The organism is Nocardioides aromaticivorans (genome assembly GCF_013408525.1).
Taxonomy (GTDB): Bacteria; Actinomycetota; Actinomycetes; order Propionibacteriales; family Nocardioidaceae; genus Nocardioides; species Nocardioides aromaticivorans.
Genome location: NZ_JACBZM010000001.1, coordinates 2,207,417 through 2,320,953 on the forward strand (window position 1 = coordinate 2,207,417; position 113,537 = coordinate 2,320,953).

A 113,537-nucleotide genomic window follows, 5' to 3' on the forward strand; every position below is an offset into this window, starting at 1 on the left:
ACGGCCGCGAGCATCGGTGCCGCGGCCCCCATCCTGCTCATCACCTGCCGGATCCTGCAGGGCCTCGCCGTGGGCGGCGAGTGGGCGGGGGCTGTGCTGCTGACGGGAGAGCACGCGCCCCCCAAGCAGCGTGGCTTCTACGCGCTGTTCCCGCAGCTCGGCCCGGCCCTGGGACTCGCGCTCGCGATGGGCACCTTCCTTGCTGCCCACCTGATGATGAGCCCGGAGGCGTTCCTCGACTGGGGATGGCGTCTGCCGTTCCTCGCGAGCCTGGTGCTCGTCGTGATCGGTCTCGTCGTGCGTCTGCAGATCGAGGAGACGCCGAGCTTCAAGGCCATGACGCAGACCAAGACGGTCGCGAAGAACCCGCTGTTCGACGTCGTCAAGATGCAGCCCCTCCAGCTCATCCTCGGCGCTGGTTCGCTGTCCATGGTCTTCGCGCTGTTCCACACCGGCGCCACCTTCCTGACCAGCTACGGCGGCGCCACCCTGCTGCTGTCGCGGACGACGGTGCTGACGGGCGGCATCATCGGCGCCATCGTCTTCGCCGTGTTCATCGCCGGCTCTGCCGTGTACTCGGACCGGCTGGGACGTCGTCGGGTGACGATCAGCGCCTGCGTCATCGCCATTCCCTGGTCCCTCGTGCTGTTCACGGTCCTGGGTAGCGGTGGTGCCTTCGCCTACATCGTCGGCGTCTCGGTCACCCTCGCCATCGCCGGGATCGGCTACGGCCCGGTGGGAGCCCAGCTGCCGGAGCTCTTCAAGACCCGCTACCGGTACACGGGCGCCGGCATCGCCTACAGCCTGGCCGGTGTGCTCGGCGGTGCCATCCCGCCCGTGGTGGCCGAGGCCGCTATCCCGCACTGGGGCACGGGCTTCGTCGGCTACTACCTGGCCGGCTACGCCGTCCTCAGCCTCCTGTGCCTCCTGGCGATGAAGGAGACCCGCGAGGTGGCGATGGACGACTCGACAGAAGCGGCGGGCGACGCCGTCACGGTCGGGATCTGAACGGTCGCATCGGGCGACCGCACAACAACCAGAGAGAGGCAATGCTCCCAATGAAACTCACCTTCAACGTGCGTCGGCGAGTCGGGGTGGTCGCCACCGCCCTGCTGGTCCCGCTGGTCGGGGTGCCCGTGGCTTCGGTGCCGGGCGCTTCGGCGGACGAGGCCGCTCCCCTCACCGTCGAACAAGCGAGGACCAAGATCCTCGGACCGGGCTGGAACGACCCCAACACGGTTCGTGTCCGCTCCATCGGCAACACGACCCAGCTGTTCTCCTTCGGCGGCACCGTCCTGCTGTCGGACTCGACGATCGAGGATCAGCTGACCGACACCGGTGCCAACCGAAACACCAACGGCTACGTGAGCCTGGAGGACGTGATCGCAGCAAAGCCTGTTGCGATCCTTCAGAACCACATCCACTTCGACCAGAACCACAACGCGGTTGCGCTGGCCGTCGACGGTGGCATCCCGCTGGTCACGGATCTGGGTGGCTGCCTCTTCACCAAGGTCACGGCGATCAAGCTCGGCAAGAACCCGGCCAAGCTGAAGTGCAACCTGCTGCGTGACGCCAAGGGCAAGCCGTTCTTCACCGGCGACTCCTGGGCCGGTGGCCTTCCCTACCTCGGGCAGGGCCTCGACCTCGGGCTCGAGGACCTGCTGGGCCCGGTTCTGGGCAGCCTGCCGCTGAACCTGCTGGGCCAGGACATCGACCTCACGGCGTTCCTGCGCTTCAACGACTTCGGCGACAACGCCTGGCCGGAGACCCCGATCCCCGGCCTCAAGGAGATCCGCGCAGTCCAGGTCAAGCACACGCCGTCCTTCATCGGCCGACCGCTGTATCCCGAGAGCCTGTCGGGTGCGCAGCTGAGCATCGACCAGAACATCAAGGACATCCTCGAGGACTACGCGGGCAACCCGACCGCGATCGCGCAGAGCATCTACGAGCAGTACGCGCCGTTCGACCTCGAGGGCTCGAACGTCGCCTGGGTCCTGCGCTACAAGGACTTCAGCATCGTCCAGCACGGCTCGACCGGCGCCACCAACAACCTCGAGCCCGGTGCGAAGGAGATTCGCGAGGCACTGGAGAAGATCGGTGACACGGACCGCGTGGACCTCGAGATCGGCGGTGTCGCGGAGATGACGTTTTTCACGGACGCCAACTACTTCGCCGACAACAAGGGCTACTCCAAGGCGATCGGCGCCAAGCGGTTCATGCCGACGCACCACTACAACTGGTACCCGCTGTGGCTCACCAACCCCGCGTCGAAGTACTGGCCGGGACTCTCGAAGACCTTCGCCGACGGAAAGGCCGAGGCCGGCGAGGCGTTCCCTGACCTGTGCTTCCTGACCGAGGACAACTACGCCACGCTGTGGGACGTCAAGGTCAACACGTGGGCCGGCAACGCCAAGGGCGTCATGCAGCCGATGACCGGACCGGGCTGCTACACCGGGGGCCCCGTCGAGTTCTACGAGAACAAGTCAAGCTGACGGTCTCATGTCCGAGGGGTCATTGGTGATGAATTCCATGTCGACGAGTTCTGTTCGACCGTGGCATGTGGTCCGCCGTCTGGGGGGATCGGTGGCGGTGCTCGTCGTGGCACTCGCTCCGTTGCTGGTCCTCCCGGCAGCGCATGCCCACCGTGACCCCACCCTCGTCGTCCGGCTGACCGGGATCTCCCCGGCTCAGCCGGACGGCGTGGCCATCGAAGTCATCGACGACGAACTGACGTACTTCGTCCTCGGCAACGATTCGGTCGAGCCCGTCTATGCGCTGGATCCTGACGGCAAGCCGTACCTGGAGGTCTCGGCCGCCGGCGCGTTCGGCGACGTCGACTCACGCTACTTGCGGGCCTCTCCCAAGAACCGTGCCGGTGCGAAGGTCGTCGAGCGGCCGTGCTGCAAGGGTGACGGGACCTGGGTACGCCTCACTTCGAAGGCGTCGTGGATTTGGCCCGACCCTCGGCTCGATCCCGTCCTCCGCGACGACTCCAGGGACCAGGCGCGAGGTCTGGGTGCTCTTTCGTCCGAACCGCTTGCCAACTGGTCCGTCACCTTCCGCGGCGTGGACGGGGAGTTCGAGGTCAACGGCGTCGTCGAGCGGAAGCGGGTCGGGAAGGTCGTCACCTCGGTGACGGCCGCTCCCGCGGAACTCGATGTCGACATCATCGAGGCGCGGCCGCCGCAGATCCGGATCGGATCGGGAAAGCATGAGGTCGTGGTCCTCGATCGCGCCGGCCGACCGTACCTCCGTGTCTCTCCCAAGGGCGCCTTCGGTAGCCGGAGCAGCGAGGACTATCAAACGAACCTGAAGGCCCTCCTGTTGCCGGAGGACCGGGGAACGGGATGGGCTCGGGTGGCGGGAAGCGCACCCGGCTGGCTCACCTGGGGTGAGCCGCGACTCGACTACAGCGCCAAGCTTCCCACTGCTTCGTCCGACGAACAGCAGTTGGTGATCAACCGGTGGCGGATTCCGATCGAGATCGACGGGCGACAGGCCGAGATCGCCGGCCAGTCCGAGTGGTCTGCCGTCGATCCCCCGGTCCTCGATCCTCCCGTTGAGGGACCGGGCTTCTGGGCCGGCGACGCGCGAACGTACGCCGTGGCGGCCGGCCTGACCGTCGCTGTCGCGGCGGCCTACCGGGCAGCACGAATGAGGAGAAGGCGAAATGATGCAGAAGGCTAGGCGCACGGTTCGCTCGGCGACCGGACTCGTCGCAGTGGCGATCCTCGTCGGAGCCGGGTTGTCCGGTTGCGGCGGGGAGTCGAAGCAGGAGGCGAAACCGACGATCACCGACCCCACCGAGCTGGTGGATGGCGCTGCCATCGAGTACAAGGCGAAGGAGTCGTTCGAGCCTCAGCGCCTGAAGGCGATCCAGGGACAGTTCCTCTTCGTCGCCGTCGTGAGCGACACGACCGGTCAGCTCGACTTGGAGGGCGATGAGTCCGTCAAGCAAGCGGTCAAGCCGGGCAAGCTCGCGACGGTTGTGGTCAACGCCGTCGAGACCGGTGAGTTCGACCTCACCCTTCGTCACGACGGTGAGAAGACGGTGCTGGCGACGGTCGAGGTCGCCGAATGAACGTCCCGGCCGTCCGGGCGCTCGGCGGATCGGTCTGGGCCGCGCTGTTGCTCGTCCTGACAGCGTGGGCGTGCTCGGTGGAAGACCCCGAGCCGGGGGCGGCAGCCACCGAGAACCACGCGGAGTCCGGCCACGGGACCGAGGCCGAGGGTCCCCAACGTTCGATCGAGGTGCGGAACGGCGAGGTGGTGGGGGGAGTGCAGCAACTCGAGGTCAGCCTGGGCGAGTCGGTGACGATCGAGGTCCTGTCGGACGAGGCGGACGAGATGCACGTCCACGGCTACGATCTCGCCGAGGACCTCGAGGCCGGAGAGCCCGGAGCTGTCACCTTCGACGCCGACATCCCCGGGGAGTTCGACGTCGAGCTGGAGGATCACCACCTCTCCCTGATCGTGCTTCGTGTGCGATGAGAGCGCTGACCGAGGCCGTCAGCCGCGGCGAGATCCTCGCTCATGGAATCGGTGGGCGGTCGGACCTCCCGGTCGCGCCATGGCTTGCCACCTACGCAGGTGTCGCGGTCGTCGCGGTGTCCTTCTTTGTCGCTACGGCGCTCTGGGCCAAACCGCGGTGGGAAGGCAGGCCGGGTGAGGCCCGCCTCGACGTGCTCGGACGAATCGTGGACTCAGCGCTCGCCCGAGCCTCGGCACGGACGCTGGGAGTCCTTCTTCTGGTTGGTTTCCTGGTCGTGGGGTGGATGGGGCCCGACGACCTCGGCCGGGCGAACCCCGCGCCGACGTGGTTCTACGCCTGGTTCTGGGTCGGACTCGTCCCGCTCTCTTTGTTGTTCGGCCCGGTCTGGAAGCGACTCAACCCGCTGCGCACCATCGCGTCCGCGGCCTCGATCCTGAACCCGGCACAGGTTCGTCTGCCTCAGGCCGTCGGGATGTGGCCCGCAGTGGTCGGCCTCGTCGCCTTTCTCTGGCTTGAGCTCGTGTACGACGGCGCCGCATCGCCGCGGACGGTTGCCTGGTTCGTGTTCTGGTACGCCGTGGTGCAGGTCGTTGCCGGCGTCGTGTTCGGACCGCGGTGGTTCGAGCGCGGTGACGGCTTCGAGGTCTACTCGACCATGGTGTCGCGAGCGTCGCCGTGGGGTCGCGACGCCCACGGTCGCCTGGTACTGCGGAATCCGATGCGCGGTATTGCGGAGACGCCGGCCAGTCCGGCCCTGACGCCGGTCGTCGTGACGGTCCTCGGATCAACCGTCTTCGACGGGATCAGCCGGTCCAGTTGGTGGGCTGGCCGAATTGCCGACACCACTCGCGCCGAGTACCTGCTCGTCGGCACCGTCGGGCTGGCCGGTGCGATCGCCGCGGTCGGCGCCACCTTCGGACTTGCCGTGGCGCTGACGCGTGGGTTCGTCGCTGCCGACCGTGCGAACGGGCGCGGAGTGGCGGCCCTCTTCGCGCCGTCGCTCATCCCGATTGCGATCGGCTACACGTTCGCCCACTACCTGTCCTTCGCCATCTTCCAGGGCCAGCAGGGCTACCTGCTGGCCAACGACCCGTTGGGTCGGGGATGGGACCTTCTCGGCCTCACCGGCAGGACGGTGGACTACACGATCGTGACGACCTCCCAGATCGCGTTCCTGCAGATCGCCGCGATCGTCGTCGGACACGTGGTCGCGGTCCTGTCGGCACACGACCGCTCGCTGGCTGTACTTCGGCGCGGTGACGGTATGCGGGGTCAGTACCCGCTGGTGCTGGTGATGATCGCCTACACCGGCGGCGGGATCGTCCTCCTGGCCGGAGGCTGATCCCGCCCGCGGGGCTCAGCCGAGCACGGCGACCAGGTCCTGCCCCTCGACGGCCCGGGTGCCGGTGATGACCGTACGGACGACGGTTCCGGCGTGGGGCGCGGTGATGGCCGCCTCCATCTTCATCGCCTCGATGGTCGCCAGACGGTCGCCGGACTCGACCTGGTCACCCTCGGTGACCACGACGGTGACCACACCCTGGAACGGCGCCGCAATCTGGCGTGGATCGCTCAGGTCGGCCTTCTCTGCGGCGCCCAGGTCCACCGCGATACTGCGGTCGCGTGCACTCACTGGCCGCAGCTGGCCGTTCAGCCGGCACATGACGGTGCGGTAGCCGCGTTCGTCGGGGGCCCCGATGGCTTCCAGCTCGACCAAGAGGCGCCGTCCGTCACCCAGGTCGACGGCGTGCTCGGCTCCCGGTTGAAGGCCGTAGAGGTACTCGAGGGTGGGCACGACCGACACGTCCCCGTGGGCGGCGCGGGTTGCCAGGAAGTCGGCCGTCGGCCCCGGGAACAGCAGTGTGTTGAGCGTCGCGCGGCGGTCGCTGGCCAGTCCCTTGACCTGGGCGTCGGTCAGGTCTGCCGCAAGCGGCGCGCAACTCTTACCGGCCAGCGCCTTCGAGCGGAACGGCTCGGGCCAGCCGCCGGGCGGGTCGCCGAGCTCGCCGTTGAGGAAGCCGATGACGGAGTCGGGGATGTCGAAGCGGCCGGGCTCGGCCTCGAACGCGGCCGGGTCGGCGCCGGCGGCGACGAGCGAGAGGGCGAGGTCGCCGATCACCTTGGACGACGGGGTCACCTTCGGGACGTTGCCGAGGATCCGGTTGGCGGCGGCGTACATGTCCTCGACCTGCTCGAACTTCTCGCCGAGGCCGAGCGCGATCGCCTGCTGGCGCAGGTTGGAGAGCTGGCCGCCGGGGATCTCGTGGGTGTAGACGCGCCCGGTGGGCGCGGGCAGGCCGGACTCGAACGGCGCGTAGAGCCGGCGGGTCGCCTCCCAGTAGGGCTCGAGCGCGTTGACGCCGTCCAGCGACAGGCCGGTCTCGCGCGCGGAGTGGTCGGTGGTCGCGACGAGCGCGGACAGGGCCGGCTGCGACGTCGTGCCGGACATCGAGGCGCAGGCCGCGTCCACGGCGTCCACGCCCGCGTCGATCGCGGCGAGGAGGGTGGCGAGCTGTCCGCCGGGGGTGTCGTGGGTGTGCAGGTGCACCGGCAGGTCGAAGCGCTCGCGCAGCGCCGTGACCAGCGTGCGCGCGGCGGGGGCGCGGAGCAGGCCGGCCATGTCCTTGATCGCCAGCACGTGGGCGCCGGCGTCGACGATCTGCTCGGCCAGGCGCAGGTAGTAGTCGAGCGTGTAGAGCTTCTCTCCGGGTGAGGACAGGTCGCCGGTGTAGCAGAGCGCGACCTCGGCGACGGTCGTGCCGGTCTCGCGGACGGCGTCGATCGCGGGCCGCATCTGGTCGACGTCGTTGAGGGCGTCGAAGATCCGGAAGACGTCGATGCCGGTGGCGGCGGCCTCCTCGACGAAGGCCTGCGTCACCGCCGTCGGGTACGGCGTGTAGCCGACCGTGTTGCGCCCGCGGAGCAGCATCTGCAGGCAGATGTTGGGCACGGCCTCGCGCAGCGCGGCGAGCCGCTCCCACGGGTCCTCGGCGAGGAAGCGGAGCGCGACGTCGTACGTCGCTCCGCCCCAGGCCTCCAGCGACCACAGCTGCGGGGTGAGCCGGGCGACGTGGCCGGCGACGCCGAGCAGGTCGATGGTGCGCACCCGGGTCGCGAGCAGGGACTGGTGGGCGTCGCGGAAGGTGGTGTCGGTGACCGCGACGCCGGTGCGGGCGCGCAGCTCGGCCGCGAAGGCGTCCGGGCCCACGGCGAGCAGCTGCTGGCGGGAGCCGTCCGGCACGGGGAGCGACCGGTCGAGCACCGGGAGCTTCTGCCCGGGACGCAGGGCGACGGGGGCTTCGCCATACGGCTTGTTGACGGTCACATCGGCCAGGAAGTCCAACAGCCGAGCGCCGCGATCGCCGGCAGCGCGCGTCGCGAGCAGCTCGGGCCGGCGTTCGATGAAGGACGTCGTGATTGACCCGTCCAGGAACGGCTGGTCGCCCAGAAGTGCCGTCACGAAGGGAATGTTGGTCTCCACTCCACGGATCTTGAACTCGCCGAGCGCCCGACGTGCTCGGCGGACGGCGTCCGGGAAGGACCCTCCGCGGCACGTGAGCTTGGCGAGCATCGAGTCGAAGTGGGGAGACACGTCTGCACCGGCGTGCACCGTGCCCGCGTCGACCCGGACGCCCGGGCCGCCGGGCGCGCGGAATCCGGTGATCTTGCCGATGTCGGGGCGGAAGCCGTTGGCGGGGTCCTCGGTGGTGATCCGGCACTGCAGCGCAGCTCCACGCAGACGGATGGCCTTCTGGTTCAGCCCCAGGTCGGCGAGGGTCTCGCCGGCGGCGATCCGCATCTGCGACTGCACGAGGTCGACGTCGGTGACCTCCTCGGTGACCGTGTGCTCGACCTGGATGCGGGGGTTCATCTCGATGAAGACGTAGTTGCCGGCCGGGTCGAGCAGGAACTCCACCGTGCCGGCGTTCTTGTAGCCGATCTCGCGCGCGAAGCGCACCGCGTCGGCGCACATCCGGTCCCGGATCTCCGGGTCCAGGTTGGGCGCGGGGGCGATCTCCACGACCTTCTGGTGGCGCCGCTGGACGGAGCAGTCGCGCTCGTAGAGGTGGATCGTGCCCTCGTCCGTGCCGGTGCCGTCGGCGAGGACCTGCACCTCGATGTGGCGCGGGTCGACGACGGCCTGCTCGATGAACACGGTCGGGTCGCCGAAGGCGGCCTCCGCCTCGCGCATGCAGGTCTCGATCGCCTCGCGCAGCTGCTCACGGTCGTCGACGCGACGCATGCCGCGGCCGCCGCCACCGGCGACGGCCTTGACGAAGAGCGGAGCCGGGATCGCCTCGGCGTCCGCCACGAGGGCGTCGACGTCGGTCGACGGGTCGACGCTCTGCAGGGTCGGTACGCCGGCCGCCTTGGCCGCCGCGATCGCGCGCGCCTTGTTGCCGGTCAGTTCCAGCACGGTCGAGTCGGGCCCGATGAAGGTGATGCCGGCCTCGGCGCAGGCCTCGGCGAGCGCGGGGTTCTCCGACAGGAAGCCGTAGCCCGGGTAGATCGCGTCCGCCCCGCAGGCCACCGCCGTCGCGACGATGGCCTCCGGGTCGAGGTAGGCCCGCACCGGGTGCCCCCGCTCACCGATCTCGTAGGCCTCGTCGGCCTTGAACCGGTGCTCGGACCACCGGTCCTCGTAGGGAAAGACGGCGACCGTCTTGGCGCCGACCTCCCATGCGGCACGGAAGGCACGGATGGCGATCTCGCCACGGTTGGCGACAAGGATCTTGTTGAACATGACACTCCTGAGCTGTGCGGCGGGCATGCAGAAGCGGCGCCGACGCGGCCCGTGACTGGAAGGGTGGCCGCGCCGGCGCCGCGAAGGCGTCGGCTGGGAGCTGACGCCGGCGACTCAGGCCAGAACCGAGTCGAGCTCAGTCGCCTCGATGCCGACGGCCTCGGCGACCGGCTTGTTGGTCAGCTGCGCCGCGTGGGTGTTGAGGCCGAGTGCGAGGCTGCGGTCGTCGCGGCACGCCTGCGCCCAACCCTTGTCTGCGAGAGCGACCGTGTAGGGGAGGGTGGCGTTCGTGAGCGCGTAGGTCGACGTGTTCGGCACCGCTCCGGGCATGTTCGCCACGCAGTAGAACGTCGAGTTGTGCACCTGGTACGTCGGATCGGCGTGCGTGGTCGCGTGGCTGTCCTCGAAGCAACCACCCTGGTCGATCGCGATGTCGACGAGCACGGAGCCGGGCTTCATCTGCGCGACGAGGTCGTTCGAGATGAGCTTGGGCGCGGCGGCGCCGGGGATGAGCACGGCGCCGATCACGAGGTCGGCCTGCTTGACCTGCTGCTCGAGGGTCAGCCTCGACGACGCGAGGCCGTGGACGCGGTTGTTGTAGCGCCAGAACGACATCCGCAGCTTGTCGAGGTCGGTGTCGAGGAGGGTGACGTCGGCACCCATGCCGAGCGCGATGTTCGCGGCGTTCTGGCCCGAGACACCGGCGCCGATGATGACGACCTTGGCGTTCGCGACACCGCCGACGCCGCCCATCAGGACGCCCCGGCCGCCCTGGGCCTTCATCAGCGCGTGCGCGCCGACCTGGGGCGCGAGGCAGCCGGCGACCTCGGACATCGGGTAGAGCAGCGGCAGGGCACCCGAGGGCAGCTGCACGGTCTCGTAGGCGATGCCGGTGACCTTGCGGGCGAGCAGCTCCTCGGTGAGCGGCTTGTCGGCGGCGAGGTGGAGGTAGGTGAAGAGGGTCTGACCCTCCTGCATCCGCGCGTACTCCTCCGCGATGGGCTCCTTCACCTTCAGGACCATCTCCGCCGACCCCCATACGTCGTCGGCATTGTCGAGGATCTTGGCGCCGGCTCCGACGTACTCGGCGTCAGTGATCGAGGAGCCGACACCGGCTCCCGCCTCGATCACGACGTCGTGCCCCCGCGAGACCAGCTCGTGCACGCCGACCGGCGTGATGGCCACCCGGTACTCGTGGTTCTTGACTTCCTTGGGTACGCCGATCCGCATGATTCCTCCATCTAGGGCGTGAGTTTGCGCGGTTCAGTGTGGGTCGCACCCACCCGCACCCGGACAGTCCAGCGACGCACACACATGCGCCTCGATGTGTTCCGTGCGGCTATACGTGGCGTGGCTCACGCGGCCTAGTTTCAGCGAGTCCGAACACCGGCTCGTCCCATCGGGGTGACGCGCCCGACCATCCGAGGAGGATGTCCAGATGGGCCAGATCTCCGCATCCCAGTCCGGGGCTGGGAGCGTCTCCACGCAGCTTCTCCGCAGCTCGATCAACTTCCTACACATCGTGCTGATGGTGACCGCTGCGGCGGCGCCCCTGGTCGTCGCGTCGACCTACATCCCGATCTCGATGGCAGCGGGCGCCGGAATGGCGACCGCGTTGACCTATGCCGCGACCACGGCCATCCTGCTGATCTTCTCGGTTGGCTTCGCCCAGATGGCCAAGCGGATCACGTCCGCCGGCGCCTTCTACACGTTCTCAGCGCAGGGCCTCGGGCGTCCGATGGGCCTCAGCGTCGGGTTCGTCGTCCTCGCCGCCTACAGCATGATCTCTGCAGCGATCGTGGGCGGCTTCGGCTTCTACGGATCTGCGCTTCTCGACGAGCACTTCGGCCTGTCGGTCCCCTGGTACTGGGTGTCCATCACCGGTCTCGTGCTGATGTTCGTGATCTCCTACTTCAGGGTCACCTTCACGGCCCGCATCCTCGGGGTGCTGCTCGCACTCGAGGTGCTGGTCGTGCTCGTGGTCGCTCTGGCGACGGTCTTCTCCGGCGGCACCCAGGGCCAGCAGCCCGAGGCGTTCAATCCCGGCGAGTGGGGAGCCGCTCCTGCGGTCGGCATCGGCTTCTTCCTCGCGTTCTGGTCGTGGATCGGCTTCGAGACGACGGCGATCTACGGGGAGGAGACCCGCGACCCGAAGGAGAGCGTCCCGCGCGCGACCTACATCGCTGTCCTGACTCTCGGCATCTTCTACACGTTCGTCGCGTACGCCGGCACGGTCGGCTTCGGCGACGACTCTCCCGCCCAGGCGGGCACGCTGATCGACCAGTACTTCTTCGTTCTGGCCGACTCGCACACGTTCGGATTCATGCGGACCTTGATGGACTTCCTTGTGGTCTCCGGCTTCTTCGCCTGCGCGTTCGCGTTCCACAACAACGCCTCGCGGTACTTCTACTCGCTGGGTCGCGACGGCATCCTGCCGCGTGCGCTGGGCCGGACCCACGAGCAGCACAAGTCGCCGCACGTCGCGGCCGGCGTGCAGGCCACGATCGCGATCACCGCCGTTGCCATCTTTGCGATCGGTGGAGCCGACCCGCTGGTCCACCTCGCAACCTGGCTGCCCATCTTCTGCACGCTTGCCGTGCTGCTGGTGCAGTTCCTCGTCTGCCTGGCGGTGATCGGCTACTTCAACCGAGTCGGACGGGTCACCGGCGCTGACTGGGCGAAGACGCTCGCTGCTCCCGTCGTGGGTGCCGTCGCGCAGGGCGCGGTCATGTACCTGCTGGTCAACAACCTCAGCTTCCTCGCGGGAGGTGACGTCATGGTCGTCAAGCTGATCCCGCTCTACGTTGCGGTCATCGCGGTCGCCGGCTTCCTCTACGCCCTGTGGCTCCGCTCGAGCGACCCCGACCGCTACGCGACCATCGGCGACCTGCACGACGACGAGCTCGAGGAGCTCTTCATCGACGAGCAGTACGTCGAGTCCGGCCTGGAGCACGACCGCAGGGTCGACTGACCTCCAGGCAAACCGGATCCGGGCAGCGGTGGCGGGGGTCGCCGCTGCCCGGAGCCCTTCCTTCCACGAGGAGATCTGAACGTGACGAGTTCGTTGCCTGCCGATCGCGAGAAGCAGCACCGGGTGGTGGTCATCGGTTCCGGGTTCGGTGGCCTGTTCGGCGCTCGGGCGCTGCGCCATTCCCACGTCGACGTGACGATGATCGCGAAGACGACGCACCACCTCTTCCAGCCGCTGCTCTACCAAGTGGCGACCGGCATCCTCTCCGAGGGCGAGATCGCGCCCCCGACCCGCGAGGTGCTCGCCAACCAGAAGAACGCCCAGGTCCTGCTGGGCGAGGTCACCGAGATCGACCTCGCTGCACGCGAAGTGAGGTCGACTGCCCGAGGCGAGGAGTTGGTGACGCCGTACGACTCGCTCATCGTCGCCGCCGGCGCCGGCCAGTCCTACTTCGGCAACGACCACTTCGCCGAGTTCGCCCCCGGCATGAAGAGCATCGACGACGCCCTCGAGCTGCGCGGCCGTATCTTCGGCGCCTTCGAGATGGCCGAGCTCGGCGCGGCCCGTGGCGAGAACGTCGACCACCTGCTGACCTTCGTGGTCGTCGGCGCCGGCCCGACCGGTGTGGAGATGGCCGGCCAGATCGCTGAGCTCGCGCACCGCACGCTGACCCGCGACTTCCGCGCCATCTCGACCCGCCAGGCGCGGGTCATCCTCGTCGACGCGGCGCCGCAGGTGCTGCCGCCGTTCGGCGCCAAGCTCGGCAAGTGGACCCAGGAGAAGCTGGAGAAGCTCGGTGTCGAGGTCATGCTCGGCGCCTTGGTCTCCGAGGTCGACGAGCGCGGCCTGACCGTGAAGTACAAGGACGGCAGCTCCGCGCGGATCGAGGCCGTCGCCAAGGTGTGGGCCGCCGGTGTCCAGGCCAACCCGCTGGGCCAGCAGCTCTCCGCCCAGACCGGTGCCCCGCTCGACCGGGCGGGCCGAATCTCGGTCAACCCCGACCTCACCCTGCCGGGCTACCCCGAGGTCTTCGTGGTCGGCGACATGATCTCGCTCAACAACCTCCCGGGTGTCGCGCAGGTCGCGATCCAGGGCGCCAATCACGCAGCGAAGCTCATCAACCGACGCGTGAACGGATTCCCCCGCGACGACGCGTTCCGCTATCGCGACAAGGGCTCGATGGCCATCGTCGGACGTTTCCGCGCGGTCGCGATGGTCGGCCGGCTGCGGCTGACCGGTCTCCTGGCCTGGTTGATGTGGCTCGTCGTCCACCTCTTCTACATCGTGGGGTTCAAGAACCGCATCACATCGGTGATGGACTGGGCCGTCTCCTTCCTCGGCAAGGGCCGCTCGGAGCGCACCTTCACCGAGCAGCAGATCTTCGGCCGGCTCGCCTTGGCACAAGTGGCCGATGAACGACCTACGGCGGTTGGCACGCCGGCCGTCCCCGGACGTTTGCCCAGCGGCGATGCAGCCCCGGTTGACGACGGCCGCCTGGTCGGTGTCGCAGTAGTGGCAGCAGTGCACAGCCGTGCGTTCTGACCGGTGCACGGCAGACGTTGTCGCCGCGTATCGGCGCCGCGACGATCGGAGAGCGTCCCGCCAGCGGTCTTGCCCCGACACCTTGGGACATCGACAGGAGAGCTACGTTGCCCACCACCATCACCGCCGCCGTCCTTCGTGAGGTCGGAGCGCCGCTCAGCCTCGAGTCCGTGCTGATCGATGACCCGCTCGACAATGAGGTGCTGGTCAGGGTCGAACGCGTGGGCCTCTGCCACAGCGACCTCCACTACGTGCACGGCTCCTTGTCGATCGACCTGCCGACAGTCCTGGGGCACGAGGTCGCGGGTGTCGTCGATCGTGTCGGCGCCGCAGTGACACGCTTCGCGCCCGGAGACCGGGTGGTCGCCACGGTGACGCCGGCGTGCGGCATGTGCGACCAGTGTCTCCGCGGTCGGCCCACCCAGTGCCAGCGTGTCGACATCGTTCGCGCGCGGCCGCGTCCGAAGCACTGGTTGCCGAACAGCGATGCCCTCGGCGCCCTCGGAGGGGTCGGGGCATTCGCCGAGGCCATCCTCGTGGGCGAGGGCTCGCTGGCGACGGTCGACGATGCGCTCCCGTTCGAGGTGGCCTGTCTCCTCGGCTGCTGCATCACCACGGGTGTCGGCGCCGTCGTGCACGGTGCCGGCATCGGTCCCAACGACACGGTTGCCGTGATCGGCTGTGGCGGCGTCGGCGTCTCCGCGATCCAGGGCGCCCGCATCGCGGGTGCTCGCCGAGTCGTCGCGATCGACGCCGTTCCGGCCAAGCTCGAGGCAGCCAAGCGCCTGGGAGCAACCGACGTCTTGGTGGCATCGGCAGACGCCGACGAGACCGTTGCGGCCCTGCATGCCCTCGTCCCGGGCGGGGTGGACCATGCGATCGAGGCGGTCGGACGAACGGCGACGGCCGAGCTGGCGTTCGCGTGCCTGGCGCCCACGGGAGCTGCCACCATCCTCGGGTTGATGCCCGAGGGCTCCCGCCTGTCGCTGCCGGCCGACGCGCTCGTCTACGGCGACCGCACTGTTCGTGGTGCCTACATGGGAGCGAACCGCTTCCTGAGTGATGTCGCCATGTTCACCGACCACTACCGGGCTGGCCGGCTCGACCTCGACGCCATGGTCACCCGAGTCGTCGACTTCGGCGACATCAACGACGGGCTCGCGGCGATGAGCGATCCCGACACCGTCCGGATCGTCGTCGACATGACATCCGCCCGCGCCTGACGCCGGCGCCACGCATCCCTCCCCATCACTGCGACAGGAAGCCGAGCCATGGCCGCGACTCACGAACCCAAGCAACAGATCGACTACATCGACGGCGCGTGGTCCGTCCCGGCGCACCAGCTCCCGGGAACGCTGGACGACCCCAACACTGGTGAGGTCCGCCAGCACCAGGTCGCGACCGACGCGGCCGAGGTCGAGCGCGCGCTTGCCGCTGCGCACACGCTCCACGCCGACGGATCGTGGGAGGCGGCGGGGACGGAGGCACGGATCGCACTCCTCGACCGGCTCGCCGACGGGCTGGATGCCCGCTCGGCCGAGATCGGCTTCGAGGATGCGATGGGCAACGGCAACCCGTTGCGGATCGCGACCCAGATGGCGAGATATCTCGGACCGCGGGTCCGCTCGGCACGCGACCAGCTCCTCGAAGTCGGCACCGGAACGGACCTCGACGGCAGCGGTCGCCCGGTTCGCCTCCTGCGCCGTCCGCTCGGCCCGGCGGCAGTGCTGGCTCCCTGGAACGCCCCCACCTTCGTGGGTGTGGCGAAGCTGGCGAGCGCCCTCGCTGCCGGCTGCCCGGTGATCCTCAAGCCGTCCGAATGGGCGCCCGCGGGCTGCCAGATCGTCGCTGAGGTGCTGGCCCAAGCCGTCGACGACCTTGACCTCCCGCCCGCGGTCTTCCAGCTCGTGCACGGTGCAGCGGCGGTCGGAGCGCAGGTCGTCGGCGACCCCCGGATCCGCGCCGTCTCCTTCACCGGTGGCGGCGCTGGCGGCCGTGCGGTCGCAGCAGCGGCAGCGCCCCACTTCGCCGCACTGCAACTCGAGCTCGGCGGGCACAACCCGGCGGTCGTCCTGCAGGACGCCGACATCTCGGTCACAGCCGCTGCGCTCGTCGACGGCATGACCAAGCTCAACGGCCAGTGGTGCGAGGCTCCCGGCAAGGTGATCGTCCACGAGTCCCGTCACGACGAGCTGGTGGACGCGCTCCTCGACGAGCTGCGCTCTCGCACCGTCGGGCACTGCATGGACGACGCGACGGACGTCGGGCCGATCGCACACTCCTCCCACCGCGACCACCTGACGGGCCGGATCAACGACCTGGTCGCTCGCGGAGGCAAGGCACTCACGGTCAACGAGCTCCCCGACCTGTCCGGTTGGTTCCTCGCGCCGACACTCGTCGTCGGTACGGCCGCGGAGGACTCGACGGCAGAGCTGTTCGGCCCGGTGATGTCGGTGCACGCGTCCAGCAGCGACGACTCCTCCATCGCTGCGGCGACCGGCCCCGAGACGGGCCTCGCCGGCTTCGTCTTCGGAGCGGACGTCGACCGGGCACTGGGAGCTGCTGCCCGGATCCCGGCCGGCGAGGTCCGGGTCAACGGGTGCAAGCTCGCGGACCTCGCCGACGGCTCCGAGCAGACCTTCTGGAACTCGGCAGGCATGGGTGGTCACGGACCGACGGACATGGTGCGCTTCTTCCAGGGCAGCCAGGTCGTGGGTCTCGACGACCCCGCTCTCCCGATCTGACCAGTGCCCCACGGAATCGTTCCTGAGAGGTTGGCCCGCATGACTGCCGAGCGTCCCCCGGCCCCGACGCGTGAGGTGCTGGTCGTCCAGCCCGACCCGCTCGACCCGATGTACGAGCTGGAGGGCTGGTTCACCGAGGCCGGTGTCAGCTGGACCTGCGTCCGGCCCTACGCAGGTGAGCCCGTTCCAGAGCGACTCGAAGCCGATGGCCTGGTCGTGCTGGGCGGGGACATGAGCTCGCTGGACGACGCGGGCTATCCCTGGCTCGAGGACATCCGGGCTCTGCAACGCGATGCCAGCGACCGAGAGGCTCCGAGCCTCGGCATCTGCCTCGGCGCTCAGTTGATGGCACAGGCGTTCGGCGGCCGCACCGCAGTCGGCGACCGGGGGTTGGAGACCGGAGTTGCCCGTGTCGAGTGGCTTCCTGCTGCAGCGGTCGACCCGGTGCATGCGGGACTCCCGCACCCCTTCCTGGCAGGCACCATGCACGGTGACATGGTCGCGGAGCTCCCGAAGGATGCGACGTGGCTGGGCACGGGGCCGGAGTACCCCCACCAGGCCTTCCGCGTGGGAAGGACCTCGTGGGGGGTCCAGTTCCACCCGGAGATCAACCATGCGGCGTACCTGACGTGGGTCCACGACCACCGCAATCCGAGCGAGCAGGACCGGGAGCGCCTGGCCAGCGGAGATGAGGACCTGTTGGCCCACGAGGACGTGGTCCTGCGCGGCAACCGCCGCCTGATCAGCAACTTCACCGGCGTGCTGCGTGCTGCGGCCGACCTCGGAGCTGCGAGCCGGTGAGCGCACTCCTGAAGCAGCACGTCGACCGCGCCTATCCGACCATCAGTCACGGCCAGGGTGTCTTCCTCTACGACACCGAGGGACGTCGGTACCTTGACGGAGCCGGCGGCGCGATGACCGCCAGCATCGGCCACGGCGTCCTGGAGATCGCCGACGCCCTCAATCGTCAGCTCTCGCGTGTCGCCTTCACCTATCGGACGCAGTTCACCAATGAGCCCGCTGAGGAGCTCGCCCGCCGGCTGGCCGCATTGGCTCCCGGCGACCTGAACCATGCGTTCTTCGTGAGCAGCGGCTCCGAGGCGACCGAGTTCGCCATTCGGGCGGCTGTCGGGCACTGGCGGGAGCGCGGCAAGCCGGAGAAGGTCAAGATCCTCAGTCGCGACATCAGCTATCACGGCATGACGATGGGTGCGCTCTCGATGTCCGGCCATGCCGCGCGGCGTCCCGACTACGGGACGCTGCTGCATCCCTTCCCCGTGGTGCCCGCGGTCCATGCCTTCCGCCACGCCCGTCCGGGCGAGAGCGACGAGCAGTATGCCGAGCGAGCGGCAGCGGAGTTCGAGGCCGCCGTGATCACGGCTGGTCCGGAGACCGTTGCCGGCATCATCGTCGAGCCGATCGTCGGCGCGGCGGGCGGCGTACTGGTGCCGCCGACCGGCTACCTGCAGCGACTCCGTCAGTTCTGCGACCGACTCGGCGTCCTCCTCATCCTCGACGAGGTCATCACCGGCATGGGTCGTACGGGCGACTGGTTCGCCAGCATCACCGAGGGTGTCGTGCCCGACCTGCTGGCCACGGGCAAGGGACTGAGCGCTGGCTACTCGCCCATGGGTGCCGTGCTGATGCGGGATCACATGGTCGAGGTCATCCGGGCAGGCAGTGGTGTGGCGCCGTTCGGGCACACCTTCTCCGGCAACCCGCTGGGTGCCGCGGCGTGCCTCGCCGTGCTGGACCACCTCGAGCAGAACGAGGTCCTGGCCAATGTCAGACAGCGCGGCAAGCAGCTGGCGGCCGGCCTGCTGCAGCTTGCCGTGCGCTTTCCCTTCGTGGCCGACGTCCGGGGCCGCGGTCTCCTGTGGGGCTTCGAGTTCCTCGCCGATCCCCTGGCCAAGGCTGCTCCTGACCCGGTCCATCAGGTGTCCGGGTTGTTCGTCGATGCCTGCTTCGAGCGGGGTCTCATCGTCTACCCCGCGGGCATCGCTCCCTTGAACAACGCGGTGATCCTCTCGCCACCGCTGACGATCAGCGAGGACGAGGTCGATCTGATGCTCGAGATCCTCGAGGGTGCCCTCGAGGAGATCTCCGGACAGGACTTCCTGAAGCCTGCCGTCGCTGGCGGCCAGGACAACCCGACAAGACAGGATGTGATCGCATGACCGACTCGAAGGGCGCACCCACCGGCGCCGTCGACCAGTTCGAGGTTCTCTTCGCTGGCTACGTGCCGCCGGCCGTGCCGTGGGAGGTGGGCACTGCCGGTTCTGTCGCGTCGACCGTGGCCTTCCTGCGCGACGGCGACCAGCTGATCGTCGTGGACCCCGGGTTCGTGCCCAGTCGGGGATCGATCCTCGATCCTCTGCGGGAGTTGGGCATCGAGGCGGGTGACATCACCGATGTGGTGTTCAGCCACCACCATCCGGACCACACCTTCAACGTGGCGCTCTTCCCGAACGCGCAGGCGCATGACGTGTGGGGCATCTACCGCAACGACCAGTGGGTGATGCGGCCCGCCGAGGGCTTCCAGGTGTCCGAGAACGTCAGCCTGATCCAGACCCCGGGGCACACCGACCAGGACATCACGACGCTCGCACGCACCGCGGACGGCCTGGTGGCGTTCACCCACCTCTGGTGGACCGAGTCGCGGCCTCCCGGCGACGACACCGTGGGCACAGACCAGGACGCCTTCCACACCAGTCGTGCACGTGTGCTCGACATGAAGCCTGCACTGATCGTGCCGGGCCACGGAGCGGCGTTCGCGCCGTCGGAGACCACGCCTCGCTGACTCGGTGGTGCCGGCGGCCGTGAGGGCGGGACCACTCACGACCGCCGGTGCTCAGGAGGGCTCAGGCCGTGACGACCGGGCGCCCGAGCGGCAGTGGCTGCCCGCCGGTCGCCTGCCGCACGGTGCCCAGGAAGAGGTAGGCGCCGATGGCGGCGAAGCTCAGAGCCGTGAAGCCGGAGGCCTTTGCGGCACCGGTGTTGTTGCCGAGGACGCCGACGATCTGCAGGACGAGGGTCAGGTCCACCAGGGCGAGGACCGCGGTGAAGCTCAACGGAAGGCGGAGCGAGCCGAGGGTGAGGACTCCGACGACCACCAGCCAGCTGATCAGGAACAGTGCCTGCGTGTGCTGGATGTCCTCGAGCGGCACCGGCAGCCATCCGTGCGTGAGGCCGAGCACGAGGCCGGCGTAGCTCGCCCAGAAGCCCGCGAAGACGCCGAAGACCGCCGCGACCGCGTTCTGGCCGAGTCGAGCTGCCCAGACAGTGGCGATCAGGGTGCACACGGCGCTGGCCGCGAGGATGATCGCGAGCGGCGCCGCCGCGGCGGCGGCCGAGACGAATCCGGTCAGTTGCAGACCGAGGGCGACCGATCCGACGACGAAGCCTGGCAGGCCGACAGACAAGGGATCGCCCGTCGGGGCCATGGCCGTCGATCCGGCCTCGGTGGTGGCGGGGGCGGTGTCTGCACTCATTTGGAGCTCCTCTCAGTGCCACGGCGTGGTGCCGTGACGAACTGGTCGGCGAACCTATGGAGCGCTCCCAGCATATGTCAATGATTTCTGACAAATTGACATGTTGCCGTGGGTTCGAAGGCGCGGTAATCTGTTGTTGTGTCATCACCCATTGACACGTTGAGGAGGTCTGGATGATGGGCGCACCCGCCCAGGACGCGTTCGACGCACTGTCCGATCCGACGCGGCGCGAGATCCTGCGCCTGCTCGCGGAGAACGGCGAGATGACCGCGGGCGAGGTCGCCGACAGCGTCTCTGCTGTCGGCCGTACGGCTGTGTCGAGCCACCTTCGGATCCTGCGTCAGGCGGGGCTGGTGGTCGAGCGCCGCGAGGGGCGCTTCCGTCATCTTTCGCTGGACCCCGAGGGTCCGGTGCGCGATGCCATGTCCTTCCTGTCGGTGTTGCTCGGTTCAGGTGTTCCGACCGACTCGGCAACAGTCGAGTCGAAGGCGATGAAGGGGTCCCGGGCGCGTTCTGCGTAGCGATCCGGGCTTGGGGGTGACGGTCCTTGGGCGAGGTGCTCATCACGGCGACGCGCGAGCTGCGCCATTCGCCGTTCGAGGTCTTCAACCTCTTCGGCTCGGGCTGCGGGGGTAGCTGGCTCTTCGACGCCCGGTGTGACGTCGTGCGGACGGGTGTCCCTGTGGGCATCCGGTTGCCGTCGGACGGTCTCTCCACCGGTTCAGTCGACATCCTGGGCCGGTTCGGCCGAGTGGTCCCGGGGCGGCTCGTCGAGATCGTCCACGACCAGCCCTGGTCAGGTCGCCTCAAGATCTTGATCCGTCCCGGTCCCGACGGAGGTTCACTGGTGTCCGTCACCGGCGACGTGGACCAGAAGGGCATGGACTGGTTGCTGCGCCGGCGGGGCTGGCCGATGCCGTCGCATGTGGATGCCGGCGTCCATCGCATCGGTCTGCTCACCAGCAAGTCGGGACCGGGCGCTGTGTTCAGCGTGGCTTCCGAGTACATGGCGGAGCTGGCCGTCGAGGAGATCAACGCTGATGGAGGTCTCGACGGACGTCCGGTGGAGCTGGTCGTCGGCGATGACGAGACGAATGCCGATCAGGCTGCGCGGGAGGCTCGACGGCTGATCGCCGCTGGATGTCGATCGATCGTTGCGAGCGTCACGAGCGCCAGCTTCGGCTCGGCGGTCGATGCGCTCAGCGGAACCGGTCGTCCCGTGATCCACTCCTTGCTGAACGAGGGCGGCGCGGGTGCGGGTGATGTGCTGCGCTGGGGAGAGCGTCCCTTCGACCAGGTTCGTGCGGCGGCCTCGACGGTCATGAACAGCGCTGCCGGCAAGCGGTGGTACATGATCGGCAACGACTACCGCTGGGCGCACGGTGCCCATCTCGCTGGCGAGCGGGCACTGGCGGAGGTGGGTGCCACGATCGTGGGGAACCAGTTCGTGCCGCTCGGTACCGAGGACTTCGAGTCCACCTTGGCGGGCATCGAGCGGAGCGGTGCGGACTGTGTGCTCTCGACTCTGGTGGGAGCGGACGAGGTCGCCTTCGAGCGGCAGACGTGGGACCAGGGCTTCCGGTCCCGTTGGCAGACGCTGTCGTTGGTGATGGAGGAGTCCGCGCGGGAGAGGATCGGCGATCAGGCATCACAGGGGATCTGGACGGCCCTGGGCTACTTCGAAGCACTCGACACCCCCGAGAACATCGAGCTCGTGGGCCGCTACCGCAGTCGGTACGGCGAGCTGGCCCCGCCGCTGTCCTCGCTCTCCGAGTCGGTCTACGAGGCGATCGTGCTCTATGCGTCGGCGGTTCGTCAGAGCCGTGGGGACGAGAGCACGGTGACCAACATGTTGCGCCGCAGCCGTGGACGCATGCCTCGGGGTGCGGTCCGGTCCGAGGGCCCTCACCGCATGCGGCAGGACCTCTACGTTGCCAGGGCCGAGTCCGGCGGGTTCCGCATCCAGAACGGTTGAGCTTGCAGTGCCCGATGAAACCTCCTGGAACACTGGGGTCTGGGATTCCGCGGTCCGGCGTCTTCGCTCCGAGGCAGGCGCCTCGGTGGCCTTCGGCGGTGCGGTCGAGGGCGAGCGGCTGAGGCTCGCCTGGATCGACGGGGCCAACGCCGGATCCCTCAGAGGCCTCGAGCTCCAACGCGGACGGGGGCTCGGAGGGCGGGTGTGGGCGGAGCAGCGAGCGATGGCCGTCGACGACTACTACGGCACCCAGCGCATCTCCCACGACTACGACCGACAGGTTCGCGCGGAGGGCCTGACAACGATCGCCGCAGCGCCGGTGCGCGTCGGGCGGTCTGCCCGAGGTGTCCTCTACGTAGGCTTCCGCGCCGCGATCGTGGGCGATCGGACGCTGGACGTCGTCATCAGGGCATCGCGTGCTCTCGCCCACGAGATCAGTGTCGAGGAGGAGATCCACCGGCAGGTGGAACTGCGGACCGCGGAGCTCAGGCGACGCCACGAGGAGATGGCCGCGCGGGCGCGCCGGCTCCATGCCGGTCTGGTGGCGATCCGCAGCTCCACCACCGACGACTGCGCGCGCGATGCCGCAACCTTGTTGCTGGAACAGATGGCTGTCGCCGGCGGTGGGACTGCGCCACTGTTGACGGCCCGCGAAAGGGATGTCCTCGCGCTGGTTGCCACGGGGCTGACCTACGCCGCCGTGGCCGAGCATCTCGGACTGACGGCCCTCACGGTCAAGTCGTACATGCGCGACGTTCTGTCACGGCTCGGCGTGGGGTCGCGGCACCTGGCGGTGATCGAGGCCAGGCGGTTGGGGCTCGTGCTGTGACGGTCGTCGCGCTCGCCCCCCATGGGGGGGTGTTCGGAGCGGGCTCGGTGGTTGAACCATCTGCCGCATGGAAGCCACTCACGCTCTGCGCTCTGCGCGCGACCTCCTGATTCGTCACCGTTACGACCGCGCTGCCGCCCTGGAGGACTTTCGCTGGCCCGATGTGGGGTCGTCGTTCAACTTCGTGCACGACTGGTTCGACACCTATGCGCGTGGCAACGAGCAGCCCGGGCTCGTGATCGTCGAGGAGGACGGCGCGCGGGCGTCGTACACGTTCGGTGAGCTGGTCATGCGTTCGGAGCAGGTCGCGAACCATCTGTCCGCGCTGGGGGTGCGGGCAGGTGACAGCGTCGTGGTGATGCTCGGCAACCAGGTCGAGCTGTGGGAGTCGATGCTCGCGCTGATTCGGCTCGGCGCGGTCATCATGCCGACCACGACGGCGGTCGGCCCGGCCGAGCTGGTCGACCGCCTCGCCCGCGGCAACGTCCACGCGGTGGTCTGCAACGCCGCGGACGCCCCGAAGTTCGACGAGGTCCCCGGCGACTACCTCCGGGTCGCCGTCGGCGAGGCGCCCGAGGGCTGGAGCCCGTACGCCGCTGCCTTCGCGACCCCGGCCGCCCCCGTCCCGCACCCGGGCAACGCCAGCGACGACCGCCTGCTGCTCTACTTCACCTCCGGTACGACGAGCCGGCCCAAGCTGGTGGAGCACACCCACACGTCCTACCCGGTCGGGCACCTGTCGACGATGTACTGGCTGGGCCTGCAGCCCGGCGACGTGCACCTCAACATCTCGAGCCCCGGCTGGGCGAAGCACGCGTGGTCGAACTTCTTCGCCCCGTGGCTGGCCGAGGCGACCGTGTTCGTCTACAACTACGCCCGCTTCGACGCGGCCGCGCTGCTCGAGCGGATCCGGAGCGAGGGCGTGACGACCTTCTGCGCCCCGCCGACGGTCTGGCGGATGCTCATCAACGCCGACCTCTCCGGCGGCAAGGGCGCGCTGCGCGAGGCGATCGCCGCCGGCGAGCCGCTCAACCCCGAGGTGATCAGCCAGGTCGAGAAGCACTGGGGCCTGACCATCCGCGACGGGTTCGGCCAGACCGAGATGACCGCCGCGATCGCGAACCCGCCGGGCCAGCCGGTGAAGTCGGGCTCGATGGGCCGCCCGCTGCCGGGCGTCCCGGTCGTGCTGGTCGACCCGCTGGAGGGCACGGTCGTCGACGGCGTCGGGGAGGGCGAGATCTGCCTCGACCTGGCGGTGCGCGACGGCGCCGGGCCGCTCACGCTGATGACCGGGTACCAGGGCGACGCTGCGAAGAACGCCGAGGCGATGGCCGGCGGTTTCTACCACACCGGCGACGTCGCGGCCCGTGACGAGGACGGCTACGTCACCTACATCGGGCGCACCGACGACGTGTTCAAGGCGTCGGACTACAAGGTGAGCCCGTTCGAGCTCGAGTCGGTGCTGATCGAGCACCCCGCCGTCGCCGAGGCGGCCGTGGTCCCCGCGCCCGACCCGGTGCGGCTCGCGGTCCCGAAGGCGTACGTCGCCCTCGTCGCCGGCCACGAGCCGACGGCGGAGACGGCGGAGTCGATCCTGCGCTACGCGCGCGAGCACCTGGCGCCGTACCTGCGGGTGCGACGGCTGGAGTTCCACGACCTGCCGAAGACGATCTCGGGCAAGATCCGCCGGGTCGAGCTGCGCCAGCGCGAGAACGAGGTCGAGGGCAACCGGCCGGCGGGCGAGTTCCGCGACGAGGACTTCCCTGCACTGAAGGGCTGATGGCGAGCGATGTTTCCGGTAACAGCGAGTTCCCGTTTCAATATGTCGCGATCTGTTGACATATGGACGGATTGACACTTCACTTGGCGTGACGCGGACCACAACCCGCGCATCCGAGAGAGGAAGGTCGCATGCCGATCGAGAAGCCGACCGTGGCCGCGATGGCCGAGCTCGCCGCTGCCGCAGGCCTGGGGATCGACGACGCCGACATCGTCACCTACCAGGCGGTCGCCGACGGACTGCTCGAGTCGTGGAACCGGGTGGAGGAGCTGTACGCCGACCTCGCCCCCAGCGTGCCGGAGCGCACCTGGGTCCGACCGGCTGAGGGCCACAACGAGCTCGGTGCCTGGTACGTGCAGACCGACCTCGCCGAGGCGGCCGAGGGGCCGCTCGCGGGTAGGACGGTCGTTATCAAGGACAATGTCAGCGTCGCCGGCGTTCCGATGATGAACGGTTCGTTGACCGTCGACGGCTACATCCCGGCCGAGGATGCGACGGTGGTCCGACGCCTCCTCGCCGCCGGGGCGACGATCGCGGGCAAGTCGACGTGTGAGGACCTCTGCTTCTCCGGGGGGTCCCACACGAGCAAGCCCGGTCCCGTGCGCAATCCCTGGGACCGGGAGCGGTCGGCCGGCGGCTCATCGAGCGGCAGCGCCGCACTCGTCGCCGGCCGTGAGGTGGACCTGGCGCTCGGTGGCGACCAGGGCGGATCAGTACGAATTCCTGCCGCCTTCTGCGGCATCGTGGGCCACAAGCCGACCTTCGGTCTCGTTCCCTACACGGGCGCCTTCCCGATCGAGCAGTCCATCGACCACCTGGGCCCGATGGCCCGCACCGTCGAGGACGTCGCGACGATGCTCGACGTCATCGTCGGCGTCGACGGTCTCGACCCGCGGCAGCCTGACGCGACGGCGCCGGCCGACTACGTGCAGGCACTCACCGAGTCGGCCTCAGGTCTGCGCCTCGGCGTCGTCACCGAGGGCTTCCAGCTGGCCAACGCTGATCCCGCAGTCAACGAGGCCGTGCGCGCAGCCATTGCGCAGCTGGTGTCCGCAGGGCTCGAGGCCGAGGAGGTCTCGATCCCGTGGCACGCCTACGGACCGGCGATCTGGGATGTGATCTCGGTCGAGGGAGCGACCTGGCAGATGGTCGACGGCAACGCCTACGGCATGAACTGGAAAGGCTACTACGACCCCGACCTGATCGCACACTACGGGCGCCGCTGGCGCGAGGACCCCAGCCGGTTTTCGGAGACCGTCAAGCTCGTGATGATGGCCGGTCGGCATGCACTCGACAACGAGTTCGGGCGCCACTACGCGATGGCGCGTGGCCTCGAGTCACGCCTCGCGGCGGCGTACGACACAGCCCTCGAGAACTACGACGTGCTGGTGATGCCGACGCTGCCGATTACTGCGAGCAAGCTCCCGGCCGCTGACGCCGAGCTCGCCGACACCCTCGGCAGGGCCCTCGAGATGCTCGCCAACACCGCGCCGTTCGACGTGACGGGCCACCCGGCCTGCTCCGTTCCGGCCGGTCTCGCAGATGGACTTCCGGTCGGCCTCATGGTCATCGGCAGGAAGTACGACGACGCCACGGTTCTACGCGTGGCGCACGCACTGGAGAACGCGGTCGGTGGGTTCCCGCTGCCGGCCGCCGAGAGGAGAAACGCATGAACGGGGTGTTCGACCTGGGAGGCACCGACGGACTCGGTCCGATCGATCCTCCTGCCGAGGAGCCGATCTTCCGCGCGGAGTGGGAGAAGCCGGCGTTCACGATGTTCGCCGCCTGCTTCCGTGCCGGCTGGTTCGGCGTGGACCAGTTCCGCTACGGCATCGAGGTGATGGACCCGGCCGTCTATCTCAAGGCGCCGTATTACGAGCACTGGCTCCACACCTTCGAGTACTACGGGATCGGCGGGGGGCACATCGACGAGGCCGAACTCGACCGGCGTACCCAGTTCTACCTCGACAACCCGGATGCACCGCTGCCCGAGCACGAGCAGAGCCAGGAGCTGATCGACTTCGTGAACGCGGTCGTTCCGGCTGGTGCACCTGCTGGCCGTCCGACGGACAAGGAGCCGCGGTTCAAGGTCGGGGATGTCGTGCGCATGGGCATCGACGTGCCCTTCGGCCACAGCCGTCGTGCCGGCTACGTCCGCGGCAAGACAGGGGTGATCATCAGCCACCACGGCTCGTTCATCTACCCCGACTCCGCGGGCAACGGACACGGCGACGCTCCCGAGCACCTCTACACCGTGCAGTTCTCGGCCGAGGAGCTGTGGGGTGCGCAATACGCCGACCCCAACGGAAGCACGTGCTTCGACGTCTGGGATCCCTACATCGAGCTGGTCGAGAAGGAAGGAGCGGTCGCATGAGTGGCCTCGTGAAGTCGCAGGAAGAAATCGCCGCGCGCGTCAAGGCGCTGGAGTCGATGCTCATCGAGCAGGGCGTGATGACGACGTCGATGGTCGACCGGATGGTCGAGATCTACGAGAACGAGGTCGGACCGCACCTCGGCGCCCAGCTGATCGCCAAGGCGTGGAGTGACCCCGAGTTCAAGGCTCGCCTGCTCGAGGACGCCACCGAGGCCGCGAAGGAGCTCGGCATCAGCGGTCTCCAGGGCGAGGACCTCGTCGCACTGGAGAACACCGACGACGTCCACAACGCCATCGTGTGCACTCTCTGCTCCTGCTACCCCTGGCCGGTGATGGGGCTGCCCCCGAACTGGTACAAGGAGCCCCAGTACCGGTCCCGCATTGTCCGCGAGCCCCGCAAGGTGCTCGCCGAGGAGTTCGGGTTCGACGTACCGGTGGACAAGGAGATCCGGGTCTGGGACTCGAGCTCGGAGATGCGGTACTTCGTGATGCCCCAGCGTCCCGCCGGCACCGACGGTTGGTCCGAGGAGCAGCTCGCTGCCCTGGTCACCCGCGACTCGATGATCGGTGTCGCCCCGGCGAAGGCCGCATCATGAGCGTGGGTACCCGTGATCGGCCCTCGGCAGAGGAACGCCGGGCTGTCGAGGACCTCGTCTGCGACATGCCCGGCGTCCGGGCCGGCGATCTCGCGTTCGACGAGCCGTGGGAGATCCGTGCCTTCGCGCTCGCGGTCAGCGCCCACAAAACCGGACAGTTCGACTGGTCGCAGTTCCAAGGTGCGCTGATCGCATCGATCTCGGCCTGGGAGAAGGAGAACCCGGGCCTCGACGACCCGTCGTGGTCGTACTACGAGCACTGGGTCGCCGCCCTGGAGCAAGTCCTGGGGAACCAGGGGGTCCTCCTGCTCGACGAGCTCGACGGACGAACCCTGGACGTGCTCGCCGTACCGGCCAACCGCAACCACCACGAGGCTCACACCGAGCCCATTGCCGTCGACCCGGCCAACCGGGCCTGACGGGAAAGGAGACCACCATGTCCAACGCATCCGTCGCCGCCACCAAGGCGGCCATCGCAGTCCCCGCCTGGGTCTGGGCCGTCGCGGCCTTCGCCCTCTTCGGTGCCTACTTCCTCGTGCAGGAGAACGGCGCTCTGCTCTCGGCGAATGCTGCGCAGTTCCTGCACGAGTTCACCCACGACGGCCGCCACGCCCTCGGCGTGCCCTGCCACTGATCCTGATGCGGACCACGTGGACGCAGCGCCTCGTTCGGGGCGGTGCGAGCGGAATCGCAGGGGGCACGGCTGCGGCTGTGGTCCTGTGGATGGCAGTCGAGCCGGTCCTGTCCCGCGCGATCGCGTTGGAGGGCGCAGGCGCCGACGCGCACGATCACGCGGGATCGGAGGGCGCCCACAGCCACTCCCACGAAGCCGGCGAGGTCGTGACCCGGCTGCAGCAGCAGATCGGCGGCACCCTGACCGTGATCATCGTTGCGGCTCTGATGGGCCTGGCCTTCTCGGTCGTCTATGCGCGGTCGCGGCATCGCCTTCCCGGGCGCACGGACCTCGGCAAGTCGACTGCGCTCGGTATGCTCGCCTTCGTCGTCATGGCCTTGCTGCCCGCTCTCGTCATCCCGGCCAATCCCCCCGGCGTCGGTGATCCGGACACCGTGAACTACCGCACGCTGTGCTACTTCGTGGTCATCGGGCTGGGAGTTCTCGTCGTCGGCGCAGCCTTCGGGACTCAGCGCTTCCTGGAGCGGCGGGGGACTTCGTTGGGACTGACGTGGCTCGCTGTGGCTGCGGTGGCGACGCTGGGTGCGGGCGCCGTCCTGCTGTTCGCGCCGGGCCCGGCTGACGTCGTACCCGGCTCCGTGCCGGCGGCGCTGCTCTGGGACTTCCGGGTCGGGTCGCTCGCCCAGCTCGGGGCAATGTGGGGCGTGATCGGCCTGGTGCACGGGGCGGTCACTCACCGAGCTGAGGTGGCTCGCCCAGGGGCCGGGCGACCGATGGCCGTCCGGGCGTGACCCTCTTCGGAGGCGTCGTGGCAGACCGTGACCAGTGCCTGGTCACGGTCTGCCGTGGCTGTTGTTGCGGCGACGTCGGCCGCCATCCTGACGTCGACCACGCCGCACAGGTCAATGCGCTCATCCATGGTCTGCGTGGCCGTGCCGAGGTGCGGGTGAGTACCTGTCTGCTGGTCTGCGGGGAGTCGAACGTCGTCGTCGTCTCGCCAGCGCCCTCCGCGCGTGTCGAACGGAGAGCTCGACCAGTGTGGCTCGGCGGGGTTCTCCAGCCCTCGGTGATCGACGCGATCGTCGAGTGGGTACGCCGAGGAGGACCGGGACGGGCCGAGATGCCGTCAGTCCTCACGGCGAGGGTGACCGAACCGTTTCGCGCCCTTATACCCTAGGGGGGTATTCCGGACGTATGGACACCGCTACGCGGAGATCAGCCTCCATCGCACTGCTGGTGATCACCACGGCGCAGCTGATGCTGGTGCTGGACGACTCGATCGTGAACATCGCGCTGCCGAGCATCAAGCGGTCGCTCGACGTGGAGCCGGTCGACCTGCCGTGGGTCGTGAACGCCTACATCGTGGTGTTCGGATCCCTGATCCTCGTCGGCGGACGCATCGGGGACGTGTGGGGGGCGTCGCCGCACCTTCTCGACGGGGGTCGCGGTCTTCGTGGCAGGGTCGCTCGCCGGGGGCATGGGGCACAACCTCGAGACATTGGTCGCCGCTCGCGCCCTGCAAGGCCTCGGTGCCGCGTTGGCGGCCCCGAACGCGCTGGCGCTCATCGCGACGTCGTTCCAGGACAAGAAGATGCGCGACACCGCGCTGTCGCTTTATGGCGCCATGTCCGGGCTCGGCATCATCGCCGGGCTCTTCCTCGGGGGAGTGCTGACTGAGGTCGGGGGCTGGCGCTGGGTGTTCTTCATCAACGTGCCGATCGGCCTTCTCGTGCTGTGGGGGAGTCGGTCGCTCACTGCTGCCGTCCCGTGCCGGGGCCACTTGGCGGCATCGGTGCGGCGTTCGTGAACGGGGGCATGCTGACGATGACCTACGGGATCACGCGCATTGGCGAGGACGGTCTCTCCGACGTGCTCGGTCCGCTCCTGATCGTGGGCGCAGCGATCCTGTTGGCTCTCTTCGTGCTGTCGCAGGCGAAAGTCCGTCGCCCACTCCTCCCGCTCGGAATCCTGGCAGACAGGTCCCGATCCGGCGCCTACCTCGGCATGCTCCTCCTGGCCATCGGTCCGATGGGCACGTTCTACGTCATCACGCTCTACCTCCAGGACGCGCGGCACTTCACCCCCGTCGAGGCCGGAACCGCGTGGCTGCCATTCGCGTCGGGATCGTGGTGGGTGCGGCACTGGCTCCTGTGATGATCGGCCGGACCTCCGTCCGTGCGGTCGCTCCCTCGGGCGCGCTGCTCAGCGCGATCGCCATCCTTTGGTTCTCCAGGGTCGGCGAGGAGACGTCGTACGGGACCCACCTCGCGCCCGCGATGTTCCTGCTCGCGGTGGGGTTCGGATTCGGCGTGATGGCCCTGACCCAGGCGGCGGTGTACGACGTTCCCGAGGACCGCGCAGGTGTCGCTGCCGCCGTGCTCAACGCGGCACAGCAGGTCGGGGTGGGGCTCGGGCTGGCACTGCTGGCCGGTGTCGCCGCGGCCGCCACGGGCGGGAGCGGTCAAGGTGCAGCGGCCTTGGTCGACGGCTATCAGCGGGCGTTGGAGGTGGCGACCGTGATCCTTCTGCTGGCCGGAGTCGTCACCGCGCTGCTCCTCAGGGGCAGGGCGCAGCCCGCCCGATGATGCTGACGGCGGGTGGTGGAGGGCGACACCGCCTTCGTCACCTGGCTGCCGTGCGTCAGCTGGGTGGTCGTGACCGCAGGTTCTGAGTGATCGCCCGTGATGCTGACATCAGCAACTGACCGATCGAGTCGCATCGGGTATCGACGGTCTCGCGGCCGGGAAGTTCTCCGACGAGACAGCGCGGACGACCTGGGCAGGGGCGACCATCTGAGGACCACCGACAAGCGCAGACGTCGCCGGGTGCATCCTCTCCAATGCCGGCTCGATGTAGCGGTTCCGACCCCTTCAGTCACGAAGGCGCTTAGGCGGGTGTCGTCTTGGTACGACTCTTGGCGGCTGAGAGCACGGAAGCGCTTACCCCCGGCGTAACCCCACGGTGCAATCACTACGGTTTCATGCGTTGTTTTGCCCGCACTGCAGGCGTGAATCCGACGAGCGAGGGCCCGGGAAGCCATTCGGAGTGAGACGCCCAGGCAGAGGTGCTGCCTATCGCCGCCTTAGACCGCACCGCCTCCGAGCGATCCGTCATGAGGAGAGGGCGCGGATCACCATCTCGGACACCTGTTCGATGCGATCTTCGGAGATCTTCGTCGGTTGCGCGAGCAGCCACTCGGCGACCCGGTCGCCGTGCACAAAGGTGCACCGATCTTTGGCCACACCTTGAGGGAAGTTCGCCCACAACACCATGACGGGCACGATCCACACGTTCAGCCGCGACGCAGCGAGTACTCGATCATGCGTTTCCTTCGCCAGAGCGATCACGTGGCCCGCGCCGGGATGGGCGTAACCCAGCGTCGGATTGTCGAGTCGCTGAACGGCCACTCGCCCCTCGCTGACGGTGACGGTGCCGTTGATCCGCTTCGAGTCCAGGAGGAACACTCCACCTGGTCCGACGACCAGGTGGTCGATGTTGCCGTGGTGAGCAGGCAGGTCGTGAGTCACTACCCACCCTTCGGCCTTCAGCGGTGCGACAGCAGCCGCGGTCGCCTCTTCGCCCCACGCGCCCGCCTGCCAGTTCTCGATCCATCCGGGTGGGCTCATGCGTGCGAAGAGGTAGAAGCAAAGGGCGGCTCCCGCAAACACGCCGGCGATCCAGGCGAGGGCCGGCCAGGTGGCGGCGATTGCGAAGGAACCGACGATCACCGAGCCGCAGATCGCCCCGACCGCAAGGAAGAGCTTGCGGTTGCGGCGCCGCCACGATCGGGTCAGGGCGTCGTACTGTGCCTGGCTGGAGCGTCCAGGTTTGCCCACGGGCGAGGACATGTCATGAGCATGGCGAATCGCTGCGGCGCGCGAGGTGGAATCAGGAAGGCTCGCGAGCTGCGATGTCCGCGGCCGAGGACAGAGCCCCGTGGGGTGGTGGGCTTTGAGGTGATCCTCGGTGCCTACGCGTCGCCGTTGTCGATGGCGGCGACGGGTTCAGTATCGCTGGTGTCGTAGAGCTTGGCCATGGAGCCTTCTGAGAGGTAGCGCCGTTCGCCGGCGATCCACTCGTCGTGCATGTCGATAAGCACGGCTCCGACGAGCCTGATCACGGCCGCGGCGTTGGGGAAGATCCCGACGACGCGGGCGCGGCGTTTGATCTCCTTGTTGACTCGCTCGAGCGGGTTGGTCGACCAGATCTTGCGCCAGTGCTCGCGCGGGAAGCCGGTGAAGGCGAGGACCTCGGCCTTCGCGTCGTCCATGTACGGGCCGAGCTTGGGGAACCGGGCGGCGAGTTCGTCGCGGGTCTTGTCCCACGCTGCGTCGACGTCAGCGGGCGTGGGTTGGGCGAAGATCATCCGGAACGCGGTGGCCACGAGCTCGGCTTGGCCCTTGGGGACGTGGGCGAGGAGGTTGCGGGCGAAGTGGACCCGGCACCGCTGGTGTGCGACGCCCTGGAATGCCCGAGAGAGGGCCTTCACAAGGCCTGAGTGCTGGTCTGAGATCACCAGCTTCACACCGGACAGGCCGCGCTGTTTGAGGCTGAGCAGGAAGCTGCGCCAGAACACCTCGTCTTCGCTGTCGCCGACGTCCAGGCCGAGGATCTCCCGCTCACCGCGGGCGGTGACGCCGGTGGCGACGACTACGGCCATCGACACGACCTGCCCGCCCTTGCCGGGCTGATTGCGGACGTGGAGGTAGGTCGCATCGAGGTAGATGTAGGGGAACTCGACGTGGTCCAGGGCCCGGGTCCGGAACGCGCCGACGGTCTCGTCCAGGCCGGCACAGATCCGGGACACCTCGGACTTGGAGATCCCGGCGCCGCCCATCGCTTCGACCAGGTCGTCGACCGCTCTGGTTGAGATGCCGTGGACGTAGGCCTCCATCACGACCGCGTACAGGGCCTGGTCGATGCGGCGGCGGGGCTCGAGGATGATCGGGAAGAACGAGCCCTTCCTGAGTTTGGGGATCCGCAGCTCGACGTCGCCGGTCTTGGTGGTCAGCATCCGCGGGCGATGGCCGTTGCGTTCGGTCGTACGGTCCTCGGCGCGCTCGTAGGGGGCAGCGCCGATGCGTTCGGTCGCCTCGAGCTCGATCAGTTCCTGCAACGCGACACGGACCGATTCACGAACCAGATCCACGCCGTCACCGGCACGGAACGCATCGAGGAGCTCAGACAGGGCAGACTGGGGCAAGGCCATCGGTGGACCTCTTTCTTCAGTGAGTGCTTGGCCGTACACACCGAAGATCCCGCCGATGGCCGTCTACGTGCTGACGCCCCGCCGCTGCTCCCTCAAACCCCACCACTCCCAGGGACTCTTACCATCCCAAGCGACCGGTGGCGGGGGAGCGATTCGCGAACGCATGCAGGCTGGCGGCCATTCGGTGCGAAGCAAAGCAGGGGCGTAACGCTGTGATTCGTTGGCCAAGCGCCGTTCTAGCATGCGTGCCGCGCATTTGGCAGGGCTGTGAGGACGGACGGGGCGAACCGGAATCGGACTCGTCAACGGTCGTCACAGGCAACAGGTGAAGATCGGCAGCGTCCAGGATCGAGACGGAGACAGTCAAAGCAGGCGACAGGCCAGCCGGTCCAAGTCAACGCGGCGAACGTAGCCATGGTCCCGGCGAGGAGGTATGCCCAAGCAAGCCCGCGGAAGAATGCCGCCCGGTTTCCTCGATGGAATCCGGGGTCCAACTGAGCCGGAGTTCCGGTTTGACCTGCCTGCGCTCGCGATGGGGCAGCGCTCCGACGAGGTCGTCCTCGTCTGCCGCTTCTACAAGAAGTCCCTTCTGCGAGGCTGCGAGATGGGGCGCAGCAAGGAACATCTGCATTCCAGTTCCGACGGTCAGGAGAATGGACGGATCGATGTCGGCCAGAGTGTTGGCCACGACGCCTACTTCCGCACCTGCGGTGTGCGCGAGGAGATAGCGCGGTCACAACGATCTCCGGGTTAACCGCGTGGCGTTCGCGCCGCTGCTCCCATTCCGCGGAGCTGCGCCCTGAGGTTCTTGGTGACGGCGGTGCCGCTCCGAGCGGGGGCCGAGTGGTGGGGCAACTGGGCGGGCCACAAGGGGGCGGACAGGTCAGCGCTCGTGTGTCGCGCGACGCTCAACCCAGGTCTGTAGGGCGCGACGCAAGGGTCCTGGTCGTCGAGCCCATGCTTCGATCTCGACGAGCGCACCGAACGGCAGCCGAACGCCCGCGGTCGTCCGGGCTGGCAGGCGATCCTGATCGAAGAACTCCAGGTAGACCCGATTCATCCTGTCGAAGTCATCGATGTCAGCAAGGTAGATCGTCGTCTTGATGACATCGCTCATTCGCAGCCGGTGCTCGCCCACGACGGAAGCCACGTTGCGAAGCGCCTGGCGTACTTGGGCCTCGAGCCCGCCGCCGACCAGCCGGAAGTCGACCTGGCCGAACTGGCCGGAGACAGCGAGGAGTCGTCCACTTGCCACGCCCCTGCGTAGTGGGAACGGGTAGCCCACCGGCGCGAAGATGGCACTCGGGCGCAGCTGGACCTCCTCGATTGACGGGGTCGGGTCGGTCACTGCGCCGAATCGATGGGAAGGTACGCCCACGCCTCGACCTCGACGAGGGCCCCGAACGGCAGACCGCTGACGGCGCAGGCCGTGCGCGCCGGCAGGCGGTCCAGGTCGAAGAACTCCAGGTACACGTGATTCATGGCGGCGAAGTCCGCGATGTCGGAGAGCAGGATGTTGGTCTTCACCACGTCGCCCATAGAGCCCCCGTGCGGTTCCAAGGCGTCGCGTAGGTTGCTGAGTGCCTGACGGAGCTCGTCCTCCATCCCGCCGGTGACCAGGCGGAACTCCCGATGGCCGACCTGCCCGCTGACGACCACCCAGTCGCCCGCCCGGACCGCGCCTCGCAGGGGCATGGGATGCCCCGTCGGAGCGAAGGACCCCGCGGTGCGCTCCGGAGGCCGGCTCACGCCACGCCTGACTGGAGCTGCTCGATGTGGTCGTAGCGGTCGTAGTGGGCGCGCTTCTCGCTGATCAGGCCGTCCTCGATTGTGAAGAGATTCAGCATCGACATGCGCAGATGAGCCCCTCGAGGTTCGACGCCGTAGAACTCCTTGCACTGATCCCCCTCGAAGATCACGTAGGCGGCCACCTTGTCGCCCTCGCCGATGGTCTCCACCCCCATGCTGAATCCTTTGAAGGCGTCCAAGTGCTTCTTCTCGGCCGCAACGAAACCGGCCGCCCCTGGCCGGGGAGTGTCGATCTGGTTGTAGAAGACGAACTTCTCGTGGCACATCGCTGCTGCGGCGTCGTAGTCCTCGCGCACCAGCGCGGCGTAGAAGTCGTGCACCAGCTGCTTGTTGTCCTGAACGGTCACGGGATCACCTCGTAAGAAGAGCTCGACGAGGGAGCTGACGGTGGGCGGTCAGATCACGTCGAGGGGGACGGTACGACGACGGCAGGCTGCCGCGGCCGCGCAGGCCCTGGAGCCTTCCCCAGCGCCTGGGGCGCGCCCCGGATGTGGGCGGCCAGGTCCCGATGCAAGACCCGGCCGGTCGTCCGGGGCAACCTTCGGGTTCCGCGGAATGGAACGTCGCGGGGCAGAAGAAAAAGGCCGCCGGAACCTGTTGACGGCGCCGATAAATGGCACTTAGGTTCACGCCAAGAACCATTTAACTGCTGGCTTCTCATCCCCGCAAACTCCGGCGGCTGTGATGACGCTCTCATGCCGGCCCCGTCCGTACGACGACTTCTGACGCCCTTCCCCTTCAAGGAGATGCACGTGCTCTACCTCGCCCGCCTCGAGACCTTCTTTCCCGCTGACATCGATCCGACGCTCCGTGACGACATCGTCAGCCGGGAGAAGGCATACGGTCAGCAGCTCCAGGCCGCCGGCAAGATCGCCCACCTGTGGCGCGTCGTCGGGCCGAAACTGGCAAATCTCACGATGTTCGACGTCGAGTCGAACGAGGAGCTGCAGGAGATTCTCGCCGCCCTCCCGATGCGGTCCTACATGGACATCGAGGTCACGCCGATCGCCCGGCACCCGTCCGTGATCCACCAGGCGAGCTGAACTCGTCGGCACCAAGTCCCACGAGGCGGAACCGCGCGTTGGCCAGATCCTGCCTCGCTGGTCGCACCATCACCGGGTGCCCTCGAAGAGGGACACCGCATCCACTACGACCTCCAGCGGTACGGCTCGGGTCGCCGCCCACTTGAAAGGAACAACCACTTCCATGCGATCATCCATCAAGGGGATGGCGCTCCTCGCCGTCTCGGCGGTGTCCGCGTTCTGCCTGGCTGCCTGCGGCGGTTCCTCGGACGAGCCCGTCACCGTCGCCTCCAGCTATGACTGCGCGAAGCCGGACTCCTCGAACCCCGCGGACATCACCATCGTCGGAATGCCCATCCTCAGCAACGGCGCCCTCTACCTCGGCGAGGACAAGGGCTTCTTCGCCAAGCACGGTCTCAACGCCAAGATCTCCATGGTCCCGTCCCCGCCCGCCGCGGCTTCCGCCGTCGTCGGCGGCAGCGCCGACTTCGCGTTCGGTACCACGATGGGGCTGTTGCAGGCCGTGGAGCAAGGGCAGGACCTTCGCGGCGTCGCGCCCTTCGCCGGCATCGAGCCGGGGTTCTTCGACAAGATGCAGGCGGGAGAGGCCGGCTACGAGACGGGGGTCAATGCCCTTCTGGTCCAGGAGGACAGCGGCATCACCCGGCCCAAGCAGCTCGAGGGCAAGACGGTGGCGGTCGCTGACCCCGCGCTGTCGTCGTTGCTCACGAGGGCCCGCATCAAGATGGACGGAGGCGACCCCGACAAGGTCAAGTTCGTCGTCATGACCGGTCCGGATGCCTACAACGCCGTCATCGCCGGCAAGGTGGATGCGGCCCAGAGTTTCCAGCCCATCATCCAGGGCTTCGAGGGCAAGGGCCTCAGGAACCTGTCGTGGCTCGAGGTCGACGTCCTGCACGACGGGCCGACCTCGATCATCATCTCGACGTCGGAGTTCGTCCGGAAGCACCAGGACGTCGTCGCTCGCTTCAACTGCGCCATCAAGGAAGCGGCCGCGTACAGCAACGAGCACCCGGAGGACATCCGCGCCGTCACTGCCCGGGAGCAGAAGGTCGATCCTGCCACGCTCAAGAGCGCACTGGTGCCGTACTTCTACACCGAGATCGACGTCGAGGGCGTGCAGCGGATCGAGGACCTGATGGTGGACCTCGGCTTCCTGCGCAAGCGGCTCGCCGACGACGACGTCCTGGTTTCGGTCGAGAGCGACGCTGAGGTTTCGTGAGGTCATGAAGGGCAAGCTCGCCTCGAGACTGGGCCTGGCGGCCTCGGGATTCGTGCTGTGGTTCGCGATCTGGGAGTGGGCGACAGTGGCCGGTCCATTGCGGGACGTCTACGGGATCCCGACCGCTCGCGAGACCATCGGCGAGGTCGTGACGCTGGCATCGGACGGCACGTTCTGGGAGGCCGTCGCGCAGACACTCGGGACCACGGTGGTTGCGCTCGGCATCGCCACGGTCCTGGGTGTGGCACTGGGAGTGGCCATGGGCATGTCCCCGTGGGTCAGTGCTGCTCTCGGGCCCCTCACCCAGTTCCTGCGGCCGGTCCCGGCGGTCGTGGTCCTTCCACTGGTGCTGTTGATCGTGGGGCCGACGACGGAGCTGGCCATCGTCCTGGCCGTGATGGGTGCCATCTGGCCGATCCTGATCCAGTCCCAGGTGGGAGTTCGCGACGTCGACCCCGTCGCCCTCGACACGGCACGCGCCATGGCCCTCTCGAAGGGCCTCACACAGACCTCGGTCGTCCTCCCCAGCGCCTTGCCCTACGTCGCCACCGGGGTCCGGATCGCAACGGGGGTGGCGCTGATGATGTGCATCGGTGCCGGCATCCTCGGAGGGTCGCCGGGACTCGGGCGCTCGATCGCGGTCGCCCAGCAGTCCGGCGACCCGGCCAGGGTCTTCGGGATGTTGCTCTGGGCCGGCGTGATCGGGCTGCTGCTCAACGCCGTACTCGCGTCTGGGGAGCACCGACTGTCAAGGGGCCGCCGAGAGGAGGTCGTGACATGAAGACGGTGATCCGTTGTGCGGTGGGATGCGCGATCCCTGCCCTGCTCGTCGCCGTCTACGCGCTCGTCACGACCTCGGCGCCGAGTCCCTTCTACCCGCCAATCGGCGACATCGGCCAGCGATTCCGCGAGCTGTGGGTGTTCGAGTACGTCGGAAGCGATGTCGTGCCGAGTCTCCGCAACATGGCGGTCGGCTTCGCGCTGGCGGTGGCGGTCGGACTTGGATCGGGGGTGGTGATGGGGCGCGTCAGGGTCGTGGGTGATCTCCTGCTTCCCCTCGTCACGTTCGGACGGTCGATCCCGCCGATCACCCTGATCCCGCCGCTCGTGCTCGTGCTGGGCATCGGCGATGCGTCCAAGATCGCCATCGTCGCCTTCGGATGCGTCTTCCCTGTGTGCCTCGCGACCATCGACGGCATGCGACAGACGGATGACGGCCTCCTGGACGCCAGCCGCTCGATGGGCCTCAGCCGCGCGATGACCTTGCGCAAGGTCTACCTACCGTCGGCCATGCCGTCGATCTTCGGGGGTGTCCAGGTCGCCGTGCAGCTGGCGCTCGTCCTGATGATCGCCAGCGAGATGGTCGCTGCCTACCGAGGGCTCGGCTTCATCACGATGCAGGCTCAGCTCTCGTTCGACGCTCGCACCGTCTGGGCCGGGATCGTTCTGCTCGCCCTCATCGGATTTGCCCTTCATCTGCTCTTCTTGTTGGTCCAGCGCCATGTTCTTGCCTGGCACATCGGCCTCCGAGCGCAGAGCTCGTCGAAGTAGAGGAAGAACCAGTGACCATCATGAATGCCGTGACCACCCGGTTGTGCGTCGAGAGCCTCGACAAGCAGTACCAGCAGGGAGTCCCCGTCCTCGTCGACATCACCTTCGACGTCCGCGCCGGCGAATTCGTCTCGATCGTCGGGCCGTCCGGTGCCGGCAAGTCGACACTGTTGCGGTGCCTGACAGGACTCATGCCTCCGTCAGGAGGTCGGGTGGTCCTCGACGGCGAGGTCCTCCGGGGGCCGAGCCAGAACATTTCGATCGTGTTCCAGGAGTACACCCGCTCCCTGATGCCCTGGCTGACGGTGGAGAAGAACGTCGGGCTGCCGCTGAAGGCGCGCGGCGTTCCCCGTTCGGAGATCGAGCGGCGCGTTGCCGACGTGCTGGTGAGCGTGGGGCTCACCGGCACCGGTTCGAAGCATCCCTGGCAACTCTCGGGGGGCATGCAGCAACGTGTCGCCATCGCGCGTGCCCTGGTGACAGAGCCAGAGGTCCTCGTGATGGACGAACCGTTCGCGTCGGTCGATGCCCAGACTCGTCTGGAGCTGGAGGACCTCACGAGGGCGATCCAGCGGGAACGGTCCGTTACGGTCGTCCTGGTCACGCACGACATTGACGAGGCGGTCTATCTGTCTGATCGGATCGTGGTCCTCTCCCGCAACCCGGCCAGCGTCGTCGAGGTGATCGAGGTGGGGCTCGGAGACGACCGCGACCAGATCAGTACCCGCGGGATGCCCCGCTTCGGTGAGCTCCGCTCACACGTGCTGGGCACGATTCGAGACGTCCAGGATCGAGCGCGCGCCACGTGAACGGAGCTCGCGCAGTCGACGTGACGGTCGCCGACCATGTACAACCGTCGAAAGGCATCACGCGGACCACAGGAGGAGCGACGGTGACCCACACCGGACTTCGGACGGTGCGGGTCGCAGCGATCCACGAGCTGGTCATCGACGAGATCCGGCGAGCGGTCGAGATGTGGGTCTATCGTCCGGGTGACCTGCTGCCGTCCGAGCGCGACATGGCCGAGGCCATGGGGGTCTCCCGGAACACGGTGCGCACCGCCACCGCCATCTTGGAGAGCGAAGGCTTCCTCTCCGTGCGGCGCGGCCGAGCAGGCGGCTACAGGGTCGAGGATCCCGCACTGGCTGACGACCGTGGTGAGGAGATTCGACGGCGCCCACAGGAGGTCCAGCGAGTCTGGGACTACCGCATCGCGGTGGACGTCGGTGCGGCCCGGCTTGCTGCTGAGCACCGCACCGCGGCGGACCTGCGGGAGCTCCGGCGTCTGCTTCAAGAGCTTGCCCCGGCCTACCGCGTCTACGAGCGGGAGAAGTCGCTCGACAACGCTCGGAAGGTGCAGGCGCTGGACTCCCAGTTCCACGTTGCCATCGCCCGGTCGACGTCGAACGACTTCATCGTCGATGCCGTGCTCGACGCCCGTCGAAGGCTGTGGGTCGCCTACAGCTCCTATCTGACTCGCCTGGACCCGGACTCGGAGCACCGCCGTGTCGGCATCGTGGACGCCCTCCGGCGCCGGGACGCCGACCTGGCTGAGCAGTTGATGCGCGAGCACCTGACTGCGGGCCGCGGACAGTTCGAGCGCTGGCTCGCGAGCTCAGACGAGCCCCCCGCCTGATCATCGACTCCTGACCTTGCCGGTCAGGCTCTGAGCCACGTTTCCCGGGCACGCCCACCCCCGGGGTGGCCGCAGCCATCCCTTCTGCGGGTCGCTCTCGCCTGCATGCCCTTTCGCTTCCAACGAGGAGTTCGCCCATGAAGATCACGAGTGTCGACATCATCCGTCTCAACGGCGGTCGCAGCCCCGTCCCGGGCGCTGCGTGGCATCCCACCGTCGTCCGCGTCAACACCGATGAGGGCCTGAGTGGTCTCGGCGAGGTGGGCCTCGCCTACGCCAGCTCACGGCACGGCTCCTTCGGGGCGGCCCGCGACTTCGCCTCGCTGGTGATCGGGCAGGACCCGACGCAGGTCGAAGCCATCTGGGAGCACATGTATCGCGACAGCTTCTGGGGGCTCGGCGGCGGCGGGTTCGTCTTCGGCGGCATCTCTGCCGTCGACGTCGCGTTGTGGGACATCCGCGGGCAGGCGCTCGGTGTTCCCGTCCACCAGCTGCTCGGCGGCAAGACCAACGATCGACTTCGGTCCTACGCGAGTCAGCTGCAGCTGGACTGGGGAGTCCCGTGTCATCCGTTGACCAAGCCGGAGGAGTACGCCGAGGCGACCCGGTCGGCGATGGCCGAGGGCTACACCTGCGTCAAGGTGAATCCCATCTTCTTCGGTCACGACGGTGGGTGGTTCGACGTGCGCTACACCGGGATGCTCGAGAACGCGCAACTTCGCGCTGGAGTCGACCGGATCGCGGCCATGCGTGACGCCGGCGGCCCAGATCTGGACATCATCGTCGAGCTCCACGCACTGACCGACACGAACACAGCTGTCCAGGTCGCCCGGGAGCTCGAGCCCTACCGAATCCTCTACTGCGAGGAGGCGGTGTCACCGCTCAGCCCGGTCCAGACCCGAGCGGTGGCGGACGGTACGTCGATTCCGCTGGCCGGCGGCGAGCGCATCTACGGGCGCTCAGGCTTCCGGCCCTTCCTTGAGAACGGGTCGCTGCGGGTGCTCCAACCCGATGTCGGCAACTGCGGTGGGCTCACCGAGGCCAAGAAGATCGCAGACATGGCCTACACCTACGACGCAGCCGTCCAGGCCCACGTGTGCGGAGGTCCCGTCGCGGTCGCGACGGCACTGCAGCTGCAGGCGGCGATTCCCAATTTCCTGATCCACGAGCACCACGCCGCAGCGGCCCTCGAGGAGAACATCGCCCTCGGTCGGCACGACTACCAACCCAAGGACGGTTTCGTCGAGGTGCCGGACCGTCCGGGCATCGGCCAGGAGCTCAGCGAGTACGCCCTCCGTGACGCCGACATCGTCACCGTCACCGAGCAGTCATCCCTTTCACGATTCCCACAGAGAAGAGAACCATCATGAAGTATCTGATCGTCGGTGCTGGCGCCATGGGCTCGGCACTCTCGGCCTTCCTGGCCAAGGCCGGAAAGGACGTAACCCTTGTCGCACGGGGTGACAACCTGGCGGCGGTTCGGGAGAACGGCCTCCGGGTCCGGCTCCCCGACGGCAACTCGTGGGTGCAGCCCGTTCCCGCGGTTGCGGAGTCGGAGTACACCGATGTGCCCGATGTCGTCGTGGTCTGCGTCAAGGCCTACTCGCTGGACTCGGTCGTGCCGCTGCTTGACCGCATCTCTGGGCCCGACACCATGATCCTCCCGATCATCAACGGGCTGAATGTCGGCGACCGGATCGAGGGCGCCATGAGGTCGAGCGCGCAGATCGCGGAGGGCGTGGCCTACGTGGCCGTGCAGCTCACCGGTGCTGGCGAAGTGACCCAGAAGCTCGACCTCTTCCGTTTCGTGCTCGGCGCTCGCAACGGTCATGAGGCACCGTCGCACGTTGGAATGGTCGCCTCCGACCTGCGTGATGCGGGCATGACCGTCGAGGTGTCTTCCAACATGCTGCGCGACGCGTTGCGCAAGTTCGTCCGCGTGTCGACCCTCTCGGCGGCTGAAGTCCTCTACGACGCGCACGCTGGCGGCGTCCGGGAGAACCCGGAGTCGATGGCCTACCTGATGGAGCTGGCGGGCGAGCTCCTCGCAATCGCCGAGGCTGCGGGCATCCCCTTGGACGGCGACCCAGCCGGTGAGTTGCGGACCGCGGTCAACGAGGTGCACCCGGAGTACACGACTTCGCTCATGCTCGACCACGAGAACGGCCGGCGTGCCGAATTCGAGTCGCAGTTCTTCGACGTCGTCGAGCTCGGACGCTCCCTCGGGCTGCCCATGGACGCCTACGCCCGGGTGTCGCAGAAGGTGGGCTACGTCGGGGCACGCGGGTGAAGGTCGGGCTCGCGCAGATCGCGTCGACCTCGAGCAAGCAGGAGAACCTTTCGATGTTGTCGGCTGCAGTGCGCAGCGCTGCAGCGGACGGTGCCGAAGTCGTTGTCCTGCCGGAGTTCGCCATGTACAATCTGCCTGTCCCGGACAGCTCGTTCGTCGAGGAGGCGGAGCCACTCGACGGGCCGTTCGCGACTCGGGTGCACGGCGTTGCCGCTCGCGAAGGTGTGGTGGTCGTCTTCGGAATGCTCGAGTCGGTCGGAGCCGATCGAGCGGCCAACACCATCGTGGTGACCTCGCCCGCTGATCTGAGCGTGACCGCCTACCGGAAGATCCACCTCTACGAGGCGTTCGGGGCGAGCGAGTCGACGTTGATCCAACCAGCGGAGGACTTGGCGCCCGTGCTCTTCGACGCGGGAGGACTCCGTTTCGGCCTGAACACGTGCTATGACCTCAGGTTCCCCGAGGTCGCCCGCCGCCTCGTCGACGAGGGTGCGGACGCCGTGCTCCTTCCGGCTTCCTGGGCGCCGGGCTCCCGTAAGGAAGACCACTGGTCGACACTGATCCGCGCCCGCGCGATCGAGAACACGGTCTACTACGTCGGGGTCGGTCAGGCGCCACCGATCTCAGTGGGCAACAGCATGTGTGTCGATCCGATGGGCGTGGTGATCGCGCAGCTCGGAGAGCAACCTGGCGTCATGGTCGTCGATGTCGACGCTGAACGGATCGCGCAGGTGCGGCGGGTCAACCCGTGCCTGACCGATCGTCGATTCGTGGTCAACCCTGCCTAGATGAGTGACGGCCGGTATGACTCGCGTGCGCCCTTTGCGCTTCGTGGTCCGCTACGTGGAACTGCGGAGGTGCAACTCCCGGGCTGACGTGTGGTACTCGGGCCAGGAGGTGGTCCGATGTCGTGGTGGTGCTCTGGGTGGCCGCATGCCCGGGCGGTGGAACATCGCTCGGAATCAGACCGGAGCCCGTCGGCGCTGGACTTGGATGGCCGCCCGGAGACCGCGGACGTGGCTCAGATCGTCGAGCGCCTCATGTTCTGGGCGGGGATCTGAGCGGCTCACTCGGGACGGAGCTGATGGTCCCGGCGCCATGCTGTGGGCGTAAGACCCGTCGCGCGCCGGAACGCCCTGCTGAAGGTGGCGCTGTCACTGAAGCCTGAGAGCCGGGCAGCTTCTGCGACGCTGGCTGAGCTCGATCCGGCCAGGATCACCTGGGCACGGGCCAGGCGCAGGGATCGCAAGTACGCCGCGGGCGACAGGCCTTGACGTGCGAACAGGCCCTCGACGTACCTCCGCGAGACCTTGAGCCGTCGTGTCATCTGGTCGATCGTGAGGTCCGCGTCCGTGAAATGACGCTCGAGATGTGTTCGCACCATGACGAACGCCGAATCCTCGTTGGCGACGACGTCCGAGGCCTCGTCGTGCTCGTTGAGCGCCAGCAGCAGCAGGTCCCGCGCGATGAGGCCATACGGCATCGAGTGGTCCTCGCCCAGGGCGCTTCCGGCCAGGACGCCGTGCATGAAGTGACGCAGGACCGCTACTCGAGCGGTGCTGCGCAGCGGGTCCGCGTGGGCGGCGTGGATCCTGTCGTCTGCAATCGGGAGCAGGCTCCGGTCGAGCTGCAGTGTCAGCACGACGGCAGGTGCCTGCATCCCGAGGCCGTACTCGGTGTCTGCCGCGCACAGGGCAGCGTGACCTGCGTCCAGGACACTCGCCGTCCGGCTGGTGCTCAGCAGGGTCGAGCCACGATCGACCACATTGAACAGGACGTCGGAGCGGGGTGCGGACCGGATGGCCCGGCGGGAGCGGCCGACCACGCAGGGACCGCACGTGACACGCGAGATCGTCACACCGCCCATCTGCACATGCTCGATCCGGCCCACGAAGTCCGTGTCCGCGACCGTCTCCAAGGGGACGAAGGTTTCGCTGCACAGGCGTCGCCATGACTCTGGGCCAGCCGCCTCCATGACCTCCATGCCAGTCGATGGTGGCGGCCGCCGCGCTGCCTGGCAATCGGTTCGTTCTGCAGGGCTGAACCGGCCTTGCGCAAATTGCCCGGGCCGCGCGCGCGTTCTGCCTCTCGCGATCGCTCCATCGCTCCTAGCGTCTCCGAGGCGGGGACGAAACCATGGTCAAAGGAGAAGCAACATGAGCCAGACAGAGGACGTCGTTGTCGTCAACGGCGTCGTACGGACCGTCGACGAGCGTGACACGGTCGCACAGGCGGTGCTGTTGAGTGGAGGACGCATCGCCGCCGTAGGCACGGAGGAAGCTGTACGCAACGCCGCGAGCGGCACTTCGGTCGTTGTTGATGTCGGGGGTCGCACGGTGGTGCCCGGATTCATCGACAACCACAATCACCTCAGCGTGGCGGCCTTCGACCCGGTGGGCGTGGACTGCTCGACGCCTCCCAGAAGTACGCTCGGTGAGGTCCTCGAGTCGATCGAGAGCTATTGCAAGGACCTCCCGGAGGGGCAATGGGTGATGGGGAGCGGGTTCTTCCACGCCCACGTCCGGGAACAGCGGAACCCGACGCGCCAGGAGCTCGACGAGGTGGCCCCCATGAATCCCTTCTTCCTGCGCGACATCTCGTGCCACGCTGGCTATGCCAACAGCCGGGCCCTGGACCTCGCCGGGATCAATGCTCATGCGCCGCAGCCATGGGGTGGAGAGTTCGAGAAGGACAACAAGGGCCAGCCCACCGGCACGCTCCTCGAAGCCGCGATCAACCTGCTCCACGAGGCAGCGTGGGGCTCCTACGTCGAACGCGACTGGGAGACGGCGGTGGAGCTGCTCTCCTCGAAGATGCGTGAATACCTCTCGCTCGGCATCACAGGAGTCGGGGACACGCTTGTCACGACGAAGGTGGCCGAGCTGTATCGGCGAGCCTCGGCCGGCGGAGCACTGCCGCTCACGGTGCAGCAGTACCACGGCGGGGACCTGTTCTACAGTCCGCCCGATCTTCGTCGGAGCGACATCCTCGATCGTGTCCTGGCCGGTGGCGACGACCGCCTCCGGGGCGGTGCGGTCAAACTCTTCGTCGACAGGTTCTTCCCTGACGGACCCACGATCGACGAGGTGCACGATGGCTGTGTCACCCACGTCGGGACGCCGTTCCACTCGCGAGAAGAGATCGTCGAGCTCGCCGTGGGCGCCGCTGATCTCGGGATCTCCACTGCCATCCACGCCATGGGCGGTTGCGCGGTCGGCGCCTGCCTCGACGCCTACGAGGAGGTACGGCGCCGCGCCCGTTCCGGGTCGGTGCTGCGGATGGAGCATGCCTTCGTCGCTGAGACCCGCCACGCCCAGCGGATCGCCGACCTCGACGTCGACTTCGTCGGCAACCCGGGGCTTGCTTGGCTCTGGGGCGAGGTCTTCACGGGTGTGCGCCACGACGGGCAGGACCACCTGAAGGTGTTGCCGATGCGGAGCATGATCGACGCCGGCGCGCGGGTCTCGCTCGCGTCCGACTCTCCGTGCGGACCGGTGTCCCCGATGGTCATCATGTCGGCGGCGGTGAATCGGCTGACGCAGCACGGCACGCCCATCGACCCTGACGAGGCCATCACCCCCGCTGAAGCCCTTCTCGGCTACACGCGTAACGCCGCCCACGCCGCGGGCAGGGCCTCTGAGGAGGGCAGCCTGGAGGTGGGCAAGCGAGCGAACCTGCTCGTGCTGGAGAGGGACCCGATCACCTGCTCCGCGACCGACATCATGGACATCCAGGTGGACCGCACCTATGTGGACGGCGAGCTCGTGCACCATCGCTCAGGCCGCTGACGGGCTCGAGGAGCTGAGCCGGGAGCGGAGGACGGGGCTCGCCCCCCGTCCTCCGCGATCCTCCGGGCAACGAATCCGGGATGAGTTCCAGCGCCCGGAATCGAAAGGTGGCGAAGGGTGGTCTGGTCGGCAAACCTTTAGGGGTGAGCACGCGAATCAGTGACCTGGTCGACCCCGTCGAGGGGCGGGTGAGCGCCCGCATCTACGCCGATGAGCAGATCTACGACGTCGAGATGGAGCGCGTCTTCGGGCGCAGTTGGCTCTTCCTCGCCCACGAGTCGATGCTGCCGAAGCGGGGCGACTACATCACGACGTCCATGGGCGACGATCCCGTCGTGGTGGTGAACCGTGGCGACGGCGAGGTCGCGGCGTTCATGAACCAGTGCCGCCATCGGGGCATGCGCATCTGCCGTGCCGATCAGGGGAACGCGCGGGCCTTCACCTGCTCCTACCACGGCTGGGTGTACGACCTGCAGGGCAACCTCACCCAGGTCCCGCACGAGGACGACGGCTACCTCGGCGCCCTCGACAAGTCGCAAATGGGCGCTCTGCGCGTCCCTAGGATCGCGAACTATCGTGGTTTCCTCTTCGGCTGCTGGGACGAGAAAGCGCCGTCGTTCGAGGACTACCTCGGAGACATGGCGTGGTACTTCGATTCCTTCGCCAACCGGTACGAGAACAACGAGATCCTGGGTGCCCCCAACCGGTGGACCATCGAGTGCAACTGGAAGTTCCCCTCCGAGCAGTTCGCGACGGACGTCTACCACGCGGAGACGAGCCACATCTCGGCGCTCATCGCGCAGGGTGGTGACTGGGTCACCGCGGACACCAAGGGCCTGCAGTTCAGCAGTCCAGGCGGCCACGGTACTGGCTTCTATCTCGACGATGCTCCGGACATGACCGACTACGGCCCCGCGGCTCGGCAGTACCGAGCGGAGAGTCGCGAGCGTGAGGTCGAGCGCCTGGGCGAGACCCGGGCGGTGCACGTGCGCGGGCACAACACGATCTTCCCGAACTTCTCCTTCCTGATCGGCACCAACACGTTCCGGGTCTGGCATCCGCGAGGGCCGCACCAGATCGAGGTGATGACCTGGACGCTCGGCGACGCCGACGCACCCGATGAGGTCAAGGACGCCATGCGGCGCAACGCTCTCCGGACGTTCAGTGCCGGCGGCATCTTCGAGGCCGAGGACGGGGAGAACTGGGCAGAGATCCAGGACGTCCTCAAGGGCGGGCGGGCCCGACGCTCCAGCTTCGACTTCACGATGGGCCGCGGCGCTGCCGGTACGACGGAGGGATACCCCGGCACCACGAACAACATCTACAGCGAGGAGGCGGGACGGTCGTTCTACCGCCGCTGGGCGCAGCTCATGGAGGAGGACCAGTGACCACGGACGCCGCTCGACCCGTCGCCGCCGACCTGGTGCTCCATCACGAGGTGAGCCAGTTCCTCTTCCGCGAGGCTCGACTGCTGGATACCCGCCAGTTCGAGGAGTGGCTCTCGATGATCGCGGAGGACGTCCGCTACGTCGCTCCGGTCCGGCTCGCGCGCATGCCGCGGGAGGACCGAAAGGAGTTCGAGCCTGTCGGCGGAGGAGCCCACTTCGACGAGAACAAGGAGGACCTCGCCCAGCGCGTGCGCAAGGTCAACACGGGTCGGGCATGGTCCGAAGTGCCGGCGTCGAGGACGCGCCACCTGGTCACCAACATCGAGGTCACAGCCGTCGAGGGCGACGACTACCATGTGTCGTCGCACTTCCTGCTCTACCGCACTCGGAGTGCGACCTACCAGGACCAGTTCGCGGGCGCCCGTCACGATGTCCTGCGTCGACGTTCTGGTGGGTTCGGCGATCTCGAGCTTGCCGAGCGAACGATCCTGCTGGACCAGACGGTACTGCTCGGCAACAACCTCGCGGTCTTCCTGTGAGCCGTCGATGAGTACGTCGGTCGCGATCATCGGAGGCGGGCAGGGCGGCGCCAGTGTCGCTCAGGCGCTTCGGAACCGTGGGTACGCCGGCGGCATCCATCTCTTCTCGGCCGAGGACGTCCTTCCCTACGAACGCCCACCCCTCTCGAAGGGCATGTTGTGCGGGGGCGACGCGCCGACGTGGGTTCTCCCCGAGGAGTTCTACGACACCCAGCGCATCGAGTTGCATCTCGGAAGCAAGGTGACCGACGTGCGTTCCGCTGGAGTCCGCCACATGGTCGTCGTCGACGGAGCTCCGGTCCTCGAGGTGGATGAGGTGGTCCTCGCCACCGGCTCCGTCCCAAGGGCGCTCCGCATTCCCGGCACCGAGTTGCGTGGCGTCCACGCGCTGTCCTGCGTCGCCGACCTCGGGGCGCTGCTGGACGACCTCGGGGCCGCTCGACGCGTCGTCATCGGGGGAGGCGGGTTCATTGGCGCAGAGGTCGCTTCCGGACTGGTGGAGAAGGGAGTGGAGGTCGTCGTGGTCGATCCCGTCGCCTCACCCATGGCAGCCAGGACGGCCGCGTGGGTCGCGCACCGGCTTGAGCAGCGTCACCGGAAGGCCGGCGTGCGCAGTCTGACTGGAACGGTCGTTGAGGTCCGCGGTCGCGACAGGGTCGAGTCGGTCCTCACCGGCGACGGGCACGAGCTGCCCTGCGACGTCTTCCTCGTCGCCATCGGCAGCCGTCCCGCGACCGAGCTTGCGGAGCGCATGGGCCTCCCGTGCCCCGACGGCGTCCTGTGCGACGACCGGGGACGCACTGCCACTCGCGGTGTCCACGCCATCGGCGACGTCGCCTCGTGGCTCCACCCGGCGCTCGGCCGGACCCGGATCGAGCACTACCGGACCGCCATCGACCACGCCGACGTCGTCGCAGCCGACATCGTCGGTGCCGACATCCCTGCTCTCCGCGTTCCGTGGTTCTGGACCGACCAGTACGAGCACCGCGTCGAGGTGGCCGGGCGGCCTTCGCTCGCGGACCAGGTCGTGGAACGCCCGGGGGCGTCGGGCGAGACTGCGCTCTCGCTCCACCTGGCCGACGGACGCGTCGTGGGTGTCGTCGGCATCGACGTCCCCCGTGACGTGCGCACGGCCAGCCGATTCATCGACAACCAGGACGTCGTCGACCCCTCTGTGGTCGCCGATCCCACCATCGATCTGCGAAAGGCAGTGATGAAGTGACGAACAAGGTACGGGCCCTCGGCTACCTGGGACTGACGACCGACGACCTCCAGGGCTGGCGCGAACTCGCTGGTCCACTTCTCGGAGGACAGGTCGCGGAACGCGGCGAAGATGCCATTGACGTCCGGCTCGACCGTCGCGACTGGCGGGTCCGCATCACCGAGTCCGGCACCAATGACCTCCAGTTCGCGGGATGGGAACTGGCCGATGATCGTGAGCTGGACGCGCTCGTCAGCGACTTGGTGGCAGCAGGTCACGACTTTGTCGATGCGAGCGAGGCACACCGTTCGGACCGAGCGGTGCAGCGGCTCGTGGTCGGCTCCGATCCCGATGGCAACGCGGTGGAGCTGTTCCACTCGGCCGCCGTCTCCGGTTCGCCGTTCGTCTCGCCCCGGGGTGCGTCGTTCGAGACCAGCCCCGGCGTCGGGCACATGGTGCTCTTCGTCTCGGACCTCGACCGGATGCTGGAGTTCTACTGCGGGCTGCTGGGGCTCAAGGTCACCGACGTCATCCATCTCAGCAAGGAGACGATCTACTTCCTTCGATGCAACGAGCGTCACCACAGTCTCGCCCTGGTTCCCGGCCGCGAGAACTTCACGCTCCAGCACATCATGCTGGAGGTGGACAGCGTCGACGCCGTCGGCGCCGCCTTCGAGCGCTGCGACGTTGCCGAGGTGGCCCAGACCAACCTCGGCCGCCACTCGAACGACGAGATGTTCTCCTTCTACGCACTTGCTCCGGGCGGATACACCGTCGAGTACGGCGCCGGCGGACGACTGATCAACGAGCACGAGCATCGCGGTGCGAGCTACACCACGACCAGCTGGTGGGGTCACCGCGACCTCAAGCCCAGCCGCTGAGGGGCCGTCGCCATGACCTGGACGATGTTGACACCTGTCGACGACGTGCCCGAGGACGAGGGGCGGCGGATCGAGGTCGGGGACCACATCCTCGCCGTGTTCCGCGTCGGAGACGAGTTCTTCGTGACCGATGACCTGTGCACGCACGGTGAGTCGTCGCTGTCAGAGGGCTATGTCGAGCCGGACTGCGCTGTCGAGTGCATCTCGCACATGGCGCGGTTCTCGCTGCGCACGGGTGAGGTGCTCGCACCGCCGGCCACGGCTCCGTTGAAGGTGTACGCGGTCCAGGTTGACGGTGACAAGGTCATGGTCGACCTCGATGCCTGAGGCAGGGCAGTCAGAGCGCCTGCGTGGGCGCGTCGCTGTCGTCACCGGAGGCGGCTCGGGCATCGGCCGGGCAGTCGTCGACCGGTTCGTCGCGGAGGGTGCGGCCCTGGTCGTTCTCGAGCTCTCTGAGGCACGGGCTCAGGCGTTGCGCGACTCTTGTCCGGAGCAGGTCGTCGTCATCGTGGGTGACGCAACCCGGCTCGAGGACAACGTCGCAGCGGTCCGCGCCGCAGTGGACACCTTCGGCCATCTCGACTCCTTCGTCGCCAACACGGGGTACTGGGACTTCGGGACCACTTTGGTCGACCTCCCTGACGACGCTCGTTTCGATCTCGCCTTCCAACAGCTCTTCGACCTCAACGTGAAAGCCTTCCTGGCGGGCGCGAAGTCGGCACACGAGGCGCTGCGCGCCACCGGCGGTGCCCTGGTCATGACCGGTTCCAACGCGAGCCAGCACCCCGGCGGTGGAGGCCCGCTCTACACGGCGTCCAAGCACGCCGTCGTCGGACTCGTACGGCAGCTCGCCTACGAGCTGGCTCCGGAAGTGCGGGTCAACGCGGTCGCTCCGGGCGGCATGCTCACGGCCCTGACGGGCCCGCCAGCCCTGGCGCACAAGGCACGGGACATCTCCGACCTGCCGATGGACGAGCTCATCTCGACCGTGTCCCCACTGGGCTTCCTGCCCAAGCCCGAGGACTACGTCGACTGGTATGTCGCCCTGGCCTCAGCCACGGAGGCCCGCACGATGACGGGTGCCGTCATCGAGTGCGACACCGGCGAGAGGGTGCGCGGTCGCGCCTTCTCGGAGTACGCGCGCGCACGGGCCGGAGACCTCCGAGCGGCGACGGTCGCGACGCCCGGCGCCCCCGGTTCCGGGGGCTGAAACCACGTGGTTGGCGCAGCATCGGCAGCAGGCAGACACTCGACACAACGCTTGAGAAAGTACTACGGAGGACAGATGGCCAGCGAGTTCGTTGCGACACCCGAGGAGATCGCCCGCGTCCGTGCGGCCGTTGCCGAGCACGGCATCGAGAGGGTCCTCATCGGTGGTGCCGATATCCATGGTCAGTTCCGCGCGAAGTTCATTCCGGCGTGGCGCTTCGAGAACGAGCCCACCGCGGCCATGCACATTGCCGATGTGCTCGCGATCATGGACATCGAGGACGGGATGATGCCCAGGCCTTCGGGCTACGAGGGCTGGTGGCCGACATGGGACGCGGGCTTCGACGACCTCGATGCCGTGCCGGACCTGAGCACGTTCACGCCAGTCAGCTGGATCGACAAGGGTGCGCTGGTCCTCTGCGACTACCTCGACCAGGAGCACCAGCCGCTCAGTGCCATGCCGCGCAACGTTCTGCGGCGGATGGTCCAGCATGCCGGCAGCATGGGCTTCGAGCCGCTGATGACGACGGAGTTCGAGTTCTTCGTCTTCAAGGAGACGTTCGGATCGGCCAAGGCCAAGGGATTCCGCAACCTCGACGTCCTCGGAGAGTCCGTCACCATGTACGGCGCGGAGCAGGCGCACGCAGACCTGCCCCTCACCTCGGCCATCGAGAAGGCCTGCGGTGACATGGGGATCCGGATCGAGGCCATCATGGCCGAGGGCGGTCCGTCGCAGTTCGAGCTGAACCTCACCCCTCAGCCGGCGCTACGTGCTGCTGACGAGGGTTTCCTCTTCAAGTTCGCAGTCAAGCGGGTCGCGGCGGAACTGGGCTACTTCGCATCGTTCATGCCGAAGTTCGGTCCCGGTGAGTTCGGCTCGAGCCTGCACGTCCACCAGTCGCTGTGGTCGGGTGAGCGCAATGCGTTCTACGACGCCTCCCGGCCGGACGGGCTGTCCGTCGTCGCGAGGCAGTACATCGCGGGGATGACGAAGACCCTCCGCGAGTTCACCGCTATGTACGCGCCCTACATCACCTCGTACAAGCGCTTCGAGGCCGACAGCGCGGCGGGCAGCCAGGTCGCCTGGGCCGTCGGCAACCGAACGACGGCCATCCGCGCGATTCGCGGCCCCGAGGGGGCGACCCGGGTGGAGAACCGCACACCCGGGTCGGACGGCAACCCGTACCTCGTGCTCGCCGCGATGCTCGCTGGTGGCCTGTGGGGTATCGAGAACGATCTCGATCCCGGAGAGGCCTACGCCGGGAACGCCTACGCCGACGAGCACGTCGAGTCCGTGCCGCGCTCGCTGCAGGAGGCGACCGAGCTCTTCGCGCAGAGCGAGGTGGCCAACAAGATGCTTGGCGAAGAGGCGGTCTCGTACTACGCCGAGACCCGCCGCTGGGAGGTCGAGCAGTTCAACAGCGCGGTCACCGACTGGGAGCTGAACCGCTACATCGGCAACGCCTGACCCGACCGTGGGCGACCGCCGCGCCGCCCCTGTGGGTCCGCATGTCCTCATCCACGACCACATCGCCTCCCGGAGGCTGGCGGCTCGGACCGCTCCGGAGATCAGGAGTCCGCAAATGTCTCAGCAGGTCCAGGGCAACAGTTCCCTGAAGGAAGGATCCCTGGGGGTCCTCGGAATCGTCTTCTTCGTCGTGGCTGCCGCAGCGCCACTGGCGGCTTCGGTGGCCACCGCGCCCGTCGTCTTCGGCTTCGGAGGCGTCGGTGCGCCGCTCGCCTACCTGATCGTGGGCGTGGTGCTGCTGCTGTTCTCGGTGGGATATGCCTACATGAGCGGCAAGGTGACGAGCGCTGCCGGCCTGGCGGCCTACGTCGAGGTGGCGTTGGGCAAGAGGGCTGCCTCTGCGTGCGCGTTCGTGGCCGTCCTCTCCTACGGCGTCTTCGTCATGGGCCTGTACGGCGGGTTCGGCTTCTTCGCGAGCTTCGCCCTCGACTCGACGCTGGGGATCTCGGCTGACTGGTTCGTCTGCGCGACGCTGGCCTGGCTTCTCGTGGGTTTCATGGGCCACCGCGCCGTGGACCTCAACATGCGGGTGCTCGGCGTGCTGATCGTCCTCGAGATCTCCGTCCTCTTCTTCTTCGATGTCGCGACCGTCGGCAAGGGCGGTGAGGACGGCATCTCGTTCGCCGGGTTCGATCCGTCGGCCATCAGCGGCGGTACCGGCTTCGGCATCGCACTCCTCTTCGCCGCGGTGGCGTTCCTCGGCTTCGAGGCCACCGCCATCTACGGTGAGGAGGCGCGCTCTCCCCGCCGGACAGTAGCCGTCGCGACCTACGGGGCGGTGGTGCTGATCACGGTCTTCTACGCCTTGACGATGTGGTCCTTCGGCAACGCCTACGGCAACGACAAGGTGCTCGACCAGGCGGCTTCGAATCCGGGTGGGTTCGTACTCGAGGTGATGCCGGTGTACCTGGGAGCGTGGAGTACCGACGTGCTCACCGTGCTGGTCCTGACGAGCTACTTCGCAGCCCTGCTCGCCCTCCACAACACCCTGTCGCGATACGTGATGTCGCTGGGGCGTGCGGGTGGACTGCCCTCCCTGCTGGGCGCCACCCATAAGCGGTTCAAGTCGCCGAGCAACGCCAGCGTCGCCGTCTCGGTGGTCACCGCGGTCGGTGTGGTGGGCTTTGCAGTCGGCGGTGCGGACCCCTTTCTGCAGCTGTTCGCATGGCTCAGCGGTCTGGGCACCTTGGGCATCTTCGTGCTCCAGGCGAGTGCGACCGTGGCAGTCGTCGTCCACGGGCGACGCAGCGGCGAAGGCTCCGCGTGGCAGACGCTGATTGCGCCAGTGGCTGCCTTCGTCGGCATCTGCGTGATCGTCGTGCTGGCTCTGCGCAACTGGTCGCTCCTGTCCGGAGCGACGGGCGGCCTGTCCAGCATGCTGCCCTGGCTCATTCCGGCCGCCGCCCTCGCGGGGGCTCTCATGGCCACTCTCCGGGCTGACCGGGTCGGGAGCCTGAACCCCGAGCGCACCGACGCCGACGCTGTTGAAACCGACAGCGCTGAGGCGACGACACCCATCAACGACAAGTGAGGATCCCGTTGCGATGACCAACACCTTCCAGCTCTCCGCCGCCGTCCACTGCCGACCGCTTTCCGCTTGGCCCCGGCTCAGCGTCGAGCTGCTCGGGACCCAGACGAGGTTCGTGCAGGGCGCGCGTTGGCGGCACCGCGTCATCGAGAGTGGCGACGCAGACGGCGAGCCGCTCATCCTGATCCATGGAGTCGGCGGTCACGCGGAGTCGTTCGCCCGGAACATGCACGGCCTGGCCCGGCAGGGCTTTCATGTCTACAGCATCGACGCGCTCTACCACGGGTTCAGCGACAAGCAGCCCTACGACGACGACAAGCGCTATGTCCACCAGGTCGAGGCCGTGGTCGACCTGATCGATGCCTTGGGCCATGACACGGTCCACATCGAGGGTGAGTCGATGGGAGCCACCATCGCCTTCCACTTCGGGCTGAGCCACCCTGAGCGCACCCGCAAGGTGGTGCTCAACACCGGATTCGGACACGTCAAGCTGAACAAGTCGGACTTCAAGCCCGTGAAGGGCGACATGGGGGAGCTTGCCCGCCTCTCTCGCGAGGTCGTCGTCGACCCGAACGCTGCGGCCATGCGCAAGCGGCTGGAGTGGGTCGTCGCCGAACCGGAGTCGATGACCGACGAGATGGTCGAGATCCGGCTGGCGCTCTACTCGGATCCCCTCATCAACGACTCCATGCGGAAGGTCTTCCGGCTGGACAAGGACTGGAGCTGGGACCTGCCCTACTCGGAGGAGGACCTGGTCGACTACCGGCCGGAGACACTGGTGCTGTGGACCGAGCACAACCCGGGCGATGGTCCCGACTACGGCGAGTACATCGCAAGCATTCTGCCGAACGGCAAGTTCTACTGCATCGACGGCGCGGGGCACTGGCCGCAGTGGGAGCGCCCTGAGGAGCACGACGCCGTGCTCACCGAGTTCCTGTTGGGACGGGCCTACCAGCCTTCAGGCTCCTGACCCCGGACACCACGCACGGCCTGCCGGCCGGTCGCCTGTCATCGTGACAGGTGGCCGGCCGACTCAATTGCGCTCGACACGTCATCGAAAGTCGCATGCAGGTGGTCGCGCATCCGCTGGGCTGCCCTGTTGCCGTCGCCGGCGCGAACCGCAGCCAGGATGCCGTGGTGCTCCTCGTGGCTTCGCGCGATCGTCCCAGGAAGGATGAGCGGCTCACTTGCCGGCGTGAACAGCTCACCCCGCGCAGTCTCCATCAGCCGGTGGAGCCGGGGTGAGCCGGCCGCGCGAGCGAGCAGCCCGTGGAACCGGCTGTCGGACTCACGGAACTGACGGGGCGTCAGCCGGTCACCGTCGACGTCGATCGCCTCGGCGAGCTGCTGCAGGTCCTCGGCCGTTCTCCGTTCGGCAGCCAACCACGCGATGTGCGACTCGACAGCCGTGCGCACGTCGATGATCTCGCGCAGCAGGGAGCCGTCGTCAGCCATTTGCGCGAGCCAACGTGCGTAGGGCTGTGCGAGCTCGGTGACGAACGTTCCTCCTTCGACGCCGCGACGAACCTCGACGTAGCCCTCCGCGCGAAGGCGGCTCAGTGCCTCGCGAAGGGTGGACCGGGACACCGCGAACATCTCGCTCAGACGTCGCTCGGCGGGCAGCCGGTCCCCTGGACGCAGCTGCCCGCCGTGGACCATGGCCCGGATGCGGGCGTGGACGTCGTCCGTGGACGTGCGGACCGCCTCGCCGTGGCGGTGCCAGTGCGAGTCGGTGTCGATCAGCTCATCCGGCGGCGTGGAGGGAGTGCTCACTCAGGTCAGTTCCTCGGGTCCTGTCGACGGCCCGCTCGACGAGCCAGTCGAACAAGGGATCACCGCCGAACATCTCGGGGTGCCACTGTACGGCGACGACGTCGGCGTCGGGCATCTCGATGCCCTCCACCACCCCGTCCAGAGCTCGCGCCGAGACCACGACGCCCTCGCCGGGGGTCAGGACCGCCTGGTGGTGGTAGCTGTTCACGGAGATCCGGGCACCGAGGACGCGGGAGAGCTCGCTGTCCTCGGTGACGTTCACCATCTGCGGCCGGTGGTTCCCGGGATAGCCGTAGAAGGAGTGGGACTGCCCGTCGGAGGCCGAGAGATGGGGGACGAGCGTGCCGCCACGAGCCACGTTGATGAGCTGGCAGCCCCGACAGATTCCGAGCACCGGGATGCCCTTCACTAGAGCGGCTTCGAACAGCCCGATCTCGAACGCGTCGCGCCCGGGGTCCATCACCGTCGCGAACTCGGTGGGGATGCCGCCGTAGCGTCCCGGGTCGACGTCCTCCCCGCCCGCGAGGACCAGTGCGTCGAGTCGGTCGACGACTGCTACGGGGTCGGCTTCCCGCGTGAGCAGCACGGGCGTGCCGCCGGCACCGGCGACGCTGCGGATGTAGGGGGAGAGGAAGACCTCGATCGGCTCCTGGCCGACGAACGCGGGCAGCCGGCCGACCTCGTGGCCGTACCGGTACTGGCCGGTGACGCCGATCAACGGTTGGGGGAGCGAAGGTGGGGTCCGCAGGTTCACGGGCGTCCTTTCGATGGTTCGGATGCGGAGGTCACGTGCCGGTGGCGATCAGGTCGACGTCCGGCCCGGCCTTCCGGGAGACCTGGACCGCGGCGTTGCGAACGGCGCTCGCGATGGCGTCGATCTTCAGGGTTCGTGCGGAGCCCGCTACCGAGATGGCGGCCACCGCCCGACCGGACGGGCCGAGGATGGGGGCGGCCACGCAGACGAGACCCTCCCGGCACTCCTCGCGGTCGAACGCCACCCCTTCCTGGCGCGCAGCCTCGAGCTGACGGAGGAACATGCCCGGCAGCGCGATCGATCGCGTCGTCGTCGGCCGGAGTCCACCGTCGAGGACGCGCTTGACGGCCGTCCGGTCCGACCGGGACAGGATGGCCTTTCCGAGGCCGGAGGTGTGTGCGTTCAGCCTGCTGCCCACGCGCGACGGTGTCGAGGTGGAGCGGTGCCCGTAGATCTTGTCGAGGTAGACCACGTCGGTGCCGTCGAGGACGCCGAGGTGGACGTTCTCGTGCGTGAGCTCGTAGAGCTCGGAGAGGTACGGCAGCGCGACCTCGCGCAGGACGCCCGCTCCGCCGCGCAGGGCCACTGCTCCGAGGCGGAGCATCGGAGCGCACAGGTACCAGTCCATGCCGTCCCGGTCGACGAGCCCAGCGTCGCGCAGCACACCGAGCAGGCGATGGGCCGTCGACTTCGGAACGCCGGCGATGTGCGCGAGTTCGGTGAGGGTCGCGCCGCCTGCGGCGTCGCCGAACGCGGTCAGGAGCGAGATCGCCTTGCCGACAGACCCGCCGTCAGGAGTGCTGTGCTCAAGAGTGGGGACTGATACGTCTAATGGTCGTGCCCTCATACCAATACCGTACGCCGTTGATGTGTGCTGCGCCACCCCCAACTTCGGAACCGGTGCCACAGAGGCGCGGGGCCAGCCAGGAAGTGGCCGGTCAGGCGCCGGCACGTGTCGTGGCTGGCGTGTCGACGTGGCCCTCGACGGCGTCGAGCATGTCGCGCAGGGTGCGGGTGAGCGCGCTGACCTTGCGGCCGGAGAGCTGACTGATGATCGCGGACTCGACGGCGTGGAACTCGGGATGGACCTGCTCCGTCAGCGCGGTGCCCTTGTCGGTCAGGCGGAGCCGGACCAGGCGACGGTCCCGCTGGTCGCCCTCCCGGAGGAGCAGCCCTCGGCCCTCGAGGGTCTTCACTACCCCGGTCAGCGTGGCCTTCGAGACGTCGGCGCACTCGGCGACGTGTCGGGTCTCGACGCCGTCCGAGTTCCACACGACGGCGAGGACGATGAACCCGGTCCAGGTCAGGTCGTATCGGCGCAGGACGCGGTTGGTGAGCTCGGAGCGGACTGCGTTGGCCACTCGGAAGAGGTCGGACAACGGGCTGGCGGCAGCGAAGTCAAAGGGCGAGTTGCCGACCTGGCCGTTCATGCGGGCTCAGTTTCCGCGGGCGGTCGGAAGGGGCATCTGGCCATCCAAGTCCGGGCGTCGGGAGCTGGGAAGCGTGACGTTCCACGCCCCAGAACCGCGCGGGTTTCGGTGGAGACCGGACGAGGCGGACCGCACGTGGCGTTCCGCGGTCCGGCACAGCGTCCTGGCCACGGCGGGCCGGGCCGTGCTCCAGTGGGTGTTGCCAGACAGTCGGTGCCGGGCGTGACGAGGCTCGGCTACGGTGTGGGCGACGTACAACTGAACACCGGCCGTTCGAAGCCGAAGCAGGAGAGCCCCCGTCTGGCCTGATGGGTCGGGACGGGGCGCCGTAGGAGCAACTCTCCCCGAGAAACTCTCAGGCCCCATCACTGCTCGCGCGAGGCAACTCTGGAAAGTCAGGACCCGTGTCCTGCGCCCACGGTGCAAGCCGCTCGTCGCGGTGAAGCTCTCAGGCACCCATGACAGAGCGGGGAGGCAAGCGAAGCAGGGTGCAGTGCACCCTCGACGACGGGAGCCTCCGTGTCCTCGAACGACCCCACCCCTTTCGGGACCCCCTTCAGCGAGCGCCACATCGGCAGCGACGCTGCCGCGCAGGCGAAGATGCTGGCCGAGATCGGCTACTCGAGCCTCGACGACCTGATGGCCGCAGCGGTGCCGGCCGGCATCGTGTCGCCGGAGCCGCTCCGGCTCCCGCCCGCGGCCAGCGAGGCCGAGGCGCTCGCAGAGCTGGCCGCGCTGGCGGGCCGCAACGACGTCGGCGTGGCGATGATCGGCTGCGGCTACCACCCGACCATCACGCCCCCGGTGATCCGCCGCAACCTGCTGGAGGCGCCGGCCTGGTACACGGCGTACACGCCCTACCAGCCGGAGATCAGCCAGGGTCGGCTCGAGGCCCTGCTCAACTTCCAGACCGTCGTCGGCGACCTCACCGGCCTGCCGACGGCCAACGCCTCGCTGCTCGACGAGGCCACGGCCGTGGTCGAGGCGATCCTGCTGATGCGCCGAGCGTCGCGGTCGAAGTCCCCGCGGGTGCTCGTCGACGCGGACACGTTGCCGCAGACGCTCGCCGTCATCGGCACCCGCGCCGAGGCGGTCGGGCTCGAGGTCGAGCTCGTGGACCTGGACGGGCCGCTCCCGGAGGGCGACTTCTTCGGCCTGCTGGCGTCGTACCCCGGCTGCTCGGGGGAGGTCCGCGACCTGCGCCCGCTCGCCGACGACGCACATGGCCGGGGCGCCGCGGTGGCGGTCACCTGCGACCCGCTCGCGCTGACCCTGCTCACGCCGCCCGGCGAGATCGGCGCCGACATCGCGGTCGGGTCGACGCAGCGGCTCGGCGTCCCGATGTTCTACGGCGGCCCGCACGCCGCCTTCATCGCCGTGCGCGAGGGCCTCGAGCGGCACCTGCCGGGCCGCCTCGTCGGTGTCTCGATCGACGCGTCCGGACAGCCGGCGTACCGCCTCGCGCTGCAGACCCGCGAGCAGCACATCCGCCGCGACAAGGCGACGTCGAACATCTGCACCGCGCAGGTGCTGCTGGCGATCACCGCCGGGATGTACGCCGTTTACCACGGGCCCGACGGCCTGCGCCGGATCGCCGGCCAGGTTCACGCCCGCACCGCCGAGATCGCCTCCGAGCTGGAGGTGCGCGGCGTGCGGCGGGTCAACCGGCACTTCTTCGACACCGTCGTCGTCGAGGTCGCGGACGCCGTTGCCGTCGTCGCCCGCGCCCGCGCCGCCGGCATCCTGCTGCGCCCGGTCGACGCCACGCACGTCGGCATCACCTGCTCCGAGATCACCACCGCCGAGCACGTCGCGACCGTCGTCGACGCCGTCGAGCCCCGGACCGACGGTGGCGTCATGGTCCAGGTGGGCACCGGGATCCCCGCGGCGCTGCGTCGTACCTCCGCCTTCCTCGAGCACCCGGTCTTCCACCGGCACCGCTCCGAGACCGCGATGCTGCGCTACCTGCGGGCGCTCTCCGACAAGGACTACGCGCTGGACCGCGGCATGATCCCGCTCGGCTCCTGCACGATGAAGCTCAACGCCACCGCGGAGATGGAGCCCATCTCGTGGCCCGGCTTCGCCGACATGCACCCGCTCGCCCCGCTCGAGGACGTCGCCGGCTACCGCGTGCTCGTCGAGCAGCTCGAGGAGTGGCTGGCCGAGATCACCGGGTACGCCGCCGTGTCGATCCAGCCCAACGCGGGCTCGCAGGGCGAGCTCGCCGGCCTGCTCGCGATCCGCGCGTACCACCACGACCGTGGTGAGGCGCGGCGCGACGTCTGCCTGATCCCGTCCAGCGCGCACGGCACCAACGCCGCCTCCGCGGTGCTCGCCGGCTTCCGGGTCGTCGTGGTGGCCTCCCGCGAGGACGGAACCGTCGACCTCGACGACCTGGCCGCGAAGTGCGCCGAGCACACCGACCGGCTCGCCGCGGTGATGGTCACCTACCCCTCCACCCACGGCGTCTACGAGACCGGCATCACCGACCTCTGCGACCTGGTGCACCGCCACGGCGGCCAGGTGTACGTCGACGGTGCCAACCTCAACGCCCTCGTCGGCATCGCCCGGCCGGGCACGTTCGGCGGCGACGTCTCGCACCTGAACCTGCACAAGACCTTCGCCATCCCGCACGGCGGGGGCGGCCCGGGGGTCGGCCCGGTCGCGGTCGCGGCCCACCTGGCGCCGTACCTGCCGAGCCACCCGCTGCACCCGGTCCCGGAGCAGCGCGTGGGCATCGGCCCGATCAGCGCGGCGCCGTACGGTTCGGCGGGCGTCCTGCCGATCGCGTGGGCCTACGTGCGGATGATGGGCGCCGACGGCCTGCGCCGCGCGACCCAGACCGCGGTGCTGGGGGCGAACTACCTCGCGCACCGGCTCGCGCCTCACTTCCCGCTGCTCTACACCGCGGAGAACGGCCTGGTCGCGCACGAGTGCATCGTCGACCTGCGCCCGCTCACCGCCGAGACCGGCGTGAGCGTCGACGACGTCGCGAAGCGGCTCATCGACCACGGCTTCCACGCGCCGACCATGAGCTTCCCCGTCCCGGGCACGCTGATGATCGAGCCCACCGAGTCCGAGGACCTCGCCGAGCTCGACCGGTTCGTCGCGGCGATGGTCGCGATCCGCGGCGAGATCGACGCCGTCGCCGCCGGCCGCTGGAGCGCGGAGGACAGCCCGCTGCGGCACGCCCCGCACACGGCCGCCTGCCTCGTCGAGGAGTGGACGGCGCCGTACACGCGCGAGGAGGCGGTCTTCCCGTCCGGCACCCCCGCGGGCAAGTACTGGCCGCCGGTTCGCCGCATCGAGCAGGCCTACGGCGACCGGAACCTCGTCTGCTCGTGCCCGCCGATCTCCGACTTCGAGAACTGACCACCCCACCCACGCCACCACCTAGGAGCACTGCCGTGTCCTCTCGAACCACCCCGCTGCACGAGGTCCATGCCGGCCTGGGGGCGAGCTTCACCGACTTCGCCGGCTGGCAGATGCCGGTCCGCTACAGCTCGGAGCTCGCCGAGCACCGCGCCGTCCGCACGACCGCGGGACTCTTCGACCTCACCCACATGGGCGAGATCGAGCTGACCGGGCCGGGCGCCGGCGCCGCGCTCGACCACGCCCTCGTCGGCCGCCCGTCGGCGATCGGCGTCGGCCGGGCGCGCTACTCGATGATCTGCGCCGAGGACGGCGGCATCATCGACGACCTCGTCGTCTACCGCCTGGCCGACGAGCACTACCTCGTCGTCGCCAACGCCAGCAACGTCGCCGTCGTCGCGCCGGAGATCGCCGCCCGGGCCGAGGGGTACGACGTCACGGTCCGCGACACGTCCGCCGACTGGGCGCTGCTGGCGGTCCAGGGGCCCGCGTCCGCCGCGATCATCGCCGCGCTGACCGAGCTCGACGTGCCGTCGCTGAAGTACTACGCCATCGACGCCGGCACGGTCGCTGCCGCTGACGGCGCGGTCGAGGTCCTCCTCGCGCGCACCGGCTACACCGGCGAGGACGGCTTCGAGGTCTACTGCCGCCCGGCCGACGCCCCCGCCGTCTGGGCCGCTCTGGCGCAGGCGGGGGAGGCCCACGGCCTGGTCCCCGCCGGGCTCGCCTGCCGCGACACGCTGCGCCTGGAGGCGGGCATGCCGCTCTACGGCCACGAGCTGAGCCGCGACACCACGCCGTACGAGGCGAACCTGGGCCGCGTCGTCGTGCTCGACAAGCCCGGCGGCTTCGTCGGCCAGGACGCGTTGGCGAAGCGCAAGGAGGAGGGCCCGGCCCGGGTGCTCGTCGGCCTGGTCTCGACCGGCCGCCGCTCGCCGCGCGCGGGCTACCCGGTCGTCGACCCGGCGACCGGCGCCGAGGTCGGCGAGGTCACCAGCGGCGCCCCGTCGCCGACCCTGGAGAAGCCGATCGCCATGGCCTACGTCCCGCCGCACCTCGCCGTACCCGGCACCCGCGTCGCCGTCTCCCTGCGCGGCACGCTCGAGGACGCCGACGTCTTCGAGCTCCCGTTCTACTCCCGCGCCCGCTGACCGCCCCTTCCCGCACCGACACCACCAGGAGCACCCGATGAGCAACCCCACCCACCTCCAGTACACCGCCGAGCACGAGTGGGTCGCCCTCGACGGCGAGACCGCCCGCGTCGGCGTCACCGCCTACGCCGCCGACGCCCTCGGCGACATCGTCTACGTCGACCTGCCGGCCGTCGGCGACACCGTCACCGCGGGCCAGACCTGCGGCGAGCTCGAGTCCACCAAGTCCGTCAGCGACCTCTACTCGCCGGTGACCGGCGAGGTCGTCGAGGTCAACAAGGACGTCGACAGCGACCCGAGCCTGGTCAACAGCGACCCCTTCGGCGAGGGCTGGCTCTTCGTCGTCAAGGTCACCGCGACCACGGACCTGCTCGACGCCGCGGCCTACGACGCGCTGCTGGAGGCCTGACATGCTCGACCAGCGACTGGTCGACTACGACCCCGACGTCCACGCGGCCATCTCCGCCGAGCTGGCCCGCCAGCAGTCCACCCTCGAGCTGATCGCGTCGGAGAACTTCGCCCCCGTCGCCGTCATGGAGGCGCAGGGCTCGGTCCTGACCAACAAGTACGCCGAGGGCTACCCCGGACGCCGCTACTACGGCGGCTGCGAGCACGTCGACGTCATCGAGCAGCTCGCGATCGACCGGGTCAAGGAGCTCTTCGGTGCCGAGGCCGCCAACGTGCAGCCCCACTCGGGCGCGCAGGCCAACGCGGCCGCGATGTTCGCGCTGCTCGACCCGGGCGACACGATCCTCGGTCTCGACCTCGCGCACGGCGGCCACCTGACCCACGGCATGCGGATCAACTTCTCCGGCAAGCTCTACGACGTCGTGGCCTACCACGTGGACGACCAGGACTTCCGGGTCGACATGGCCGAGGTCGAGCGGCTCGCGCTGGAGCACCGGCCGAAGCTGATCGTGGCCGGCTGGTCGGCGTACCCGCGCCAGCTGGACTTCGCGGAGTTCCGCCGCATCGCCGACCTCGTCGGTGCCTACCTCATGGTCGACATGGCGCACTTCGCCGGCCTGGTGGCCACCGGGCTGCACCCGAGCCCGGTGCCCTACGCCGACATCGTCACCACGACCACGCACAAGACCCTCGGCGGTCCGCGTGGCGGCGTGATCCTGAGCAAGGCCGAGCTGGCGAAGAAGATCAACAGTGCGGTGTTCCCCGGCCAGCAGGGCGGTCCGCTCGAGCACGTCGTCGCGGCGAAGGCGGTGGCCTTCAAGATGGCGGCCTCGCCCGAGTTCAAGGAGCGGCAGGAGCGCACCCTCGAGGGCGCCCGGATCATCGCCGAGCGGCTCACCCAGCCGGACGTCGCCGAGGCCGGGGTGTCCGTGCTCACCGGCGGCACCGAGGTGCACCTGGTGCTCGTCGACCTGCGTGACTCCGCGCTCGACGGGCAGCAGGCCGAGGACCGGCTGCACTCCATCGGGCTGACGGTCAACCGCAACGCGGTGCCCTTCGACCCGCGCCCGCCGATGGTGACCTCCGGCCTGCGGATCGGTACGCCGGCCCTGGCCACCCGCGGGTTCGGCGCGGAGGCCTTCGCGGAGGTCGCCGACGTCATCGCCGAGGCGCTCAAGCCGTCGTACGACGAGGGAGTGGCCGCGAAGCTGCGCGACCGCGTCGCGGCCCTCGCCGCCGCGCACCCGCTCTACGCGGGCCGGTGACGGCCGTCGTGCCGGAGGGGCGCAGGCTCCTCCGGCTGGAGGTCCGCAACGCGGAGACGCCGATCGAGCGGAAGCCGTCGTGGATCCGCACGAAGGCGACGATGGGTCCGGAGTACCGGTCGCTGCAGAAGCTGGTGAAGTCCGAGGGGCTGCACACGGTCTGCCAGGAGGCCGGGTGCCCGAACATCTTCGAGTGCTGGGAGGACCGCGAGGCGACCTTCCTCATCGGTGGCGACCAGTGCACGCGCCGCTGTGACTTCTGCCAGATCGACACCGGCAAGCCCCAGCCGCTGGACCGCGACGAGCCGCGCCGGGTGGCGGAGTCGGTGCAGCAGATGGAGCTCAAGTACGCCACCATCACCGGCGTCGCCCGCGACGACCTCCCGGACGGTGGGGCGTGGCTGTACGCCGAGACGGTGCGTGCGATCCACGAGCTCACTGCTGACAACGAGGGGGGCGCCACGGGGGTGGAGAACCTGATCCCCGACTTCAACGGCCGTCCCGAGCTGCTGGCCGAGGTGTTCGAGTCGCGCCCGGAGGTGCTGGCCCACAACGTGGAGACCGTGCCGCGGATCTTCAAGCGGATCCGCCCCGCGTTCCGGTACGACCGTTCGCTCGACGTGCTGACCCAGGCCCGGGCGTTCGGGCTGGTCACCAAGTCGAACCTGATCCTCGGCATGGGCGAGACCCGCGACGAGGTCTCCCAGGCCCTGCGCGACCTGCACGAGGCGGGTTGCGAGCTGGTGACGATCACCCAGTACCTGCGTCCCTCGCCGCGCCACCACCCCGTGGAGCGGTGGGTCAAGCCCGAGGAGTTCGTCGAGCTCGCCGCCGAGGCCGAGGAGATCGGGTTCGCGGGAGTCCTCTCGGGACCGCTGGTCCGTTCGTCGTACCGGGCCGGACGGCTCCACCGGCAGGCGATCGAGCGCCGGGGTGCGACGTGCCGCTAAGCACCTTCGACCTCTACTCCATCGGCATCGGCCCCTCGTCGTCGCACACCGTCGGGCCGATGCGGGCCGCGAAGACCTTCGCCGACGGGCTGGCCGCCGACGGCCTGCTCGACGCCACCCTGCGCGTGAAGGCCGAGCTGTTCGGTTCCCTCGGCGCCACCGGGCACGGTCACGGCTCCGAGGGGGCCGTCGTGCTCGGGCTCGAGGGGGAGCAGCCGGCGACCGTGGACGTCGTCGCCGCGCGAGGCCGGCTCGACGTCGTACGACGCGACCAGACGATCGAGCTCGCCGGCAGGCGGACCGTCCGCTTCGACGCCGCCGACGACCTCGTCCTGCACCGCCGCCGGTCGCTCCCGGCCCACCCCAACGGGATGACCTTCACGGCGTACGGCATCGAGGGCGCCATCCGCGAGCGCACCTACTACTCGGTCGGCGGCGGCTTCGTCGTCGACGAGGACGCGGTCGGCGCGGATCGCGTGGTGGTCGACCGGACGGAGATCCGGTACCCGTTCACGACGGGCGCCGAGCTGCTCGCGATCTGTGAGGACACGGGCCTCCGGGTCAGCGACGTGATGCTCGCCAACGAGCTGTCGTGGCGCACCGAGGCCGAGGTCCGGACCGGGCTGCTGGAGATCTGGGCGGTCATGCAGGAGTGCGTCCGCGCGGGCTGCAGCGCCGAGGGCGTGCTCCCGGGCGGGCTCAAGGTGCCGCGGCGCGCCCCCGGCCTGTACGCCGACCTCGGCGCCCGGGCCGAGGGCGGCGACCCGCTCGACGTCATCGACTGGGTCAACCTGTTCGCGCTCGCGGTCAACGAGGAGAACGCCTCCGGCGGCCGCGTCGTCACCGCACCCACCAACGGCGCTGCGGGGATCATCCCGGCGGTGCTGCACTACTACACGCGCTTCGTCCCCGGCGCGGACGACGACGGCGTGGTGCGCTTCCTGCTCACCGCCGCCGCGGTCGGGATCCTGTTCAAGGAGAACGCCTCGATCTCCGGGGCCGAGGTCGGCTGCCAGGGCGAGGTCGGCTCGGCCTGCGCGATGGCCGCGGGAGCGCTCTGCGAGGTCCTCGGCGGTACGCCGACCCAGGTCGAGAACGCCGCCGAGGTGGGCATCGAGCACAACCTCGGCCTCACCTGCGACCCGGTCGGCGGACTGGTCCAGATCCCCTGCATCGAGCGCAACGCCATCGCGTCGGTGAAGGCCATCAACGCCGCACGCCTGGCGATCAACGGGACCGGTCACCACAAGGTGTCGCTCGACAAGGCCATCAAGACCATGCGCGACACCGGTCGCGACATGCACGTGAAGTACAAGGAGACCTCCCGCGGAGGTCTCGCCGTCAACGTCATCGAGTGTTGAGAGACCTCGGTCGCCGCGCATTCGTCGCATCACTGAGAGAAGAGGCGCATGAACGATGTGAAACCTGGTCCGCGAGTTCTCGTCATCCAGCCTGATCGGGCCGATCCATTGGATCGGTTCGAAGCGTGGCTGCAGGGCTTAGGAGTGCAGCTCACCATTGTGCAGCCGTTCAGCGGACACGAGGTGCCGAGCACGTTGGACGCTGACGGCCTGATCGTCCTGGGCGGCAAGATGGGTGCGTACGAGGACGCGGCATATCCATGGCTCGAGGACATCCGAGCGCTTCAGCGCGACGCTGTGGCGCAGGGTGCTCCCACCTTGGGGATCTGCCTCGGCGGACAGCTCCTGTCCCAGGCCTTCGGTGGCAAGGTCGTGCTCGGGAATGAGGGCGTCGAGGCCGGAGTGGTCACGGTGCGGACCTCCGGAGCTGTCCTCGATGATCCGCTCCTGCACGGCTTTGGCCCCGAGTTCCCCGTGGCGTCGATGCACGGCGACATGATCGCCGCGCTACCGGACGACGCGGTTCTGCTCGGATCGTCCGAGGACTACCCTCACCAGGCCTTCCGGATCGCTGACTGCGCCTGGGGGCTCCAGTTCCATCCCGAGATCGCACCCACGACCTACGCCGTCTGGGCCGGCATCTTCAGCAGCCCCGATCCGGAGGAGATGCGCAAGGTGGCCGAGGGTGTCGAGGAACTGTTTGAGGCAGACCCGTCGGTACGCCGAACGTCCGCAGTGATCGCAACTCGCTTCGCTCAACTGGTCGGGGCGAGCGCCGGGCGGATCAGCTAGCGGTCAGCTGCTGGATGTGGTCGAGGCGGTCGTAGTGGGCGCGCTTTTCGATGATGAGCCCGTCGGCGAAGGTGAACATGTTGAGCATGGACATACGTAGGTGCCGTCCCGTGGGCTGCACTCCGTAGTACTCGCCAACGTGCTCGCCTTCGACGATCACCAGAGCGGCAACCTTGTCGCCCTCGGCAACCAGCGTCTCGACCGTCATGGTCATGTGGGCAAAGGCATCGAGATGGCCCTGCTCCGCCGCCATGAAACCCTGCGCGCCGGGCCGCGGCGTGTCCAGCTGACCGTAGAAGACGAAATCTCCGTGGCACATGGCACTGGCAGTGTCGAAGTCCGCACTGACGAGCGCAGCATAGAAGGCGCGCACGCATTGCTTGTTGTGCTCGGTCGCTGAACTCATCCGGGGATCCTCGTCCTCTCTCCAGGGCGTTCCCAGCCAACCGCGACGGCAGCGCGCACGGCCAGTCCGGATGTCGTACCGGCGGCGCCCCGGGTACACCTAGTCGGTCGGATCCTCGGCGGGGCGGAACCAGTGCCGAAACCCTTGGACCAGTTGCCCGGGTCCCGTGAAGCGGATCTCGCCGGCGGCGATTGTCTGCTCGCAGACGCGGCGGCCGTGCCAGAGATCGTCCAGCACGACCGGACTGGTCTGGACCAGGAGATCGACATCGGCCTCGGGGCCGTCGACCGAGGAGCGCACGTGTCTACGCTCGGCATGGAGCCAGCCTCGGGAATGCACGTGCTGGGGGAACTGGAACTCGATGCAGACCTTGGGCTGGGGGAGCGAGGTGACCTGAAGGCTCCGCTGCAGGCCGACCAGGAGCGCCGGCACTCCGACGGGTGTCTCCGGCGACAGCTGCCAGGTGCTGGCCCAGGACCCCATCGCCGCCAGAACATCGCGCAGCGCCATTCCCGAGGGAGTGAGAACGTACTCGTGCCAGTTGGTGCCCTGGACGGGCTGTTTGAGCGCTACGCCCATTCGCTCGAGATTGCGCAGTCGTGCGGCGAGCATCGATCGCGACAGCGTGGGTAGGCCACGGTGAATCTCGTTGAAACGACGCGCACCGCCGAGCATCTCGTGCACGACCATCAGCGTCCACCTGTCGCCGAGCAGCCGGGTGCCGGCCGAGATCGCGCAGAACTCGGTCGCCGGCACGCCCAGCGGATGGTGATCGGTCGTGATGCTCATTGGCTACGCCCCCGTGTGGCTCGAGCGTGCATGGGAGTTCCAGTGGACAGCAGGACTCGCAACGCCGTCAACGGCAATCGGGGTTCGAGCAGCCTGAGGTTCCACGGTGCGGAATCCGAGGCCGATGGCCGCCCGAGTGGTACGGGATCGGGACTCGTGGCGGGCGCGGGACCGTGCGACGCTCGCTGCATGTCCGCGCTGACTAAGGTGGCCGACGGAGTGCATGTCGGCGCCCTCTTCCCTCGCAATGTCTTCAACACCGTGGTCCTCGACGGACCGGACGGCGACGTCGTCATCGACGCAGGTCCGCCCTGGTCGCGACGCCGCTTCGCGCGCTACCTCAAGGGGCGGGACGTGGCGGAGCACGTGGTGACCCACGCCCACGGTGACCACGTCGGCTCGACCGCCTGGTTGTGCAACCACACCGGCGCGCCCCTCGCGATGAGCGCGGTCGAGGCGGACGACTTCGAGAGTGGCAGCATCGCCTACCACGCCGGCGCAGGTGGCAAGTACTGGATCGCGCCGCTGGGCCGCAAACGACGGAAGGTCGATCGCCGACTCCGTGAGGGCGACGAGGTGGCCGGGTTCAAGGTGCTGGCACAGCCTGGTCACAGCCCCGGTCTGCTGGCGTTCTGGAGGGAGGCCGACGGCACGCTGGTGGTCGGCGACGGTCCCATCAACCTGTCGACCGATCCTGACAGACCCCGGTGGCTGCACATGCCGACGAGGCTGCACCACAACCCCGAGGCGGCCGTCGCTTCCCGTTGGAAGCTCACCGAGCTCGAGCCCCAGCTGATCGTCTCCACCCATGGCTATCCCGTGCGCAATCTCGACGCTTGGATCGAGGGCGTGCGCACCGTGCCGCACTGAGGGGCGTCGCCAACGACAACGGGCTCCGGCACACGCCGGAGCCCGTCATCGTACGCGCTTGCGTCAGTTCGTCCTGGACGCCACGACGTCGAGGGCGATGTCGATGATCATGTCCTCCTGGCCGCCCACCAGCCCGCGGCGGCCACACTCCATCAACAGGTCCCTCACGTCGACGTCGTAGCGCTTCGACGCGTTCTCGGCGTGGCGCAGGAAGCTCGAGTACACGCCGGCGTAGCCCAGGGTGAGAGTCTCGCGGTCGACCCGCACCGGGCGGTCCTGCAGGGGCCGGACGACGTCGTCGGCGGCGTCCTGCAGCCGGAAGAGATCGCACCCGTGCTCGAAGCCGAGGAGATTCGCGACGGCGACGAAGGGCTCGATCGGACAGTTGCCCGCCCCGGCGCCCTGACCGGCCAGCGAGGCGTCGACCCGGTACACACCGTGCTCGACCGCGACCACCGAGTTGGCCACGGACAACGACAGGTTCTCGTGCGCATGGATGCCGATCTCCGTGCCGGGGTCGAGGACGTCGCGGTATGCCGTCACCCGTGCAGCCACATCCTTCATCGTCAGCCGGCCGCCTGAATCGGTGACGTAGACGCAGTGGGCGCCGTACGACTCCATGAGCTTCGCCTGCTGCGCCAGCTCCTCGGGCCCAGCCATGTGGGACAACATGAGGAAGCCCGATACATCCATGCCGAGCTCCCGCGCAGCGGCGATGTGCTGCGCAGAGATGTCGGCCTCCGTGCAGTGGGTTGCGATCCGCACGGACCGCACGCCCAGGTCATAGGCACGCTTGAGCTCGTGGATGGTTCCGACCCCGGGGAGAAGAAGTGTGGTCAGCCGCGCGTTGCGGATGGCGCTCGCCGCAGCCTCAAGCCATTCCCAGTCAGTGTGAGACCCGGGTCCATAGTTGACGGAGCCCCCGGCGAGGCCATCTCCGTGCGCCACCTCGATCCCGTCGACACCGGCGTCATCGAGGGCGGTCACGATGCGAGCGACGTCCTCGGGGGCCATCCGGTGCCGGACGGCGTGCATGCCGTCACGCAGGGTGACGTCCTGGACGAAAATTCGAGTGGACATGGGGTGTTCTCAGCTTTCGTTCGAGGCAGCAGCGATGCGCTCGGCCATTTGCAGCGCTGCCGAGGTCATGATGTCGAGGTTGCCGGCGTAGGCAGGGAGGTAGTGCGCTGCCCCCTCCACCTCGAGGAGGACCGAGACCTGGTGTGTGGGCCGTTCGTGTCCCTCCTCGATCAACGTCTCGACGGGCTGGTCATCCGGGATCGCGTTGATCTGGACGGGTTGCTTGAGGCGATAGCCAGGCACGTACGCCGCGACGTCCTGCACCATCTTCTCGACCGACCGGCAGATCTCCTGCTCCTGGCTCTCGTGATGGAGGGAGACGAGCGCGAAGACGGTGTCGCGCATCATCAGCGGCGGTTCGGCCGGGTTGAGGATGATGATCGCCTTGCCCCGCTCCGCGCCCCCAACCTCGGTGATCGCACCCGAGGTCGTCTCCGTGAACTCGTCGATGTTGGCTCGCGTCCCGGGGCCGGCCGACTTGGACGCGATCGAGGCGACGATCTCCGCGTAGGCAACCGGAGCCACCCTGGACACCGCGGCGACGATCGGGATCGTGGCCTGACCGCCACAGGTCACCATGTTCACGTTGGGCGCGCCCAGGTGCTCGTCGATGTTCACGGCGGGAATCACATAGGGACCGATCGCCGCCGGGGTGAGGTCGATGAGTCGCTTTCCCAAGGGCTGGAGGAGCGCCGCATTCTTCTCGTGCGCCCCGGCAGACGTCGCGTCGAAGACGATCTCGATGTCACAGAATTCGGGGAGTGCCACCAGTCCGGCGACACCTTCGTGCGTCGTCGCCACGCCGAGGTCGCGCGCGCGGGCGAGGCCGTCAGAGGCAGGGTCGATGCCGACCATGGCTCCCATCTCGAGGTGCTCGCTGGTCTTCATCACCTTGAGCATCAGGTCGGTGCCGATGTTGCCCGACCCGATGATCGCGACCTTGGTGCGTTGTGTGCGAGTCATACCTGCTCCTTGTCGTTGGGCTCATCGAGAGTGAAGGTGACGGATCCGAGGCCCGAGATCTCGGCGCGAACGGTCTGGCCAGGAGCCACCGGTCGCATCGGGCCGAGCGCGCCCGAGAGCACGACCTGCCCCGCCCGAAGCGGCTCGCCGAGCTCGCGGGCCTTCTGGGCGAGCCATACGACTGCATTGATCGGATCGCCGACGCACGCTGCACCAGTTCCGCTCGAGACCTCGACGCCGTCGATCGACATCGTCATCTGGGCGACGCGGGGTTCGAACTGGTCGAGCCGGGCGCGCACCGGACCCAGGACGTACGCTCCGGCGGACGCGTTGTCCGCGACCGTGTCGCCGAACCGGATGTCCCACCCGCTGATCCGGCTGCCGCAGATCTCAAGCGCAGGGATGGCATGGCCTATCGCCGCACGGACCTGGGCCTCGTCCAGACGTCCTTCGGCCAGATCGCTCGCCAGGGTGAAGGCGATCTCGGCTTCAACACGTGGCTGGAGGACTGCGCCGACAGGTACGACGTCTCCTCCGAGGTAGGCCATGTCGGAGAAGAGGAACCCGAAGTCGGGCTGGTCCACGCCCAGCTGTCGCTGCACCGCCTCCGATGTCAGTCCGATCTTGCGGCCCGTCACCGCTGTGCCGGCGGCCACGCGCGCCTGGGTGACCAGTTCCTGGACGGCGTAGGCGGCATGGACGTCGTCGGCTCCGATCAGGTCGCGAACTGGCGCGCAGGGCTCTCCGGCCGCGGCAGCGGTGAGAAGCCGCGCAGCCGCGGCGCGCACTGCCTGCGCCGCGGCGACGCTGGTGGTTGCATCGGTCATGCTGGCATGGTCTCTGGCAGGTTCGTCGGGTCGCCATCGCGAGGTTCCACCCTCCGGCACTCGGTCCGGCGATGCGACGGGCATCACGCCGGACTCCCTTCATCGGGGTGACGAGGCGCGGCGCCAGCCCTCCGGGGTCTCGCCGTGCGTCCGGCGGAAGGCCCTGATGAAGGTGTTCACGTCGGAGAACCCGATCGCAACTCGGTCGCCATGTCCGCGATCTCCGCGACCGTGTCGAGCTCCTCCGCGGGCTCGTTCCCGGCGGCCAGCAGACCTGCGAGGAAGTGGCGCAGCACGGTCAGGCGAGGACCTGCGACGAGCGTTCTTGCAGTCGAATCGCGGACGATCGAGTCCCTGACGCCCAGTCGTGCGCGAGGAACCTGGAGAACGATCTCACTCATCGGTCCGGTGAAGAGCAGCTAGTAGGCGCGATCGGCGTCGTACGCGGGACTTGACCCGATCGGACCCATCGATCTCTGGCGGGGCTGAGGGATGGGCATAGGATCGGATGACCGGCCTCGAGGGCTGGTCTCAACTCAACACTGGCTGGTGCACCCCTGGGGTGCACCACCCCGAGGTAACGGGAGCAAACCGGAGACAACGGGAGGCCGAGACCACGCTCAGGACGGTCGTTCCAGCGTGATCGAGCGTGGTATTCCGCCGGTTCAACTCCCCCCTCGCGCACGTGTGACGAAGCCCCGGGTCCTCGGACCCGGGGCTTCGTACTTTCGGGCTCGAAGGTCGAGGGCAGTGCCCGATGTGCGGTTGTCGCAGCGCTGTACTGCTCGGGTTGGTTGCGGGTGCGTCTCAGCGACCAAAGTCGGCGCCGTGCCGTGGGAACGAGTATGCGGCAACCTTCGGCGGCGAGTGGATGACTAGGACCGGCCGTGACCCCTAAGGGGCACGGCTTGCCGATCGAGTGGTCTCGGCTGCCCGCGGGCGCATATTGCGGAGCGTCGCCGGCCGCGCAGGCGACATCGTCCCTCAACCCATCGCCTGCCGACGAGACCAGTGTCTTCATAGAGGCCTGGCCGACACCGCCGCCTCGGCACGACAGGATCGACATGATCCCGAGCTCAACGGTCCGGCCGCTGCTCACGCCGGTTGTGATCGTCTCGGGGTTTCGAGCGCCGATGAGTTCGTACTCGCCTGGTCCGTCCTCGTCCTCTTGAGGTCGGTGCAGTGCGCGCGGATTGCCAGCCAGGAAGGCGCGAGGGCGCCGACCACCGGACGCGCCGTCCTCGCGTCCGCAGCCCGCTCTATCGGCGAAGGAGGCGGAACTATTGCGAGCCGATAGCGAAGACCCCCGAGACCCTCGACTGCGAGATCGCCAATCACGGTAGCGCTGAGTTGTCCTCAGCAGACTCGTCGTCTGAGTTCTTGGAACAATGGATAGTCATCGAGATCGGAAGCTTGCAGGCTAGTTCTCATCATGCTTTCGAGGTTTGCTGACCTTGCATGGTCGCCACTCAGGTTCTGATGCCACGCAATCAGGGGCGCGATATCGTGGCCGCGAATGATAAGGCGAGGATCCGCTGGTACTAAGGAGTGAAAATACTCGGCGCGCCCGACAACCTCGTCGAGGCTACTTGATTCACCTCGCGCGGCGAGTGATCGTCTAATGAGTTCGGGAACCTCTATCCGTGCGTCCCCGCCCTTCTTCGAGATTGCGCGCACGAATCGATCGACAACGGGTACCCCTACCTCGTGCAGGGCCCTTCGCGCGACCGCGAGGTCTACGAGCAGTGGTGTCAGGTCACTAATGAGAGTGGATGCCGAGAAATCTCGCCCGAGCCCGACGCTCAACATTTGTTGGAGCGGGCGTTGTTGAAAGGCGTAGGCGTCCATGCTGCCGAAATCTGTCCGAAGGAGGACCTCGCTGGCCCCTTCGTCCTGATTAGCGCCAAACCCATCCCGGTCTGAATCGACCACGCAGGTGATCGACGGCTCTTCGAGGCCGCCAACTTCTTGAGCCAGGGCAATCACGTAATCGCGCTTGCCGGGATTGGAGCCCGGCGAGGTCAAGGACTGAGGGTCGATCCGGTCATCGACCGCGTACACCCGGGCGCGCCCGCCTCCACGCTCGTGGAGATACCACGAGACAAGTCGCCGGTCGACGCGACCTTCGACGATTACGTCGCGCACATCCGGTTGAACTTCATAGAGGACGCGGAGTTCACTCGGGGTGCGCCGCTCAGGCGCAGAATACACGGGATATACCTACTTCAGGCCGACCAATGCCTCAGGATTCCCTGAAGAGATTTCGATCGAGTGAGTGGCGACAATCAACTGCATCGGAGTGCCTTCGGTCAACGACAGCAACGCGTCGATCAACTTCCTCTGCCACTTCACCCCCAGGCTCAGTTCCGGTTCGTCAATGATGAAAAGTCTGCTGTTGCGACGGGCGAGAACCGCGGTGCAGAAGAGCATGACCAGTTGACGTTCACCGGAACTGAGGCTGGTCGGATCCAGCGGCTCGCCGGACGGAGTGAAAATCATCAGGCCCGAGGCCGGATTGAACCCCACAGTCTTTTCTTCAAGGAAGTCGTTAAGTAGTGATACGAGTTTCCGTACGACCGCCTCAAGTTCTTCAAGAGCCGAGAAGCGTGTCTGAAGCGAGGCTAAGTACGGCGATAGAATCTGTTGCGCCAGTAGCAACTTCTCTCCGCCTTGGCTTCTCAACTGGCTCAATAGCAGCAAATATTCTTCGCTCGGAAAGCTGGGAACTAGATCGAACTCTTCGAATCTAGCGGACGCATTTCCAGCCTCTGCTACTGCCATCATGAGATCGTCAGGTGAAGACAGGTTGCTGGCTCCAGGAGACGCGTTGGATGCCAACTGCACGAGTACGTCGCGATAAATGCTGTTTGCGCCTGCCGATCCCGTGTTCTGGCCTCCAAGCGTCAACTGCCGCGACCAGTCGGTAAGGCGACGAAGCGTCATCCGTAGTTCGGCCGCCGCTAGGTCGCTGGAGCGTGTGTGTAGGAGGTGTCGGCCTCCCCGCATGAAGCGCTCTTCCTCCTGACGAGCGAATCTTTCCCGTTGTCTTGCGATCTCTTCGTCGTCGCTGTATAGCGTGCGATCGTCGGCAAGGAAGAGAGGCATAAAACCCATCTCCTCCAAGAAGGCGAGGTATATGGCGTCGCCATCCGGCTCGTCGACGACCTCCATTCCTGGAAGCATGTCTACGACGCGCCATCCTGCTTTGTCCCGCTTGTGCCCGACTTGGATCGAGCGTCGTCGCTCATCTTGGTTGGGCACGATTGCGCCATCGCTAACGACGTACTGAGCGACGGCCATCGGCTCGCCGCGCCGCTTGACAACAATCTCAAAGTCGCCCAGTAGGTCGTCCTTCTTGCGGCAAGTCAGGACCGAGCCGTCGGCGAAGGTGATGATGAGACGTTTGAATGGGACGCGGGCAATCTGAGTTCGGTGGCCTTTGTCGTCAGCCGAACTGAGAACATTCCAAATGAGCTTTAGGACCGTAGTCTTACCGGTGCCGTTGCTGCCGTGGACCAGTACGAGGCGACTATCGTTAGCCTGTGGGACGTCGAGCTGGTAACTGTAACGCCCAAAAAGACCTTCGACTGAGATCGAGGTGATGAGTGCACGATCGGGAGTACCGAGTTCTTCGAGCTTCACGCCGTAAGGATGCCAGAGAAGTCCGAAATCTCTCTTGCGGGTTTAGCAGAAGGCGCTCGCGCTGCTCGGCGCGGTCGTGGACGCCCAGTGGGAGCGGTACGCCGCCGCGAGGTGAGCTGATCCGCTGCGCCCCGGATCAACCCGCGTCCCCCGGGTACGGCCCGGCCTTCACGGTCGGACGAGGGAGCCCCCATGGTGGACAGCGGCAAGGCAGTGCGTGTGATCAGGAAGGCGGTCCGCAGCGCCGTCACGGAGGCGGCGGAGGCCGCGCTGGCGAGGGTCGCGGACCGGGAGGCGTCCCGGGCACCGGGGGCCCCGGCGCCGAAGCCGCCGAAGGTGGCCGAGCCGACGAAGCCGGTCGAGCCGCTGCCGCCCAAGCCGGACCAGAGCGGGCCGGACCGTCGTACGGCGACGGGGGCGGAGACCCTCGCGACGCGCGACGACGTCGCCCAGCAGGGGCGCTTCCTCACCACCTCCACCGGCGCCCGGCTGCGCGACACCGACCACTCCCTCAAGGCAGGTGACCGCGGACCGACGCTGCTGCAGGACCACCACCTGCGGGAGAAGATCACCCACTTCGACCACGAGCGGATCCCGGAGCGCGTCGTGCACGCACGCGGCGCGGGCGCCCACGGCGTCTTCGTCGGCTACGGCAACGCCAAGCCGATCTGCCGGGCGGGCTTCCTCGCGCGGGGGAAGGAGACGCCGGTCTTCGTGCGCTTCTCGACCGTGCTCGGCTCGCGCGGGTCCGCGGACACCGTGCGCGACACCCGCGGCTTCGCGACGAAGTTCTACACCGACGAGGGCACCTTCGACCTGGTCGGCAACAACATCCCGGTCTTCTTCATCCAGGACGGCATCAAGTTCCCCGACGTCATCCACGCCGGGAAGCCGCACCCCGATCGCGAGATCCCGCAGGCGCAGAGCGCCCACGACACCTTCTGGGACTTCGTGTCGCTCCACACCGAGGCCCAGCACCACACGATCTGGAACATGTCCGACCGCGGGATCCCGCGCTCCTACCGGACGATGGAGGGCTTCGGGGTCCACACCTTCCGCACGGTCAACGCGCAGGGCGAGACGGCGCTCGTGAAGTTCCACTGGAAGCCCCGCCTCGGCGTGCACTCCCTGACCTGGGAGGAGGCGCAGCTGACCGGAGGCATCGACCCCGACTTCCACCGGCGCGACCTCGCCGACGCCATCGAGTCGGGCGCCTACCCGCAGTGGGAGCTCGGCCTCCAGGTCTTCGAGGACACCGACGACGAGACCTTCCAGGGCATCGACCTGCTCGACCCGACGAAGCTGGTCCCGGAGGAGCTCGCGCCGGTGCAGCCGGTCGGCCTGCTGACCCTGACCGGCAACCCGACCAACTTCTTCGCCGAGACCGAGCAGGTCGCCTTCCACGTCGGCAACCTGGTGCCGGGGATCGACGTCACCAACGACCCGCTGCTGCAGACCCGCCTGTTCTCGTACGTCGACACGCAGCTCACCCGCTTGGGCGGACCCAACTTCAACCAGATCCCGGTCAACCGACCGCACGCGCCGGTCAACGACATGCTCCGCGACGGTTTCCACCAGCACGCGGTGCACGCGGGCGTGGCGCCGTACCGGCCCAACTCGCTCGACGGCGGCTGTCCCTTCCACGCCTCCGGCGCGCGGGACGGGGCGTTCGTCGACGTACCGGTGCGTGTCGCCGAGTCGGTCAAGGAGCGCGACGTCCCGGTCTCGTTCGCCGACCACTTCAGCCAGGCCCGCCTGTTCTGGCTGAGCATGACGCCGGTCGAGAAGCAGCACATCATCCTCGCCTACACCTTCGAGCTCTCGCGCTGCTACGAGCAGGCCATCCGCGAGCGGCAGCTGCTGGCGCTCGCGCAGGTCGACCCCGAGCTGTGCGCCGAGGTGGCCGCCGGACTGGGCCTGCCGGCTCCGGAGGCGCCCGGCCCGCTGGCGGAGCCCCAGCCGAGCCCGGCCCTCTCGCAGTTGGGCCGGGAGTGGCCCACGGACGGCCGGGTGCTCGGCGTCGTCGTCGGCGACGAGGGTGACCTCGACGGGGTCGACGCACTGGTCGAGACCATCGCCGACCACGGCATGGTCGCGCTCGTCATCGGACCGCACGGCGGCAAGCTGTCCGACGGCACCGTCGTCCAGCGCACCTTCGGCGGCGCTCGCTCCGTCGAGTTCGACGCCCTGTTCGTGGCCGGCTGCCCCGCTCCCGCGCCCGACGCGATCCCGGTGCGCGACGCCAAGGCCGACGACCCCGGCGAGCCGCTCGACCCGAGGGTCCGGCTGATGCTCGAGGAGTGCTACCGCCACGCCAAGACGATCGGCGTCTGGGGTGCCGGCGCCGAGGCGCTCGCCGCGGCCGGCCTCCCCGTCGACGCGCCCGGGATCGTCCGGGGCAGCTCGCCGACCGGGGTCCTCGCCGAGGTCGAGGGACTGCTCGGCAGCCACCGGGCGTGGGAGCGGTTCGTGTCGCCGACGCCGTGAGACCGCTCCGCGACGGATCGCGCGCCCCGGGGGCGGGACCGGAGTAGGTTCGGGAGCCCGACACTCGACCGGTGAGGGCGACGACCATGGTGAGGTTCCCCCGACACCCAGCGCCTGCGCTGGTGCTCGTCGGCGCGCTCCTCCTCGCGGGCTGCAGCCCGGCCGGACCCGGCCCCGACGCCGGGTCCGCGCCGGCCTCGTCGGCCGGGGCCTCGTCGCCCGGGGCCTCGTCGCCCGGGCTCGAGCCGCTGTCGAAGGTGCTCGTCGTGATCGAGGAGAACCACACCCTCGACCAGATGCGGGCCGGCATGCCGTACGCCGCCTCGTTGGCCGACGAGTACGGCTACGCGACCCACTGGTCCGCGCTGACCCACCCCAGCGAGCCGAACTATCTCGCCATCGTCGGGGGATCGACGTACGGCGTCGTCGACGACCGGGCGCCCGATGCCAATGCGGCCAAGGTGGGCCACGCGCAGTCGATCTTCGGCCAGGCCCTCGCGGCCGACAGGACGGCCCGCACCTATGCGGAGTCGATGCCCGGGACGTGCCACGTCTGGGACCACCCCGACAAGGCCGTCGCGACCCCGACGTACGCCGTCCGGCACAACCCGTGGGTCTACTTCGCCGACGAGCGCGACCAGTGCGCCGAGCACGACGTCGACCTGAGCACCTTCGCCGACGACGCCGCCCACGACAGGCTCCCGAACGTGGGGCTGCTCATCCCGGACCTGACCCACGACGCGCACGACGGCTCGCTCGCCGCCGCGGACCGCTGGCTCCGGCAGCAGCTCGGACCGGTGCTGGACAGCGCTGACTTCAGGACGGGGCGGCTCGCCGTCGTCATCACCGCCGACGAGGACGACCGCAGCCGGGACAACCGCGTCCTCACCGCCGTGCTCCACGTGGGCCTGTCCCACGAGGTCGTCGACACCCCGCTCAACCACTACTCGCTGACCCGCTTCATGGCCGAGGTCCTCGGAGTCCGACCGCTGGGGGAGGCCGACGGCGCGCCGGACCTGCGCGCCGCCTTCGGCATCTGACGGCCCGCACGCCGTCATCGACGCCGTCGGGATGGAGGCGCACGGTTCGCCGGGCGCGGCCTTCCTGCAGAAGTTCACCGGGATGGTGCCGGACGCGCTCGCCGAGCCGCTGATCAAGAAGGCAGGCGTCGACCGGCTCGCCGCGCTGTCCACCGCCATCGACGCGTTCGCGACGCACCACCTCCCGCTCGCGGAGGCGCCGGAGGCCTACCGCCACTTCCAGAAGAAGGAGGAGGGCGTGGTGAAGGTGGTCTTCCAGCCGTGACGCGCGGGCGGTGCTCCGGGCCGAGCCACCTGATGACGGACGGCCCCCACCGGCCGTTTGCTGGACCGGAAGGGGCCTCGCCACCGTCAGTCCGCATGCGGCTCTCGGTGTGACTGCTCGCGCCGTACCCGCTTCGCGAGGGCGTACCCGGCGTCAGACGAGGTCAGGCGCACCCGGGTCGGTGTCGGCGACGACGCGCCGCGCGATCTCGGCGAGTCGCACGTTGAGGTGGTTCGAGGCGGTCCGCAGCCTCTCGAACGCCTCGTCGTCGGTGATGCCCTCCGTCACCATCAGGACGCCGATGGCCTTGCCGATCTCCCGGTTGTTGATCAGGCCTGCGAGGAGGTTCTCGGCTCCGGACTTCTCGCGAGCGGCGGTGATGGCGACCGAGGCGAACGAGGCGAGGATCGCGCCGACCTCCGCGCCCTCCATGCTCAGGGCGTCCGGGGCATCGGAGAAGAGGTTGAGCGCGCCCACCTTCTGCGGCCCTGCCGTGATGCGGTAGCCGACCATCCCGCGGACGGGGGTGAGGGCCAGGACCCGTTCGGCGAGGCGCGGCCAGGTGGGGTCCTTGGTGATGTCCGAGTCGCAGTCGAAGCGGTCGGTCAGGATCGCGTCGACGCACGGACCCTCGCGGACCTCCCACTCCGTGCGGTCGATCAGCGCCGCGACCTCGTCCGTGGTCGCCTCGAGCCGCGGGGACCGACCGGCGCTGATCGTGGTGATGCACGCATGGTCGCAACCGGGGACGACCTGGAGCGCGATCCTGCAGATCTCCTCGTAGATGCCGGAGTACGACTCGCCCTGGTACACGAGCTCGGCGAGCTGCCGGAGGGCGGCCGCGGCCTGGTCCAGGGAAACCGAGCTGGTCATCGGAACCGAACCTCCACCTCGCTGCGGTGCACCCTTCTGCACCCGCCGTGACGACCCGCTTCTCGAGTCGCGTGAATCATCGCATGCGATCCGGCAGCCTCGGGGTGGCCCTCGCTCCGGATCAGTGACATAGTCGGGACCGGCTCAAACAGTGCGGGCCACCCCAGGTCGATGAACCGACGCTGCGTTCCCAGGTGGAGCGCACCGGGATCCTCGGTCGCGACCTCCTCTCGGGGTTGGATTCCACATGGCACTGAACTTCGTCGTCCCAGGTCGTCTGATACCTGTGTCGGAGCAGAACGACCTGGAGCAGGTACGACGCTCCGCCCGTCAGGTGGGCGACGGCGCTCGCCTCGACGCTCCCGACCTCAGCGACCTCGCGGAGGCGGTCACCGGGATGGCGACCCGCCTGCTGGCCTCCGGCGCTGGTGGCTACGTGAGTGTGCGCGACCTCGGGACGGTCGGCGGCCCCGGGGTGGAGGCGGTGTCCTTCGCCCGCCGGGACGGAGTGGTCGGTGGTGATTCGCCGTCCTGGGGCCGCTTCCCGGCGTCGCCGGACGACGCGACTGCGTACGTCACGGGCCTGGTGGCGACCGGGGTCGGCGGGGGCGCGCACGGCTGGAGGGCGTGGCGCGGGCCCGCCGGCGTCGGCATCCTGGTCTGCGCCGTCGGCGGCTCGGCGGCACAGGCGCCGCAGCTCCTCGAGCGTGCACTGAGCGTTCCCGTCGTCGCCGGGCCGAACACGATCCTTCGAGTGCTGCACGGCGTGCTGTCGGGGACCCCGGGGGCGGCAGCCGCCGCGGTCGAGCTCGACCTGGTCGGGGGGACGGCGCGCGCGGCCTCGATCGGGGACATCGGCGTCAGCGTGGTCGCCGATGGCGTCCGGACGGCACCGCCGACCCGTGCCGGAGTCGTCGGTGTGGGCAGCAGGTCTCCGGGCCGCCGCGCCGACGAGGTCGCCGTCCGGTGGAGCCGCGAGCTCTCCGTGGTGGTCCACACCGCCGGCATCGACCCGGCCGGGCCGGCCCGGGCGCCGGAAGGCTCGCCCGAGCACCCCGCGTTCCTCTGCGCTCGACTGATGCAGGACCACCGGACCGCCGGCGGCGATGCGTGCGTGGTGGCGGCACGCGTCGGACGCGCCTGAGCCTGCGGGTGAGGCTCAGGCGCCCGCGGCCCGCAGCTGGTGCTCGGACCCCAGCCACGGCTTGACCCAGGTCATGTCCTCGGGCCGCAGCTGCTCGCCGCACGCCGAGCACCGCTCGCCGTCGGTGGTCTCCTCGCCGCACGCCTGGTGCACCAGCGCCATGTGGGCGCCGCCCTCGGGCTCGACCGTGTGCCTCTCGCCCCAGATGGCGAGGTGGTGCAGCAGCGGGAGCAGGTCGGCGGCGGCCTCGGTGGCGACGTACCGCTGGCGCACCCGGCCGTCGCGCTCGTAGTCGACGGTGGCGAGGAGCCCGGCCTCGCGCATGGTGCGCAGCCGCCGGGAGAGGACCGCCTCGGAGATGCCGAGGTTGCGGTGCAGCTGGTCGAAGCGCCCGTTGCCGTGCAGCACGTCGCGCACGATCAGCAGCACCCACGGGTCGCCGAGGACGTCGAGGGAGCGGCGGATCGGGCAGTACTCCGTCGACCAGTCCGAGCGCAGCGGCATGCGTGCTAGCGTACCGGGGTGACTTCGTTGAAGAAAGCCAGCCGCCTGCACCCCGCCTGGGTGGTCGCGGCGGTGGCCTTCCTCGCCCTCGTCGGCGCCGCCGGCTTCCGGGCCGCGCCCGGCGCGCTGATGGTGCCGCTGCACGACGAGTTCGGCTGGTCCACGAGCGTCATGTCGCTGGCGGTCAGCATCAACCTGGTCCTCTTCGGCCTGACCGCCCCCTTCGCCGCGGCGCTCATGGACCGCTTCGGTGTACGACGGGTGGTGGCCTGCGCCCTGACGCTGGTCGCGCTCGGGGCGGGCAGCAGCGTGTTCATGACCGCGTCGTGGCAGCTGCTCGTGTGCTGGGGCGTGCTGATCGGCCTGGGCACCGGGTCGATGGCGCTGGTCTTCGCCGCGACGATCGCCAACCGCTGGTTCGAGCAGCGGCGCGGCCTGGTCATGGGCGTGCTCACCGCGGGCTCCGCCACCGGCCAGCTCGTGTTCCTGCCCATCGTGGCGGGCCTGGCCGACCACGCCGGCTGGCGCCCGGCCTCGCTCGTGGTCGCGGCGGCCGCGCTGGTCGTCGTACCGGTGGTGTGGGTGGTGGTCCGCGACTTCCCGGAGGACCGCGGGGTGCGGCCGTTCGGGGCCGGCGACGACTGGGCGCCGCCGCCGCGCCAGCACGGCGGAGCGACGCGGCGGGCGCTCGAGGGCCTGGCCTTCGCCTCGCGGCAGCGGGCGTTCTGGGCGCTCGCCGGCGCCTTCGCGATCTGCGGCGCGACGACCAACGGCCTGATCGGCATCCACTTCATCCCGTCGGCGCACGACCACGGCATGTCGAGCACGACGGCCGCCGGGCTGCTCGCCGTCGTGGGCGTCTTCGACATCGTCGGCACCATCGCCTCGGGGTGGCTGACCGACAAGTTCGACCCGCGGGTCCTGCTCGTCGCCTACTACGCCTTCCGCGGGCTCGGCCTGCTCCTGCTGCCGCAGCTGCTCGCCGACAGCGTGCACCCGAGCATGGTGCTGTTCATCGTGATCTACGGCCTGGACTGGGTCGCGACCGTCCCGCCGACGGCGGCCCTGTGCCGGGAGGCCTTCGGCGAGCGGGGCACGATCGTCTTCGGCTGGGTCTTCGCCTCGCACCAGGTCGGAGCGGCCGTCGCCGCCCTCGGGGCCGGGGTCATCCGCGACCAGCTCGGCGCCTACACCTGGGCGTGGTGGGGAGGCGCGGCGCTGTGCGCGGTCGCGGCCGTGCTGTCCGTGGTCGTCGGCGGTGCGGACGACGACGAGGCCGCACCTGCGGAGCCGTCGAGGGTGCCGGGCGCCGTGGCCTGAGGGCGTCGTCCCGCCCGGGGGGCGCCGCCCGCCCTCCTGGTGCGGGTGGGTCGGGTTCGCCCCGGGCTCCTTGTGCAGGTCTCGAGGCTCGCGCTCCGGTCCCTCCTTCGTCGGGACCGGAGGGCTCGCACCTCGACCTCCCGGTCGCTGGTAGCCGCGACTTCGTCGCGGCTACGGCTCGACCGTGACCTTGATCGCCTCGCCGCGCTGGACGATGCCGAACGCGTCCATCACCTCGGTGAGCGGGATGTGCCGGGTGATCAGGTCCTTCACGGGCACCTGGCCGGTGGAGATGTACTCCAGCGCGCGCTTGTTGTGCTCGGGGGCGGAGCCGTTGGCGCCGTGGATGTGCAGCTGGCGGTAGTGCACGACGTTGGAGTCGCAGGTGATCGTCGGGTCGGTCTTCGGGAGGCCGCCGAAGAAGGAGATCCGGCCGTTGCGCGCGGCCATCGCGATGGCCTGCTCCTGGGTGACGTTGGCGGCGGTGGCGGTGATGATGACGTCCGCGCCGCGTCCTCCGGTGAGCTCCATGACCCGCGCGACGACGTCGACCTCGCTGCCGTCGATGATCTCGTCGGGGTCGACCGCGTCGGCCGACATCTTCAGCCGCTCGGCGTTGACGTCGACGAGGTAGACCGGACCCGCCTTGTGCACGCCGCGGGCGATCCGGATGTGCATGCAGCCGATCGGGCCGGCGCCGAAGACGACGACGGTGTCGCCCTCCTCGATGCCCAGCAGCTCCTGGGCGTTGATCGCGCACGCGAACGGCTCGGCCGCCGAGGCCTCGTCGTACCCGACGTTGTCCGGGATGCGGTTGAGCCCGTCGACCTTCAGCACCTGGCGTGGCACGACCATGAACTCGGCGAACCCGCCGTCGTACTGGTAGCCGACCGAGGTCTGGTTCTGGCACACGGCCATCCAGCCCTTGCGGCACTCGTGGCACTCGCCGCACGGCACGGCGGCGATGACCTGGACCCGGTCGCCGACCTGCCAGTCGCTGCCGTAGGTCGCGTTGACGTCGGCCCCCACCTCGACGACCTCGCCGGCGACCTCGTGGCCGGTGATCCGCGGCGGCGTCAGGTTCTGGTGGCCGTTGTGGAGGATCTTGACGTCCGTGCCGCAGGTCGAGCAGTTGCGGACCCGGATCTTGACCTCATCGGCCCCGCAGTCAGGCTCCGGGACCTCCTCGAGACGGACGTCCTCGGGGGCGTAGTAGCGCAGGGCGAGCATGGTCGTTCCTTCCGGTTTCGGGGCTTCCGATGGACACCGTATCCCCAAAGTGGGCAAGAAACCACATCAAATGATGCCCGAATCTGCCCGAATGTGTTGCGCTGTGCCCGATTGTGAGGTTGACTGCTGCTGTCCCTGTGATCGGCGTCACGTCGCCGGCCCACCCGAGCAGGGCACGAAGGAACGGAGAACCCCGCGATGTCGACCACCCTCCCGGCCCAGCGGACCGGTGTCCGCCTCCACGTCCAGAAGTTCGGCACGGCGCTGTCGAACATGGTCATGCCGAACATCGGCGCCTTCATCGCCTGGGGCCTGATCACGGCCCTGTTCATCGAGGTCGGCTGGCTGGCCAAGCTCGGGATCGGCGACAGCCCCGGCAGCTGGGTCGCCGAGATCGGCGGCTGGGGCGAGTACGCCGGCGGCGGGATCGTCGGCCCGATGATCACCTACCTGCTGCCGATCCTGATCGGCTACACCGGCGGCCGGATGGTCCACGACACCCGGGGCGGCGTCGTCGGCGCGATCGCCACCATGGGCGTGGTCGCCGGCACCGAGATCCCGATGTTCCTCGGCGCCATGATCATGGGCCCGCTCGGCGGCTGGACGATGAAGCGCCTCGACGCCCTGTGGGACGGCAGCATCCGCCCCGGCTTCGAGATGCTCGTCAACAACTTCTCGGCCGGCATCTGGGGCGCGATCGTCGCGACCTTCGGCTTCTTCGTGATGAGCCCGGTGGTGACCTTCCTCAGCGACCGGCTCGGCGACGGCGTGGACTTCCTCGTCGACAACAGCCTGCTGCCGCTGACCTCGCTGATCATCGAGCCCGCGAAGGTCCTCTTCCTCAACAACGCGATCAACCACGGCGTGCTCACGCCGCTCGGCACCACGGAGGCGCTCGAGGAGGGCAAGTCGGTCCTCTTCCTCCTGGAGGCCAACCCCGGCCCCGGCCTGGGCCTGCTGCTCGCCTACATGGTCTTCGGCCGGGGCATCGCCAAGGCGTCGGCCCCGGGCGCCGCGATCATCCACTTCCTCGGCGGCATCCACGAGATCTACTTCCCCTACGTCCTGATGAAGCCGAAGCTGATCGTCGCGATGATCGCGGGCGGCATGACCGGCGTCTTCGTCAACGTCGTCTTCGACGTGGGCCTGCGCGCCCCGGCCGCACCCGGCTCGGTGTTCGCCGTCTACGCCCAGACGGCCAGCGACAGCTATGTCGGCGTCACCCTGTCGATGCTGGCCGCCGCCGGCGTCACCTTCCTCGTCGCCGCCCTCCTGCTCCGTGGCGACACCGACGGGGGCGAGGACCTCGCCGGCGCGACCGCCAGCATGGAGGCGATGAAGGGCAAGCGGTCGATCGCGTCCAGCGCCCTGGCCGGGAGCCGGCGCGGCACCATCGAGCGGATCGTCTTCGCCTGCGACGCCGGCATGGGCTCGTCCGCGATGGGCGCCTCGGTCCTGCGGCGCAAGATCCAGGCCGCCGGCTTCGGCCAGGTCAGCGTCGTCAACCAGGCGATCGCCAACCTCACCGACACCTTCGACCTCGTCGTCACCCACCGCGACCTCACCGACCGCGCCCGGCAGAAGACGCCGTCGGCCCTGCACGTCTCGGTCGAGGACTTCATGAGCACGCCGCGGTACGACGAGATCGTCGAGCTGCTGGCGGAGAGCGGGTCCACCGCCACCGCTCCTGAGGCCCCCGCGCCGGCAGACGCCGAGGTCCCGGGCAGCGGCGGGGTCCTGTCGACCTCCTCGATCGTGCTGTCCGGAACCGCCCGCACCCGCGACGAGGCGATCACCGAGGCGGGCGAGCTGCTCGTCGCGGCCGGGGTCGTCGACCCGTCGTACGTCACGGCCATGCACGAGCGTGAGAAGTCGGTCTCCACCCACATGGGCAACGGACTGGCGATCCCGCACGGCACCAACGAGGCCAAGGCGGCGGTGCGGCGCACCGGCATCTCGTTCGTCCGCTACGCCGAGCCGGTCGACTGGAACGGCAAGCCGGCGGAGTTCGTCATCGGCATCGCGGGCACCGGCAACGAGCACCTCGGGCTGCTCGGCCAGATCGCGCACGTCTTCCTCGACAAGGACCAGGTCGCCCGGCTCCGGGCCGCCAGGACCGAGGACGACGTCCGCGCGGTCCTCGACGGGGTGCACGCCTGAGGGTGCAGCACAATGGCGCCGTGGACTCCGAGACCAGGCAGGCGCAGATCCTCGAGCACGCGCGCACGCGCGGCCGGGTCGAGGTGATCGCCATGGCGGACGAGCTCGGTGTCGCGACGGAGACGATCCGCCGCGACCTCCGGGTGCTCGCCGACCGGCGGCTGGTGAAGCGGACCCACGGCGGTGCCATCCCGCTCGAGAGCGCGACCTTCGAGTCCGGGGTCGAGTACCGCAGCCGCGTCGACCTCGCCCAGAAGCGCCGGATCGCCGCCGCGGCCGCCGAGCTCCTCCACGGTGCCGAGACGGTCTACATCGACGAGGGCTACAGCCCGCGGCTGGTCGCGGAGAAGCTGGCGGACAAGGAGCTGACGGTGGTCACCTCCTCGCTCCTGGCGGCCGAGGCGCTGGCCGACAGCGACTCCGTGACGGTGATGCTGCTGGGCGGCCGGATGCGCGGACGCACCCTGGCGACGGTCGGGGAGTGGAACGCCAGCGTGCTGCGTGGCCTGACCATCGACCTGGCCTTCCTCGGGACCAACGCGGTGTCGGTCGAGGACGGCCTCACCACCCCCGACCCGGCCGTCGCGGCCATCAAGGGCGAGGCCGTACGGCGGTCGCGGCGCCGCGTGCTGATCGCGGCCCACAGCAAGTTCGGGATCAGCAGCTTCTGCCGGTTCGCGGACGTCGCCGACTTCGAGACGATCGTCACCGGCACCGAGCTCGACAAGGACGAGGCCGAGCGCTACCACGCGCTCGGCCCCGTCGTCGTCAGGGTCTGACGGCTCCGCTCAGCGGACCGGCACCAGCTCCCCGTCCTTCGAGACCCACTCGGTCGGCGGTGCGGGCGGCGCCGGCGGACCAGCCGGCGCGGGCGGGACGGGCGGACGGCGCCGCGGCCAGGCCCGGTCGCCGAGGAGGACCAGCGCGGCCGGCAGCACGACCAGCCGGATGACGGTCGCGTCGACGAGGATCGCGGCCGAGAGCCCGACGCCCATCATCTTCATCTCCATCATCGAGAGCGTCGCGAAGATGGCGAACACCGACACCATCACCGCGGCCGCACTGGTGATCACACCGGCCGTGTCGGCGATCCCGCGGTGCACGGCGTCGCGCACCGGCATCCCGCCGTCGACCAGCTCGCGGATCCGGCTGAGCACGAACACGTGGTAGTCCATGGAGAGCCCGACCAGCACCACCAGCACGAAGACCGGGATCCAGTCGATCACGAAGCCGGGGCTGGTGAAGTCGAGCAGGGACTCGCCGACGCCGTGCTGGAAGACGATCGACAGGATGCCGAAGGCGACGCCGACGGACGCCAGGTTGAGCACCGTCGAGAGCACGCCGAGCACCACGCTGCGGAACGCCACGATCATCATCACCATCGTCAGCAGGAGCACGAGCCCGAGCAGGAGGGGCATCCGCTCGCCCTGCTTGTGGGCGTAGTCCAGCGACTCGGCCGCACCGCCGCCGACGGCGTGCTCCGCCCCGGCCAGGTCGTCGCCGAGGGCGTCCGGGACGAGCTCCGACCGGAGCCGCTCCACCGCGGCGGTGGCGCGGTCGTCGGACTCGTCGTAGGGGATCGGCAGGTGCAGGACGGACGTGCCGCCGTCCTCCGAGGTCTGGACGGTGGCACCCGCCGCGACGAAGTCGCCCGTCCGTCCGGCCGCCGCGGCCAGCTCCTTGAGCGCGCTCTCGGCCGCGCCGGCGTCGGCGCCCGCGACGACGACCTGCGCCGAGGTGCCCTCGCTCGGGAAGGCCTTCGTGATCGCCCGGAAGGTCTGTACGACGGGGATGTCGGCGGGCAGGGTCTCCGCGCTGGCCTGGTGGGTCTTCATCGACAGCGCCGGTACGGCGAGCGCGACCACCCCGATGCCGGCGACGGCCAGGGCGGCCACTGGCCGGCGCACCACGGGGCCGAGCAGGCGACCGCTGATCGCGCCGGTCGTCGTACGACGGGTCAGGCGCCACAGCAGCGGGACCCGGGGGCGGTCGACCCAGCGACCCAGCTTGGCCAACAGCGCCGGGAGGACGGTGATCGAGCCGAGCACGGCCACGGCGACGACGATGATCGAGCCGGTGGCCAGCGAGTTGAAGGTGACGTCGGTGAGGACGAACAGCCCGGCCAGCGAGGCGATCACCGCTCCTCCGGAGACGAGGATGGCGTGCCCGGAGGTCTCGGCGGCGATGGCGACGGCGTCGAGCGTCGTCCGGCCGGCGGCCCGCTCCTGGCGCTCGCGCTTGAGGTAGAAGAGCGAGTAGTCGACGCCGACGGCCATGCCGATCAGCACGACCATGCTGTAGATCGTCGGCTCCGCCGGGACGAGGTGGGAGACCGGCGCGCAGATCCCGATCGTGGCCGCGACGCTGGTCGCCGCGAGCAGCACCGGCAGTCCGGCCGCGATGAGGGCGCCGAAGGCGAGCAGCATCAGCGCCAGCGTGATCGGCAGGCTGAACAGCTCCGCGGAGTGGAGGTCCTCGCCGACCCGCTCGTCGATCGCCTCGTCGATGGTGACGTCGCCGGCCTGCTCGACGACGAGCTGCGGGTGGTCCGCCTGGACGGCTGCGGTGGCGTCGAGCAGGGGATCGGCGTCGATGTCGTCGGAGGTGAGCTCGACCGGCACGAGGAGGGCGCTGCCGTCCTCGCTCGGTACGACGTCGCCGACGCCGGAGACGCCCTCGACGCCGCGCATCCGGTCGGCCACCTCGGTAGCCGCGTCCCGCGCCTCGGCGCCGTCCAGGCGGCCGGAGCGGGAGGTGATGAGGACGTTCTCGGTCGGCGGGCTGTCCAGGCCGGCGGACTCCATCAGGGCCTCGGCGCGACCGGACTCGCCCACGCGGTAGTCGGCGTCCTCGACCTCGTTGGTGGGGACGGCCCCGGCGAGGCCGACGGCCACGACGACGAGGAGCAGCCACGCGCCGATCGCGCGCCACGGGTGGGTCGCGCTCCAGCGCGCGGCCCGGGTGGGCAACGCGGTGAGGGGGTTGGACATGAGGTGCTCCTTGGGGGCTGGGAGGGGGTGCCCGGAGGCGGTGCTCCCAGCGAACCGTCGGCGGCGCCCGGGGTCAGGGGTGGTGCGACCCGACCCGTGGTGGTGCCTGCACCACTGCCGTTTCCGCGATCGCGCGGGAGGATGGGGCGGTGAGCACCCGCCCGGAAGCCGTCGTCGACAGCGCCGTCGACGCGCGTGCCGGACGCTGGGCGGCCACGGGCTTCGCGGTCCTGCACGTCCTGCTCTTCGTGCCGGTCGTGCTCACCTTCGTGCTCGTCACGGTCAGCGCGGTGCTGGTGGTCGTGTGGCTGGGCGTCGTCCTGCTGGCCGGCGTGCTCCCGGCGATGCGTGGGCTGGTCGGCATCCACCGCTGGATCGCGTCGCGCCTCCTCGGGGCGCCGCTCCCGGCGCCGTACCGACCGCTGCCCGGAGGGCTCCTGCGCGACCTGAACACGCGCGCGACCGACCCCCTGACCTGGCGCGAGATCCTCTGGATGCTGTGGGCGATGACCTTCGGCTTCGCCATCTCGCTCCTGGCGCTGGCGCTCTTCCTCGGCGTCGTCACCTGGCCGATCTGGTGGTACGGCGTCGGCCCGCTGATGCGCGCCCGCGCAGTCGTCGACCGGGCGATCCTGACCATCGGCCGCACCGAGCGCCTGGAGCAGCGCGTGCAGGCGTTGACGGAGTCGCGGGCCGTCGTCGTCGACCACTCCGCCGCCGAGCTGCGCCGGATCGAGCGCGACCTGCACGACGGGCCGCAGGCGCGACTGGCGGCCGTGTCGCTGAGCCTCGGCCTCGCCGACGACCTGTTCGAGACCGATCCCGACGCCGCGCGCAGGCTCATCAACGAAGCCAGGACGACGTCGTCCAGCGCGCTGGGGGAGCTGCGCGACGTCGTCCGCGGCATCCATCCGCCGGTGCTCGCCGACCGGGGTCTCGGGGGTGCGGTCGCGGCCCTCGCCATCGACATGCCCGTCCCCGTCGACCTCGACCTCGAGCTGCCCGAGCGGCTGCCGGCGCCCGTCGAGTCCGCGGTCTACTTCACCGTCGCCGAGTCGCTCGCGAACACCGCGAAGCACGCCGGCGCCGGACAGGTGGCGATCCGGCTGCACCACGCGGACGGCCTGCTGCGCGGCGAGGTCCGCGACGACGGCCGGGGCGGCGCGAACCCCCGCTCGGGCACCGGCCTGCAGGGAATTGCCGCGCGGCTGGCGGCCTTCGACGGCACGATGTCCGTGTCGAGCCCGGTGGGCGGGCCGACCGTCGTGAGCTGGGAGGTCCCGTGCGCATCGTCCTCGCCGAAGACCACGCCCTCCTGAGGGCCGGCCTGACGCAGCTGCTGGAGGCGAAGGGCTTCGACGTGCTGCACGCCGTCGACAACCTGCCCGAGCTGGAGCGGGCGCTCGAGGATCCCGACGCGGACGCGGCCGTCGTCGACGTACGGATGCCGCCGACGTTCACCGACGAGGGTCTGCGGGCGGCCATCGCCGCCCGCGCCAGCCGGCCGGGCTTCCCGGTCCTCGTGCTGTCGCAGTACGTCGAGCAGCTCTACGCCCGCGAGCTGCTGGCCAGCGGCGAGGGCGCCGTCGGCTACCTCCTCAAGGACCGGGTCGCCGACGTCGCCGAGTTCGTCGACGCGCTGCGCCGGGTCGCCGCCGGCGCCACGGTGCTCGACCCGTCGGTCGTCGCGGCGGTGCTCGAGCGGCGCCGCGACTCGCCCCTCGAGCGGCTCACCGAGCGCGAGCGCGAGGTGCTGGCGCTGATGGCCGAGGGCCGCGCCAACGCGGGCATCGCGCAGTCGCTGGTCGTCACCGAGAAGGCCGTCGCCAAGCACATCAACAGCATCTTCGCGAAGCTCGACCTGCCCGCCGACACCGACGACCACCGTCGGGTGCGGGCGGTGCTGGCCTATCTGGGGGTCTGAGGCGCGCGGCTCAGCGCGCCAGCTCGTCGATCAGCGCACGGGCCGCGACGGCACTGCCCGGGAGGCGCTCCCACCAGGCGCGGCACCGGCCCTGGCTGGGGGAGAGCGCCATCCGGCAGTCGAGGTCGGTGACGACCCCGGTGAGGCGCCGGTCCAGGTCGGGGGCGCGACGGACCACGCCGCCGAGCCGGCGCGGGTTCAGCTCGGCGACCATCGCGCACTCCGGCACGACGCCGGTGATCAGGTCGGCGGCGCTGGCCCGGCGCAGAGACGCCTCGAGCCGGGCGAAGCCGGCCTGGACGTCGTCGCGCACGACGGGCAGCTCGACGACCATCATCGCGTGGGTGCTGGCGATGTCGTCGTCGGCCAGCCAGCCGTCGCCCGCGATCCGGTACAACGCTGCGACCTGCGACTGGACGTGCTGGATGCTGGCCAGCCCGGTGAGCGGGTCGGCGCAGCTCAGCCCGTTGTAGCGCTCCTGGGTCGCGTCACCCCAGGCGAGGGCCACCAGCCGGGTGAGCCGCGCGCCGGGCGCCTCGCCGCGTACGGCGGCCACGGTGTCGTCGAGGTCACCCAGGCACACGTCGAGCCCCTCGCCGTTCAGCGCGTACGACGACCCGAAGGCGCGCGCCGCGTCCTCCAGGTCGAGGTCGTGGACCAGGGCGTCGGCCAGGTCGCGTCCGCCGCGGGGGACCACGGCGGTCGGCCGCACCCCCGGCTGCGCGGCCCGGCCGCGCAGCCGGCGCCAGCGAGCCATCACGCGACCGCACTGCCCGGCGCGGTGCGTGCGCCCGCGCCGAGCAGCTCCGCGATCGCGTCCGCGCAGCGCGCTCCGGCGCGCCCGTCCCCGAAGGGGTTCCGGAGCTGTGCCATGGCGCGGTAGGCGACCGGGTCGTGGAGCAGGCGCTCGGCCTCGGCGACGAGCAGCGCGGGGTCGGTCCCGACGAGCCTCGCCGTACCCGCCTCGACGGCCTCGGGGCGCTCGGTGCTCTCGCGGACGACGAGCACCGGCTTGTCGAGGCTCGGCGCCTCCTCCTGGATCCCACCTGAGTCGGTGACCAGCAGGTCGGCGGCGGTGAGCAGGGTGACGAACTCGGGGTAGGGCATCGGCGAGCACACGGTGATGTCCGGGCAGCGGTCGACGACCTCGCCGACGCTGGCGCGCACGAGCGGGTTCGGGTGCAGGGGGACGACGACCTTGAGCCCCGGGCTGCGGCGGGTCAGCTCCTCGAGCGCCTCGGCGACCCGGCGCAGGGGAGCACCGTGCGACTCGCGCCGGTGCAGGGTGGCGACCACCAGGCGCTCGGCCGCATCGATCGTGGCGCGGACCAGCGGGTCCTCGATCGGGTGCGCCCGTGCGCTCGTCTCGAGCAGGGCGTCGATCACCGTGTTGCCGGTGACGACGATCGCCTCCTCGCGCACGCCCTCGGCGAGCAGGTTGGCGCGGGACAGCGCGGTCGGCGCGAGGTGCAGGTCGGCCATCACCCCCGTGAGCCGGCGGTTCAGCTCCTCGGGGAAGGGCGAGAGCAGGTCGTGGGTGCGCAGGCCCGCCTCGAGGTGGACGACCGGTACGCCGGCGTACCGCGCCGACAGCGCCCCGGCCATCGAGGTGGTCGTGTCCCCGTGCACCACCACCGCGGACGGCTGGAGCCTCTCGAGCTCGGCCGTCAGGGCGACGACGACCCGGCTGGTCAGCCCCGCCAGCCCCTGGCCCTCGGTCATCACGGCGAGGTCGACGTCGGGCTCCATGCCGAACCAGGCGTGGAGGCCGGTGAGCAGGTCCCGGTGCTGGCCGGTCGAGACGAGCACGGGCCGCAGTCGCGGGTGGTCACGCAGCGCCCGCCACAGGGGCGCGACCTTCACCGCCTCGGGACGGGTGCCGTAGACGATGGCAACGGTCTTGCGATGGGTCTCTGGGTGCTGCACTTTTCCTCCGGAAGCTGGGTGCGGGCGGCCTCCCTCCAGCCGCCCACACCCCTCCTGACACCGCCCCCGCCACTCCCTTACGCGACTCGGCCCGTGCCGCCGCCGGCGGCCGGAAGGTAAAGAAATCCGGAATCGCGTAAGGAAACGGCTGCACGGGTGTCTGGTACTGCGTCGGCGCCGCCGGCCCTTCTCGCGCGCCCGCGGGGAGGATCAGGACCAGCACCACCCGGGGACCACGTGAGCCAGCACCACCCAGCGACGATCCCGTCGCCGCGGGAGCCCGCGTCCCTGCCCGGCGCGCCTTTGGACGGTGGGCGGCACCGCGCCCCGGCCGGCCGGTCCCGCGCCGAGCGCCACCGCCTGGGCCTGATGGTGGTCGCGGAGCTGGTGCTCACCGCCAGCGCGCTGCTGCTGCTCTACCTCGGCTGGTACCTCGTCGTGGACGACCACGCCGTCGCCGCCGACCAGCACGCGGCGGCGACCCGGATGCTGCGGGAGTGGGACGCCCTCCCGGCGTCCGGTCCCCGCGCGCCGGAGAGCCCGAGCGCGCCGTCGGACGTCGAGGTCGGCGACCGGTTCGCCGTGATCCGGGTCCCCCGCTTCGGCGACGACTGGCTGCGGCCCGTCATCGAGGGGACCTCGACCGCCCAGCTCGACGAGGGGGTCGGCCACTACGCCGGTACGGCGTTGCCCGGCCAGGTCGGCAACTTCTCGGTGGCCGGTCACCGGCTCACCCACGGCAGCGCCTTCACCCGCATCGCCGAGCTGGAGGTGGGCGACGTCGTCGGGGTGCGGACCGCCACGACCTGGTTCGTCTACCGGGTGACGAGCAGCGAGATCGTCGCGCCGGGCGACGTCCAGGTCATCGCCCCCGTCCCGGACGCACCGGGAGCCGCCCCGACGGAGCCGGTCATGACCCTGACGTCGTGCCACCCGCTCTACGGCAGCAGCGAGCGGTATGTCGTCCACGCGTCCCTGCTCGCGTCCGCGCCCGCCTCCGACGGTGTGCCCGACGAGCTGCGCGCGGAGGTGGCGTGAGATGTACGCCTGGCTCTGGCGCCACCTGCCCGGTGGCCGGCGCGCCCGCACGGCCCAGGCCTGCCTCGCGCTCCTGCTCGTCGTGCTCGTGTGCTTCGTGTGGGTCTTCCCCGCCGTGAGCACGCTGCTGGAGCGCAACGGCGCGACCGTGGGGTCCGCGCCGCACCTGATCGACCGAAGGGAACCACCGGTGGCCGTGACGAGGGCTGACGCATGACGGCACAGCTGGTCGATCCGCTGCACGACGGCGACCCCGTCCTGCTCAGCAGGGTCCGGGCGGGGGACGCCGAGGCCTACGCGCTCCTCTTCGAGCGCCACCGTGCGGCCGCGACGGCGTTCGCCGGCGGCCTGGCCGGCCACTCCCAGGCCGAGGACCTCGTCGCCGAGGCGTTCACCAAGGTCCTCGACGCGCTCCAGCGCGACCTCGGTCCCACCGTGTCCTTCCGCTCCTACCTGCTCACCTCCATCCGCAGCATCTTCAACAACACCGTCCGGCGCGAGCGCCGCTACGACCTGGTCGACGACTACGAGACGTTGCCGCCGTCGGAGGCGCTGATGACGACCGACGACCACGACCAGCGCTTCGACAACGACGCGGTCGCGGAGGCCTACCGCAGCCTGCCGGAGCGCTGGCAGGCCGTCCTCTGGTACACCGCCGTGGAGGGGCTCCCGCACGGCGAGGTCGCGCTGCACCTCGGCATCAAGCCCAACGCGGTCGCCGCCCTCAGCTTCCGGGCGCGGGAGGGCCTGCGCCAGGCCTACCTGTCCGCGCACCTGCGCGCCACCGCCGACACGGCCTGTGCGACGTGGGCGCCCCTGCTGGCGGCGTACGCGCGCGGCAACCTCGACAAGCGCAAGCAGCCGGGGATGCGGGCGCACCTCGACTCCTGCGTGACCTGCACCCTCGCGCTGGCCGACCTCGAGGAGGTCAACAACCGGCTGGGGGCGCTGCTGCTGCCGATCGTGCTCGGGCCCGGCCTCGTCGGTCTCGACCAGCTGTGGGCGGGCATCACCGGCGGTACGTCGGCCACGGGCACCGCGGCGGGCACGGCGACGGGCACCGTCACCACCGGCAAGGCCGGCGGGGCCCTCCTCGCCGGGAAGACCGGGCTGGCGGTCACGCTCGCCGCGAGCATCGTCGGGGCGGCGGTGGCGGTCCCCGTCCTCCTCGACAGCCTCCGTCCCGACGCCGGCCGCCCGCGTGCGGAGGACCTCAGCAGTCGCGCGGTCGACAGCGCCACGCCCTTCGTCGGGCCGGAGGCGGGACCGAGCGGCCCGCCTCCGGCGCCGGGTCCGGGTCGCGGTGCCGGCCCTGCCGACGAGGACACCGCGGAGACGCCGTCGCCAGGAGTCGTCGACGCTCCGTCCGGGGACGGCGCCGCGCCCTCCCCCGGGCCGGACCGGCAGGTGGAGACGCCCGCGTTGCCGGTGGAGCCACCGCCGACGGAGAGCCCGAGCGAGCCGTCGACGCCCGGTTCCGCACTGTCCCCGGACGTCGGTATCGGCGACCCGACACTCGGCCAGGTCTCCCTGCTCGGGCAGGCCCTCACCTCCGTCACCTTCCCGCTGACCAACGTGCGCACCGGCACCACCGTGACCGTCGTGGTCACCAACCTCGTGGGCTTCCCGCTCACCTGGGGCAACACCGGGTGGCGCTGCCCGGGCGCCGTGGGCGGCCTCCCCGGCGACGTCATCCGCACTGAGACGACCATCACCTGCACCCGCACGGGCGAGGAGCAGGCCTCCGGGCTGCTGACGTTCGCGCTGCTCACGTCGGGCGCCTCGGAGGTCACCGCCACGGTCAGCCAGGTGCCGGGCGTCGTGGACCCGGTCGCCGGCAACGACTCCGTGACGGTCCCGATCCTGTCGTGAGCGACGTGGTGGGGTTCAGCGGTCGGCTGGTTCCCGTCGTGGAGCCGCACGCGGAGGAGACGGCCGCCGACGCCGTGCTCGCGGCCGCCCTCGGTGTCCTCGACGGGTCGGCCCGTGCCGACGTCGCGCTCATGGACGGTCCGCACATCCTGGTGTGCACCGACTCCGAGACCGGCACGACGACGTACACCGGCCCCTACGGCACGGGGTACGACGCCCTGGCGCACCTCGAGGACCACGAGGCCGGCCAGCAGCCGCGGCCCGGCGTCCGCACCGTGGTCTGCACGCTCGCCCCGCTCCTGCCCGGCTGACCGCGCCCGCCGCGAGAAAGCTCGGCCGATCCGCGTAAGCGGAGCCGCGCTCGATTGTCGGGTCGATGACACGACGTCGAGGAAGAGCGCGAAGCGAGGCAGCGATGTACAACGGCGGCACCACGGTCACCGGGGCCACGGGTGGAGTTCTGGCGGCGACCGGTTTCGAGGGTGTCGGGTTCCTGCTCCTCGGCCTCGCGGCAGCGATGGCCGGAGCGGTGCTCCTGCGCTACGCCGCGGTCGACCTCGCCCGCCGGACCCGCTGACGTGGCCCCCGGGAAACGCGCGGCCGAGCGGTCCCGCTGGGCCGTGCTGAACCCCCTGCCGGGCCGGACCCGCGGCCGGCGTCGCGCCGACGTCGTACCGTCGCGGGCGGCGGGTCCGCGCCGCCGCCTGGTGGCGCTGGCGCTGGTGGCCGCCGCGGTCGCGCTCCTCGTGTTCGCCAGGCCGGTGCGGCTGGCGGAGGCGTGGACGCAGACCCGGCTCCTCGAGCTCGGCGGCATCCACGCCCAGCAGATCGGCACCGCCGTGCTCGTCGACGTCCAGGGCCGGCTCGCCGGGATCAGCCTGGCCGCCGGCTGCAGCATCGGGCCGCTGCTCGCGGTGATGCTCGTGTGCTGCGCCCCGTTCGTCTGGTTCCGCTCGCTGTCGGTGGCCCGGGTCGCGCTGTCGGTCGCCCAGCTCGCCGCCGTGCTCGTGCTGGCCAACGAGGTTCGGATCGCGGCGATCATCCTGTCGATGCGTGAGTGGGGCTTCGAGCGCGGCTACGACTTCTCGCACGTGTTCCTGGGCAGTGCGATCACCACCGTCGGCTTCGTGCTGGGCGCCGTGCTCTTCGTCCGGCTCTTCGTCTCGCGGCCCGAGGCGACGCTGCGATGATCCTCGGCTCCGCCGCGGTCGACCTGGCCGCGCTCCTGCTCTGCATCCTCTTCCTGGCCTATGTCGCCGCGATCCTGGTGCCCTTCCTGCGCCGGAGGCCCGACCCGGCCGGCGACGCCCGCGACCTCGACGTCCACCTGATCCTCCCCTGCCTGGACGAGGAGGTGGTGATCGCGCGGACCGTCGCCCGGCTGCGCTCCGACCACCCGACCGCCCACCTGTGGTGCGTCGACGACGACTCGTCCGACGGGACCGGCGAGATCCTGGCGCGCCTCGCCGCGACCGACGACCACGTGCACCTCGTGAGCCGCCGCGCACCCGAGGCGCGGCAGGGCAAGGGTGCCGCGCTCAACGCCGCCTGGCGGCGGATCAAGGCCTGGCTCGCGACCGAGCAGCCGTCGTACGACGCCTCGCGGGTGGTCATCGGCGTGGTCGACGCCGACGGCCGGTTGGCGCCCGATGCCCTCGATGTCATCGCCGGCCCGGCCGGCTTCGGCGACCCGTCGATCGGGGCCGTCCAGGTGCAGGTGCGGATGATGAACCGCGGCATCGCGGGGCGCCCGGACGCCGACGACCCCGCGGCGGACACCCGCCTCGGACGGCTGCTCGTGCTGCTGCAGGACCTCGAGTTCCGCACCGTCATCGCGGCGATGCAGCACCTGCGCCACCGGATCGGCTCCGCCGGCATGGGGGGCAACGGCCAGTTCACCCGGCTCGTGGTGCTCGACGCCATCGCGGACGAGAACCAGACGCCCTGGCACGGCGCCCTGCTCGAGGACTTCGAGCTCGGCCTGCACGTGCTGCTCGCCGGCTGGGGCAACCGGTACTGCGACGACACGTGGGTCGCCCAGGAGGGCCTGCCGCGGGTCCGGCCGCTGATCCGGCAGCGGGCGCGCTGGGCCCAGGGCGGCATGCAGTGCGCGAAGTACTTCAAGCGGGTGCTGCTGAGCCGCGAGATCTCGACGCCGTCGGCCCTGGAGATCTCGTACTTCCTGATGATCCCGTGGACCCAGCTCCTCGGCACGGTCGTCTACACCGCGGCGACCGTGATCCTCGGCTACTGGGCGACGGTCCACCCGACCGGCGTGACCGGCTGGTTCCTCGAGGGCGCCTGGGGCCTGGTCCCGCTGGTCGCCGTCTTCGGTGTGGGACCGCTCGTCGCCTGGGGCCTGGTCTACCGGCTGCGCTGCGAGCCGCAGCTCTCGCGCCGGGCCGCGGTGGGCCTCGGCCTCGCCTACTGGGGCTACACCTACCTGATGCTCGCGTCCGTGTGGACCGGCTTCCACCGCGTCCTGCGCTCGCACGACAGCTGGGCGAAGACCAGCCGCGTCCTGGCGGAGCCCGCCGCGGCCGACGTCGCGCCCGCCGCCACCCCCCGCCTGTCCGACGCCACCAGGGCGCCGGCCACCCCGTAGAAGAAGGAACGAAACATGTCCCGTCCCACCGGACTCCGCAGCCTCTCCCATGGGCTGCGGGTCGTCGCGGCCGCGGCTGCCCTGACCCTGCTGACCGCCGGGTCGGCGCAGGCCGCGACCGTCAGCCAGGCCGAGGCGTCGGCGATCCAGATCGCCGCCCTGTCGACCCCGCTCATCCCGTCCTCCGACGCCACCAACGACGGCTCCGTCCCGACGGTGACCGACTCCCTCGACGGCGCGATCCCGCTCTTCCCGGGCGTCACGCTGACCAACACGGGCGTCTACAGCCAGACCGCGGTCGCCGGGGACGACGGCACGTCGGCCGCCTGCGCCGGCATCGTCGGCAACGGCGGCGCGCTCTCGGTCGGCGACGACGGCACCTGCTCCGCGACCACCTCGGGCCCGGCCCTGGTCAACCTGCCGAGCTTCGCCGTCGCGGGCACCGGCTTCCGGTTCCGCCTCGAGGCGAGCTCGCTCTACTCGTACTGCACGGCCGGCCCGGCCGACGGGACGAGCGGGTTCTCCGCGGGCTCGACCCTGGCGAACGTCACGTTGATCGCGCAGACCGTCATCCTGGGCATCCCCGGCCCCCAGGTGAGGATCCCGGTCAACGCCAACGGCTCGTTCTCGATCCCGGCGCCGTTCTCGTCGGTGATCAGCCTCGACGTCAACAAGGTCGACACCACCGGCCCGCAGACGTCGGCCACCGCCCTGCACATCGGCCTCGGCCCGAACAGCTCGATCGCGTCGATCGACATCGGCAGGAGCGTGTGCGGTGACAACGCGCTGACGGCCGACGTGCCGGGCCTGCCGCTGACCCCGGGCGGCATCGCGACTGCTGCGGCCACCGTCGCGGTCCTCGGCGGTTCGGTGTACGCCGGCCGCAGGCTCCGCAAGGACCACGCGGCCGCGGCCTGACCGCCATCTCCCCGGGCGCCCTGGTCCCTCCGGGGCGCCCGGGGTCCCGCGATACTCGTCACATGAACCCGGTCGACATCGCCGAGCCGATGCACTCCCGCTGGAGCCCGAGTGTGTTCGACGACGCCCACCAGCTGACCGACGCCGAGATCACCCGCCTGCTCGAGGCGGCCCAGTGGGCCCCGAGCTCGGGCAACCGCCAGCCGTGGCGCTACGTCGTGGCGCCCCGTGGCAGCGCCGCCCACGCGGTGCTGGTGCCCCACCTCAGCCGGGGCAACTCCGGCTGGGTGCCGCGCGCGTCGGTCGTGTTCCTCTCGACCGTCGTGCTGGGCACCGACGGCGACGAGCTCAAGGACCTGCTGATCCCCGCCCACGACGTCGGCCAGGCCTCCGCGCACCTGACCCTCCAGGCGGAGGCGATGGGCCTCAAGGCCCACCAGTTCGGGGGATTCGACCACGCCGCGGTCGCGGCCGGCCTGGGCCTGCCCGACGACGCCCGGCTCATCGCCGGCATCGCCGTCGGCGTCCGCGGCAACCCCGCCGACGTCCCCGAGCGCGACGCCGAGCGCGACCACCGGGTCCGCGACCGCCGTCCCCTCGCCGACACCGTGTACGACGACCGGTGGGGCCACGCCTGGCCGGGGCTCGCGCCGTCCGGGCCGGCCACCGCCCCGGCCGAGCGCAGCTAAGCCACCCGCCCGATGCGTCCCGGCCGCGGCGCCGTCGCCGCCCTCCTCTTCGTCGCCGTGCTGGTGAACCTGCCGTTCCTGCACCACTCCTGGCAGCAGTGGCGCGTCAGTCGCGACGGCGTCGAGGTGACCGCCGAGGTCACCGACACCGACGTGCTGCGCGAGCAGACGGACCCGCACTACGTCATCCGCCTGCGGCTGCCGGAGGACATCGACCCGGACCGGCAGACCTGGCCGGCCGAGGTCGACCGGGCGACCTGGCAGCGGGCCGAGGAGTCCGGCGAGATCGGGGTCCGGGTGCTCCGCGACGACCCCGGTGCGCAGCACGTCGACGGCGAGCGGGCCAGCCCGCTCGGCTACGTCGTCATCGGTGTCGTGGACGTCGTCGTGCTGCTGCTCGGCCTGCTGCTGTGGCGGGTCCGCCGGGGCGGCATGACCTCCGACGTCATCGCCGGGGACACCTCCGAGGGGTGAGAGTCGGGTCATCCGCTCGACCCGACTCCCCGAGGAGGAACCGATGACCACTCTCACCGCACCCCACGCCAGCTCCGCCACGACGAGCCGCCCGGGCCTCTGGTTCGCCGCCGACGCCGTGATCACAGGCGTCAACGCGCTCGCCTACCTCGCGGCTGCCGGCCCGCTCGCCGACCTGCTCGGTGGCGACCCGGCCACCTACCGCGGCATCGGCCTGTTCATGGTCGCCTACGCCGTGGCCGTCGGCCTCTACGCCCGCAGCTCCCTGTCCGCCCGGGTCGGCTGGGGCATCGTCGTCGGCAACCTGGTCTGGGTCGTCGCCTCCCTCGAGGTCGCCCTGACCAACGCCTTCGACCTCGACGGCCTTGGTCGCGCATGGATCGTCGCGCAGGCGGTCGTGGTGGTCGACCTCGCGCTGCTGCAGGCGCGGTCGCTGCGTCGCCGATGACGCCCCTGCCACACTTGCCCGCATGACCTCCCTCAGCGACTTCTCCGCGACCTCGATCGACGGCAAGCCGGTCGACCTGTCGTCGTACGACGGCAAGGTGGTCCTCGTCGTCAACACGGCCTCGAAGTGTGGCTTCACCCCGCAGTACAAGGGCCTGCAGGAGCTGCAGGACACCTACGGTGACCGCGGTTTCGAGGTGCTCGGCTTCCCGTGTGACCAGTTCGGGCACCAGGAGCCGGGCGACGAGGAGGAGATCGCGACCTTCTGCGAGCGCAACTACGGCGTGACCTTCCCGATGTTCGCCAAGATCGACGTCAACGGCGACGACGCGCACCCGCTCTTCCAGTGGCTGAAGAAGGAGGAGGGCGGCCTGCTCGGCGGCGGCATCAAGTGGAACTTCACGAAGTTCCTCATCGGTCGCGACGGCCGGGTCATCGACCGCTTCGCGCCGACGACCAAGCCGGAGAAGCTGACCGGCGACATCGAGAAGGCGCTCGGCTGACACCCAGGTACGACGAGGGGGGCCGTCCCGATCGGGACGGCCCCCCTCGTGCTTGCTGCCCGGGCGGCGTCAGACGCCGGCGAGCTCGCGGTCCTGGTCGAGGTCGTCGTCCAGGTCGTCCACGTCGTCGGTCCGGGTGACCGCACCCGGGATCGAGTCACGCTCGAGCGAGGCACCCTCGACGTCGACGTTCGGCAGGATCCGGTCGAGCCACCCCGGGAGCCACCAGGCCTTCTCCCCGAGGATGTAGAGCAGCGACGGGATGAGGACCATCCGCACGATGAAGGCGTCGAACACGATCGCCAGCGCCAGCGCGAAGCCCATCGACTTGATGATCGCGTCGTCCTCGAGGATGAAGCCGGAGAAGACGGCGATCATGATCGCCGCGGCGGCGGTGACCACCCGGGCGCTGTTGCGGAAGCCGTCGACGACGGCCTCGTGGGTCGACAGCCCGTGGACGTGCGCCTCCCGCATCCGGGTGACCAGGAAGACCTGGTAGTCCATGGCGAGGCCGAAGACCACGCCGATCACGAAGATCGGGATGAAGCTGACGATCGGCTGGCCCTCGAAGATCCCGAAGGCACCCTCCTGGAAGATCGCCACGGTCGCGCCCAGCGTCGCCAGCACCGAGAGCAGGAAGCCCAGGGTGGCGGTGAGCGGGATCAGGATCGAGCGGAACACCAGCATCAGCAGGATGAACGCGAGCCCGATCACCACGGCGAGGTAGACCGGCAGCGCGCCGTTGAGCTGGTCCGACACGTCGGTGGTGATCGCGGTCAGGCCGGTGACGCCGACCGTCGTACCCGTCTCGTCCTCGATCGCCGACTGGCCCTCGCGCAGCGCCTCGAGCAGGTCGAGGGTCTTCGGGTCGTCCGGGCCGGAGGCGGGGATGATCTGGATGATCGCGCCGGTGGCCGGGCCGTTCGGCACGCCCTTGTCGTCGCGGGGCGCGTTGGTCGCGACCAGCTGGGCGTTGGCGACGTCGTCCTGGCCGGCGGCCCAGTCGACGACCCGGTCGAACGCCTCGGTGCGCTGCTCGTCACCGGTGATCCCGCGGCCGTCGACGACCACGGCGAACGGACCCTGGCGGCCCGGCCCGAAGGCCTCCTCGGCGAGGTCCGCCGCCTTGCGCTGCGTGGTGTCGCTCGCGGCGGTGCTGTCGCTCGGGAACGCGAGGTACATCTGCGAGATCGGCACGGCCAGCGCCCCCAGCAGGACGACGACGCCGAGCACCCACGCGACGGGCGCCTTGGCGAGGACCCGCGCCCAGCGCACGCCGTTGTTGACGACGAGACCGTCCTGGTCGCGCTTCGGGCTGTACTGGCGGATCCGCATCCAGCGCAGGCCGGGGACGGGGACGTGCCGGCCGCGGAAGGTCCACGACTTCGTCATGCCGAGCAGGGCGGGCAGCAGGGTGAGCGCCACCAGCACCGCGATGAGGACGGTCGCGGCGGCTGCGAGGCCCATCGAGGTGAGGAACGGGATGCCCACGACGGAGAGCGCCGACAGCGCGATGAGCACGGTGAGGCCGGCGAAGACGACGGCCGAGCCGGCGGTGCCGACGGCGATGCCGGCCGCGTGCCTGCGGTCGTCGGTGTGGTGCAGCTCGGTGCGGTAGCGGGCGAGGATGAAGAGCGTGTAGTCGATGCCGACCGCGAGGCCGATCATCGAGGACAGGGCCGTGGTGGAGGAGCTGAGGTCCATGAAGGCGGTCATGGCGCTGACGCCGGCCATGCTCAGGCCGACCCCGAAGACCGCGTTGACCAGCGGCATGCCGGCGGCGACCAGGGAGCCGAAGCTCAGCAGCAGCACGACGAGCGCGATGCCGAGGCCGATCAGCTCGGCGGTGCCACCGGGCGCCTCCTGGACGGTCATGCCCTGACCGTTGGCCTCGGCGACGAGGCCGGTGTCGGCGGTGGTCTCGTGGAGGAGGTCCTCGAGGGCCTCGACGGAGGTGGCCTTCAGGTCGGCGACCGTGTCGACGTCCCACTCGAAGGAGAGCGTGCCGATCCGGCCGTCGGCCGAGAGCGGTGAGATCGCCGCGGCGTCCTCCTTCGCCTGGGCCACGTCGCCTCCGGCGGCCTTCGCACCGTCGACGTACTGCTTCTCGAGCGCGTCGGCCGCGGTGGTCGGGTCGACAAGGCCGGGCTGCAGGGCGTCGGCGTCCATCTGCGGGAGACCGGGGATCTCCGTGACCAGGTCGGCGATGGCGTCGGCGTAGGGCTTCTCGGCGAGCGTGTGGCCCTTCGGCGCTGCGACGACGACGTTGACGGTCGCGTCGTCGAAGGCGTCGCCGGAGTCCGGGAACAGCTCCTTCTGGATGTCCGCGGCCTTCTCGGACGGGATGCCGGGGATCGTGAACTCGTCGTTGAACGGCTTCGACGCGACGCCGGCGATGGCGCCGACGACCACGACGAGCAGCAACCATCCGGCGATGAAGAACGGCCAGCGCCGATGGGCGGTGGAGCCGAGCTTGTAGAGCAGGCGGGCCATGGTGAGGTCTCCTGGGTTCGAACGGCTCCGGGGTCTCCGGGTGCCGGGTGGGTGGGGGAAGCAGGCGGAACGGGTCAGGCGAGCGCGCCGCGGATGTCCGCGACGCAGGCGTCGAAGTGCTCGTGGAAGGTGCGCGTGGCGTCGGTGCCGGTGCGCTCCAGGGCGTCGTCGAAGCAGGTGATGAGCAGGCGCAGGATGGTGCGCGAGCGCGTGACCGGGAAGTCGTCGCCCTCGCGCTGGCGCATGCAGTCGCCGAGCAGCGCGGCGGCCACCTCGAAGCGCTCGTGGACGAGCTGGATCAGGCGCGGGTCGTTCATCACGGCCTCGCGCACGGCTGCCATGTGGTGGTCGGTGTGGGCCTTCTCGCGGGTCGCCTCGTGGGCGAGCACGATCAGGTCGTCGAAGAGCCGGCCCGTGGGACCACCGTCGACGAACTCCTGAATGAGCTCGTCGTCGACCTCCGGCTCGGGACCGAGCACGACCTCGGCCTTGCCGTCGAAGTAGTTGAACACGGTCCGGCGCGAGACGTCGGCGGCGGCGGCGAGGTCGTCGATGGTCCAGCCGTCGAAGCCCCGCTCGACCGTCAGCTGCACCGCGCACTGCTGCAGGCGCAGCGCGGTCTGGTACCGCTTGGTCTCGCGACGATTCGTGCACAGCTCGGACATGAGTGCATCTTTGCACCAAAGTGGGAATGAGTGCAAATCTGTGACGACCGTCACCACCGGCGGGTCGGCCCGGAGGGGGTCACGCACCTACCGGATTCGTCGCGGAACGACCGCCGGGAGGACGAATTCGGTAGGTGCGCGGCGGCTCAGGAGCGGCCGGGCGAGACCAGGCCGTTGTCGTAGGCGTAGACGATCGCCGCCGGCCGGTCGCGCAGGCCGAGCTTGGTGAAGATCCGCCCCACGTGGCTCTTCACGGTCAGCTCGGAGATGACCAGCTCGTCGGCGATCTCGCCGTTGCTGCGGCCCAGCGCGATGGCCTGCAGGACCTCGAGCTCGCGGGCCGTGAGCGGGTCGGTCGCGGCGCTGGTCCGGGCCGCGGCGACCGGCGAGCCCGTGCGGAACTGCTGCAGGACGCGCCCGGTCACCGACGGGTCGAGCCAGTGGCCGCCGTCGGCGACCGTGCGCACCGCCCGGATCAGGTCGTCGGCGGAGGAGTCCTTGAGCAGGAAGCCGGCCGCGCCCGCGCGCAGCGCGCCGGACAGCATCTCGTCGTCGTCGAAGGTCGTCAGCACCAGCACCGGCGGCCCGTCGGGGCGGGCGACGACACCGGCCGTGGCGGTGATGCCGTCGACGGTGCGCATCCGCAGGTCCATCACGACGACGTCGACGCCCCGGTCGCCCCCCTCGCCGTCGGGGGTCGCGAGCTCGTCGAGCGTGCCGGGCACCTCGCTGCCGTCGCCGCACTCGGCGACGATCTCGAAGCCGTCGCGGCGGCGCAGGATGCGGCGCAGCCCCGAGCGGACCAGCTCCTGGTCGTCGACGAGCACGACCCGCACCAGCTGGTCGACGGCGCCGCTCATGCCAGCCCCGGCTTCCGCAGCGTGCGCCCGCACGGCAGATCCATCGCGCCCGCTCCCCGCGGGCCCGTGCCCAGCAGGACGTCGACCGTCCACCCCTCGGAGGTCGGTCCGGCCTCGAGCGTCGCACCCAGCTGGTGGGCCCGCGCCTGCATGCCGGCGAGTCCCGAGCCGAGCCCGTCGTCGCGCGGACGGCCGGAGGGGAGCGGGTTGCTGATCCGCAGGTGGACGCCGGCGCCGTTGACCCGGAGGCGCACCCGAGCGCGGGGCTCGGAGCCGCCGTGGCGGGCCACGTTGGCGAGCGACTCCTGCGCGATGCGGTAGAGGCCGAGCCCGGTGGCGGCGGGCAGCGAGGCGGGGTCGCCCTGCTCGTCGTACTCGACCTCGAGGCCGGCGCCGCTCATCTCCCGCACGAGGGCGGCGATGTCGCCCGCGCCGGGGAGTGCGTGGCGGTCGCCCGCTCGACCAGTGCCGTCGGCCATCGCGCTGACGGTACGACGGATGTCGGCCATCGCGCGCCGGCCGACCTGCTCGGCGTCGGCCAGGGCCGCGTCGACCTCGGCCACCGCCTCGGCGGTCTCGGCGGGGTCGCTGGTGCCGGTCACGTCCCGCAGCGCGCGGCGGGCGCCGGTGACCTGCAGCAGGGAGATGCTCAGCGAGTGCGCCACGAGGTCGTGGATCTCGCGCGCGATCCGCTCGCGCTCGGCGGTGGTCGCCTGGTCCCACGCCTGCTCGCGGGCCTTGCGCTCGGCGATGAGGGCGCGCATCTGCCACAGCAGCATCGCGCCGATGACGAAGCCGAGGAGGAGCACGAAGGTGTAGAGCGGCGCACCGTCGAGGCCGGGGCCGAGGGCGGCGCCGATCAGCACCAGCTGGCCGATCCCGGCCACGGCGAGGCCCTCGCCGATGCCGTCGCGGGCGGTGATCTCGGCGGTCGCGAGGGCGAGCATCGCGGGGGCGAGGTCGACCACGCCGTCGGCGGGCCGGGCCAGCAGCAGGCCGGCGGCGACGACGGTGCCGAGGATGTCGACGTACCAGGGCAGCCAGCGGGTCGTCGTGAACTGGATCAGCGCGGAGGCCATCACCAGCGGCAGGCAGACCAGCAGCGGGTCGAGCGGCCAGAGCGCGTCGCGCAGCGCGAGGCTCACCAGCACGCACGCCACCTGCCCGAGGTGGGAGGTCAGGGGGACCCACCACGGGTAGAGGACCTGGTGCCGGTCGAGGTTCGCCTCGATCCCGGCCCGCAACCAGCGCAGCATGACAACAGCGTAGGGAGCACCGCGACCGCGGTCATCCCGCCGCGGGAGGTGTGCCGTGTCCTCCCCCGGTAGGAGCCGGAATGACTGCCGTCGGCCGATGCCCGGGCCACGTGCGACTGCGTACCGTCGACCCATCACCCGGAGATCCCGGGTCGACCCGGACCACCGGGTCCCACGACAGAGAGGTCGTGATGACGATGACCTGGAGCGAGACACACCGTCGCTGGCAGGTGCTGCGGGCCGTGGAGGAGGAGCTCGCACGCACCGAGTCCCCCGTCCTGCCCTGGCGCACCGAGTACGCCGAGCTGTTCGGCGACCGGGCCGGCCTGCTGGCCGCGCTGCGCTACCGCTGGCAGCTCACGGTCAACGCGCAGCTCGACACGCACCTCCCGGAGCGCGAGCTCGAGGAGCAGCGCCGCAGCCTGGCCCGCCGCGCGCGGGGTGTGCTCCGGGTGCTGGAGGCCGAGGGCGCCACCCGTGTCGTCGCCTGACCTCGCGCTCGTACGACGCAGCCGGCTCCGGACCGCGCTCGACACCCCGCGCTCGTTCGCGGCCTGGGGCCTGGCGCACGGCCTGCAGCGCGCCATGATCCAGCGGGGCGCCCGCCGCGGCGACCTGATCAGCCGGATGGTCATGGACCCGTCGCTGCGGCGCGACCCGTTCCCGGCGTACGAGGAGCTGCGCGGGCGCGGGGCGGTCAGCGCCAACGGCCTGATCTCGGCGAGCGTCGACCATGCCGTCGTCAACGAGGTCCTGCGCAGCGACGTGTTCGGGACCGCCGGTGGGCAGGGCGAGCTGCCGAAGCCGCTGCAGTGGCTGCACCACAAGCTGATCGACCCCGAGACCCTCGGCCCGGTCGACCCGCCGTCGATGCTGGCGGTCGACCCGCCCCTCCACACCCGCTACCGCAAGCAGGTGGCGCGGGCGTTCACCGCGCGCAAGGTCGGCCGGATGAGCGACCGCGTCGAGCAGGTCGCCGCCGACCTGCTCGACGACCTCGCCGGGGCGGAGTCCTTCGACCTCGTCGACCGCTACGCCTCCCAGCTGCCGGTGACCGTCATCGCCGACCTCCTCGGCGTGCGAGAGCAGGACCGCGGCCGGTTGCTCGAGCTGGGCAACGAGGCCGCCGTGACCCTCGACCCGGGCCTGACGTGGGGCCAGTTCCGGCGGGCCGAGCAGGCGCTGCGCGAGATGCACGCCTGGTTCGCCGGCCACGTCGACCGGCTCGTCGCCCAGTCCGACGAGCAGCCGGGCGACGACCTGATCAGCCAGCTCGCCCTGCTGGACGGGCCCGACCGGCTCGACCGGGTCGAGCTGCACCAGGTCGGCCTGCTGGTCCTCGCGGCCGGCTTCGAGACCACGGTCAACCTGATCGGCAACGCCGTCGCGATGCTCGACGCGCACCCCGACCAGCTGCGCTGGCTGCAGGACAACCCGGACGGATGGGGCAACGCTGTCGACGAGGTGCTGCGCCACCAGTCGCCGGTCCAGCTCACGCTGCGGATCGCGCTGCGCGAGACCGAGGTCGCCGGCAGGAGGTTCGAGCCCGGGCACGGGATCCTGCTCTACCTCGGCGGCGCCAACCGCGACCCCGCGGTCTTCGAGGACCCTGCGACCTTCGACGTCACCCGCCCCAACGCGGACCAGCACGTCGCGTTCTCCGCCGGCGTCCACTACTGCCTCGGGGCGAGCCTCGCCCGGCTCGAGGCGGCCGCCGCCCTGCGTGCCCTCTTCGAGCGCTTCCCCGACCTCCACGTCAGCGGGACGCCCGAGCGCCGGCCCACCCGGGTGCTGCGCGGGTTCGAGCGGCTCCCGGTCGCGACGGGGGCGCGCGTCAGCGCGTAGCGCCCTCGCCGTGCGCGGGGTCCGGCATCGCCGAGAAGTGCTGGTAGTCGGTCGGCTCCTCCCACCGGCCGGCCCAGTACCACCCCGCCCGCTCGAACACGGCGACCACCGGCCCGCCGGCCAGCAGCACGCCGGGGCGGTCGCGGGCGCGGTCGAGGTAGGGGATCGACCGCTCGTGGCTGGTGCGGCGGCCGTCGTACACGTAGGGGTTCTCGAGCGGGTTGAGGTCGATCGCGCGGCCGTAGGCGTGGTGCGACCAGCTGCTCGACCCGGTCTTCGCGCGGCAGTTGAACGCCGAGGTGTTGTCGGCCTCGATGGAGGCGAAGTCGTCGCCGTCGTACGCCTCGATCGGGACCATCCGACGGATGGGGAAGTCGAGCTCCCACAGCCGGCGGAAGATCCGGGTCACGTCGGCGACGACGTCGCGATGCACCACCAGCCGTCCGGTACGACGCCCGCCACCGAAGTCGCGGTAGGTCAGCCGCACGACGCGGAGGTCGGCGAGGGGCACCGGGCAGCCGGGGTGCCACGTCACGCCGCGCATCCGGCGTTGCTCGGCAGGGGTGAGCGGTCGGCTGCTGGCGGCGTACCCGGTCGGCTCGGCGCTGGGGTCTGCGTGCGTCGGCGCGTGCGTCGGCGCCGGCGTCGTGGGCGCGGCGGCGGTCGTCGGAGCAGGCTGCGGCGCCGGGTCACCACCGGAGCAGCCCGAGGCAGCGAGCAGCGCGAGGCAGGCGAGCGTCCGCCTGGGCCTCAGCACGCCACCTCGACCTCGTAGGAGTCGATGCCGTCCAGGTGCAGCGCGGACACCCACCCGCCGCTGGTCGTCCGGGCCCACACCCGCGAGCTCCCGCCGACGCTCTGCGAGGACACCTCGTCCCCGTACGCCTCGCACACGACCTGGTGCGTGCTGCCGTCGTCCCAGCGCACGCTCCTGCCGTTGCGGACGAGCTCGCCGGCGCTGGTCGACCGGCCCTTCCGGACCTGGAGGTAGCAGCTGCCGTCGCCGCACGTGCCGACCACGGTCACGGGGATCGGCTCGCGCGCGCCGCCGCTCGCCGCGCCGCCGGTGGGGCTCTGGGGCGTGGGGTTCGCGGACGCCTCGATGCCGCCGACCTCCCCCTCCTCCGAGGTCGTCGGGGAGCCGGCCGAGCCCGCCGAGCCCGCCGAGCCCGCCGAGTCGGACGCGCCGCGGTCGTCGGTGGCTCGTCCACCGTTGTCGTCGTCGGCCCACGGCTGCAGGGCGAAGGCGACGCCGAGCACGATCGCGAGTGCGACGAGCGCGGCGCCCGCGGCGATCCACCCGGCCCGGCGGGGCCGGGCCGGGGGCGCCGGCGGCAGCGGCCCGGAGACGGTCGGCGGGACGGGACCGGTGGCGACGGGCGCGGGCGGCCGCGGAGCGGGCGGAGCCGGCACCACCGGCGCAGGGGGTACGACGCCCGCCACCGTGGCGTCGGCCGCGGTGGCCCGCACGAGCGACTCCCGCCGGCCCATCGGGACCCCGGCGAGCACGTGGTCGAGGGCGACCCGCATCGCGTCGACCGTCGAGAACCGCCGGGTGGGCTCCTTGGCCATCGACTGGGCCAGCACGGCGTTGAGGTCGTCGACCCACGGCTCGCCGGCGGCGAGCTGGCGCACCGGCGCCTCGATGTGGTCGCGGGCCATCGAGAACTGGGTGCCGCCGTAGGGCGGCTCGCCGGTGAGCATCGCCCACAGCAGGCAGCCGAGCGCGTAGACGTCGGTGGCCGTCGTCGCGGGGGCTCCCTGGAAGCGCTCCGGGGCGAGATAGGGGAAGGTGCCGATGACCGCGCCGGTGACGGTCAGGCCGTGGTCGGGCTCGGTGTCGCGGGCGATGCCGAAGTCGCAGAGGTAGGCGAACGGGGCGTCGGCCGGACCGGTCACGAGCACGTTGCTGGGCTTGATGTCGCGGTGCAGGATCCCGGCCCGGTGCGCGTCGGCGACGCCGGAGGTGATCTGCACGGCCAGGGCGAGCGCCGGCCCCACGGGCAGCGGGCCGGACTCGAGCCGCCCGGCGAGGTCGCCCCCGGCGACCAGCTGGGTGGCGATGAAGAGCGAGCCGTCGGTCTCGCCGTGGTCGAGGACCTGGATGATGTGCGGGCTGTCGAGGCGGACGAGGGTGGCGGCCTCGTTGAGGAAGCGCACGCGGTACTCGTCGGTCCCGGCCAGCTCGGGAGCGATGACCTTGAGGGCCACCCGCCGCCTGATCCGGGTGTGCGTGGCGGCGTACACGACGCCCATGCCGCCGCGGCCGAGGACGCCGTCGATCTCGTAGTCGCCGAAGGTCTCGCCCTCGCGCGGGTAGCCGGCCATGTCCGCATTCTTCCCCGAGCGCGCCCGGGTGAACGCCGATGACCACGGTGGCTGTGATCCCCATCACTTTACAAGCACGACCCTCTTGTCAAACGGACTTTACAAGTCGTACCCTTCTGTCAAGCGATACGTAACGTCGCGGCAACGGAAGGCAGGCGCATGACCGGATCGATGGAGATCGGACAGACCGTCCCGGACGGTTCCACCGAGCAGTGGAAGGACAAGAAGCGGTACCTGTGGCTCTGGGGCCTGATGGTGCCCGGCTTCGGGGTGCTGTTCGCCCTGGCCTACATCGCCACCGGCGGCTGGTGGGGCTTCACCCTGGTCGCGCCGTTCCTGGTGAACTTCCTGATCCCGCTGCTCGACCTGGCCATGGGCACCGACCAGAGCAACCCGCCGGACGAGGTCATCGAGGAGCTCGAGAACGACAAGTACTACCGCTGGGTCGTCTTCGCCTACGTCCCGATGATGTTCGCCCTCGTCTTCGCCGGCTACTACATCATCGGTGAGGGCAACCCGGTCGCCTGGGTGCTCAACCACGTCGGCCTCGGCGACTGGGGCGACGCCCACCTGAGCGCCAACCTGATGGCCGACCACCTCGAGCTGCCGTGGTGGGAGAAGGCGCTGTGGGCGCTCTCCATCGCCGGCGTCGTCGGCATCGGCATCAACACCGCGCACGAGCTCGGCCACAAGAAGGAGTCCGTCGAGCGCTGGCTGGCGAAGATCACCCTCGCGCCGACCTTCTACGGCCACTTCTACATCGAGCACAACCGGGGCCACCACGTCCGCGTCGCGACCCCTGAGGACCCCGCGTCCTCCCGCCTCGGCGAGAGCCTCTACCGCTTCTGGCCGCG

Annotated in this window: 110 protein-coding genes, 1 pseudogene and 1 riboswitch (2 of these 112 running past the window's edge); of the genes and pseudogenes, 77 read left to right on the forward strand and 34 right to left on the reverse strand. The window is 69.7% G+C overall.

All coding sequences use genetic code 11. From position 1 onward, the window contains the following. The 6 genes from BJ993_RS10380 to BJ993_RS10405 all read left to right on the forward strand — a co-directional run. On the forward strand, positions 1-1,008 hold the 3' portion of the coding sequence (locus BJ993_RS10380) for an MFS transporter (RefSeq protein ID WP_179648708.1). The gene continues 318 nt to the left of window position 1, outside the view; 1,008 of the gene's 1,326 nt are visible here — the last part of the coding sequence; its start codon lies beyond the left edge, outside the window; it ends in the stop codon at positions 1,006-1,008. A gap of 50 nt (positions 1,009-1,058) precedes the next feature. After that, entirely contained in the window at positions 1,059-2,492 is a 1,434-nt protein-coding gene (locus tag BJ993_RS10385) for a hypothetical protein (protein WP_179648709.1), read from the forward strand. A 91-nt stretch (positions 2,493-2,583) separates the two neighbouring features. After that, positions 2,584-3,687, forward strand: coding sequence for a hypothetical protein (locus tag BJ993_RS10390; RefSeq protein WP_179648710.1), 1,104 nt, complete (start codon positions 2,584-2,586; stop codon positions 3,685-3,687). A gap of 34 nt (positions 3,688-3,721) precedes the next feature. Next, a complete protein-coding gene (locus tag BJ993_RS10395) occupies positions 3,722-4,081 on the forward strand; it encodes a hypothetical protein (RefSeq protein WP_179648711.1) in 360 nt (119 codons plus the stop codon). Then, entirely contained in the window at positions 4,078-4,491 is a 414-nt protein-coding gene (locus BJ993_RS10400; RefSeq protein WP_179648712.1) for a cupredoxin domain-containing protein, read from the forward strand. The genes BJ993_RS10395 and BJ993_RS10400 overlap by 4 nt, the downstream gene beginning before the upstream one ends. Then, positions 4,488-5,834: a hypothetical protein gene (locus BJ993_RS10405; RefSeq protein WP_179648713.1), complete on the forward strand. Its 1,347-nt coding sequence runs from the start codon at positions 4,488-4,490 to the stop codon at positions 5,832-5,834. Before BJ993_RS10400 ends, BJ993_RS10405 begins: the two co-directional genes overlap by 4 nt. Positions 5,835-5,849: 15 nt before the next feature. Here the strand turns inward: BJ993_RS10405 and BJ993_RS10410 are convergent, their stop codons facing one another. Both BJ993_RS10410 and ald read right to left on the reverse strand, forming a co-directional pair. Beyond that, complete coding sequence (locus BJ993_RS10410; RefSeq protein WP_179648714.1) at positions 5,850-9,236, reverse strand: pyruvate carboxylase; 3,387 nt, start codon at positions 9,234-9,236, stop codon at positions 5,850-5,852. 114 nt (positions 9,237-9,350) lie between these two features. Then, positions 9,351-10,466: an alanine dehydrogenase gene (ald, locus tag BJ993_RS10415; protein ID WP_179648715.1), complete on the reverse strand. Its 1,116-nt coding sequence runs from the start codon at positions 10,464-10,466 to the stop codon at positions 9,351-9,353. 208 nt (positions 10,467-10,674) lie between these two features. Between ald and BJ993_RS10420 the strand changes: the two genes are divergently transcribed. The 7 genes from BJ993_RS10420 (at position 10,675) to BJ993_RS10450 (ending at position 19,293) form a co-directional block, all read left to right on the forward strand. Further along, entirely contained in the window at positions 10,675-12,207 is a 1,533-nt protein-coding gene (locus tag BJ993_RS10420; protein WP_179648716.1) for an APC family permease, read from the forward strand. An 81-nt stretch (positions 12,208-12,288) separates the two neighbouring features. Next, positions 12,289-13,749 carry an NAD(P)/FAD-dependent oxidoreductase gene (locus BJ993_RS10425; protein ID WP_308645535.1) on the forward strand — a complete coding sequence of 487 codons (1,461 nt, stop codon included), beginning with the start codon at positions 12,289-12,291 and terminating at the stop codon, positions 13,747-13,749. 107 nt (positions 13,750-13,856) lie between these two features. Continuing rightward, complete coding sequence (locus BJ993_RS10430; protein WP_179648717.1) at positions 13,857-14,972, forward strand: alcohol dehydrogenase catalytic domain-containing protein; 1,116 nt, start codon at positions 13,857-13,859, stop codon at positions 14,970-14,972. Positions 14,973-15,020: 48 nt separating this feature from the next. Beyond that, the gene (locus BJ993_RS10435; protein WP_179648718.1) at positions 15,021-16,493 is read left to right on the forward strand and encodes an aldehyde dehydrogenase family protein; all 1,473 of its coding nucleotides are present in this window, start codon (positions 15,021-15,023) and stop codon (positions 16,491-16,493) included. 75 nt (positions 16,494-16,568) lie between these two features. Continuing rightward, positions 16,569-17,294, forward strand: a complete 726-nt coding sequence (locus BJ993_RS10440; protein ID WP_218864665.1) for a type 1 glutamine amidotransferase — start codon at positions 16,569-16,571, stop codon at positions 17,292-17,294. Next, a complete protein-coding gene (locus tag BJ993_RS10445; RefSeq protein WP_179648720.1) occupies positions 17,291-18,670 on the forward strand; it encodes an aminotransferase family protein in 1,380 nt (459 codons plus the stop codon). Before BJ993_RS10440 ends, BJ993_RS10445 begins: the two co-directional genes overlap by 4 nt. After that, complete coding sequence (locus BJ993_RS10450) at positions 18,667-19,293, forward strand: MBL fold metallo-hydrolase (RefSeq protein WP_179648721.1); 627 nt, start codon at positions 18,667-18,669, stop codon at positions 19,291-19,293. Before BJ993_RS10445 ends, BJ993_RS10450 begins: the two co-directional genes overlap by 4 nt. 61 nt (positions 19,294-19,354) lie before the next feature. Here the strand turns inward: BJ993_RS10450 and BJ993_RS10455 are convergent, their stop codons facing one another. Then, on the reverse strand, positions 19,355-19,984 hold the full coding sequence (locus tag BJ993_RS10455; RefSeq protein ID WP_179648722.1) for a GPR1/FUN34/YaaH family transporter: 630 nt from the start codon (positions 19,982-19,984) through the stop codon (positions 19,355-19,357). Positions 19,985-20,157: 173 nt separating this feature from the next. Between BJ993_RS10455 and BJ993_RS10460 the strand changes: the two genes are divergently transcribed. The 13 genes and pseudogenes from BJ993_RS10460 to BJ993_RS25380 all read left to right on the forward strand — a co-directional run bounded on the left by BJ993_RS10460 (position 20,158) and on the right by BJ993_RS25380 (position 30,757). Beyond that, entirely contained in the window at positions 20,158-20,505 is a 348-nt protein-coding gene (locus BJ993_RS10460; protein ID WP_218864666.1) for a metalloregulator ArsR/SmtB family transcription factor, read from the forward strand. Between the two features lie 35 nt (positions 20,506-20,540). Next, positions 20,541-21,959: a substrate-binding protein gene (locus BJ993_RS10465; RefSeq protein WP_308645706.1), complete on the forward strand. Its 1,419-nt coding sequence runs from the start codon at positions 20,541-20,543 to the stop codon at positions 21,957-21,959. A gap of 223 nt (positions 21,960-22,182) precedes the next feature. Beyond that, positions 22,183-22,788: a LuxR C-terminal-related transcriptional regulator gene (locus BJ993_RS10470; protein ID WP_179648723.1), complete on the forward strand. Its 606-nt coding sequence runs from the start codon at positions 22,183-22,185 to the stop codon at positions 22,786-22,788. Positions 22,789-22,951: 163 nt separating this feature from the next. Beyond that, entirely contained in the window at positions 22,952-24,568 is a 1,617-nt protein-coding gene (locus BJ993_RS10475) for an AMP-binding protein (protein WP_308645536.1), read from the forward strand. 131 nt (positions 24,569-24,699) lie between these two features. Further along, entirely contained in the window at positions 24,700-26,241 is a 1,542-nt protein-coding gene (locus BJ993_RS10480; RefSeq protein WP_179648725.1) for an amidase, read from the forward strand. Beyond that, entirely contained in the window at positions 26,238-26,942 is a 705-nt protein-coding gene (nthB, locus tag BJ993_RS10485; protein WP_179648726.1) for a nitrile hydratase subunit beta, read from the forward strand. Before BJ993_RS10480 ends, nthB begins: the two co-directional genes overlap by 4 nt. Further along, positions 26,939-27,538, forward strand: a complete 600-nt coding sequence (gene nthA, locus BJ993_RS10490) for a nitrile hydratase subunit alpha (protein WP_179648727.1) — start codon at positions 26,939-26,941, stop codon at positions 27,536-27,538. Before nthB ends, nthA begins: the two co-directional genes overlap by 4 nt. Next, complete coding sequence (locus tag BJ993_RS10495) at positions 27,535-27,957, forward strand: nitrile hydratase accessory protein (protein WP_179648728.1); 423 nt, start codon at positions 27,535-27,537, stop codon at positions 27,955-27,957. Before nthA ends, BJ993_RS10495 begins: the two co-directional genes overlap by 4 nt. A gap of 17 nt (positions 27,958-27,974) precedes the next feature. Beyond that, the gene (locus BJ993_RS10500) at positions 27,975-28,172 is read left to right on the forward strand and encodes a CbtB domain-containing protein (RefSeq protein WP_179648729.1); all 198 of its coding nucleotides are present in this window, start codon (positions 27,975-27,977) and stop codon (positions 28,170-28,172) included. Between the two features lie 5 nt (positions 28,173-28,177). After that, a complete protein-coding gene (locus BJ993_RS10505) occupies positions 28,178-28,963 on the forward strand; it encodes a CbtA family protein (protein WP_179648730.1) in 786 nt (261 codons plus the stop codon). A 635-nt stretch (positions 28,964-29,598) separates the two neighbouring features. Next, positions 29,599-29,979 (forward strand): annotated as a pseudogene (locus BJ993_RS25370) (MFS transporter); the annotation flags it as partial. Between the two features lie 8 nt (positions 29,980-29,987). Further along, positions 29,988-30,326, forward strand: coding sequence for a hypothetical protein (locus tag BJ993_RS25375; protein WP_218864668.1), 339 nt, complete (start codon positions 29,988-29,990; stop codon positions 30,324-30,326). After that, a complete protein-coding gene (locus BJ993_RS25380; RefSeq protein ID WP_218864669.1) occupies positions 30,326-30,757 on the forward strand; it encodes an MFS transporter in 432 nt (143 codons plus the stop codon). Before BJ993_RS25375 ends, BJ993_RS25380 begins: the two co-directional genes overlap by 1 nt. 525 nt (positions 30,758-31,282) lie before the next feature. Here the strand turns inward: BJ993_RS25380 and BJ993_RS10515 are convergent. From BJ993_RS10515 to BJ993_RS10540, 6 genes are all read right to left on the reverse strand, one after another. Beyond that, positions 31,283-32,020 carry a nuclease-related domain-containing protein gene (locus BJ993_RS10515; RefSeq protein WP_179648731.1) on the reverse strand — a complete coding sequence of 246 codons (738 nt, stop codon included), beginning with the start codon at positions 32,018-32,020 and terminating at the stop codon, positions 31,283-31,285. Between the two features lie 122 nt (positions 32,021-32,142). Beyond that, the gene (locus BJ993_RS10520) at positions 32,143-33,381 is read right to left on the reverse strand and encodes an IS256 family transposase (protein ID WP_179652162.1); all 1,239 of its coding nucleotides are present in this window, start codon (positions 33,379-33,381) and stop codon (positions 32,143-32,145) included. A gap of 394 nt (positions 33,382-33,775) precedes the next feature. Beyond that, the gene (locus BJ993_RS10525) at positions 33,776-34,069 is read right to left on the reverse strand and encodes a hypothetical protein (RefSeq protein ID WP_179648732.1); all 294 of its coding nucleotides are present in this window, start codon (positions 34,067-34,069) and stop codon (positions 33,776-33,778) included. A gap of 195 nt (positions 34,070-34,264) precedes the next feature. Beyond that, complete coding sequence (locus BJ993_RS10530; RefSeq protein ID WP_218864670.1) at positions 34,265-34,729, reverse strand: RidA family protein; 465 nt, start codon at positions 34,727-34,729, stop codon at positions 34,265-34,267. Then, complete coding sequence (locus BJ993_RS10535) at positions 34,726-35,076, reverse strand: RidA family protein (RefSeq protein WP_179648733.1); 351 nt, start codon at positions 35,074-35,076, stop codon at positions 34,726-34,728. The genes BJ993_RS10530 and BJ993_RS10535 overlap by 4 nt, the downstream gene beginning before the upstream one ends. 50 nt (positions 35,077-35,126) lie before the next feature. After that, the gene (locus tag BJ993_RS10540) at positions 35,127-35,537 is read right to left on the reverse strand and encodes an ester cyclase (RefSeq protein WP_179648734.1); all 411 of its coding nucleotides are present in this window, start codon (positions 35,535-35,537) and stop codon (positions 35,127-35,129) included. A gap of 405 nt (positions 35,538-35,942) precedes the next feature. On the opposite strand from BJ993_RS10540, the gene BJ993_RS10545 reads away from it, so the two are divergent. From BJ993_RS10545 to BJ993_RS10585, 9 genes are all read left to right on the forward strand, one after another. Then, a complete protein-coding gene (locus BJ993_RS10545; protein ID WP_179648735.1) occupies positions 35,943-36,233 on the forward strand; it encodes a muconolactone Delta-isomerase in 291 nt (96 codons plus the stop codon). Between the two features lie 76 nt (positions 36,234-36,309). Continuing rightward, on the forward strand, positions 36,310-37,455 hold the full coding sequence (locus tag BJ993_RS10550) for an ABC transporter substrate-binding protein (RefSeq protein WP_179648736.1): 1,146 nt from the start codon (positions 36,310-36,312) through the stop codon (positions 37,453-37,455). A 4-nt stretch (positions 37,456-37,459) separates the two neighbouring features. Continuing rightward, positions 37,460-38,236: an ABC transporter permease gene (locus BJ993_RS10555; protein ID WP_179648737.1), complete on the forward strand. Its 777-nt coding sequence runs from the start codon at positions 37,460-37,462 to the stop codon at positions 38,234-38,236. After that, on the forward strand, positions 38,233-39,006 hold the full coding sequence (locus BJ993_RS10560; protein WP_179648738.1) for an ABC transporter permease: 774 nt from the start codon (positions 38,233-38,235) through the stop codon (positions 39,004-39,006). Before BJ993_RS10555 ends, BJ993_RS10560 begins: the two co-directional genes overlap by 4 nt. 20 nt (positions 39,007-39,026) lie before the next feature. After that, complete coding sequence (locus tag BJ993_RS10565) at positions 39,027-39,815, forward strand: ABC transporter ATP-binding protein (RefSeq protein ID WP_179652166.1); 789 nt, start codon at positions 39,027-39,029, stop codon at positions 39,813-39,815. Between the two features lie 83 nt (positions 39,816-39,898). Continuing rightward, complete coding sequence (locus tag BJ993_RS10570; protein WP_179648739.1) at positions 39,899-40,642, forward strand: FadR/GntR family transcriptional regulator; 744 nt, start codon at positions 39,899-39,901, stop codon at positions 40,640-40,642. A 137-nt stretch (positions 40,643-40,779) separates the two neighbouring features. Further along, a complete protein-coding gene (locus BJ993_RS10575) occupies positions 40,780-42,012 on the forward strand; it encodes a mandelate racemase/muconate lactonizing enzyme family protein (protein ID WP_179648740.1) in 1,233 nt (410 codons plus the stop codon). Next, positions 42,009-42,932 (forward strand): ketopantoate reductase family protein, encoded by a 924-nt coding sequence (locus BJ993_RS10580; RefSeq protein WP_179648741.1) that lies wholly within the window; start codon positions 42,009-42,011, stop codon positions 42,930-42,932. The genes BJ993_RS10575 and BJ993_RS10580 overlap by 4 nt, the downstream gene beginning before the upstream one ends. Beyond that, the gene (locus tag BJ993_RS10585; RefSeq protein WP_179648742.1) at positions 42,929-43,720 is read left to right on the forward strand and encodes a carbon-nitrogen hydrolase family protein; all 792 of its coding nucleotides are present in this window, start codon (positions 42,929-42,931) and stop codon (positions 43,718-43,720) included. The genes BJ993_RS10580 and BJ993_RS10585 overlap by 4 nt, the downstream gene beginning before the upstream one ends. A gap of 278 nt (positions 43,721-43,998) precedes the next feature. Here the strand turns inward: BJ993_RS10585 and BJ993_RS10590 are convergent, their stop codons facing one another. Further along, positions 43,999-44,916 (reverse strand): AraC family transcriptional regulator, encoded by a 918-nt coding sequence (locus BJ993_RS10590; protein WP_179648743.1) that lies wholly within the window; start codon positions 44,914-44,916, stop codon positions 43,999-44,001. A gap of 172 nt (positions 44,917-45,088) precedes the next feature. Between BJ993_RS10590 and BJ993_RS10595 the strand changes: the two genes are divergently transcribed. The 10 genes from BJ993_RS10595 (at position 45,089) to BJ993_RS10640 (ending at position 55,964) form a co-directional block, all read left to right on the forward strand. After that, on the forward strand, positions 45,089-46,720 hold the full coding sequence (locus BJ993_RS10595) for an amidohydrolase (RefSeq protein WP_179648744.1): 1,632 nt from the start codon (positions 45,089-45,091) through the stop codon (positions 46,718-46,720). Positions 46,721-46,863: 143 nt separating this feature from the next. Then, positions 46,864-48,108, forward strand: a complete 1,245-nt coding sequence (locus BJ993_RS10600; RefSeq protein ID WP_179648745.1) for an aromatic ring-hydroxylating oxygenase subunit alpha — start codon at positions 46,864-46,866, stop codon at positions 48,106-48,108. Further along, positions 48,105-48,647 carry a 3-phenylpropionate/cinnamic acid dioxygenase subunit beta gene (locus tag BJ993_RS10605; RefSeq protein WP_179648746.1) on the forward strand — a complete coding sequence of 181 codons (543 nt, stop codon included), beginning with the start codon at positions 48,105-48,107 and terminating at the stop codon, positions 48,645-48,647. The genes BJ993_RS10600 and BJ993_RS10605 overlap by 4 nt, the downstream gene beginning before the upstream one ends. Beyond that, the gene (locus BJ993_RS10610) at positions 48,559-49,869 is read left to right on the forward strand and encodes an NAD(P)/FAD-dependent oxidoreductase (protein WP_179648747.1); all 1,311 of its coding nucleotides are present in this window, start codon (positions 48,559-48,561) and stop codon (positions 49,867-49,869) included. Before BJ993_RS10605 ends, BJ993_RS10610 begins: the two co-directional genes overlap by 89 nt. Further along, the gene (locus tag BJ993_RS26570) at positions 49,866-50,729 is read left to right on the forward strand and encodes a VOC family protein (RefSeq protein WP_179648748.1); all 864 of its coding nucleotides are present in this window, start codon (positions 49,866-49,868) and stop codon (positions 50,727-50,729) included. Before BJ993_RS10610 ends, BJ993_RS26570 begins: the two co-directional genes overlap by 4 nt. A 12-nt stretch (positions 50,730-50,741) precedes the next feature. Beyond that, positions 50,742-51,056 carry a non-heme iron oxygenase ferredoxin subunit gene (locus BJ993_RS10620; RefSeq protein ID WP_179648749.1) on the forward strand — a complete coding sequence of 105 codons (315 nt, stop codon included), beginning with the start codon at positions 50,742-50,744 and terminating at the stop codon, positions 51,054-51,056. Further along, positions 51,049-51,939 (forward strand): SDR family NAD(P)-dependent oxidoreductase, encoded by an 891-nt coding sequence (locus tag BJ993_RS10625; RefSeq protein WP_179648750.1) that lies wholly within the window; start codon positions 51,049-51,051, stop codon positions 51,937-51,939. Before BJ993_RS10620 ends, BJ993_RS10625 begins: the two co-directional genes overlap by 8 nt. Before the next feature lie 6 nt (positions 51,940-51,945). Next, on the forward strand, positions 51,946-53,406 hold the full coding sequence (locus tag BJ993_RS10630) for a glutamine synthetase family protein (RefSeq protein ID WP_179648751.1): 1,461 nt from the start codon (positions 51,946-51,948) through the stop codon (positions 53,404-53,406). 115 nt (positions 53,407-53,521) lie between these two features. Then, entirely contained in the window at positions 53,522-54,997 is a 1,476-nt protein-coding gene (locus tag BJ993_RS10635; RefSeq protein WP_218864672.1) for an APC family permease, read from the forward strand. A 13-nt stretch (positions 54,998-55,010) separates the two neighbouring features. After that, complete coding sequence (locus BJ993_RS10640) at positions 55,011-55,964, forward strand: alpha/beta fold hydrolase (RefSeq protein WP_179648752.1); 954 nt, start codon at positions 55,011-55,013, stop codon at positions 55,962-55,964. 38 nt (positions 55,965-56,002) lie between these two features. Here BJ993_RS10640 and BJ993_RS10645 read toward each other — a convergent pair whose 3' ends face one another. The 4 genes from BJ993_RS10645 to BJ993_RS10660 all read right to left on the reverse strand — a co-directional run bounded on the left by BJ993_RS10645 (position 56,003) and on the right by BJ993_RS10660 (position 58,951). Then, the gene (locus BJ993_RS10645) at positions 56,003-56,767 is read right to left on the reverse strand and encodes a FadR/GntR family transcriptional regulator (protein WP_308645537.1); all 765 of its coding nucleotides are present in this window, start codon (positions 56,765-56,767) and stop codon (positions 56,003-56,005) included. Next, entirely contained in the window at positions 56,739-57,521 is a 783-nt protein-coding gene (locus BJ993_RS10650) for a gamma-glutamyl-gamma-aminobutyrate hydrolase family protein (protein WP_179648754.1), read from the reverse strand. Before BJ993_RS10650 ends, BJ993_RS10645 begins: the two co-directional genes overlap by 29 nt. A gap of 31 nt (positions 57,522-57,552) precedes the next feature. Beyond that, the gene (locus BJ993_RS10655) at positions 57,553-58,368 is read right to left on the reverse strand and encodes an IclR family transcriptional regulator (RefSeq protein WP_179648755.1); all 816 of its coding nucleotides are present in this window, start codon (positions 58,366-58,368) and stop codon (positions 57,553-57,555) included. A gap of 91 nt (positions 58,369-58,459) precedes the next feature. Next, positions 58,460-58,951 (reverse strand): MarR family winged helix-turn-helix transcriptional regulator, encoded by a 492-nt coding sequence (locus BJ993_RS10660; protein WP_179648756.1) that lies wholly within the window; start codon positions 58,949-58,951, stop codon positions 58,460-58,462. 377 nt (positions 58,952-59,328) lie between these two features. Beyond that, a riboswitch (glycine riboswitch) is annotated at positions 59,329-59,426 on the forward strand. Positions 59,427-59,470: 44 nt separating this feature from the next. On the opposite strand from BJ993_RS10660, the gene gcvP reads away from it, so the two are divergent. Genes gcvP through BJ993_RS10695 form a run of 7 tightly spaced genes read left to right on the forward strand, consistent with a single transcriptional unit; the run spans position 59,471 to position 68,250 of the window. Next, the gene (gene gcvP / locus BJ993_RS10665) at positions 59,471-62,323 is read left to right on the forward strand and encodes an aminomethyl-transferring glycine dehydrogenase (RefSeq protein ID WP_179648757.1); all 2,853 of its coding nucleotides are present in this window, start codon (positions 59,471-59,473) and stop codon (positions 62,321-62,323) included. A gap of 35 nt (positions 62,324-62,358) precedes the next feature. Then, positions 62,359-63,474 (forward strand): glycine cleavage system aminomethyltransferase GcvT, encoded by a 1,116-nt coding sequence (gene gcvT, locus BJ993_RS10670; protein WP_179648758.1) that lies wholly within the window; start codon positions 62,359-62,361, stop codon positions 63,472-63,474. A 37-nt stretch (positions 63,475-63,511) separates the two neighbouring features. After that, positions 63,512-63,883 (forward strand): glycine cleavage system protein GcvH, encoded by a 372-nt coding sequence (gene gcvH, locus BJ993_RS10675; RefSeq protein ID WP_179648759.1) that lies wholly within the window; start codon positions 63,512-63,514, stop codon positions 63,881-63,883. A gap of 1 nt (position 63,884) precedes the next feature. Further along, positions 63,885-65,147: a serine hydroxymethyltransferase gene (glyA, locus tag BJ993_RS10680; protein WP_179648760.1), complete on the forward strand. Its 1,263-nt coding sequence runs from the start codon at positions 63,885-63,887 to the stop codon at positions 65,145-65,147. Then, the gene (gene lipA, locus BJ993_RS10685; RefSeq protein ID WP_179648761.1) at positions 65,144-66,097 is read left to right on the forward strand and encodes a lipoyl synthase; all 954 of its coding nucleotides are present in this window, start codon (positions 65,144-65,146) and stop codon (positions 66,095-66,097) included. The genes glyA and lipA overlap by 4 nt, the downstream gene beginning before the upstream one ends. Further along, positions 66,088-67,458, forward strand: a complete 1,371-nt coding sequence (locus tag BJ993_RS10690; RefSeq protein WP_179648762.1) for an L-serine ammonia-lyase — start codon at positions 66,088-66,090, stop codon at positions 67,456-67,458. The genes lipA and BJ993_RS10690 overlap by 10 nt, the downstream gene beginning before the upstream one ends. Positions 67,459-67,506: 48 nt before the next feature. Next, positions 67,507-68,250, forward strand: coding sequence for a type 1 glutamine amidotransferase (locus tag BJ993_RS10695; protein WP_179648763.1), 744 nt, complete (start codon positions 67,507-67,509; stop codon positions 68,248-68,250). On the opposite strand, the gene BJ993_RS10700 is transcribed toward BJ993_RS10695, so the two are convergent. Together BJ993_RS10700 and BJ993_RS10705 are read right to left on the reverse strand one after the other, a co-directional pair. Next, a complete protein-coding gene (locus tag BJ993_RS10700; protein WP_179648764.1) occupies positions 68,243-68,656 on the reverse strand; it encodes an ester cyclase in 414 nt (137 codons plus the stop codon). The genes BJ993_RS10695 and BJ993_RS10700 overlap by 8 nt on opposite strands. Positions 68,657-68,755: 99 nt before the next feature. Further along, on the reverse strand, positions 68,756-69,445 hold the full coding sequence (locus tag BJ993_RS10705; RefSeq protein ID WP_179648765.1) for a winged helix-turn-helix transcriptional regulator: 690 nt from the start codon (positions 69,443-69,445) through the stop codon (positions 68,756-68,758). Positions 69,446-69,487: 42 nt separating this feature from the next. Here BJ993_RS10705 and BJ993_RS10710 point away from each other — a divergent pair, with 42 nt between their 5' ends. Then, positions 69,488-70,315 (forward strand): MBL fold metallo-hydrolase, encoded by an 828-nt coding sequence (locus tag BJ993_RS10710; RefSeq protein WP_179648766.1) that lies wholly within the window; start codon positions 69,488-69,490, stop codon positions 70,313-70,315. 63 nt (positions 70,316-70,378) lie between these two features. Here BJ993_RS10710 and dmpG read toward each other — a convergent pair whose 3' ends face one another. From dmpG to BJ993_RS26330, 6 genes are all read right to left on the reverse strand, one after another. Beyond that, the gene (gene dmpG, locus BJ993_RS10715; RefSeq protein ID WP_179648767.1) at positions 70,379-71,395 is read right to left on the reverse strand and encodes a 4-hydroxy-2-oxovalerate aldolase; all 1,017 of its coding nucleotides are present in this window, start codon (positions 71,393-71,395) and stop codon (positions 70,379-70,381) included. 9 nt (positions 71,396-71,404) lie between these two features. Next, on the reverse strand, positions 71,405-72,358 hold the full coding sequence (locus BJ993_RS10720; RefSeq protein WP_179648768.1) for an acetaldehyde dehydrogenase (acetylating): 954 nt from the start codon (positions 72,356-72,358) through the stop codon (positions 71,405-71,407). Further along, entirely contained in the window at positions 72,355-73,185 is an 831-nt protein-coding gene (locus BJ993_RS10725) for a 2-keto-4-pentenoate hydratase (RefSeq protein ID WP_179648769.1), read from the reverse strand. Before BJ993_RS10725 ends, BJ993_RS10720 begins: the two co-directional genes overlap by 4 nt. A gap of 176 nt (positions 73,186-73,361) precedes the next feature. Further along, positions 73,362-73,586, reverse strand: coding sequence for a hypothetical protein (locus BJ993_RS10730; protein WP_179648770.1), 225 nt, complete (start codon positions 73,584-73,586; stop codon positions 73,362-73,364). 955 nt (positions 73,587-74,541) lie between these two features. After that, positions 74,542-75,396 carry a hypothetical protein gene (locus BJ993_RS10735; protein WP_179648771.1) on the reverse strand — a complete coding sequence of 285 codons (855 nt, stop codon included), beginning with the start codon at positions 75,394-75,396 and terminating at the stop codon, positions 74,542-74,544. A 9-nt stretch (positions 75,397-75,405) separates the two neighbouring features. Continuing rightward, positions 75,406-76,827, reverse strand: a complete 1,422-nt coding sequence (locus BJ993_RS26330) for an AAA family ATPase (RefSeq protein WP_179648772.1) — start codon at positions 76,825-76,827, stop codon at positions 75,406-75,408. A gap of 192 nt (positions 76,828-77,019) precedes the next feature. Between BJ993_RS26330 and BJ993_RS10745 the strand changes: the two genes are divergently transcribed. From BJ993_RS10745 to BJ993_RS10755, 3 genes are all read left to right on the forward strand, one after another. Further along, positions 77,020-79,314, forward strand: coding sequence for a catalase (locus BJ993_RS10745; protein ID WP_179648773.1), 2,295 nt, complete (start codon positions 77,020-77,022; stop codon positions 79,312-79,314). 71 nt (positions 79,315-79,385) lie between these two features. Beyond that, on the forward strand, positions 79,386-80,354 hold the full coding sequence (locus BJ993_RS10750; protein WP_308645538.1) for an alkaline phosphatase family protein: 969 nt from the start codon (positions 79,386-79,388) through the stop codon (positions 80,352-80,354). Positions 80,355-80,385: 31 nt separating this feature from the next. After that, a complete protein-coding gene (locus tag BJ993_RS10755) occupies positions 80,386-80,619 on the forward strand; it encodes a hypothetical protein (RefSeq protein WP_179648774.1) in 234 nt (77 codons plus the stop codon). A 153-nt stretch (positions 80,620-80,772) separates the two neighbouring features. Here the strand turns inward: BJ993_RS10755 and BJ993_RS10760 are convergent, their stop codons facing one another. Next, entirely contained in the window at positions 80,773-81,492 is a 720-nt protein-coding gene (locus BJ993_RS10760; RefSeq protein WP_179648775.1) for a GAF and ANTAR domain-containing protein, read from the reverse strand. 286 nt (positions 81,493-81,778) lie between these two features. On the opposite strand from BJ993_RS10760, the gene BJ993_RS10765 reads away from it, so the two are divergent. Then, a complete protein-coding gene (locus tag BJ993_RS10765) occupies positions 81,779-82,636 on the forward strand; it encodes a hypothetical protein (protein WP_179648776.1) in 858 nt (285 codons plus the stop codon). 15 nt (positions 82,637-82,651) lie between these two features. On the opposite strand, the gene BJ993_RS10770 is transcribed toward BJ993_RS10765, so the two are convergent. Further along, complete coding sequence (locus BJ993_RS10770; RefSeq protein WP_179648777.1) at positions 82,652-83,140, reverse strand: winged helix-turn-helix transcriptional regulator; 489 nt, start codon at positions 83,138-83,140, stop codon at positions 82,652-82,654. Between the two features lie 18 nt (positions 83,141-83,158). Between BJ993_RS10770 and BJ993_RS10775 the strand changes: the two genes are divergently transcribed. Next, positions 83,159-84,460: an MFS transporter gene (locus BJ993_RS10775; RefSeq protein WP_207008035.1), complete on the forward strand. Its 1,302-nt coding sequence runs from the start codon at positions 83,159-83,161 to the stop codon at positions 84,458-84,460. A gap of 171 nt (positions 84,461-84,631) precedes the next feature. On the opposite strand, the gene BJ993_RS10780 is transcribed toward BJ993_RS10775, so the two are convergent. Further along, positions 84,632-85,690, reverse strand: coding sequence for a zinc-dependent dehydrogenase (locus tag BJ993_RS10780; RefSeq protein ID WP_036543749.1), 1,059 nt, complete (start codon positions 85,688-85,690; stop codon positions 84,632-84,634). A gap of 198 nt (positions 85,691-85,888) precedes the next feature. On the opposite strand from BJ993_RS10780, the gene BJ993_RS10785 reads away from it, so the two are divergent. Further along, positions 85,889-87,850 carry a PTS mannitol transporter subunit IICBA gene (locus tag BJ993_RS10785; RefSeq protein WP_179648778.1) on the forward strand — a complete coding sequence of 654 codons (1,962 nt, stop codon included), beginning with the start codon at positions 85,889-85,891 and terminating at the stop codon, positions 87,848-87,850. Positions 87,851-87,870: 20 nt separating this feature from the next. Continuing rightward, complete coding sequence (locus BJ993_RS10790; RefSeq protein ID WP_179648779.1) at positions 87,871-88,629, forward strand: DeoR/GlpR family DNA-binding transcription regulator; 759 nt, start codon at positions 87,871-87,873, stop codon at positions 88,627-88,629. A 9-nt stretch (positions 88,630-88,638) separates the two neighbouring features. Here BJ993_RS10790 and BJ993_RS10795 read toward each other — a convergent pair whose 3' ends face one another. After that, entirely contained in the window at positions 88,639-90,840 is a 2,202-nt protein-coding gene (locus BJ993_RS10795) for an MMPL family transporter (RefSeq protein WP_257026862.1), read from the reverse strand. Between the two features lie 149 nt (positions 90,841-90,989). Between BJ993_RS10795 and BJ993_RS10800 the strand changes: the two genes are divergently transcribed. Both BJ993_RS10800 and BJ993_RS10805 read left to right on the forward strand, forming a co-directional pair. Continuing rightward, positions 90,990-92,159, forward strand: coding sequence for a sensor histidine kinase (locus BJ993_RS10800; RefSeq protein WP_179648780.1), 1,170 nt, complete (start codon positions 90,990-90,992; stop codon positions 92,157-92,159). Then, the gene (locus tag BJ993_RS10805; protein WP_179648782.1) at positions 92,123-92,764 is read left to right on the forward strand and encodes a response regulator; all 642 of its coding nucleotides are present in this window, start codon (positions 92,123-92,125) and stop codon (positions 92,762-92,764) included. The genes BJ993_RS10800 and BJ993_RS10805 overlap by 37 nt, the downstream gene beginning before the upstream one ends. A gap of 10 nt (positions 92,765-92,774) precedes the next feature. On the opposite strand, the gene BJ993_RS10810 is transcribed toward BJ993_RS10805, so the two are convergent. Next, entirely contained in the window at positions 92,775-93,521 is a 747-nt protein-coding gene (locus BJ993_RS10810) for a hypothetical protein (RefSeq protein ID WP_179648783.1), read from the reverse strand. Beyond that, positions 93,521-94,690: a non-hydrolyzing UDP-N-acetylglucosamine 2-epimerase gene (gene wecB, locus BJ993_RS10815; RefSeq protein WP_179648784.1), complete on the reverse strand. Its 1,170-nt coding sequence runs from the start codon at positions 94,688-94,690 to the stop codon at positions 93,521-93,523. Before wecB ends, BJ993_RS10810 begins: the two co-directional genes overlap by 1 nt. 237 nt (positions 94,691-94,927) lie before the next feature. Here wecB and BJ993_RS10820 point away from each other — a divergent pair, with 237 nt between their 5' ends. The 12 genes from BJ993_RS10820 to BJ993_RS10875 all read left to right on the forward strand — a co-directional run bounded on the left by BJ993_RS10820 (position 94,928) and on the right by BJ993_RS10875 (position 103,236). Further along, positions 94,928-95,728, forward strand: a complete 801-nt coding sequence (locus BJ993_RS10820) for a class E sortase (RefSeq protein WP_218864673.1) — start codon at positions 94,928-94,930, stop codon at positions 95,726-95,728. A 1-nt stretch (position 95,729) separates the two neighbouring features. Further along, positions 95,730-95,945, forward strand: coding sequence for a hypothetical protein (locus tag BJ993_RS10825; RefSeq protein WP_051932058.1), 216 nt, complete (start codon positions 95,730-95,732; stop codon positions 95,943-95,945). Continuing rightward, positions 95,942-97,600, forward strand: coding sequence for a sigma-70 family RNA polymerase sigma factor (locus BJ993_RS10830; RefSeq protein WP_179648785.1), 1,659 nt, complete (start codon positions 95,942-95,944; stop codon positions 97,598-97,600). The genes BJ993_RS10825 and BJ993_RS10830 overlap by 4 nt, the downstream gene beginning before the upstream one ends. Further along, positions 97,597-97,911, forward strand: a complete 315-nt coding sequence (locus BJ993_RS10835; RefSeq protein WP_179648787.1) for a hypothetical protein — start codon at positions 97,597-97,599, stop codon at positions 97,909-97,911. Before BJ993_RS10830 ends, BJ993_RS10835 begins: the two co-directional genes overlap by 4 nt. A gap of 104 nt (positions 97,912-98,015) precedes the next feature. Beyond that, complete coding sequence (locus BJ993_RS10840; protein ID WP_179648788.1) at positions 98,016-98,177, forward strand: hypothetical protein; 162 nt, start codon at positions 98,016-98,018, stop codon at positions 98,175-98,177. Positions 98,178-98,220: 43 nt separating this feature from the next. Further along, positions 98,221-98,790: an archaeosortase/exosortase family protein gene (locus BJ993_RS10845; RefSeq protein ID WP_179648790.1), complete on the forward strand. Its 570-nt coding sequence runs from the start codon at positions 98,221-98,223 to the stop codon at positions 98,788-98,790. Next, positions 98,787-100,205, forward strand: coding sequence for an XrtP-associated glycosyltransferase (locus tag BJ993_RS10850; protein WP_179648791.1), 1,419 nt, complete (start codon positions 98,787-98,789; stop codon positions 100,203-100,205). Before BJ993_RS10845 ends, BJ993_RS10850 begins: the two co-directional genes overlap by 4 nt. 15 nt (positions 100,206-100,220) lie before the next feature. Further along, positions 100,221-101,123 (forward strand): hypothetical protein, encoded by a 903-nt coding sequence (locus BJ993_RS10855; RefSeq protein WP_036543739.1) that lies wholly within the window; start codon positions 100,221-100,223, stop codon positions 101,121-101,123. A 62-nt stretch (positions 101,124-101,185) separates the two neighbouring features. Then, positions 101,186-101,812, forward strand: coding sequence for a nitroreductase family protein (locus BJ993_RS10860; RefSeq protein ID WP_179648792.1), 627 nt, complete (start codon positions 101,186-101,188; stop codon positions 101,810-101,812). Between the two features lie 12 nt (positions 101,813-101,824). Further along, complete coding sequence (locus BJ993_RS10865) at positions 101,825-102,286, forward strand: hypothetical protein (RefSeq protein WP_179648793.1); 462 nt, start codon at positions 101,825-101,827, stop codon at positions 102,284-102,286. A 43-nt stretch (positions 102,287-102,329) separates the two neighbouring features. Next, a complete protein-coding gene (locus tag BJ993_RS10870; RefSeq protein WP_179648794.1) occupies positions 102,330-102,734 on the forward strand; it encodes a hypothetical protein in 405 nt (134 codons plus the stop codon). Positions 102,735-102,756: 22 nt separating this feature from the next. After that, positions 102,757-103,236, forward strand: a complete 480-nt coding sequence (locus tag BJ993_RS10875) for a glutathione peroxidase (protein WP_036543733.1) — start codon at positions 102,757-102,759, stop codon at positions 103,234-103,236. A 69-nt stretch (positions 103,237-103,305) separates the two neighbouring features. Here the strand turns inward: BJ993_RS10875 and BJ993_RS10880 are convergent, their stop codons facing one another. From BJ993_RS10880 to BJ993_RS10895, 4 genes are all read right to left on the reverse strand, one after another. Beyond that, complete coding sequence (locus BJ993_RS10880; protein WP_179648795.1) at positions 103,306-105,729, reverse strand: MMPL family transporter; 2,424 nt, start codon at positions 105,727-105,729, stop codon at positions 103,306-103,308. Positions 105,730-105,803: 74 nt separating this feature from the next. Then, positions 105,804-106,394, reverse strand: coding sequence for a TetR/AcrR family transcriptional regulator (locus BJ993_RS10885; protein WP_179648797.1), 591 nt, complete (start codon positions 106,392-106,394; stop codon positions 105,804-105,806). A gap of 146 nt (positions 106,395-106,540) precedes the next feature. Further along, complete coding sequence (locus BJ993_RS10890) at positions 106,541-107,254, reverse strand: response regulator transcription factor (RefSeq protein WP_179648798.1); 714 nt, start codon at positions 107,252-107,254, stop codon at positions 106,541-106,543. Further along, the gene (locus BJ993_RS10895) at positions 107,251-108,510 is read right to left on the reverse strand and encodes a sensor histidine kinase (RefSeq protein ID WP_179648799.1); all 1,260 of its coding nucleotides are present in this window, start codon (positions 108,508-108,510) and stop codon (positions 107,251-107,253) included. The genes BJ993_RS10890 and BJ993_RS10895 overlap by 4 nt, the downstream gene beginning before the upstream one ends. Positions 108,511-108,701: 191 nt before the next feature. Between BJ993_RS10895 and BJ993_RS10900 the strand changes: the two genes are divergently transcribed. Both BJ993_RS10900 and BJ993_RS26575 read left to right on the forward strand, forming a co-directional pair. Then, positions 108,702-109,001, forward strand: a complete 300-nt coding sequence (locus tag BJ993_RS10900; protein WP_179648801.1) for a hypothetical protein — start codon at positions 108,702-108,704, stop codon at positions 108,999-109,001. Then, entirely contained in the window at positions 108,988-110,355 is a 1,368-nt protein-coding gene (locus BJ993_RS26575) for a cytochrome P450 (protein ID WP_308645539.1), read from the forward strand. Before BJ993_RS10900 ends, BJ993_RS26575 begins: the two co-directional genes overlap by 14 nt. Here the strand turns inward: BJ993_RS26575 and BJ993_RS10910 are convergent. Beyond that, positions 110,345-111,112 carry a M15 family metallopeptidase gene (locus tag BJ993_RS10910; RefSeq protein WP_218864674.1) on the reverse strand — a complete coding sequence of 256 codons (768 nt, stop codon included), beginning with the start codon at positions 111,110-111,112 and terminating at the stop codon, positions 110,345-110,347. The two genes, BJ993_RS26575 and BJ993_RS10910, sit on opposite strands and share 11 nt — an antisense overlap. After that, the gene (locus tag BJ993_RS10915) at positions 111,106-112,683 is read right to left on the reverse strand and encodes a serine/threonine-protein kinase (RefSeq protein ID WP_179648802.1); all 1,578 of its coding nucleotides are present in this window, start codon (positions 112,681-112,683) and stop codon (positions 111,106-111,108) included. The genes BJ993_RS10910 and BJ993_RS10915 overlap by 7 nt, the downstream gene beginning before the upstream one ends. 159 nt (positions 112,684-112,842) lie before the next feature. On the opposite strand from BJ993_RS10915, the gene BJ993_RS26335 reads away from it, so the two are divergent. Beyond that, positions 112,843-113,537, forward strand: the 5' portion of a protein-coding gene (locus BJ993_RS26335; RefSeq protein WP_036543729.1) for a fatty acid desaturase. Its footprint extends 814 nt past the window's final position; the window shows 695 of its 1,509 coding nt (coding positions 1-695); it begins with the start codon at positions 112,843-112,845; the stop codon falls past the right edge of the window.

What these genes read in the sequence shown, in the direction of transcription:
- BJ993_RS10385 (WP_179648709.1), top strand. Translation starts at nt 1,059, where the DNA reads ATGAAACTCACCTTCAACGTGCGTCGGCGAGTCGGGGTGGTCGCCACC.
- BJ993_RS10400 (WP_179648712.1), top strand. Translation starts at nt 4,078, where the DNA reads ATGAACGTCCCGGCCGTCCGGGCGCTCGGCGGATCGGTCTGGGCCGCG.
- BJ993_RS10405 (WP_179648713.1), top strand. Translation starts at nt 4,488, where the DNA reads ATGAGAGCGCTGACCGAGGCCGTCAGCCGCGGCGAGATCCTCGCTCAT.
- BJ993_RS10410 (WP_179648714.1), bottom strand. Translation starts at nt 9,236, where the DNA reads ATGTTCAACAAGATCCTTGTCGCCAACCGTGGCGAGATCGCCATCCGT.
- ald (WP_179648715.1), bottom strand. Translation starts at nt 10,466, where the DNA reads ATGCGGATCGGCGTACCCAAGGAAGTCAAGAACCACGAGTACCGGGTG.
- BJ993_RS10420 (WP_179648716.1), top strand. Translation starts at nt 10,675, where the DNA reads ATGGGCCAGATCTCCGCATCCCAGTCCGGGGCTGGGAGCGTCTCCACG.
- BJ993_RS10435 (WP_179648718.1), top strand. Translation starts at nt 15,021, where the DNA reads ATGGCCGCGACTCACGAACCCAAGCAACAGATCGACTACATCGACGGC.
- BJ993_RS10450 (WP_179648721.1), top strand. Translation starts at nt 18,667, where the DNA reads ATGACCGACTCGAAGGGCGCACCCACCGGCGCCGTCGACCAGTTCGAG.
- BJ993_RS10455 (WP_179648722.1), bottom strand. Translation starts at nt 19,984, where the DNA reads ATGAGTGCAGACACCGCCCCCGCCACCACCGAGGCCGGATCGACGGCC.
- BJ993_RS10460 (WP_218864666.1), top strand. Translation starts at nt 20,158, where the DNA reads ATGATGGGCGCACCCGCCCAGGACGCGTTCGACGCACTGTCCGATCCG.
- BJ993_RS10470 (WP_179648723.1), top strand. Translation starts at nt 22,183, where the DNA reads ATGGCCGTCGACGACTACTACGGCACCCAGCGCATCTCCCACGACTAC.
- BJ993_RS10480 (WP_179648725.1), top strand. Translation starts at nt 24,700, where the DNA reads ATGCCGATCGAGAAGCCGACCGTGGCCGCGATGGCCGAGCTCGCCGCT.
- nthB (WP_179648726.1), top strand. Translation starts at nt 26,238, where the DNA reads ATGAACGGGGTGTTCGACCTGGGAGGCACCGACGGACTCGGTCCGATC.
- nthA (WP_179648727.1), top strand. Translation starts at nt 26,939, where the DNA reads ATGAGTGGCCTCGTGAAGTCGCAGGAAGAAATCGCCGCGCGCGTCAAG.
- BJ993_RS10495 (WP_179648728.1), top strand. Translation starts at nt 27,535, where the DNA reads ATGAGCGTGGGTACCCGTGATCGGCCCTCGGCAGAGGAACGCCGGGCT.
- BJ993_RS10500 (WP_179648729.1), top strand. Translation starts at nt 27,975, where the DNA reads ATGTCCAACGCATCCGTCGCCGCCACCAAGGCGGCCATCGCAGTCCCC.
- BJ993_RS10505 (WP_179648730.1), top strand. Translation starts at nt 28,178, where the DNA reads ATGCGGACCACGTGGACGCAGCGCCTCGTTCGGGGCGGTGCGAGCGGA.
- BJ993_RS25375 (WP_218864668.1), top strand. Translation starts at nt 29,988, where the DNA reads ATGCTGACGATGACCTACGGGATCACGCGCATTGGCGAGGACGGTCTC.
- BJ993_RS25380 (WP_218864669.1), top strand. Translation starts at nt 30,326, where the DNA reads ATGATCGGCCGGACCTCCGTCCGTGCGGTCGCTCCCTCGGGCGCGCTG.
- BJ993_RS10515 (WP_179648731.1), bottom strand. Translation starts at nt 32,020, where the DNA reads ATGTCCTCGCCCGTGGGCAAACCTGGACGCTCCAGCCAGGCACAGTAC.
- BJ993_RS10520 (WP_179652162.1), bottom strand. Translation starts at nt 33,381, where the DNA reads ATGGCCTTGCCCCAGTCTGCCCTGTCTGAGCTCCTCGATGCGTTCCGT.
- BJ993_RS10535 (WP_179648733.1), bottom strand. Translation starts at nt 35,076, where the DNA reads ATGCCCCTGCGAGGCGCGGTCCGGGCGGGCGACTGGGTGGTCGTCAGC.
- BJ993_RS10555 (WP_179648737.1), top strand. Translation starts at nt 37,460, where the DNA reads ATGAAGGGCAAGCTCGCCTCGAGACTGGGCCTGGCGGCCTCGGGATTC.
- BJ993_RS10560 (WP_179648738.1), top strand. Translation starts at nt 38,233, where the DNA reads ATGAAGACGGTGATCCGTTGTGCGGTGGGATGCGCGATCCCTGCCCTG.
- BJ993_RS10565 (WP_179652166.1), top strand. Translation starts at nt 39,027, where the DNA reads ATGAATGCCGTGACCACCCGGTTGTGCGTCGAGAGCCTCGACAAGCAG.
- BJ993_RS10575 (WP_179648740.1), top strand. Translation starts at nt 40,780, where the DNA reads ATGAAGATCACGAGTGTCGACATCATCCGTCTCAACGGCGGTCGCAGC.
- BJ993_RS10580 (WP_179648741.1), top strand. Translation starts at nt 42,009, where the DNA reads ATGAAGTATCTGATCGTCGGTGCTGGCGCCATGGGCTCGGCACTCTCG.
- BJ993_RS10590 (WP_179648743.1), bottom strand. Translation starts at nt 44,916, where the DNA reads ATGGAGGTCATGGAGGCGGCTGGCCCAGAGTCATGGCGACGCCTGTGC.
- BJ993_RS10595 (WP_179648744.1), top strand. Translation starts at nt 45,089, where the DNA reads ATGAGCCAGACAGAGGACGTCGTTGTCGTCAACGGCGTCGTACGGACC.
- BJ993_RS10620 (WP_179648749.1), top strand. Translation starts at nt 50,742, where the DNA reads ATGACCTGGACGATGTTGACACCTGTCGACGACGTGCCCGAGGACGAG.
- BJ993_RS10625 (WP_179648750.1), top strand. Translation starts at nt 51,049, where the DNA reads ATGCCTGAGGCAGGGCAGTCAGAGCGCCTGCGTGGGCGCGTCGCTGTC.
- BJ993_RS10635 (WP_218864672.1), top strand. Translation starts at nt 53,522, where the DNA reads ATGTCTCAGCAGGTCCAGGGCAACAGTTCCCTGAAGGAAGGATCCCTG.
- BJ993_RS10640 (WP_179648752.1), top strand. Translation starts at nt 55,011, where the DNA reads ATGACCAACACCTTCCAGCTCTCCGCCGCCGTCCACTGCCGACCGCTT.
- BJ993_RS10655 (WP_179648755.1), bottom strand. Translation starts at nt 58,368, where the DNA reads ATGAGGGCACGACCATTAGACGTATCAGTCCCCACTCTTGAGCACAGC.
- BJ993_RS10660 (WP_179648756.1), bottom strand. Translation starts at nt 58,951, where the DNA reads ATGAACGGCCAGGTCGGCAACTCGCCCTTTGACTTCGCTGCCGCCAGC.
- gcvH (WP_179648759.1), top strand. Translation starts at nt 63,512, where the DNA reads ATGAGCAACCCCACCCACCTCCAGTACACCGCCGAGCACGAGTGGGTC.
- glyA (WP_179648760.1), top strand. Translation starts at nt 63,885, where the DNA reads ATGCTCGACCAGCGACTGGTCGACTACGACCCCGACGTCCACGCGGCC.
- BJ993_RS10695 (WP_179648763.1), top strand. Translation starts at nt 67,507, where the DNA reads ATGAACGATGTGAAACCTGGTCCGCGAGTTCTCGTCATCCAGCCTGAT.
- BJ993_RS10700 (WP_179648764.1), bottom strand. Translation starts at nt 68,656, where the DNA reads ATGAGTTCAGCGACCGAGCACAACAAGCAATGCGTGCGCGCCTTCTAT.
- BJ993_RS10705 (WP_179648765.1), bottom strand. Translation starts at nt 69,445, where the DNA reads ATGAGCATCACGACCGATCACCATCCGCTGGGCGTGCCGGCGACCGAG.
- dmpG (WP_179648767.1), bottom strand. Translation starts at nt 71,395, where the DNA reads ATGTCCACTCGAATTTTCGTCCAGGACGTCACCCTGCGTGACGGCATG.
- BJ993_RS10720 (WP_179648768.1), bottom strand. Translation starts at nt 72,358, where the DNA reads ATGACTCGCACACAACGCACCAAGGTCGCGATCATCGGGTCGGGCAAC.
- BJ993_RS10725 (WP_179648769.1), bottom strand. Translation starts at nt 73,185, where the DNA reads ATGACCGATGCAACCACCAGCGTCGCCGCGGCGCAGGCAGTGCGCGCC.
- BJ993_RS10730 (WP_179648770.1), bottom strand. Translation starts at nt 73,586, where the DNA reads ATGAGTGAGATCGTTCTCCAGGTTCCTCGCGCACGACTGGGCGTCAGG.
- BJ993_RS10745 (WP_179648773.1), top strand. Translation starts at nt 77,020, where the DNA reads ATGGTGGACAGCGGCAAGGCAGTGCGTGTGATCAGGAAGGCGGTCCGC.
- BJ993_RS10755 (WP_179648774.1), top strand. Translation starts at nt 80,386, where the DNA reads ATGGAGGCGCACGGTTCGCCGGGCGCGGCCTTCCTGCAGAAGTTCACC.
- BJ993_RS10760 (WP_179648775.1), bottom strand. Translation starts at nt 81,492, where the DNA reads ATGACCAGCTCGGTTTCCCTGGACCAGGCCGCGGCCGCCCTCCGGCAG.
- BJ993_RS10770 (WP_179648777.1), bottom strand. Translation starts at nt 83,140, where the DNA reads ATGCCGCTGCGCTCGGACTGGTCGACGGAGTACTGCCCGATCCGCCGC.
- BJ993_RS10780 (WP_036543749.1), bottom strand. Translation starts at nt 85,690, where the DNA reads ATGCTCGCCCTGCGCTACTACGCCCCCGAGGACGTCCGTCTCGAGGAG.
- BJ993_RS10785 (WP_179648778.1), top strand. Translation starts at nt 85,889, where the DNA reads ATGTCGACCACCCTCCCGGCCCAGCGGACCGGTGTCCGCCTCCACGTC.
- BJ993_RS10795 (WP_257026862.1), bottom strand. Translation starts at nt 90,840, where the DNA reads ATGTCCAACCCCCTCACCGCGTTGCCCACCCGGGCCGCGCGCTGGAGC.
- BJ993_RS10810 (WP_179648783.1), bottom strand. Translation starts at nt 93,521, where the DNA reads ATGGCTCGCTGGCGCCGGCTGCGCGGCCGGGCCGCGCAGCCGGGGGTG.
- BJ993_RS10825 (WP_051932058.1), top strand. Translation starts at nt 95,730, where the DNA reads ATGTACGCCTGGCTCTGGCGCCACCTGCCCGGTGGCCGGCGCGCCCGC.
- BJ993_RS10830 (WP_179648785.1), top strand. Translation starts at nt 95,942, where the DNA reads ATGACGGCACAGCTGGTCGATCCGCTGCACGACGGCGACCCCGTCCTG.
- BJ993_RS10840 (WP_179648788.1), top strand. Translation starts at nt 98,016, where the DNA reads ATGTACAACGGCGGCACCACGGTCACCGGGGCCACGGGTGGAGTTCTG.
- BJ993_RS10850 (WP_179648791.1), top strand. Translation starts at nt 98,787, where the DNA reads ATGATCCTCGGCTCCGCCGCGGTCGACCTGGCCGCGCTCCTGCTCTGC.
- BJ993_RS10855 (WP_036543739.1), top strand. Translation starts at nt 100,221, where the DNA reads ATGTCCCGTCCCACCGGACTCCGCAGCCTCTCCCATGGGCTGCGGGTC.
- BJ993_RS10860 (WP_179648792.1), top strand. Translation starts at nt 101,186, where the DNA reads ATGAACCCGGTCGACATCGCCGAGCCGATGCACTCCCGCTGGAGCCCG.
- BJ993_RS10865 (WP_179648793.1), top strand. Translation starts at nt 101,825, where the DNA reads ATGCGTCCCGGCCGCGGCGCCGTCGCCGCCCTCCTCTTCGTCGCCGTG.
- BJ993_RS10870 (WP_179648794.1), top strand. Translation starts at nt 102,330, where the DNA reads ATGACCACTCTCACCGCACCCCACGCCAGCTCCGCCACGACGAGCCGC.
- BJ993_RS10875 (WP_036543733.1), top strand. Translation starts at nt 102,757, where the DNA reads ATGACCTCCCTCAGCGACTTCTCCGCGACCTCGATCGACGGCAAGCCG.
- BJ993_RS10880 (WP_179648795.1), bottom strand. Translation starts at nt 105,729, where the DNA reads ATGGCCCGCCTGCTCTACAAGCTCGGCTCCACCGCCCATCGGCGCTGG.
- BJ993_RS10885 (WP_179648797.1), bottom strand. Translation starts at nt 106,394, where the DNA reads ATGTCCGAGCTGTGCACGAATCGTCGCGAGACCAAGCGGTACCAGACC.
- BJ993_RS10890 (WP_179648798.1), bottom strand. Translation starts at nt 107,254, where the DNA reads ATGAGCGGCGCCGTCGACCAGCTGGTGCGGGTCGTGCTCGTCGACGAC.
- BJ993_RS10895 (WP_179648799.1), bottom strand. Translation starts at nt 108,510, where the DNA reads ATGCTGCGCTGGTTGCGGGCCGGGATCGAGGCGAACCTCGACCGGCAC.
- BJ993_RS10900 (WP_179648801.1), top strand. Translation starts at nt 108,702, where the DNA reads ATGACGATGACCTGGAGCGAGACACACCGTCGCTGGCAGGTGCTGCGG.
- BJ993_RS10915 (WP_179648802.1), bottom strand. Translation starts at nt 112,683, where the DNA reads ATGGCCGGCTACCCGCGCGAGGGCGAGACCTTCGGCGACTACGAGATC.